The sequence below is a fragment of the Salinispora fenicalii genome (genome assembly GCF_000514815.1).
Classification (GTDB): domain Bacteria; phylum Actinomycetota; class Actinomycetes; order Mycobacteriales; family Micromonosporaceae; genus Micromonospora; species Micromonospora fenicalii.
Genome location: NZ_KI911474.1, coordinates 71,584 through 184,184 on the forward strand (window position 1 = coordinate 71,584; position 112,601 = coordinate 184,184).

Here is a 112,601-nt window from a genome sequence, read left to right on the forward strand (position 1 = left end):
CCCCCATCACCCTCAACGGCGGCAAACACACCACCATCGAACGCGCCGCCGCCGTCGACGAATTCAGAATCCTCACCGTCAACACCGGCGGCAACCTCACCCTCAACAAACTGAAACTCACCGGCGGACAGACCGACGGCGACGGCGGCGCAATCCTCGTCAACCCCGGCGGGGCCCTCACCACCCACCACAGCACCATCACCCGCAACATCGCCGAAAGCGACGGCGGCGGCATCGCCAGCAACGGCACCGCCCACCTCCGACACTCCACCGTTGAACGGAACACCGCTGCCGGGGTCGGCGGCGGTATCACCAGCGTGGGGGCGCTCGACATCAAAAAGACCCGGGTGTACGCCAACACCGCACTCGATGGAGCCGGAATCAACAGCGAGGGCACGGTGCGGATCGAACGCAGCGCGATCACCGCCAATCATGCTGAGGACACGACCGGTGGCCTGCTCGTCGAAGAGGGAATCGCCACCGTCACGGACACCGAGGTCTCCCACAACAGCGGCGTTGAGGTGGGCGGCATCCTCGCGAACTTCGACGCGCAGGTCACGCTCAGGTCTGTCGCCCTCGTCGACAACGCCGCCAGAACAGCCCGTGCGGGCGGCCTGGCGATGAACCCGGGTGCCACGATCGTCATCGAGGACAGCCTGGTTAAGAACAACACCGCCGTCACTGACGGTGGTGGCCTCTACAACCTCGTAGAGATGGTGCTACGGCGTACGAAGGTCGTTGGCAACCAGGCCGGCAACGAGGGCGCCGGCATCTACAACGAGGCCACCGGCATCCTCACCGTCGTCGACAGCAAGATTGTCCGCAACACCGCTGCGGTTGACGGCGGCGGCATCTTCAACGATGCGGGCGGCACGGTGAACCTGGAGACCGCCACCGGCACCGTGGTGACCGAGAACCGGCCCAACAACTGCGTCAACGTCCCCGGCTGCGCGGGCTGACCCCGGCACCAGGTCAACCTGATCCCGGGTAACCCGGTCCCGCCTCTCGCCTAGTGGCGAGAGGCGGGACCATGTTCAGGTCATTCCCAGCACCGCAGCAGCGCGGCCAACTCTTGCCACCCGCTCACACCCGCCGTACGGCAACGCCGAGGGAGTGCAGCGCGGCCACCTCCGCGTCGGGGGCCTCGTCCGTGGTGACGACGGCGTGCAGCGCGGAGGCGGGTGCGACCAGGGCGAGGGCGGTACGGGAGAGTTTGGCCGCCTCGGCTACCACGATGACGCGGTGGGCCGACGCTATCGCGGCTCGTTTGATCGCGGCATCAGCCAGGTCGTACGCGGTCAGCCCGTTCGCGGCGGTCAGGCCGCAGCAGCCGATGATCGCGGTGTCGAAGCGAAGTGCGGCGAGTGACGCCTCCGTCAGGGGGCCCGTGAGCGCCAACTCGCCGGGGCGGGGCTCTCCACCGGGCATGAGCAGCCGCAGTTGGGGGGCGCCGACGAGGGCGTTGGTCGCGTGCAGGGACAGCGGCATGACGGTCAGTCGACGCCGGGCCAGCGCGCGGGCCACCGCAAGGCAGGTGGTGCCGGCGTCGATGACGACCGCCTCGCCGTCCGCGATCATCTCGGCGACCGATGCGGCGATTCGTTCTTTGACCTCAATGCCGTCGGTTGCCCGAAGCGCGAACGGGGGTTCCTCGCCGCGCAGCAGCACGCTTTTGGCCCCACCCCGGTAGCGCTCGAGGAGGCCCTGCTCGGCCAGGAGCTCCAGGTCTCGGCGGACGGTCATCTCCGACGTGCCGGTTCGTTCTGCCAGCTCCACCACGCTGAGCTGACCGGCCCGGCGTACGGCATCGATGATCTGTCGGTGTCGGTCCACGCTCGCCATCCCCTCATTGAACACTAGATGCCTTCAAATTTCGAGGTTCAAACAGAAAATATGTTTGCTATGTTCGCCAGCATGTTTAAATCGCTACGGGCGGCGCGGCTGGCCACCTTCGCCTACTTCACCCTCAACGGCTTCCTCCTCGGAGCCTGGATCGTCCACATCCCCGTCATCGAGCACCGAGCCGGCATCAGCCACACCACGCTCGGCTGGCTCCTGCTGCTCCTCGGCGCTGGCGCCTTCGCTGGGATGCACGTCGTGGGGCCGCTCACCGACCGCTTCGGCGCCCGTCGGGTCGTCCCACTGAGTGCAGCGCTGTGCAGCGCGGCCCTCGTCCCACCCGCTTTCGCCGAGAACGCCGGGGCGCTAGGCCTGGCCCTACTGGTCCTGGGGATCGGCAACGGCGGCCTGGACGTCAGCATGAACACCCATGCGGTTCAGGTCGAAGCCGGATACAAACGCCCAATCATGTCCGCGTTCCACGCCATGTTCTCCGTCGGCGGCGTCCTCGCCGCGCTGGTCGGCGCCCGGACCCTCAGCTGGGGCTGGAGCCCGACCACCACGCTGACCATGGTCAGCGTCGGCGCCTTGGTGGTCGCCGCGGTCGTCGCACCCGCGCTGCTGGCGCGGCCGACGACCACCAGCACGTCAACGCCCGCCAGCGCGATCAGGAGCCGCCGAGCCCGCACCCCCCGGCGGATCTGGGCGCTCGCTGGGCTCGCACTGATCCTGATGCTCACCGAAGGCGTCGCCAACGACTGGAGTGCACTGGCCCTGCGCGACGCGCTCGACGCACCCGCCGCCACCGCCGCACTGGCCTACGGCGCCTTCGCCAGCGCGATGACGATTGGGCGATTTCTCACCGACCGCGCCGTCGCACGCTTCGGCCCGGTGGCCATCGTCCGGTACGGCTGTGCACTGGCTGCGCTCGCCCTGACCACCATCGCGCTCGCACCGTCGATCCCACTCGCTCTCGCGGGGTGGACGGTGCTCGGAATCGGCCTGTCCGGCGCCGTACCGCAGCTCTTCAGCGCGGCCGGCCACACCGACCCGGACGCCGCTGGCACCAACGTCTCCCGGGTCGCGGGCCTCGGCTACCTGGGCATGCTCAGCGGGCCGGCCGTCATCGGGCCCCTCACCCAGCTGGTTCCCCTGAGCCACACGTTCCTCCTGCCCGCGCTCCTCTGCCTGGTCGCTGCCCTCACGGCCCACATCCTTCGCCCCCGGGAGGGAGAGCCGCGGCTCGAAGTCGAGGTTGCGCAGCCAGCCACCGCGCGGACATCCGCGATCAGGCCTGGAGCGGAGCGGAGCCGGGAAGTTGTTTAGATAAACCTCTAGGTTGACAATCTTCAAATCAGAGCGCAGACTAGGGCTTGCTTCGAGAAATATCTAGACAGCGAAGCCGGCGTCGTAGCACCACGCCGACAACCAGATGACCGAACCCACCAGGAGGAAAGCCATGTCCCGGGTACAGCTCGCGCTCCGCGTCTCCGACCTCGAAGGCTCGATCGCCTTCTACTCGAAGCTGTTCGACACCGAGCCGGCCAAGCGCCGCCCCGGGTACGCCAACTTCGCCGTGGCGAACCCGCCACTGAAGCTCGTACTCCTGGAAGGCGAGCCGGACCAGCCCACCGCGCTGGACCACCTGGGGGTCGAGGTGCCCAACACCGACGAGGTGAACGCCGCGACCACGCGCCTAGCCGAGTCTGGCCTGACCACCTCGGAGGAGAAGGACACCGAGTGCTGCTACGCGCTGCAGGACAAGGTCTGGGTACACGGCCCCGGCAAGGAGCCGTGGGAGGTCTACACCGTCAAGGCCGACTCCGACCAACTCCAGAAGCCGACCGACAGCGCGTGCTGCACGCCGGCCGCGGCGAAGGAAACAGCGGGCAGCGGCAGTCAGGCGAGCTGCTGCTGACTACCAGTGCACGTCGAGGCAGGAACCGCCGGCGCCTCGCTCAATGGCCGCGCCGGCGGTCCTGCCGGGATGAGTTGGGCCCGCTAACTCAGTGAGTCGACTGCCGCATGATCCAGGTGGGCAGGGGCTCCTCGAAGGTGCTCGCCACCTCCCAGCCGGCACGCCGGTACATCTCGACATTGTCGGGATTACTGGTTTCCAGGATCGCCGGAAGACCCGCTGCGGCAGCGTGTCGCAGCCCCACCGCCATGACCGCGTGGCCCCATCGACGCCCCATACTTTCCGGATGGGTGCCCAGGACGCTGAGGTACCAGAAAGGTTCTGCCGGCATTGCCGCGTCCATCGCCCGATGGAAGGCATCGAAACGGGTCAGCGCGTCGGCGGGAAGTTGAGTGGCGAGAACGCCGTCCAGCTCCTCGCCCTCCGCCCCGGGCGACTGCCAGATCGCGACCGACGCTCCGCGCTCGACCATCCAGATCGTTTGCTGATGCACCTGCTTGTCGAAAAGGTACCCGAAAAAGACGGTGGCGTACTCAGGGTAGGTCGCCTCGTCGGGGAAATAACATCGCAGGAGGGGATCTTTCTCGAATGCGGCGACCAGTGAGCCGACGACGCGCTCACGGTCTTCCGGCCTGGCAACGGTGATCTCAGGTGCTGTCACGGGATGCAAAGCTACCGCAGCCCGTCATGACGCCATCTGTCCTACTGGGCCGAGGACGCGCCCCGAGGTCGGCGTCATACCGTTTGGGGGACTTTACTCGCGCAAATCGCGATTGAGATCACATATCGGACCTTACTCGGGTTGGCTGCCGGACAGCAGAGGGGCTACCCGCAACACGCCCTGGGTGGCCCCTCGTCCGTAACGGGGAAGGACACCGAGGCTGCATGAACCGTCCGCACCACACCCATGAACTCAGCCGGTTCGGCCGGCGTAAGCCCAGGCCACGATGGTGGGCCGTCGTGCTAGCCGGCGTTACCGGCCTGGCCCTGACCACTATCGGGGTCGCCGCCACCCCGGCCGCCGAAACTGTCGGACACACTCTCGCCAGCGCCGACGACCGGCCCGGGCAACCCGACCGACCCGCCGGCAGCCACCAAGACGACGGAAAGGGCGACGGCCAAGGCGAGGGGAAGAAGGAGTCGGCGGCCAGCCCGGTCCCCTGCGACGCCGACGCCCTCATCGCCGCCATCACCCTCGCCAACGCCCGCGGCGGCGCTGTGCTCGACCTCGCCAAAGACTGCACCTACCTCCTCACCGCCGACATCGACGGCGCCGGACTCCCCGCCATCACCACCCCCATCACCCTCAACGGCAACAAACACACCACCATCGAACGCGCCGCCGCCACCGACCAATTCAGGATCCTCACCGTCGGCCATGGCGGCGACCTCACCCTCAACCACCTGAGAATCGCCGGCGGTCAGACTGACGGCAGTGGCGGCGGAATACTCGTCAACACCGGCGGAGCACTGACCACCAAGCACAGCACCATCACCCAGAACATCGCCGGCAATGTGGGTGGCGGCATTTTCAACCTGGGCAGCACAGCCATCCACAGTTCTGCCGTCACCGCCAACGCCGCAGGGATCGACGGCGGCGGAATTAACAGCCAGGTTCAGCTCAGCATGACCGATTCGCTGGTCGCGCGAAACAGGACGGCAGCCAATAGTGGCGGCGGCGCCGCCCTCTTCAATAGTGCGACGGTCAGTCGAAGTGAAATTGTGGCGAACTATGCCCACAACGCTGGCGGCGGTCTCATCATCGGCTCAGGCGCCAACGTCATCATTGAAAAGTCCAAAATTACCGCCAACCGCAGCGGCGACAACGGCGGCGGCATCAGCGTTCCCGGCACGGCCCAGCTCACGATGCGACACACGGTCACCAGCACGAACCACGCCGGCGGTGCCGGTGGGGGCGTCTTCGTGAACCTCAACAACAACGTCACTATCGAGGACAGCGTGATCGAAAATAACAGGGCCGCTGGTGACGGCGGCGGCCTCGCCAATCTCAGTACGTCAGTGCTGCGAGACACCAGGGTCATTGGTAACCAGGCGGAAGAGGGCGGCGGCATCTTCAACGGCAACGCCGGCGCGCTCACCCTCTTCGCCAGCAAGGTCACCAAGAATGTCGCCACCACCGACGGCGGCGGCATCCTCAACGAGCTGGGCGGCACGGTGGAGCTGAACCCCGCCACCGGCACAATCGTGATCCAGAACCGGCCGAATAACTGCACTGGCGACGTACCGGGGTGCGCCGGGTAGCCCGCCGATACCAGTACGGGCGGTCGGCAGCACCGCGTGCACCGCCGGCATGATCGGCGGTGCACGTGGGCCAACCTGTCGGGCGGCCGTCGCGACCGAGACAGCGGATGGCCGTCGCGGCCGAGCTAACGGTCGCGACGGCCGCCTACGGGAACGGCAGACGGCGCGCTATCCGGATAGGTCCTGGGGCAGGGTGTTGTACCGGTCCAGGGTGGCTTTGCTGGTCGAGCTGTCCTGGAACACCAGCTCCCACGGGCCGGTGTTGATGTCCATATCCTTGCCGAAACCGACCCACTTGCCGGTCATGCGTCTGCCGGTCGGCTCAACGAGCAGCTGGATTGCGCCGTGATAGCGGGCACCTCGGTAGTAGCCCTCCTCGGCCGTCTGTTCGGTCCACGTCCCGGTGACGACACTGCCATCCACGGTGAGGTCCAGCGACAGCGACGAAGCTGCGGAGTTCGGGAGGCTGCGTACGGTCAGCCGGTCGCTGTGCTGCAACAGCACCACGTAGTGCTGCCCTGCGTAAGACTCGCCGCGACCGCTCGAGTAGTACTGATAGCGACTCAGCCACACACCCACGTATGAGCCATGCGGGGCGCTTGGGCGCGCTACTGGCTCTGGGGTAACCAGATCCGACATGGACGAGGTCAGGTCGTGGCCCCCCTTGCGATCGGCCTTTACCTGAGCGCCCGGCAGGGTGGCGAAGCCAAGCAGCTCGATGGGAAGGCCGGTAACGACCTCCAGCGCGCGGATGTAGACGGGCCGGGGAGCAGCGATCACGCCGGACTCCCACCGCTGTACCAGCCGCTTGTTGGCGTCGTTCGGTTCCCCGGTCCGGTGGCCGGCGGCCTGCAGCGCACGGGCGAAGTCGTCCTGGCTCATCCGCATCCCGGCACGGACAGCTCGAAGCGCGGTGTTGGGGGCAGTCATGACCATCACCATAGCTATCTGTCGTCTAAATGTCGCCACAAATGTGGGTGGTTTGCCATGTGCTGTGCCGCCGCGCCCGGCGACACAGCAGCGACATCATGATGGGAGCCAACCGCTGAAGCAGCACCGAGGGAGGGCGATCCTCATGCGAAACATCCGTAGCGCCTGGCGGCGACTCATCGGACAGTCCGTACCCGTACGTTCTGGTGCCAGGCACCGCTTCGGCCGCCAGCCCACGCGTGTGGATGCGACCGGGCCCGCGACCCGGTACGCGGCACGGGCGGGTGCATACCACCCACTCCGCAACCAATCAACGGTGATCTTCGATACTAGGCCGTTAATGACCCCGCTGGCCCGGCAGCGGGCCAACTCCCGGTGATGGCCACCGATGCCCGATCGCGCCCGTGACCGACTGTCGGCAGCCCAGTTGCGTAACCGGATGATCCTGTCCGCTCGGCGAATCATCACCGAGCACTGGCCACGCGTGGACCGGTGCCCGGTCTGCGGGTCCACCTGGCCGTGCCCACCCACCCAGACCGCCTACGACTACCTCGACTCGGTAGGGCAGGGCAGGTGGGCTCCCCCGCAGAACACCACAGCACCAACCGCATAATCAAGTATCAGCTCTTCGGCAGGTCCAGACGTCCTCAGGGCTTTGTGCTCCAGGTTCAACGCGGTTGCCCCGAGTCGCCGTCGCCGCTACCTCAGAGCTCCCAGGCACCGCCGGAAACACAAGATCCCCACCGACGTTTCCGCTGGTGGGGACCGCAATAGCCCGGCGAAAGGCTATGTGGCCAGGGGCGGGGTCGAACCGCCGACCTTCCGATTTTCAGATGCCCGAAACGGAGTGCCGGCATGTGCCATTCCCAGCTCAGACGCACTGTCGCTCATGCCGGCACACCCCGTCAATCGCTGCTACTGCGGCCATCTGGTGCGGCCACATCCGGCGCGGGATGAACGCCTCGAAGATCGATGACGCATTCAAGGTATCCCTGCCACCGGGCGGCCCTCGCAACCTTGTGCATCTCTCGCACCGATCGACCCGCGTTCGCCTCCATGTCGCGGTCCATCACGTCGATGGCATTGCGGCAGCGTCGTAAGCAGTTCCACAATCGACAAGCAATGCTCGCGAGCGGGATTCGCGTCTTCTGTGGCTAATTAAATGTCCGACACACATAGCTGAGGCGAAATCGGCCAGCTCCAAATGCGGGTACGGCGCGACGCGCCCGAGGCGACCACACGGACAGGTGACGGCGTGACGTGCAGGCGGGGAGTACCGTCGATGGCGGCAGGGCCGGGGTTACCGCCGCGAGGCGGCCTGCTCCACTTCGCGCAGCATGAGTGCCAGGCTCTGCGACTGTCGGTCAGCCGGTAGTTCATCCATTGCCCGCCGGGCGTAGGCGACCCCACCCGCGCTGTCACCGGCTTTAACCATCGTGAGTCCACGATGCAGCTCAATATGAGTAGCGAAACGCGGTAGATCAACAGGTCGCGTACGGTCGGCCTCATTCTGGGCCTCGGACCCGGGGCCGGGCATCCCGAGGCGGGCATACAACATGCTCCGGAACGTGGCCATCCGCCACGGCGGAACGGCGGTATCAGACACCTCGCCATCCGGCGATGCCACCTGGTCGAACACCCGCCGAGCGTCGGTATCGAGCGCAACAGCGCCGCTCCGATCCCCGCGTCCGGCTGCAACATGCGCCTGGGCCATCAGCGCCTGGACGCGCCCGAGTGACGGCCGGTCCGACAGCGCGACAGCCTGATCGGCGTACCGCCGCGCCGTGGTCAGCGCCGCCCCCTCATAGGCCAACGCGATCGCGGCCCGGCCCCGGACCCACACCCGCACGGCGAGATCGTCGGAGCGGTCGGCCGCCACGCCGGCTAGGTCATACCAGCGGATGGCCTCGGTGGGATTGGGAGTGGTCTTGCCGTAGGTCACCAACGCCCTGGCGGCGTGCGACCACATGACCGGCGTATCCAAGTGCTGCTGCAGGATCACAAGGTCGTTCGCGAGGCGGGACTGAAGCGCCACGGCTCCCACCGCCATGTAGTCCCGACCGTACTGGTCGACCCGCTCCCGCCAGTCCTCCTCAGCAGTCCGGCCGCGTAGCGCAGCGCTGAAACCGGCCCGGATCAACTCACCAGCCACAACCGGGCCGACGACTCCGGCCGCCAGGCCGAACATCTGTCGACGCCTCATCCCACCCTCCCCGAGGAGCCGCGCGTAGGCGAGCACGATGTCGGGCGTTGCTGTCCTCCGCCCAGCCTCAACATTGCTCAGATGCGACACCGAATACGACGTACGAGCGGCCATTGAGGCCAACGTAACCCCGACCTCGGTACGAGTCTGCCGGAGTTGGGCGCCGAGATCATCCACACGTCCCCCTGCTGAAAAGCCCTGAAAACATCGACCTCCTTCCGAGCGTAGTCCCGTAGTCGCACGCTGAAATCACACGACGCGGCCGGATGGATATCCGAGGCGCAAGGGTGAGGGAGTACGCGCATGTTCCGGCTGTTCCGCCAACGCCGCCACCGTTCCGCTCGGACTCGTCGCGCTCCGCCGCGACGAGCACGGGGTGACGGCTTCCGGCCGCTTCCTGTCCCGGGCGGCCTTCATGCTCTCGCGGGCCGACCCCGCGGCGGCGATGATCCCCGACGCCGCGTTCGACCCCGCAATCGTGGGCCTCGGACACCCAGCAGACACACCACCGGACTTGCGGGACGACAACTTCACGGCCTGGCTACACCTGCACAGCCCGGAAATCGTGCAGGTCACCCTCCCCGGCCCGGACGACTCACCCAGCCAAGCGGAACACATCTTCGCCAATCGCGCGGGCTCCTGGGCGAGAGTCGGCAACGGGCGGATAACGCAGGTAGGGCCGATCTGGCGAGACGTACACGACGCACACACACGCTGGGCGCACGCCGGTCGTCCCGAGGTGGAACAGATCGGACTGACCGTCCGCGACGACGGTCACCACACGCTATGGGTGGACAACCCGTCCAGCACACAGCGATGGAATCTCACCCCATGACCAGCCTCGACCCATCAGATGGGCACTGCGGCGTGCACCCGGCACGGGGCGATCATTGATCCGACATTGAAACCGTCTTCTGGACGCAAACAGCGCCCCGCCCAGCCGTGAGGCCAGGCGGGGCGTTTGCGTTGTTGGTCGGTGCCGCAGGGGGTGTCGCCGGCGGTACCGCAATGACGATTCTGTGGGCTGGTGGTGCGCGGTCGGCGTCATGCCGTGTGTCGGTGTCTGCCTGGTAGTAGACCGGTGGTTCGCGCTAGTACCGCGTCAACGGCGGCGTCGAGGGAGTGCGGCGGCGTTCGCACGCGTAGCCGTTCGAAAATCCTGGTAGGGGAAGCGGTATCGAAGTCGGATAGATCTCCACAGTCGTTGATGGGTCCGCCGCCGCACTCGGCTAGGGCAAGCGTGGCAGCGATGGCCATCACCTTTGACTCGGGGGATCGGCCGGCTAATACCCAGGCAAGACGACCCGTTTCAGGATCCTCCGAAAATGGCAGGAAGTCGTCGACCGTTACAATCGCCGATGCTTGCCAGTCAGGAATTTCGAAGATCGCCTCGGCGACGACGGTGTGGCTTTGTTCGGGTGGAGGCGGCTCGGTAGGGTAGGGATCGATGCGCTTGTTCAGAAGTAATGGTGGGATTGGGTCGCTCTGTTCTTCGCCACGGTATCGGGCTGGGGTAGCCTGCCGCGCTTCCACCTTCCCTGGTAATTCCTGCCAGCCCAACAGGCCGGTCAACCGGGTACCCGTCAGGTTGACTGCGTCTTGCAGAGTGAACGCCTTCGCCACCTTGCTGTGCCACTCGATCGCCATGTCGCAGATCGTAGCCATGACGATTCACATGCCAGCCGTCCCGCTCTGCCGCTGCTGCCGGCGCCAAGCACGACCCTACCGCCCCGACACCTCGTACTTCGACGTATGTGCTCCAGTGCCACCGAGTCCTGTCCCGCGCGTTGAAGGTCGCTCATCGGCGCGGAAGGGCGAGTCGGAACGTTTGCACGCTCATTGACGCACCAGACGGCACCGCAAAACGTGTGAAGCCCCTGGATAAAACACGACCGTAAGGTCATTCAGACGATCGCCAATGACCGCTTGGAGGCGCGGTGGCTTGTCGGGCTGATGCTTGGCCTCCGTCAAGGCGAGGCGATCGGCCTACACTGGTCGGCTGTGCATCTTGACGGACCGGCCCCGTATCTTGAGGTCGAAATTCAGGCGCAGCGTCGCCCATGGCAGCACGGGTGCAAAGACCCGGTGTCATGCGCAGCCCAGCGTTGCCGAACAAAGCCGTGCCCCACGCGGTGGGCACACGGATGTACCGATGAGAACGTGTGCAAGGGGCGCCCGCACTACTGCCCGCAACGAAGGGCGTTGGCAGGCTGCTCCCGCCATGTTCATCCGTGTCCACCGCTGGGACACGCGCGGATCACCACCACGCAGCAGTATGTGGACCCGTCCGAGGAGATGAAGCGGCAAGCCGTCACGAGGTTGGGGGAGATGCTGGCGTCGGGCCAAGTGGAGTTGTCGCTACTGCGGCCATCTGGTGCGGCCACATCCGACGCGGGATGATCGATGATCAAGAAAAACACAAGATCCCCACCGACGTTTCCGCTGGTGGGGACCTGAATAGCCCGGCGAAAGGCTATGTGGCCAGGGGCGGGGTCGAACCGCCGACCTTCCGATTTTCAGTCGGACGCTCGTACCAACTGAGCTACCTGGCCGTGCTTCGGGTCATGGTACCTGCCCGCCGAGGTCGCCGACGGGCAGGGTCACCTGCCCGATATGTCGAAGGCCGCGCGTGCTGGCGCGGCCTTCGAACTTTGCGGTCCTGACGGGACTTGAACCCGCGACCTCCGCCTTGACAGGGCGGCGAGCACTCCAACTGCTCCACAGGACCTTGCTCATCCGACCGAGGTCGGACCGTGCCCCCAACGGGATTCGAACCCGTGCTACCGCCTTGAAAGGGCGGCGTCCTGGGCCGCTAGACGATGAGGGCGGCCCCGCCATCATTGCACACTCACAAGTTCTGACGGTCTTGCTCCCATCCGGCCCCGCCGGAGGCTTGGAAAGCATACGTGATGGCGCGTCGCTCAGCCAAACCGACCCCGAATGTTCCCCGCAGGACCCCAAAACCGCAGGTGAAGCCTCGCGGGCAGCCCCTACCCCGCGGCCGACTGGTCCAGCGAGTCGCGTACGGCTGCCGCGAGTGAAAGCGCCTCGGCGAGGTTGACCGGACGCACCACCCCGGCGGGAAGGCTGTCTGCCCGCCAGCCCGGTCCGGCCGCGAACACCAGCAGCGGCCGATTCGGGCCCGCGAGCAGGGCGGTGAGCTGTGTGGGATCGGCGGTGCTCCGAGTCTGTGACCACAGCACGACCGCAGCCGGCCCGGTACGGTTGACCGCCTCCAGCAGCGCCCGCACCGGCACTCGCGCGCCGAGTAGCCGGTGGGCGATGCCCGCTTCGGCCAGCGCCGCGCCGAACGCCTCCAGCGGCAGGCTGTGCTGCTCCTCGTCGGCGCAGGAGAGCAGGATGCGGGGCGGCCCATGGGGCGCGTGAGCGCGGACCACCGCGGCGAACGCCTCCGAGACACAGCGGGACACCAGGTGCTCGACCTCGATCAGCGCCGCGGTGGCGGCGTGCCGTTCACCGATCCCGGCGAGCACTGGTCGCAGCAGTGTGTCCCAGGTGACCACCACGCCGTCGGTACTGATGGCGTGGTCGATCACCTCGTTGATGGCGTTCGAGTCAAGTCGCATGGCCGCCCGGGCCAGGCCCCGAGCGGCCGGGCCGGAGCGGCCCACCGGGATTGTCGCCCCGCCGCCGTCGCGCGTCCCCCGTCTCTCGGTCCGGGGACCGGGCCCGGGGAGCGCGGCGTTGGGAGCCTGAACGGCCCAACGGGCGGCTTCGGCCGGTGCGACGCCGTTGGCGGTGAGCCGCCGCATGGTCTCCAGGCGGATCAGGTCGGCCGGGGTGTAGCGGCGGTGGTGCCCGGGGACATGCTCGCTGGGCCCGAGCCCGTAACGCTGGTGCCAGGTACGCAGGGTCGTCACCGCGACCCCCAGCCGACGGGCGACGGCACCCGCGCTCAGTGCCTCATCCGTCACCTGGCCGCTCCGGAGCTTCCTCGGCCGCCAGCGTGGGCTGACGCAGGGTGGGCTCGCCCGGGTGCAACAGCCGGTTGAGCACCCCACCCAGCCACGGGGCGTACGCGTGTGGGTCGGCGTCCAGTTCCGCTGCCAGCTCGGCCGGGGGCACCCAGCGCAGCTCGGCGACCTCCTCCGGATCCGGGCGCAGCGGGGCGCGGTCCGGCAGGTCGCCCCGGAGAACGTGGTCGTATTCGAACTCGACCTTGCCGGTGGCCGGGTCCTCGGCCCGGTAGACGTAGACGCCGACCTCGGTCAGCTCGACCGGGGCGGCACCCAGCTCCTCGCCGAGCCGACGGTTGGCGGCGATCGTCAGCGGCTCCCCGGGCAACGGGTGGCCGCAGCAGGTGTTGGCCCAGCGCAGCGGGAAGCGGGTCTTCACCGCGGCCCGGCGCTGGAGCAGGACCCGCCCGACGGGGTCGACGAGCAGCACCGAGAAGGCACGGTGCAGCCACCCCGGCGGTTGGTGCGCGGCGAGCACCGTGGCCTGCCCGGTCGCCGTACCGGCCTCGTCCACCAGCTCGACCAGGTGGGCTTCCCGGCCGGTCATGAAGGGGCTCCCGTCACCCGCGCGGCGGCGAGCTTGCCGGAGATCAGCACCATCGGCACTCCTACTCCGGGCTGGGTACCGGAGCCGACGAAGACCACGTTCGCGAATCCGCGGTGCAGGGTGGGCGGGCGGAACGGCCCGGTCTGGCGGAGGCTATGTGCGGAGGCGAACGGCGTACCGGCGGCCATGCCCTGCTCCACCCACTCGGCGGGCGTGATCGTCCGCAGCACCTCGATGCCGTCTCCGAAGCCCACGTAGCCGCGCTCCTCCAGCGTTCGCACCAGCCGGTCGGCGTAGCGGTCGGCCAGGCCGCCCCGCCAGTCGAACGGGGCCCGGTCGAGGTTCGGCACCGGCGCCAGCACGTAGTAGGCGTGCCGGTCGGCGGGAGCTACCGACGGGTCGGTCCGGCTCGGGTTGGTGACCAGCAGCGACGGGTCGCTCATCAGCTCGCCCCGGCGGATGACCTCGTCGAAGGTTCCCCGCCAGGCCCGCCCGAAGTGGATGTTGTGATGAGCGATCTTCGCATAGCTCTGCGTCGACCCGACATGCAGGACCACGCAGGAGGGGGAGTAGGTCAGCCGGCGGTGCCGGGTCTGAAGCAGCTCTCGGTGCGCCACCGGCAGGTCCGGGTTGAGCACCACCACGTCGGCGGGGACGAACTCCCCGCTGGCGGTCCGGACGCCGGTCGCCCGGTCGGCCGCGGTCTCCACCTGGGTCACGGTGGTGTCGTACCGGAACTGCACCCCGTGTTTCTCGGCGGCTCCGGCCATGGCCCGCGAGACGGCGTGGATGCCGCCGCGCGGGAAGTGCACCCCGGCGACGGAGTCGAGGTACGCGATGACCGCGTAGATGGCGAGCGCGTCGTGCGGCGCGAGCCCGGCGTACATCGCCTGGAAGGAGAAGACGCGCTGGGTACGCGGGTCCCGGAAGAACTGGTTGATCTTCGTTTGGAGTCGTCGGAAGGCACCACCGGCGAGTAGCTTCAGCAGGTTCCCGGTGAGCAGGTCGGCGGGCGCGTCCAGGTTGCGTTCGATGAAGTCGGCCCGTTCCAGGCGCCACAGCTCCCGGGCATAGTCGACGAAACGCAGGTAGCCGTCGGCCTCCCGCGGGCCGCAGACCGTCGCGATCTCGGCGGCCATCCGGGACGTGTCGGTGATGACATCCAGCGTGGAGCCGTCCGGATAGTACGCGCGGTAGGCGGGGTCGAGGGGGCTCAGTTCGAGCCAGTCGTCGAGCTCCTCGCCGACTGCGTGCAACGCCTCGGCGATCAGCTCCGGCATGGTCAGCACCGTGGGGCCGGTGTCGAACTCGTACCCGTCAACGCTGAGTCGGCCGGCCCGACCACCCGGCACCGACTCGCGTTCCAGCACCGTCACCTGACGACCGCTGCCCGCCAGGTGCAGCGCGCAGGCCAGCCCGCCGAGCCCGGCACCGACGATCACGACCCGGTCCGTACGCCCGCGCACAGTGCGCATCTGGCCACCTCCTCGAGTAAACGCGCCCATCATGCTCGCCGGTGGGTGGCGACGGCGGCGAGACCGGCGAGCGCGGTCCGCGCGGTGGCATCGATCGATGGAGCATTAAGGACTTCGATCGCCTCGGCAACCCGATCGGAGATCATCTGCTCGACCTGGGTGACGGCACCGGTCTCCGCGACCACCTCCGCCAGTCGCGTGACCGCCCGGTCGTCCGCGCTCGCACCAACGTGGTCGAGGGCACGGCGCTGTGCGGGGTCGGCGCGGTCGCGGGCCAACATGAGCAGTGCGGTCGGCTTGCCGGTACGCAGATCATCACCGGCGGGTTTACCGGTGGTGGCCGGGTCGCCGTAGACGCCGAGCAGGTCGTCGCAGAGTTGGAACGCCTCGCCGACGGCCTGTCCGTAGCGGGTGTATGCAGCGATCAGCGGGGAGTCGGCGCCGACGCCGGCCAGGCGGGCGCCGAAAAGCAGCGGCCACTGCACCGTGTAGCTGGCGGTCTTGTAGCGGGCGACCTGCAGGGCTCGCTCCACCGACCAGTTCGTCGGGTCGCTCTCGCCGAGGATGTCAAGGTACTGCCCGGCGACGGTCTCCACCCGCATCTGGTCGTAGCAGCGCCGGACCTCCAGCAACCGGGCCGACGGCAGGACGGCCTGCGCGAGGAGCCGGTCAGCCCAGACCAGGCAGAGGTCGCCGACGAGGATAGCGACGTTCTCGCCGAATTTGCCGGAGTCGCCGCGCCGCCCGGCCGCGGCGTGCTGGGCGGCGACGGCGACGTGTGCGGTAGGCCGGCCGCGCCGGGTGGCGGAGGAGTCCATCACATCGTCGTGGGTGAGCGCGAAGGCGTGCAGCAGCTCCAGCGCGGCGAGCGCCGGCAGCACAGGGGACAGCGGCTCGGCGTCACCGACCACGCCCCGCCACCCCCAGTAGGCGAAGGTCGGGCGGAGCCGCTTCCCGCCGGCCAACACGCTGTCGCGTGCGATGGTGGCGAACTCGCCGGCGCTCGGTTCGATTGCGGCCAGCGCGTCGATCTCGGCGGCGAGGAAGTCGACGAGTGTGTCGTCTACCGCGGCGACAACTTCCTCGGTGTAGGCGGCCAAGCTGGCGCGGACCGGGTCGGTCTCGCCACCACGGCGGGCCGGAATAACCCCGGGGGCTTTACCCACAACTGCGTCGTTGGCCATGCGCGGGAGCATACCCTAGGGTTACGAGTTGCGTCGATTCATGCGTCGAATTGAGGGAGGGTCGGTGGATACGGATCTCACCGCCGCCTACGACCGATGCCGTGAGCTACACCGTCACCACGGCCGCACCTACTATCTCGCCACCCGACTGCTTCCCGCCTGGAAACGGCGACATGTACATGCTCTATACGGTTTCACCCGCTATGCGGATGAGATTGTTGACCGAACCGAGGAGTTGCCCGCGGCGCATCGGGCCGCCCGGCTCGACGACTGGGCCGCACGGTTCATCGCCGGCCTGCACGGTGAGTCGGTCCACGACCCGTTACTCCCCGCCGTGCTGCACACCATCGCCGTCTTCAACCTGAACCGAGACGACTTCGCGTCGTTTCTCCACAGCATGGCGATGGACCTGACCGTCAGCTCCTACCCCACCTACGACGACCTGCTCCACTACATGGAGGGCTCCGCCGCCGTCATCGGCACGATGATGCTGCCGATCCTCGGCAGCGCCGACCCGGTCGCGGCCCGGGAGCCCGCCCGCCAGCTCGGCTTCGCCTTCCAACTGACGAACTTCATCCGGGATGTCGCCGAAGACCTCGACCGTGGCCGGACGTATCTGCCAGACGAGGACCTGACCCGCTTCGGTGTCACCCGCGACGACCTCCTATGCGCACGCGCCGCCGGCCAGGCCAGCGAACCGATTCGGGAACTGATCCGGTACGAGGTGACCCGGGCCCAGGCGCACTACGCTGCCGCCGCACCCGGGGTCACCCTGCTCGAACCCGCCTCGCAGGCCTGCATCCGCACCGCGTACAGGCTCTACGGGGGCATCCTCGACGAGGTCGCCACACAAGACTTCGATGTCTTCGCCCGGCGGGCCCGGGTGCCGCAGCACCACCGGTTGGCGGAGACCGCCCGCGCCCTGTTCACCCGAACCGGCACCCCCGTCCGGGTGCCCGGCCCACCAACATCGACGACGCGCACCCCGGCCCCTTTCTAGACTGACGCGATGGAGCTGGTGGACGTGGTCGTTGTCGGGCTCGGAGTCGGCGGCGAGGAGGTGGCCGGTCGGCTCGCCGAGGCCGGGCTCAGCGTCGTCGGAGTCGAGCGGAACCTGGTCGGCGGCGAGTGCCCGTACTGGGGGTGCGTGCCCAGCAAGATGATGATCCGGGCTGCGAACACCCTCGCCGAGGCACACCGGGTCCACGAATTCGCCGGATCGGCGCGGGTGTCGCCCGACTGGGCACCCGTGGCGGAACGGATCCGCGCGGAGGCAACCGACACCTGGGACGACCGGGTCGCGGTGGAACGATTCGTCAACCAGGGCGGGCGTTTTATCCGGGGCAGCGGACGGCTCGACGGCCCGGGCCGGGTCCGCGTCAACGACCAGGTCTTCCAGGCCCGGCACGGAATCGTGCTAAGCACCGGCACCCGCCCCTCCGCACCGCCGGTCGACGGACTGACCGACACTCCGTACTGGACGAACCACCAGGCGATCGAGGTGGAACGGCTACCAGAATCGCTGCTGGTACTCGGCGGCGGCGCGATCGGGCTGGAGCTGACACAGGTCTTCGCGCGCTTCGGTGTCCGGGTCACCGTGATCGAGACGCTGGACCGGGTACTGGCAACCGAGGAGCCGGAGTCCTCCGAGGTGGTCGCCGCCGCACTCCGCGCCGACGGCGTCGATATCCACACCCGAGTGCTAGCCGACCGGGTCGACCACGACGGAGAGAGGTTCACCCTACGGGCGAACGAGGCGCGGTACACCGCCGATCGGCTGCTGGTGGTGACCGGCCGCCGAGCACACCTCGACGAGCTGGGCCTGGACACCATCGGTGTCCGCGCCGACCAACGCTTCCTGCCGGTCGACGACCGACTGCGCGTCACCGAGGGAGTCTGGGCGGTCGGCGACGTGACCGGCGCCGGTGCCTTCACCCACGTCGCGACGTACCAGGCGGGCATCGTCGTCGCCGACCTGCTCGACCGCGTCCGCCGATCCGACGCGGAGGCGGCCTCGGACCGCGCGGGAGCGGCCTCGGACGGCACGGGGGCAGCCCCAGACGACACGGTCCCCCGGGCCGACTACCGGGCGCTGCCCCGGGTCACCTTCACCGACCCGGAGGTCGGGGGCGTCGGGCTCACCGAGTCGCAGGCCCGCCAGCGGGGAATCAACGTCCAGGTCGGCACCGTGCCGCTGGGTTCCTCGGCACGCGGCTGGATCCACCGCGCCGATGGCCTGATCAAACTCGTCGCCGACGCCGACCGGGGCGTGCTGGTCGGCGGAACGTCGGTCGGGCCAGCCGGCGGCGAGGTACTTTCCGGGCTGGCGGTCGCCGTGCACGCGGCGGTGCCGCTGGCCGAACTCCGCGACATGATCTACGCCTACCCGACCTTCTACCGAGCCATCTCCGACGCCCTACGGGACCTGAGCTGATCCGGCGGATCGAGAGGCGGAGACGAACGTGGCTGGCGCAGCACCGACTGACCCGGACGGACCGACCGGTCGGCTCGTCACCTGGCTGGCGGAGACCTCGATCGACGCAATTCCGGCCGAGGTCACCACCCGGGCCCGGCACCTGATCCTGGACGGCATCGGCTGCCTCCTGGTCGGCGCCCGACTGCCCTGGTCCCAAATCGCCGTGCGGAGCCTGACCGTCGAGCCCGGCTCCAGCATGGTCGCCGGTTGGGACCGCACCACCGACGCGTCCACGGCGGCGCTGCTGAACAGCAGCTTCATCCAGGGCTTCGAGCTCGACGACGTGTCGTACCGGATTCCCTGGCACGCCAACGCGGTGTTGCTGCCGGTCCTGCTGGTCATCGCCGGCCGGCGTCAGACGGTCACCGGGGCGGACCTCCTCCGGGCCCAGGTGTTGGGTTTCGAGACCGCGGCCCGGGTCGGCCGGGCGCTGGGCGGACCACAGCTGCTGACCCAGGGCTGGCACTCCGGCGCGGTCTTCGGCGGGCCGGGGGCGGCGGCCGCCGGCGGGGTGCTGTACGACCTGACCCCCGCCCGGTTCGAGGACGCGCTGGGCATCGCCGCGACCCAGTCGGGCGGGCTGATGGCCGCGCAGTACGGGTCGATGGTCAAGCGCATGCAGCACGGCTTCGCGGCCCGCAACGGCCTGCTCGCGGCGACCCTGGCGGCCGGCGAGTACATCGGGATCAAGCGGGTCTTCGAGCGCGACTACGGCGGGTACCTCGCGACCTTCACGGCGCAGCAGGACTCCGATCCGTCGGCCATCGGCGAAGCGCTGGGCGAACGCTGGTATCTACCGGAACAGACGATCAAGCCGTACACGGCGATGGTGTACACCCACCCGGCGATCGACGCCGCGCTGGCGCTGCGGGCGACGGACGGATTCGACCCCGCCGCCATCAAACGGATCGAGATCGAGGTCGCCGACTCCGTCTTCGACCACGCGGTCTTCCCACTCCACCGGCCGGTCGAGAGCGTCGCCGCGCAGATGTCCGTCTGCTACACGACCGCGGCGGCGCTCCTCGACGGGGCGGTCTCGGTGGAGCAGTTCCGGCCGAACCGGCTGAACCAGGACGACGTGTGGCGGCTGATCGACCAGATGACCGTGACCCGCGTGTCCGGACCGGCATCCGCGGGGCGGGTGTGCCTGACCACCGATGATGGTCAGACCCACGAGCAGCGAACCGAAAAGCCGCTCGGCTCGGCGGAGCGTCCACTCAGTAACACCGCCATCGTGGACAAGTATCGAGGCCTGACCGGGCGAATCCTGGACCGCCACCGGCAGCAGGCGATCGAGGACCTGGTGCTGCACCTGGACGAACGCCGGGACGCCCCGGCGGCGCTACTCGCGCTGCTCGCCCCGACGGTCGGCGAGGCGCTGGACTGACTTGTTCAGGCCCCGACGACGCGCTCGAATGACCCGTTCAGGCACTGGCGCCGTGTCGACCGGCACCCGCGGCGAACCGGGCCGCCCCGGCAGCCGCATCGGCGGCCAGCGACTCCACCCCGTACGTCAGCTCGGTCGCCAGCGCCGCCGGCTCCGGCAGCGCCGCCGTGGCCAGCACCGCGGCCCGATCGTTGCGCAGGCAGGTCTGCGGGTGCCCGGCGAGCTCCGCGGCCAGCTGCTCGGCTGCGGTCCGAGCCGTACCGGGGGCGACCAGCCGGTTCACCAGACCCATCGCGTACGCCTCGGGCGCCGGCACCGGACGGCCGGTGAGGATCAGGTCCATCGCCCGGCTCTCGCCGATCAGTCGGGGCAGCCGGAACGTCCCACCGTCGATCAGCGGTACCCCCCAGCGCCGGCAGAAGACGCCGAGCACGGCGTCGTCCTCGGCGACCCGCAGGTCACACCAGAGCGCCAGCTCCAGCCCGCCCGCCACCGCGTACCCGGAGATCGCCGCGATCACCGGCTTGGACAGCGTCATCCGGGTCGGACCCATCGGGCCGTCCCCATCCGGTGCGACCCGGTTGCCGGTGGGGGTGCCGATCGCCTTCAGGTCGGCGCCGGAGCAGAATGTGCCGCCCGCACCGCAGAGCACCGCCACCGCCGCGTCCGGGTCGGCCTCGAAGGCGCGGAACGCCTCGGCCAGCGCCCGCGCGGTCGGACCGTCCACGGCGTTCCGCGCCTGTGGTCGATCCAGGATCACTGTGGTCACCATCGCGGACCGTTCGACGCGTACGCCCATCAGGACAGCATGGCCCCGGCAGTGTCCGGCACGCCAGGGCCGAAGTCCGACCTCCGCGCGCAGGCTGGCATCGTCCCTGGAGATCGGATTAGATTGCTCGGCGACGTGATCATGCGAGGTGCCCGATGGACCTGTACGACGTCATCCACCGCCGCCGGGACGTGCGGGCGCAGTTCACCGGGGCACCGGTGCCCGCCGAGACCCTGGATCGGGTGCTCGCCGCCGCCCACGCGGCACCGAGCGTCGGGTACTCGCAACCTTGGGACTTCATCCTGGTCCGCGACCCGGAGCTACGCCGCGCCTTTCATGAGCACGTCAGCGCCGAACGGGAGGTCTTCGCCGCGACGCTGACCGGGGAGGCGGCCGAAAGGTTCGCCCGCATCAAGATCGACGGGGTACTGGAGTCCAGCCTGTCGATCGTTGTCACCTACGACCCGGCCCGGGGTGGTCCGGCGGTCCTCGGCCGGCACGCCATCGCCGACACCGGGCTCTACTCGGCCTGCCTGGCCATCCAGAACCTCTGGCTCGCCGCGACCGCCGAGGAGCTCGGCGTCGGCTGGGTGTCGTTCTACCGGGAGCAGTGGCTCGCCGAGCTGCTCCGGATCCCGGCCGGCATCCGTCCGGTGGCCTGGCTCTGCCTCGGCCCGGTCACCCACTTCGAGGCGGTACCCGACCTGGCCCGGCACGGCTGGCGGAGCAAGCGCCCGTTGGCTGAGGCCGTGCACACCGACTGCTGGGGCGACGCGCCGCCGGGACAGTCGTAGGGCCGGGACAGTCGTAGGGCCGGGATCAATCCCGCCGGTGTCGGCCAGCTGGCAATTCCCACTGCCGTTGACCGCTCGGCAGCGCCCGCCGGTCGGTCCCGCCACGAGCGGTCGCCGGGCGTCGACGCAGGCCGAGCACCGCGCCGATCTGCGCGCCGACGATACTCGACACGGCGAGGACCGCCGAGACGGCGAGCGGCCGATTCACCCGGTTCGGATCGCCGGGACCGGCCGCACCCACGGCCACGATCGGCACCTCCGCCGCTGGGTCCCCAGCGGCCTGGTCCGGAGCGGCCTGGTCCGGTACGGCCGTATCCGTCGTGGACGCGTCCGAAACCGCCATCCCCGAAACAGCAGACTCCGAAGGTGACGGCGGGGTTGACTGCTCGGCCGGCGCCGGCGCGGGTGGCCGGGGTGGGGTCGGTCGGGCGATCAGCCGCCCGGTGGCGTTGGGACCGGGGCCACGGTCGTGGGCCTCGGCGGGCAGCCGCAGAAGCTGTCCCGCGTGGATGCGGTCCGGGTCGGTCAGCCGGTTCAGCGTGGCCAGGCTCTGGTAATCCTCGAAGCCGTCCAGGTACCGCGCGGCGATCGATCCGAGGTAGTCGCCCCTGGCCACCCGATAGACCGGTGTCCGCTCTGGCTCGCCGGTCTGCGTAGCGGCGGAAGCGACGGTGGACGCGGCGGCGGAGGTAGCTGGCGCGACGGTCGGCATGGCGGTGGAGGCAGTTGATGTGGCGGCTGCCATGGGTGCTGCTGGGCCTGCCACGGCCGCCGCACTAGCCGCGACGGGACTGGCTGCCAAGATCAATGCGACGGAACCGACCAGCACGGCGGCGGCCCGCTGCTGCCGACCCATTCCCGGCAACCGAGGGGCGGGGCGACGGACGACGAGGGCGCCCAACTCGACCAGCACCGAGAGGGCGAACGTGGCCCAGCCGGCCCAGCCGACCACCGCCAACGCCCGGATGAAGAGCTGGCCGTCGTCGCGGCTGGTCAGCACAGTGCCGATCTCACCGAGGGTCGGCACTTGCGCCGGCAGGGGGTTACCGGCGAATGCGAGCAACGCCACCGGGGCGCCGACCAGCAGCACACAGAGCAGGGCGAGTGCGCCGAACCCGGTGAGCACCCGGCCAAGGAGACGAGCCGATGTGGACATGGCAGCCTTCCTTCCTACAGTCCGCCGGTCAGCGCCCGAGCGGTCGCCTCCCCGGTGACGTTGACGGTGTCGTCGAAGCCGACGAGGCCGAGCAGCGACCTCTCGTAGGTGACGGTGACCCGCACCCGAACCACGGTTTCCCCGTCATCCACCGGGAAGCTGACGGTGTGTGCGCTGGCACCGGCGGCGGCGAGATACTCGGCCACCGCCTGTCGCGCCTGCGGCTCATCGATCTGCTTCGGCCCTCCCTCGATCGCGGTGGCCAGATCGATCGACTGCCCCCCGGTGCGGGCGGCTTCGCTGGCGAGGTTGTCGGCTCGTTGCAGCGCGCGCAGCTGCCCGGCCCCATCGAAGGCGAGCGCCACCACGGTGAGAATGCCCAGGGCAGCGATGGCCAGGACGACGCTGACCCGTCCCGAGTCATCCCGGCGCGAGCCGGTGCAACTCAGGTCGGTGCGGCGCGTCGGCACGGCGGTCATCCTCTGCTCCGGTAGCGGTCCAACGGCGAGGTGAAGCTGGCCGACACCCGACGACTGCTCGGCACTCCCGGAATGGTGTCCAGCCGCAGGTCGGACAGGTCGACGGTGCAGGAGAGCCGAACGGTCACCGAGGCCTGCTGCCCGATCGGGCTCCGGAACGCGGCGGCGAAGCTGGTCGCCTGGCCGTTGACGGTGCCGCTGAGGTCGACTGTCGGCGTACTCGTGCAGTTGAGGCCGCGCCAGTCGAGCTGCCGGACGGCCGCCTCCCGGGCCCGCTCACCGGCGGTACCCGCGTCGCGGGAGATGGAGGCGGCGCGGGCGGCGTCGTGCGCCGCCGCCTCGACGGCCTCGGCCGCGACCGCGGTACGCCCGGCGACCCCGGCGAGGACCATCAACGCGATGAAGGCCGGTGCGAGGATCGCCGCCTCGACGGAGACCGACCCGCGGTCGCGCTGCGGGCCACGGCCACCGCGTCGGCCACGGTCGCGGGTCACGGCTCCGTCCACCGTTCCACCGTCCCGTGTGCGCTCTCGCTGATCGCGAAGTCGACGCCGGGCACGACGGAGAGCGAACGGCCGCGGACGGTGCAGGTCACGTCGGCCGCGTCGGTCTGGCAGCTCGGCCCCGGGGAGTCCCAGTCGACCAGCCAGCCGCCGGCCGCGGCGAGGAAGCGTCGCGCCCGGTCCGCGCCCGCGTCCGGCGGGGCGTTGAGCACCCGCTGCGCGTTGACCCCGCTCTGCGCCGCGTGCATCGCCGTGGAGCGGGCGATGAAGACGGCGGCCACCTGGATCGCCCCGAAGAGCAGCACGAAGATCACCGGCATCACCACCGCCAACTCCACCGGGTTGGCGCCCCGGTCTGTGCCGCCGAGCCGTCGGCGCAGGGCGAGGCGGGCCCGTCGCACGCGCATCGGATCAGGGGGCAGTCGGAATGGCGTTCATCCAGCCCTCCGCCCGGGTGGCAACGAGCGCCGTGACGGTAATCGCGGCGGCCACCAGACCGAAGATGATCACGGCGGTGGGGACGGGGCTGTCCCCCCGCTCGCGGTCGGAGCGCAGCTCGGCCAGGCGCGCGGCCAGCGCGACCTGTAGGTAGGTGAACAGGGGCATGGCGGGCTCCTTTGTCGGACGGTTATCAGAGACGGGCGAGGAACGGGTAGGTGGCGAAACCAAGCAGGACGAAGACGAGCAGGGCGCCCGGGATATCCAGTCGGCCGGTTATCCCCTCCGCCCGCGCCAGGTTGTCGGTGCGGATCTGGTCGCGCAGCGAGTCGGCCCGGCTGCGCAGGGTCTCGTGCACCTGCGCGCCCTCGCTGCCCGAGGAGCGCATGATCGCGCCCACGTCGCCGAGCTCGGGAATACCGATCTGGTCGGCGAGCTCCCGCAGCTCGTCCCAGGGCGAGTGCATCTGGAGCTGGGCGAGGCGCAGCGACTCCCGGATCCGGTCGAAGACCCAGCCGTCGCAGACCTCCGCCGCCCGCTCCAGCGACTGCACCGGCCCGTGCGCGGCGGAGAGCTGCAACGCCACCAGATCCAGGTAGGTGCAGACGGCGGCACGGAACTCGCTGCGGGCCGCCTCCGCCTTGGTCAGCACCGCGCGGTGCGCGACCCACGCGCAGATCAGCGCCAGGCCGATGCTGCCCAGCACCGGTACGGCCACCGGCAGCCCGACCCCCATGGCGGCGAAGGTGACGCTGAGCAGGGTCGGCGAGGCGAGTCCGATCAACGCGGAGAGCAGTAGCGACAGGGCGTACTGCTCGGGGGTACGGCCGAGCAGGGCGAGCTCTTGGTGCGGGGGACGCAGCAACCGGGCGGTCCCGGTCAGCCATTCCAGCCGGTAGCCGGCGGGCCCGGCTGGGTGGGAGGCCCCCGGCGGCTGGTGCAGCCGCCGTAGCGCGGGACCGAGCGCCGGGGCCGCCGGAAGGAGTTCCTGGACCACCAGGAAAACCCCGAGCCCGGCCATCGCCCCGGCGGTGACCGCGACGGTCAACAGCCAGTTCGTCACGTCAGCACCTCCTGCGGCTCGGGCGGCGACAGGAAGCGGGCCGGCCGCTGCGGCTGACTCATCGCGCGAACCCAGGCCAGCAGGACGATGAAGGACGTCCCGAGTACCGCCATCACGAGCTGCCCGGTCGGGGTGCCGTACGGACGGATGTAGTCGGTGTTCAGCAGCCCGTACGCGAGCACCGCCAGGGTCATGCCGGTGAGGAAGCGGACCGCGAACCGGGGCTGGGTACGTTTGGCCTCGATCTCCCGCCGGGTGGCGACCTCGGCGCTGGCGGCTGCGGCGATCGAGCCGAGTACGTCGCCGAGGCGCTCCCCCCGATCGGTCAGGTGCAGAATCAGCGCCGCCACCACCTGGTCGCAGACCGGGTCGGCGATCTCGTCGGCGAAGGCCAGCAGGGCGGGCCGGGCCAGCCAGCCGGCCTGGAGGCGGGCGGCGAGCAGCCGTACCTCCTCCTGGATCTCCTCCGGTGCGGTGGCGACGGTGCCGGTGATCGCGGCCTGCAGGCCCTGCCCGGTGGCCGAGATGTCCTTGAGCCGTCGGGTCCACTCACCGACCGCCTCGATCCGGGCGATGGCCCGTTGCTCGGCCCGGCCCACCGAGAAGAGCCAGGGTGTGCCGGGAACCGCGACGGCGACCAGCAGGCCGACCACCGGGAGCCCGGTCAGCAGGAAGCCCAGCGCGCCGGCGAGCACCGCGCCGACCAGTAGCAGCTGGTGGAAGCGGCGCTCCCGCGCCGTGGCGCCGAAGCCAAGCCGGCTGATCCCGCGCCGGGCTCCCGGGCCCGGCCCGGGTGGGCGGCGGGTGCCGACGATCGCGACGACGGCCAGCAGCAGCCCGGCCACGCAGGCGGCACCGGAGAGCACCGCGATGAGTTCGATGTCGACCGCGGCGTTCATCGTTGGGCCAGCCGAGTCTGCCGAGGGCGCCGCCACGCGCCGCTGCCCGCCTCAATCCACCGGCTCAGCAGCCGGGTGTCGTAGCCGACCCGCAGGAGCTGCGCGCGGATCCGTTCCGGTAGGTGCCGGGGCACCGCCCGCCCGTCCGGCCCGGGCCCGAAGACCGTGGTGGTGGTGATCCGGTCGCTGTCACCGACACCGATCACCTCCTCGATGTGGGAGACGAAGCGGTGCTTTCGACCGCCGATCGCGGTCTCGTCCTCGATGGTGACGTAGACGATCAGGTCGAGGGCGTTGCCAGCCATCCGGCGGGCCTGGTCCACGCTCATCTCCCGGCCGTGCGCCAGGGCCAGCTCGATGATCCGGTCGCTGACGCCGGCCGAGGTGCGGGCGTGGATCGTGCACATCGAGCCGCGGCTGGTGGTCATCGCCTGGAGCATCGGCACGATCTCCCGGGAGCGGACCTCGCCGACGATGATCCGCAGGACGCCCATCCGCAGCGACACCGGGATGAGATCGGCGATGCTGACCTCACCGGCCGGGCGGCCGTCCGGCCCACGTTCGCCATGCCCCTCACGGGCTTCGAAGCTCATCACCGCCCGGTGCCGGTCGCCGCGGCGGGCCGGTAGCAGCTCCCGGCTCTCCTCCAGCAACACGTACGGCTCATCGGCCGGGATCTCGTTCATCAGGGCCCGGATGACGGTCGTCTTACCCGCCCCGGCCAGGCCGGCGACCATGATGTTCAGGCCGGCGCGCAGGGCGGCACGGAGGAAGTCGCGCAGCAGCGGGTCCAGCATCTCGTCCAAGTCGGTCCGGCCGCCGGCGAGGTCGTCCAGCCCCACATCGAGCGTGTTGTGTTTACGGATCACCGCATAGGGGCGGTGGCTGACCAGGAACACCGCGGCGAGCCGGCTACCGTCGGGCAGCTGCAGGTCGAGGGTGGGCTTGGAGGTGGAGAGCGAGCGTTCGGTGGCGCCCGCCCGCCGGGCCGCCGCCTGCAGGATCTCCACCAACTCCGCATCGCTGTCGGCGATCGGCTCGATCCAATCGACCCCGCCGCCGCGCCGGGTGACACGCACCTGGTCGCAGCCGAGGATGTGCACCTCTTCGATGCTCTCGTCCACCAGCAGGGTCTGGAGTCGGCCGAGCCCGGCCAGCTCGGCGGTCACCTGGTCGAGCAGGAGCCGTTCCTCGTCGGCGGTGAGCGGGGTGCCGGCCCGACGGACCGCGTCGGCGTACGCGGAGACGACCGTGACCGCCAGCCGGGCGCGCTCGGTGTCTTCGGCGTCGGGGTCGAACTCCCGGCCACGCTGCCAGTGGGTGAGCCGTTCGCTGAGCTCTCGGCGCAGCTCGCGGACGACCTGGAAGTCAACCCGGGGGCGGGGCGGTGGCTCCGGCCGGGCAGCGGCGGGCTCCGGCTGCCAGCCGTTCGGCGGGGCCAGCGGGGGCGCGGTTGAGGTGGCGGTCGGGGGGTGCCGCCGGGGGTCGGCGGAGACGGGTTCAAATCGCATTCGACGCCCCCTGCGTCACCGCACCGGCGCCTTCGTGGCCCGCCACCGGCCAAGCCAGGCGGGCCCGCCGCCGGTCCAGCAGCGTCCCGATCGGCACCTCCAGCTCGCTGGCGGCGCGCAGCAGCGGCCGGCCGACCCGCACGGTCCCACCGAGGGTCAACACCTCGGCGGTACGCGGGTCGTGTGGCAGCCGCGCGATGACCGGTAGCTGCAACGCCTTGCTGATCTCGCCGCGCCCGTGCCCGTCGCCGACCAGCAGCAGCCGCAGCGTGCCCGGGGCGACCCGGTGCTCGGTGAAGTCCCGCTGGATCGCCCGGACCAGCGCGCGGGTGGCCGAGACCTCCGGCAGCCGTGCCCCGGTGACCACCAGCACCACCGAGGCGGCGCGCAGCAGCGGCCAGGGCGGACCGGGTACGTGCAGGCGGCCACAGTCGACGAGGACGTCGTACGGCGGGTCGCCGTGCTCGAGTTCGGTGAAGAAGTCGGCGAACCGCTGCCACAGCGGGATGACGCTGCCGGCCTGGGCGGGGTCGACCACGCCGGGCAGCAGCAGCCGCTCCCGTTTCGGCGCGTCCAGGTCGACCAGCTGCGACCAGAACGTCGCCTCCAGGTTGCCGTCCCGCAGCTCCCCGACGGCCAGCTCGCCGATGCCCCGGGGCCCGTCGAGCGTGCCACCGAGGTAGCCGGCGAGCAGGGATCCACCCGCCGGGTCGCACTCGGCGAGCACCAGCCGCCGGTGCCAGGTCAGGGCGCAGGCCAGCGCCGAGGTGGTGACCCCCGGCGAGCCCTTCGCGGCGACCAGCGCGATGATCGCCATGCTCAGGCCGCCTCGGTGAGCACGATGGCGATCCGGTCCTGGGCCACCAGCGCCGCCACCGCCGGCACGTCCCGTACGGCGAGCGCCAGGTAGACCACCATCTCGTCGTCGTTTCCGACGAGGTTGGCGTCGATCACGGTGGCCTCGAATCGGGTCGCCGTGGTGACCGACCGGTCGTCGTTGCCGGCCGGCGTGCTGACCAGCGACACCTTGTCACCGGGGTGCAGTTGGCGGGCCGGCGCCTGGGCCAGGTCCAGGCCCACCGAGAGTTGCTGCTGGCCGGCGGCGAGCAACGGTTTGTCGGTGAGCTGTTCCATGGTGAGCAGCGTTCCGGGGACGAGCGACACCTTCGCCCGCTTCCCGACCACCTCGTCCTGCTGCCCGGCCGGCACCGGGGAGAGCCCCGCCCCACCGGCGACCTGCACGGTCATCAGGTCGTCGGCGCTGACCACGCGGCCGACCTCGACCGGTCGGGCCACCGCCAGGTAGCTGCCGGTGGCGCGGACCGCGTTGACGGCGAAGGCCGAGCCGAGTCCGCCGAGGGCGATCAGGAGGACCGCGAGGCCGAGCAGGCCGGGGCGCATCCGGCGCTGCCGGAGCACCTTGGGCGGGGTGATCGGGGCGTCGGCTGTCGCCGCTGCGTTGCTGGTCGCGAGGCTCACTGGGTAACCACCTGAAGCTCATCGATCTCGATCGTCACGGCGCCGCTGGTCCGGGTGACCTCGAAGCTGCCGCTCTCGCCGCCGCCGCTCCAGCTCACCGTCCAGTGCGTGGTCGCCTGGATCTCGTACGTGCCGGGCTCCGGGTAGCCGCTGTGGTAGCCGCAGTCCGGGGAGCGTTTACCGGCCAGTGGACTATCCGACTCGTACGCCGTTCCGGGGCCGGAGCAGGTCACCTTGGTGCCGTTGTCCATGTCCCAGCTCACCCGGGTGACTTCCGCCGCGATCTGAACGGTCAACCCCCGGTCGCTGGCGGAGGCCTGCTGCGGGCCGAAGTAGTGGCGGGGCTGGCCGGGCTGGGCCGTGCTGGCCCACATCCACACCGGCAGGCCGACCAGCCCGGAGCCGATGCGCCGGCGGGGTGCGACGGCCGCCCGCGGCGGGAGCAGGTCGATCGAGGCGAGGGCGGCCCGGGCCAGTTCCGCCGGGTCGGGCGGGGTGCCGAATCCGGGCGGCGGGGCGTCCAGCAGCTCCGTTCGCTGCCAGCCGATATCACCATTCCTGCAGGTGACCAGATACCAGTCGAAGCCGTCTGGGGTGCCCTCGGGCTGGGGCTCGACCAGCTTGTAGTAGCAGCCGTCACCGCTGTGGAACCAGCCGAGCACCTCGTCGTAGCAGGGGACGACCTCGCCGTCCCGCTGGCACGTCGCACCGCCGCCGTCACCGCCGCCCCCGCCGTCACCGGGGCCACCACCTCCCGGACCACCGCCGTCACCGGGCTCGTCGTCCCAGACCTCGCAGGTGGTCTGCGAAGGCGGGCAGATCACATCTGGCGGAGCGGCGGCCGACACGGCGGCAACGGACGGCACGGCGGCAGCGGCGGCCGGCGCGGCGACAACGGGCAGCGCAGCGGCGGCAACGGCCGGCACGGCGGCGGCCGGCACGGCGAGAACGGGTGGCGCGGCGGCGGCCGGTGCGGCGGCAGCAGTCAGGCCGGTGGTGATCAGCGCTGCCAGCCCGCTGGTGATCAGCGCCGGCAGCGAGGTGCGGCGCGATCGGGCCGCCCGGGTCAGCACGGCTGGTCCTCATGGGCGGCGCCGGTGTTGACCAGCCAGCGGCCGTCCGGATATCGGGACACGGTCACGGTGGCCAGATGCCGGGTGCTCTGGCTGCCGGGCACGACCCGCTCGTCTTCCGCGTAGACCAGCCGCCAGTCGGTCGCGTCGAGGCAGTCCTGGATCTCAACGATGGCCGGGACACTCGCGACGTCAACGGCGGTCACGACGGGGTCCGAACGGAGGATGCCGATGCGGATGGCGCCGTGCTCTTTGGCGGTGCGGATAGTGAAGCGAACCTGGGTCAACAACGGGTCGGCCAGGTAGGTGGTGAGTTCCGGGTGGTGTGGGTCGCTGTCGCCACTCGCTTCCTGGGCCACAGCGAGATATCCGGAATAGGCGGCGAGCGCGGCTTTCCGAGCATTTCGCTCGGCTACTTCCCCCGATGCCGGGGAATGTTGATCAACGATGCCCATCGTCTCGACCGGCGCTTCCCGGTCGGCGCCGCAGCTGGTCACAGCACCCAACACCGCTCCCAACACCAGGCACGCCGACACGCCCCTGAACTGGCTTCCTCGCACTGTCCCGACCCTCCTCGTCGACCTCCACCGGGCGGTCGCTACCCGGTGAATCCGGACATGCGGAAACGCGGCCGGATGCTGCCATCCGGACCCCATACAAGACATCCATATTTACTGTTACTGACTTGTAAGAAAGACGACTCCCACCCCGCCCACATTTTCTTGATCGAAGGATTGCAGGGGTTGCATTGCACTCAATGGGCGAGCATAGGCTGACGGCAGCCGATACAACAGGGGCAATTCAGGTGAACACGCTCAGTAATGAGAGGTGGTGGGGCGTGGAGCCCTCGGTTCAGGTCAGTCGAGACCGAAGAGCTGCCCAACAATTACTGTCCGTATTCATCCGATGGGGTTCGACATGACGGTGACCGGCTCCCGCCGTACCGCACCTCGCTCACTGCTGGCCGCGCTCGCGGTCACCCCGGCGCTCCGGCTCGCCGCCGTACGGCACTCCGTACCGGTGGGGGTGACGACCCGGCTCGGCTGCGACGCCTGTGGCGCCCCGATCAGCCTGACCCAGGCGGGGCCGGCGATCGGGCCGCGCGCCCGGTGCGGTGGGTGCGGCGCGCGGGTCGGCCCCCCACCCGGCACGGTGGAGGTCGCCGCGCTCGCCGCCGCCCTGATGCTGCTGCTGGCCGGTGGGCCCGTCATCGAGCTGGTCGCGGCGGCCTGGTGGCTCGGCTGGGCGGTGCCGCTCGCCTTCGTTGACGCCGCGGTGCACCGACTGCCGGACCGACTCACCGGCCCCGCCACGCTCGGCACCTGGCTGCTGTTCGGACTGGCCGCGACCCTCGACACCGGGTACGCCCCTTGGCTGCGCGCCACCGCCGCCGGGCTCGGCCTGGGCCTACTCTTCGCCACCAGCACCCTCCTACTCGGCCGGCGAGGCTTCGGGCTCGGCGACGCGAAGCTCGCGGTCGGAGTGGGTCTGCTCCTGGGCTGGCACGGCTGGCCGTTTCTGGTACTCGGGCTGCTGCTCGCCTTCACCCTGGCCGCCGTGACCGCCCTGGCGCTGCTCGCCACCGGGCGGGCCCGCTGGTCCAGCCACCTGCCCTTCGGCCCGTTCCTCCTGCTCGCCACCCCGGCGACGCTGCTGCTCACCGGGTGACGGGAGAGTGCCGCCGGGCCACCTCAGCGAGCGGCACCAGGACGACGGAGCGCTCGTCCCCTGGAAACCGCCAGGTGGGGACGGGCGCAGGTCGGGTCGGCACCCCGGATCGGGATGACCTCGCTGGTGCCGGGGGTGGGTCAGTCGCGGACGGGTAGCTGGGCGACGAACGCCCGCCACGCCCCCGGCCCGAACACCAGCGCCGGCCCGGTCGGGTCCTTGGAATCCCGCACCCCGACGACGCCGGGAAGGTTGTCGGCGACCTCGACACACTCACCGCCGCTCGTGCCGCTGCGAGTGGACTTCTTCCAGCGAGCGTTACTGAGGTTCATGCAGGTACTCCGCTTCTTTGATCAGCGCGACCGATGAGGCTTGTGGGAGGGCGACGCCTCGCACGCACTCCCACCTGGTCTGAAGGGTAACTATCTCTTCCTCGGCATTGACAGGGTCGCCGGCAAGCTGGTTTTCCAGGTAGCCGACCCAGCCTCCATCCGAGATCATCGCTAGGGCGAGCGGACCGGAGAGTCCCACGTGCAGGCCCGCAGCTACGGGGATCACGTGAATGTGGAGGTACGGCAGCTCCGCCATCCGGAGCAGATGTGCGAGCTGCTCGGCCATGATGGCGTCCCCGAGCCGCAGCGCCCCCTCGTTGATGACCGCCACGACCTGCGGCGGTCGGTCGCGGGTCAGGATCTTCTGCCGCTCCAGCCGAGCCGAGACCTGCTGCTCCACCTCGAACTCGGGCCGGGTGTCGTCGAACCGCAGGACCGTGCGGGCGTAGTTCTCGGTCTGGAGCAGGCCCGGAATCAGATTCGGGTGAAAATAGCGAAGTTGCCGCGCGACCGCCTCGGCCTCCAGCCAGGGCTTGAACCAGGCGGGCTGCTCGTCCCGATGCGCCAGCCGCAGCAGCGATTCGAAGAGGCCGCCGGTCTCCAGGATCTCGTCCGCCCGACACGCGTACGGCAGGTCAATCATTCGGGTGCCGGTCTCCACCGCCGACACGGTCGACGCCGAGTAGTTCGTTCGACGCCCGAACTCCTCCTGGCTCATGCCGGCGAGCGCCCGCTGTCGACGGAGCTGCACCCGGATGAGATCAGCGGCACGTTCAGATTCCATCGACCCTCCAGAGCTTCTTCTAGATCGCCACACCACGCCAGTCCAACGAGCAAGATCGCCAAGCTTCGCCAGCCAAACCTCCAAAATCGCCAAGCGCCGCCAGCCGAACTGCCAAGATCGCCAAGCGCCGCCAGAAAATGAGCAAGATCGCCAGACGTCGCCAGCCCTACCAGCAAGATCGCCAAGCTTCGCCAGGAAAAGAGCACGATCGCCAGACCCTCGCCAGGATCAGCATGAAGCCCTTCCGCCGCCAGGTGGTTAACACAGAGAGTGAATTGAGACGGCGTGAGCCGGTGGAGGACTTTCCCGCCGGAGGCGCCTGTCGGACCGCCCCCACCCCCGCGCTGTCGGTGGGGGCGGTCCCTCCAAACGACATCGAGGAGGTCGACATGCGTACTCGCTGGTTCAGCTGGCGTCGGAGAAACACCGCACCGCCGCGCCCACACGGCACGAACGCGCCGTACCGCGCCGGCGGAGCACACCGGGCGAACGGGCCGCACCGGGCGAACGGGCCGCACCGGGCGAACACTTCACAGCACCCAGCCGCTTCAAGGCGCCCGGCGGCGGCGGAGCGGGCCCGGCCAACCCACCTGCCCGTCACCCTGCCCACGTGGATGACCCAACCAACCCTCGCCGACCCCCAACCCGGACGCGTCGGCTGGCTCACCCCCACCCAACAATGGCGCGCCAACGGAGGCCACTGGTGAACCCCCACCACCTCCCCCAACCACGACTCGGCCCCCACCCCCAACACCCCCACCACCGAACAGGAAACCGACCACCCCACACACCCCTACGACCCACCTGGACCTGCCGCGCCTGCGGCCACCCCTGGCCCTGCGCCGAAGCCCGCCTCCTCCTCAAAACCCAATACGAAACCCGACAACCAAGCCTATCCATCTACCTCGCCGGACTCCTCTACGAAGCCATGCACGACCTCTACCACCTCAACCCCCACGACGGACCAAACCCCCGCGAACTATTCGACCGATTCGTCGCCTGGGGGCCGTTCCGACGATCGGCCCGAAAGCTCCCGGAGTGAGGCTCCAACGCCGGAGTGAGTCGCGGGGGCCATTGTCGACACCGGCACCGGCACCACTGCCTACTGCTGCTGCAGCGGCAGCAGCAGCAGCAGCGATCAACCGGCCCGGACCAGCTGTCGGTACTCCGCGGAGCCCAGGAAACGCGGCACGATCTCCGCGTACGCCTGCCCGAACTCCAGGGTGAGCGCGTCAGCCCGGTCCACGAATCGCATCGCCGCCCCCTCCCCACACACCACATCCGCATCGGTGGCGCTGGTCGGCGCGTAGAAAATTGAAAACTCGCCGACCGTGCCGGGGAATCGCCCCGCCGGAGCCAGTCCCCGCCAGAACAGGCGAAGCTCATCGACTTTGAGACCGGTCTCTTCGTAGAGCTCTCGATGGGCCGCCACCAGCGGATCCTCGCCCGGATCCAGGTGACCACCAGGTAGGGACCATCGGTGCGGATCCACCCGCGTGTTGCCGTCCCGAAGCTGCAACAACAACCAACCCCGCTGATCGACCAAGATCACACCCGCGATTCGTACGTCCACTCGCGCCACCATGCGCGCAGCCTATTTCGGCTGGGCTACCTGTATGACCACCATGACCAGCCCACCTAGGGGGATGAGCTCTCGTCACACGCGGCGCCTACCGCGAGGCGCACCTCAACCTGTCGTCCCTCAGCCCAGATCATCAGCGGTACGCACTCCGGACTCGCCACCCAGGTGCCGCCGGCGAACACCGACCATGCGGCCGACGCGCTCGTAACGGGGCAGGCCTCCACCTGCACGGTAGTCACCGGTGTGGCGGGAGCGCCCCAGCCAATGCGGACGCGATCCTCCCATCCCGGTGCCACCTGCACCTCCACGGCCGCCCCGGTCCGCACATACAGGCCCCACTTGGCGAAGAGACGCCCCTGGGATTCGGATAGTTCGTTGGGTTGCAGGACCTGGGACGACACCGCGACCGTGTCCGCCACTATGCGGTACCGCTCGCCCGGATCCGCCTCCGTGGCGACGGAATCGACGCACGACAGGCGCTCTCCGCCCTCCGGCAACCCCTTCACCACGGCCGGCACGAAAGCTGGTGTCCGAACACGACACAAGGCTTGAGGAGACGTGAATATCCGCCTACGTTTACATCCGCGCCGACCACGACGGTGACTGTCTCGAATGCACCCCCGCGCGGCAAGGCCGCCGTCGTCTCCAGGACAGATGGGGAGGCAGAGCACATGCGGAGGTCTATCTGCGCGGTGATGAGGTGAGTCGCGTCCTCCCGTTCATCGCGGGCGGCGCTCTCCTCGGCGCCGTCGCCGGACTCACCTTCGGCCTCGGTAACTACACGGCCGCATGGATCGTCTGGCTCCTGTACTTCGGCGTGGTTGAAGTAACGGCCGTGCTGAACAGTCGCGACGGTGACACCCTGTCCGAGCACGTCTGGTTGTGGTTCGGCACGCAGCGCCGCAAACCCGGCGAGCCAGCCCGGAAGGTCACGGGCTGGGTGTGGCTGCGGCGGTTCGCGCTGCTGGCGTTCGTGACCTGGCTCGCCCTTCACTTCCTCACCGGGGGCCTCGTCTGATCGCCTGATTCCGCCAAGTCCAGGATCCCGACGGAAACGCCTTCGTGCTGGAAGCCGACGACTGACGGCTAGTCCAAGGTCCAGCTCCGCAGGTCCGAAAACACCTCGGTGCTGCCGAAAACAGCGATGGGCGACCGGTCTCGGGGTGGCGGGCAGCTGCTGGCCACCCGATCAGCGCGGGGTCTTGTCGATGGGGAACTGCACTTCGGTGAGCAGCTCAGCGGGGCTGACCGTTTGAGGGTCGTTGAGGTAGACCTCGCGCGGTGGGCCCGCTGGATGAATACCCTCCTGCTCGATCCAGCCGGTGACGACGTGGTAAGCGGGGCTGATCTCCTGGTATGACCCTCGGTGGACGGTGGTGGCGACCGGGCCGCCGGGGAGCTCACGGTAGCGGACCGGGTCGCCGGGTAGGACGGTGCCGGCCGGGACCGGGATGCAGATCTCGATGTCGCCGTTGGTCTGTTCGTCGATGACATCGTGGTAGATGACGAACGGCTTCCCGTTGGACTCGGTGCCGGCGTTGCCGATGGCGTCGACGACCGCGCCGAAGCCGCGGCCCATGTCGGCACCGATCGCATTGAGGCTGGTGTGCAGGGTGAGGCTGGCCACCGGAATGGTGGCGACTTCCTTCACGATGACGTCGTAGGGCACGACACGTCCTCCTCGATCGATGAGTGCTTGGAGGAAGCGCAGCATCTGCTCCTGCTCGGCGAGCCGGGCCCGCAACCGCTCCCGGTGCGCGACGAGGCGTTTGCCGGTCAGTTCCGGGTCGTCATCGGCGAGTAGGTCACGGATGTCCGCGATCGGCATGTCGATTGCGCGTAATATCCGGATCGCCTCGGCCCGCTCGGCCTGGGCCCGCCGGTAGTAGCGGTAGCCCGAGGACGGGTCGACCCAAGCGGGTGCGAGCAGGCCCTGCTCGTTGTAGAAGCGCAGGGCCTTGACTGACAGCCGGCTCATCCGGGAGAAACGCCCAATCGGGATCAGGTCGTCCATGCTCGGTTCCTCCGTTCCGTACCGATGCTCGAGTCTCCCCTGGCGGGAGAGTCAAGCCTGGGACGGCGGTTCGGTGGGTCGCGGGCCAATTCCCGCCACCACCCGCGCGGCCCTTACCTAAAGGAGCCACCCATGACCGACAACACCGCCATTAGCGCGACACCACCGCCGACTGCCCGGTGGCGGTTCACCTGCGAACGGCCCGGCTGCACAGATGTTGGGCGCGGACCGAACATCAGGCCCGGCGCCGTTCTAGGCCCCCAGCGGGGAGCCCTCTGCCCTCAACATCCCCCGAGTGAACCGTTGATCTAGCTAGCCGAGCGCCTGCATCATCGGGCTGTACCAGCGGCTGCGATCGCCCGGAAGAGACGGCGACCCTGAGATCATTAACGTGGTGCTGCTCCGCAAGGTTGCTCCGGCGTCCTGCACCCATTCGCGTAGCCGGCGGTCGTGGTCGAGCAGGTCGATCCGCACTGACCCGTCGGCACCGCCTGCCAGGTCGCCTATCAACGTTGCGGCGGCGTGGCGATCTGTGGCCAGCACCGGCCCGATCATCAGTTGATCGAGGTTGCGCCACACCGCGCCGTACCCGACGATGTCGTTGCCATGTTGCAGAACCTGCAGTTGGGTGGCGAACAAAAGCAGCCGTTGCAGTAGCGCCTCACGCGGGGCGCCGACAATCGCGGTATCGAGTGCCCTAATTGCCGCGATGTCCTCGGGCAAGGCTGGGCGGGAGCGTGGCTCCGGGTGGCCGGAAATAGTTCCGATATAGGTATGCAGCGCCTCGACAGCGGTGAAGCCGAGCTTTTCGTACAAGGGACGGCCCGATTCGGTGGCAAACAGCGCCACGGTCCTGGTCCGGGCGCCCGCGAGGGCGTGTGTCACGAGCCGCCGGCCCAGTCCCTGACCGCCATGGCGCGCCGCGACCAACACCATGCTGAGCACCGACAGCGAGTTGCCGTAACGGGTCAGAACCGCCGTTCCCACCAGTTCACCCCTCGTATTCCGGGCACCGAACACGGTGCCCAGCTCGAACAGCAGGCGCCACTTGCCGTCCTCGGCAGGCCATCCCCGGTCCTGCGCCAGAGCGAGACACCCGGGAAGGTCATCAACGGTCAGCACACCGATTCCCCACGTCACGTGCTAACTATTGCAGCGCTGAACCTGGTTGGTCAGACGGCCCACGGACGCTGGCGGAGCGCCAGTTAGGTTAGGCACGAGGTCCTTGCCGGCCGCGATGCCGTCAAGGCTTTCCGAGGGCGGAGGGTGTGGGATTCGAACCCACGAAGACATCACTGCCTTACCGGTTTTCAAGACCAGCGCCATCGGCCACTAGGCGAACCCTCCCGGCGCGCCGCCCCACGGGGCGACGACCGTGCCCAGTCTGCCACGCCGGCCCCGCCGATGGGCAAGCACGCCCACCCACATGCCGTCCACAGTGCGGGTTAGCAGTACGGGCTCCCGGGCACGGACCGGCGTCGGGTAGACAGGAAGCATGCACGCGATCACGATCCAGGAGTTCGGCGGGCCCGAGACGTTGGTCTGGACCGAGGTGCCCGATCCGGTGCCCGGCCCCGGCGAGGTGATCGTTGACGTACGGGCCAGCGCGGTCAACCGGGCCGACGTGCTGCAACGGAAGGGCTTCTATCCGCCGCCCCCGGGTGCGCCCCCGTACCCCGGTCTGGAGTGCTCTGGGGTGATCAGCGCGATCGCCGACGACGTGTCCGGTTGGGCGGTGGGCCAGCCGGTCTGCGCGCTGCTGGCCGGTGGCGGGTACGCGGAGCGGGTGGCGGTGCCGGCCGGCCAGCTGCTGCCGGTGCCGGACGGCGTGGACCTGGTGGAGGCGGCGGCGCTACCGGAGGTGGCCTGCACGGTCTGGTCGAACGTGGTGCAGCGGGCGGGGCTGGCCGCCGGGGAGACGCTGCTGGTGCATGGCGGCGGCAGTGGGATCGGCACCTTCGCGATCCAGCTCGGCTCAGCCCTCGGGGCGACGGTGCTGGTGACCGCGCGGTTGACCAAGCACGACCGGCTGCGGGCCCTCGGTGCCGCCCACCCGATCGACTATCGGGAGCAGGACTTCGCCGCGGAGGTGCGCCAGTTCACCAACGGCCGGGGCGCGGACGTGATCCTCGACATCATGGGCGCGGCCTATCTGGGGCGAAACGTCGCCGCGCTCGCCACCGACGGCCGGCTGATGCTGATCGGCCTGTTGGGCGGCCGGAAGGGGGAGCTGGATCTCGGTGCGCTGCTGGCGAAGCGGGCGACGGTGGCCGCGACCACCCTGCGTTCCCTCCCGCTGGGCCAAAAGGCGGAGATCGTCGAGGGCGTACGCGAGCAGGTGTGGCCGCTGATCGCGGCCGGCAAGGTCCGCCCGGTCGTGGACCGCCGGCTGCCGATCACCGATGCGGCCGAAGCCCACCGCCTCGTCGAGTCGAACGAGCACGTCGGCAAGGTGCTGCTGACCGTCGGCTAGCGCGGCATTGCCAGGCGGGCACCGGGGCCCTCGTCGGCGACCCGGTCGCCCGGGTTGCTGAGGGTGCAGCGGCGCAACGACAGGCACCCGCAGCCGATGCACCCGTCGAGGTCGTCCCGGAGCCGGGTGAGGAGCGTGATCTTCTCGTCGAGCCGGTTCCGCCACAGTCTGGAGAGCTGGGTCCAGTCCTCCGGGGTCGGGGTCCGGGCGGCCGGCAGGGATTCAAGTGCCTCGCGGATCTCGTCCAGCGAGACGCCGACCTGTTGGGAGATCCGGATGAACGCCACCCGGCGGAGTTCACTGCGCGCGTACCGGCGCTGGTTGCCGCCGGTGCGGTCGGCTCGGAGCAGCCCGATCTGCTCGTAGTAGCGCAGCGCAGACATTGCCACCCCGCTGCGCGTGGAGAGCTGGCCGATAGTCAATAGCTCCTGCATCACGTCACCTTGAGCTGAAGTTGGCTTTAAGTTGCAGGCTAGCCGCATGACAGCCATCACGACCACCGCAACGATCGTCGAGGCCGCCGCGCCGCTCGACGGTCGACAGCCGGTCGCTCCCCTGCTGGAACGAGTTCGCGCCAGCCGGGAGTTCGGCACGAACGTCTACTCCACCATCGACGTGCTCCAGGTGCTCTATCAACGCGTCCTGCGGGTCCACCCGGAGGCCGTTGACGACCCGGACCGGGACCGGTTCCTGCTCTCCAAGGGGCACGCGGTCGCCGGCTACTACGCGGTGCTCGCCGCCGCGGAGTTCTTCCCCGCCGACTGGCTCGACGACCAGGGTGGGCCGGCCAGCCGACTCGGCGACCACCCCGACCGGATGCTCGTGCCCGGCGTGGAGATCGGCTCCGGATCGCTCGGCCACGGTCTCGGCCTCGGCGTTGGAAGCGCGCTCGGGCTACGGGCCCAGGGCCGGCTCGAACCCCGGGTGTACGTGCTGCTCGGCGACGCCGAACTGGACGAGGGTTCCAACCACGAGGCGATCACCTACGCCGGGACGACCGGCCTGGCCAACCTCACCGCAATCGTGATCGACAACGCCTCCGCCACCCACGGCTGGCCGGGCGGACCGGCAGCCCGGTTCGTCGTAGACGGCTGGACCGCGGCGACCGTCGACGGACGCGATCACGATGCCCTGCACACCGCCCTGACCGGGCATGACGGCAACCGGCCCCACGTCGTCGTGGCGGTCGTCGAACCCAAGGAGGCCTAATGCGCGACACCTTCGTCGACACCACCACCGCGCTGCTCGCCGACGACCCGCGCACCGCGTTGGTCCTGGCCGATATCTCCGCCGCCCTCTTCGCCCCGGCAGCGGCCCGGCACCCGGACCGGGTCCTGAACGTCGGAATCCGGGAACAGCTGATGGTCGGGGTGGCCGGCGGGCTGGCGTTGACCGGCCTGCGGCCGATCGTGCACACCTACGCGCCGTTCCTGGTCGAGCGGGCGTACGAGCAGCTCAAGCTCGACCTGGACCACCAGGATGCGAGCGCGGTGCTGGTCAGCGTGGGCGCCTCGTACGACCGCCCGGAGGCGGGCCGGACCCACCTGTCGCCGGCGGATGTCTCGCTGATCGACACCCTGCACGGCTGGACGGTGCACGTACCCGGCCACCCCGGCGAGGTGGCGCCGCTGCTACGGACGGCGGTAGCCGCGGAGACCTCGGCGTACCTGCGGTTGTCGGTGCTCAGCAACGACCGGCCGCTGGGCGGCGATGGAGCGTTGCAGGTGGTGCGGGACGCCGGACCGGGAGCACCCCTGGTGGTGGCCGTCGGGCCGACCCTGGACGCGTCCACTGCGGCGTTGGCCGACCTGCCTGTCACGGTGGCGTACACCAACCGGCCGCGCCCGTTCGACACCGCCGGGCTCCGCGATCGGGCCGGCACCGACGTGATCCTGGTCGAGCCCTACCTCGCCGGGACCTCCAGCCGGGTGGTCTCGGCGGCGCTGGCGGACCGCCCACACCGGCTACTGGCACTCGGCGTCGGGCGCGAAGAACTCCGACGGTACGGGTCGGCCGACGACCACACCCGCTGGCACGGCCTGGACGCGTCGGGGCTGCGGCGATCGGTGCTGGACTTCGTCTCGCCGGTACTGCACTGACCTTCCGGCACCGCGCTGACCTTCCGGCGCAGCGGTCAACGGGGGGCGCTCGGCGGGGCAGCGGGGCGAGGGTGGCCCCGGAGAGTCAGCGGGGGGTGGTGCCCGGAGGACGGCGCCGGGCCCGCTCCCGGCCGAGAATCCAGACCGCCTCGACCCCGTCCTTCCAGGTGATCTTCTTGCCCTCCTCGCGGCCACGGGCCCGGTAGCTGATCGGCACCTCGTACGGGCGGATCCGACGGCGCAGCAGCTTGCCGGTCACCTCCGCCTCCATGCCGAAGCCGCGAGAGTGAATCTCCAGGGATCGGTACAACTCGATCGGCATCAGCTTGAAGCAGGTCTCCAGGTCGCCGATGTAGGAGTTGAACAGCACGTTGGCCACCATCGTGACGCCCTTGTTGCCCATCACGTACCAGAAGCTGTAGGCGCTGTGGCTACCGAAGGTGCGATTACCGTATACGACCTTCGCCCGCCCATCGAGGACCGGCGCGAGCAGCTTGGCGATGTCCTGCGGGTCGTACTCCAGATCCGCGTCGAGGATCACCATGTACTCACCCTCGGCGTTGTCGACCGCCGTCCGGATGGCCGCGCCCTTACCGGAGTTACGCGGGTGGGTGATCACACGGACTCGGGCGTCATCGGCCCGGTCCAGGATCTCGCCGGTGCCGTCCCGGCTCCCGTCGTCCACCACGACGAGCTCGATCTCGCACGGATAGTCCACCGCGAGCGCCTGCTTCAAGGCATCCGCGATGCGTTCTTCCTCGTTGTAGACCGGCATGAGGATCGAGAGCTTCACGGATGTTTCCCCCGGTGGGCGCACCATTGGACGCCATAGCGTACCCCGTCAGGCCGTGATCTTGAGGTATCAGCGGCGGTCCGGCGCCATCGTGCCGAACCGCCGCCGGGGACGCGCTACTCGCTCTTGGGCAACACGATCAACCGAGCCTCGCCTTCTTCGCCGTCCTTCGCGCCGGCAACACCGAGCACCCGGCCAACCTCGATCGCCTCCGGCTGGACCGTCTGGCGACGCTCCACCACCCGAAGCTCCGGCCCGAAGGTCCAGGTCAGCTCGAAGCCATCCGACGACCGGATGGTCATCGTCTGCTCATCGATCGCGGTAACCTCACCGCGTTGGACGGCTACCGTCCTCGGACCGTCCTCTTTCGTCTGCACCACGACCTCGCCGTGCATGGTGTTCTTCCGCAGCAGCACCCGGGCCGGCCGCCGCTTGCGCCACTGTTCCGCCCGTTCCTTCCGGCCCGACTCCGCGTCGGGGGTCGGTGAATCGGACGCGGCCACGGGTACGACGTCCATCTCGACGGGGTCCAGACCCAGCGCGGCCAGCGCCTGGCCCTCCACGCCCAGTGCCGCGGCGACCTCGACGGCCTGCTCTCCGGCCGGCCCGGCCACCTGGGCCGCCCCGCAGCCGCTGAGCCCGAGCGTGACCGCCGCGAGCAGCGTGGTGGCGGCGACTCCCCAACGTGCCATGACTCTCCCTCTCGTCCCTGTGGGTGGAAGTCCAGCCTGGTCGGTCTCGGCGAGCGCAGCGTCAGGCTGAGGTTCGGATCTGGTAAGGATCTGGCGGCAGCGAGACGACGAACGCGGCCCCGCCCTCGGCCGCGTGCCCCGCGCTGATCTCCCCACCGAGCCGCCGGACCAGGCCGGCGGCGAGGGCCAGGCCCAGCCCACTACCGACCTTGCGCACTCCCCGGTACCGCTGATGCAGGGCACCCCGCTCGAAGACCACCGCCAGGTCGTCGTCGGTCAGACCGGGGCCGCCGTCCCGGACCTCGATCACCCCGCCCGCGGCCGGGTCCACGCCGGCCCACCGGGTCGCGAGGACCACCGGCGCCCCCGGCGGCACCACCCGCAGCGCATTCTCCAGCAGCCCATCCACCACCTGCCGAATCCGCCCCGGATCGGTGTACACCGGCACCGCTCGATCCGGCGCCTCGACCCGGAACGCCACCGAGACGGCCGCGCACCGCGCCGCCCACGTCCGCTCCGCCTCCGCGGCCAGCCGAACCAGGTCGACCCGTACCGGCTCCAGCGGAAAGTCCACGGCCTCCAGCCGGGCCAGGGCCAGCAGATCCCGTACCAGCCGATCCAGGTGCTCCGCCTCGGTCAGCACAGTGCGCCCGGTTCCGGCCACCTCCGCCGAGTCGATCACCCCGTCCGCCAGGGCCTCCGCGTACCCTCGGATGGCGGTCAGCGGGGTCCGCAGCTCGTGCGAGACGGAGAGCAGGAACTCCCGCTGCCGTCCCTCGCTGGTGGCGAGCGCGGCAGCCAGGCCGTTCAGGGCCTCCGCCAGGTCCGCCACCTCGTGCGGGGGCTCCACCGGGACGCGGACCGCACGCTCGCCGGACCGCAGCCGCGTGGCGGCGTCCGCCGCCCGCCGGATCGGCCGGGCCAGGCGACGGGCGAGAAGTACACCGGCGACCAGCCCGGCCGCTAGCCCGGCAAGCAGGGGCAGCCAGAGGCTCTGGGCGACCTGCCGCCACATGCCGCCGAGCGAGCCGGCCCGCGCGAGCACCACCCCGTCGCCGCCGGGCAGGGCCCGCCCCTGCACCAGCGCCGGCCGGCCGGCGACCGAACGCCGGCCGGCGACGTGCCGGCCCTCGGCGATCCGTTGCACGACCTGGACCGGCAGCCCCGGCCGATCCACCACCCCGTTCCGCACCAGGTACGCCTCGATGCCCTGCGCCCGCAGTTGCCGCAGCAGCCGGTCCTCGTCCACGGTGCGCGGGGTGTCCAGGCGACTGCGCAGCGCCTCGGCGGCGAGTCGGGACTGGGCGGCCAACGCCTGCTGCTCGCGGTGTTCCACCCCGCGGACCGCGAGCGGCACCGCGACGATCGCGGTGACCAGGACCGAGACCAGCGCGACCGCGCAGGTCACCAGCACCGCCCGGACGGTCAGGGTCGGCCCGCGTCGGATACGGGCGGGCCGTCGGGCGCCGGCCGCCGGCCCGGTCGGCGGGTCGATCCGGTACTCACGCATCGACGGCGTACCCCACCCCCCGATGGGTACGGATCACACTCGCCGCGCCGAGCTTCGCGCGGACCTGCGCCACGTGCACATCAACGGTTCGGGTGCCCGCGGGCACGGCGTACCCCCACACCCCGGCGAGCAGTTCCTCCCGGGTGAACACGCGGCCCGGGCGGGCCATCAGGTGGGCGAGCAGGTCAAACTCGGTGGAGGTCAGCTGTACCGGACCTCCCGCCGCGGTCACCGTACGGCGGTCGGGGTCGAGCGTGACCGCGCCGACGATCCGCGGCTGGCCCGGCGGCGGCCCGGTGACCCGGCGCAGCACCGCCCGTACCCGAGCCACCAGTTCCCGCGGGCTGAACGGCTTGGTGACGTAGTCGTCAGCGCCGAGTTCGAGCCCGACGATGCGGTCCACCTCGTCGTCGCGCGCGGTGAGAAAGATGACCGGTGTCCAGTCTCCGGCCTCGCGCAGCTGGCGGCAGATATCGGTGCCGGGGAGACCGGGCAGCGCGATGTCGAGAACACAGGCGACCGGCCGGAGTCGGCGGGCGGCGGCGAGGCCGGCGTCACCGTCCCGCTCCAGATGCACGCCGAACCCGTCCCGGGCCAGATAGAGCCGGACCAGATCGGCGATGGCCGGTTCGTCCTCGACGAGGAGGACGAGCCCGCGATGCGGCGCGTCAACGGTCACCGGCTCATGATGGCCGATCGGGACGGCGCGGCCTCGCTCGGGACGTGTTCGGGTTCGGTAAGGAAACGGTCAGCGGACGGTGGCGGGTCGGAAAGTGGTCGGCCGGACCGGGGCCGGACCGGGGTCACCGATCGTGGCGACCAGCCGCTCGTGGGCGGTCCGGATGCGGGTGCGGAAGGCGTGGTTGAGCAGTTCGTCGAGCTGCCACACCTGCTTCGGGTGCCGAGTCCGGATGACGAACCGCTCCCGAACGCCGTCGATGGCGGTAGCGGCCAGCTCCAGGCAGTGCAGCCGTGGGTCCGGACCCCAGGTGACGTTGCTCAGCTCGCGCAGTTCGGTGTTGAGGTGCAGGCGGAGCCGGTGCAGCACCCGGGTCTGCCGGGTGACGACCAGCCGTCGGTGGGTCAGCAGCAGGAGGTATTCGCCGGCGGTGGACCGGTTCGGGCAGCTGCACCGGGTGACTAGGATGGGGGCGTCACCCGAGCCGACGCAGCGCCGAAAGACAGGCATGTGTCGACTGGCGGTCTGGGTCGCGATACCAGCCTCGGCCGCAGCGGGAAGGAACGTTCGGGAGAAGACGTCCATGCCCTGACCAACGACGCCCCGGCGCGGGATGATATGGGCGAGACGGTCGAACCTTGCATCTTCCATGCGCCGGAGCGGATCCGCCCACTGGGACGGATCATGCCCCACCGGGAGGCGGGGTGGTTCAGAGCAGTTCGACGATGGTCGCGTTGGCCATGCCGCCGCCCTCGCACATGGTTTGCAGGCCGTACCGGATGTTCTCGTCTCGCATGTGCGCCAGCATGGTGGTCATGATCCGGGCCCCGGATCCGCCGAGCGGATGCCCGAGGGCGATGGCGCCGCCGCGCGGGTTCAGCCGCTGCGGGTCGGCCTCGGTCTCCGCGAGCCAGGCCAGCGGCACCGGGGCGAACGCCTCGTTGACCTCGTACACCCCGATCTCCTCGATGCCCAGCCCCGCCCGGCGCAGCACCTTGGCGGTGGCCGGAATGGGCGCGGTCAACATGGCTACCGGGTCGTCGGCGCAGACCACAGCGGTGTGGATGCGGGCGAGCGGGCGCAGGCCGTGCCGGCCGGCCCACTCGGCGGTGGTGACGGCGAGCGCCGCCGCGCCGTCGGAGATCTGGGACGCGGACCCGGCGGTCACCACGCCGTCGACCTGGAATGGGGTGGCGAGCTCGGCCAGCTTCGCCAGTGACGTGTCGCGCCGGATGCCCTCGTCGGCGGCGACCGTGCCCCCGTCGGCGAGGTGGACCGGCGCCAGCTCGGCATCGAACGCGCCGGCATCCTGCGCCGCGCCCGCCTTCTCGTGGCTGGCGAGGGCGAACTCGTCGAGCTGGGTGCGGGTCAGCCGCCACCGGCGGGCAATCAGCTCCGCCCCGACGCCCTGGCTGAACGGGAGCGGGTCATCCTCCGCCACCCCCGCCACACCCCGATAACGGTCCAGGATCGCCGCGCTGAACGGCGTGCCCCCGGCCACGCTGGAGCCCATCGGCACCCGGGTCATCGACTCGACCCCGCCCGCTACCACCAGGTCAGCCTGCCCGGAGAGCACGGTCGCGGCGGCAAAGTGCAGGGCTTGCTGGCTGGACCCGCACTGCCGGTCGAGCGTGGTGCCGGGAACCGTCTCGGGCCAGCCGGCCGCGAGGACGGCGTTGCGGGCAACGTTCCACGACTGCTCGCCGACCTGCGAGACGCAGCCCCAGAAGACGTCGTCCACCTGACCCGGATCGATGCCGGTCCGCTCGGTGAGGGCGCGCAGCACGTGCGCCGACAAGTCGACCGGGTGTACGTCGGCGAGGCTTCCCTTGCGCCGCCCGACGGGGGTGCGTACGGCGCCGACGATGACTGCGTCACTCATAACTACTCCCCGGTAACTTGGCTTGGCATCGATGGTACGCGGCCCACCCGGTCGCCCGCCGCACTGGCATGCTGGGAGATGTGGATACGACTTCGCCCGGTACCCGGCAGTGGCGAGTCCCGGCCGCCCTGCCGGCGGTCAAGACCGGCGGGGCCGGGGCCCTGGTCGCGCTCGGTCTCCTGCTCGATGACGGTGACCCGGTCCGGCTCACTCTGGCCGTGCTGGCCGCGGCCGCACTCCTGATCTGGGCAGCGCGCGACTTGCTGGCACCGGTCCGCCTCGCGGTCGATCCGGAAGGGCTGACGGTGGTCAGCGGCTTCGCGGGCCGCCGGCGGCTGCCGTGGTCGCAGGTGGCGGAGATCCGGGTGGACCGGCGGGCCCGGCTCGGCCGATCGAACGCGGCCCTGGAGGTGGATGCCGGCGAGACACTGCACCTGTTCGGCCGGTTCGACCTGGACGCTGACCCAGTTGATGTCGCGGCGCAGCTACGGGCGGCCCGCCCGACCCGGTAGTACCGGGCCGGGCAACCACGCTGGGCCGGCGGTGATCGGTCCGGCGAGCGATCGGAACGGCGGTGATCGGTCAGGCGAGCAGGGTCGCGGTCCGGATCAGGGCCAGGCCGAGCAGGGCCACCACGAGTACCGTCCCGCCGCCCACCTGCACCATCGTGCGTCGCGACCGCGGGGCGTGGGCGAGGATGAAGGCCATCAGGCCGCCGACCACGAGACCGCCCAGGTGACCCGGGATCGAAATCCCCGGCACGGTCACCGTGAAGACCAGGTTGATCACCAGGATCGGGAGCACCTGGGAGACATCCCGCCCCAATCGCCGGCCGATGACGAACAAGGCCGCGAAGAGCCCGAAGACGGCCGTGGAGGCGCCCGCGGTGGCCGCGTTCGGCGCGCTGAACAGGTAGGCCGCGACGTTCCCGCCGAGACCGGCGATCAGATAGAGAGCCAAAAACCGGGCCGGGCCGAGACTCGCCTCCAGGGTTCGGCCGAGGATCCACAACGCGTACATGTTCAGCAGCAGGTGGATCACGCCGTAGTGCAGGAACATCGCGGTGACCAGGCGGTACCACTCGCCATCGGCGACGCCACCCACGGTGCCGTCGGGAAAGACCGCGAGTCCGATCACGGCTCCCCACTCGGTCAACGGCGTGCTGCCGCCGAGTAGGCCGCCGAAGCCGGAGCCCCCCACCACCGCGTCGCCACCCCGGTCGGTGCCGATGGAGAGCAGCATCACCAGGGCGTTGAACGCGATCAACGCCTTGGTGACGTAGCCGTGTTGGCCGGCGAGACCACCACCGAAGGCGGTACGCGCCGGCCGCACGCTGCGGCGCCCTTCATTGACGCACTCCGGGCACTGGAAGCCCACCGAGGCCTCGCGCATGCAGTCCGGACAGATGACCCGGTCGCAACGGTTGCACCGGATGTATGCCTCCCGACCGGGGTGGCGGTAGCAGACCGGGGTGGTCGGTGGTGATTCGCTCACCGGACAACCCAGGTACCCGAGCGCTCAGTCATGCGAGCAAAGGTACCTGGTCCGCCTTCAGGAGCCGGTGCGCTCAATCTCGACCCGCTCGATAACGACGTCGCGCAGCGGGCGATCCTCGGGGTCCGTTGGGGTGTTGGCGATCGCGTCAACGACCTTCACCGACTCCTCGTCGGCGACCTGTCCGAAGATGGTGTGCCGGTTGTTCAGGTGCGGGGTCGGCGCCACCGTGATGAAGAACTGCGAACCGTTGGTGCCCGGCCCGGAATTCGCCATCGCCAGCAGGTACGGCCGGTCGAACCGCAGCTCGGGGTGGAACTCGTCGGCGAACGTGTAGCCCGGGCCGCCCCGGCCGGTGCCGCTCGGGTCACCCATCTGAATCATGAAACCGCTGATCACGCGATGCGAGATGGTGCCGTCGAAGTACGGGCCGCTGCCCGGCTGACGGGTCCGCGGGTCGGTGTACTGCCGGGTACCTTCGGCCAACTCCACGAAGTTGCGAACGGTTTTCGGCGCGTGGTTTGGAAAGAGCTGCAGCCGAATTGGGCCGGCGTTGGTGTGCAGGGTGGCGTAGAGATCCTCGGCCACGGGTACTCCTCACTCGTTGTTCAGTTCCATGCGGATCCTCCCATGTGCCCGATCTGGCCATGCGGAGGCATCCGAAGGTGGAGGATGACGAAGGGACAACTCCGAGGAGGTGGGACCGTGTTTGGAAACGGGCGGCGCAAGACCCAGGGCGAGCTTGCCAAGATCGAGCTTGGTCGAAGCTTCGGTCATCTGAAGCGGGCGGCGGGGCACGCAACGAACGGCACCGGCGCCACGGTCGGCCCACGGGTGCGGGCGGCCCGGAGCGCCGTTGCCCCGACCGCGCTGGTCATGCGGAACCGGGCGGCGAGCGGCTACGTGTCGACCGTGGCGGCGCTGGCGCCGCTGGCCATCGCCGTCCGCGAGGCCCAGGCGGAGGCGGCCGACCGGGCCGCCGCCGGACGGAAGGGCGGCGCCGGACGAAGGGGCGGCACCGACAAGTCGGCCGCTGCCAGCAAGAAGGTGCAGGCGAAGAGGGTGCGGGCGACACGCGCGAAGAAGCGATCCGACCGGGGCAGGATGACCGGCCTGCTGGCGGCCAGCGCCGTGGTGGGGCTGATCGGTGCGATGGCGTTGCGACGCCGCTACGAACGGCGAGAGTGGGTCGAGTACGACCCGGTCCCCAGCCTGGAGCCGATGCAGGCCGAGATGGACATGATCGAGGTCACCACCCGGACCCCGGCCGAGCGGACCACCCCGGCACCGACCGTGACCGGGGATGCCGGCAAATCGGCGGACCCGGCGAGCGGCGCGACAACCCGTGGCGCGGCGGCAGGCGGCACCGCCAAGACCAACTCAGGCCGGCGCCCCACCACGACGCCGACCGAGAAGGTCGCTGCAACGCCCGAGAAGGTCGCTGCAACGCCTGAGAAGGTCGCTGCAACACCCGCCGAAAAGGCCCCCGCGACGCCGGTCGAGAAGGCCCCCGCGACGACCGAGGGTAAGAGCTCCACTGGCCGGCCCACCAACGACCTCTCCAAGGCCATGAAGAACGGTCGCCGCTGACCCAGTTCAGAGCCAGCCGTGCCGGCGGAACCAGCGGTACAGCGCCAGGCTGACCCCAAGCATCAGGGCCAGCACCGTGGGGTAGCCATAGGTCCACCCCAACTCCGGCATGAACTCGAAGTTCATGCCATAGATGCCGGCGATGGCGGTCCAGACCGCCGCGATGGCCGCCCAGGCCGCGATCTTGCGCATATCGTTGTTCTGGTCAACGGTGACCTGGGCCAGTCGCGTCTGGAGGATGGAGTTGAGCAGGTCGTCGTAGGAGTTGACCTGCTCGACGGTACGGCTGAGGTGGTCCTGCACGTCCCCGAAGTACCGACGGATCTCCGTCGGCACCTCACGGTTACGCTCAGCGGTGATCCGCAGGAGCGGACGCTGAAGCGGCATCACCGCCCGCTTGAACTCGACCAGCTCCCGCTTCACCTGGTAGATCCGCTGAATCCGATCGCCGCCCTGCCGGCGGTCGAAGACATCAGCCTCGAGCGTGTCCAGGTCGTCCTCCAGCCGGTCGGCGACCTCCAGGTAGTGGTCAACCACCCGGTCCGTCACCGCGTACGCCACCGCCCACGGGCCATGCGGCAGCAGCTCTCCCTTCGCCTCCAGCTCGGCCCGCACCGGCGCCAGCCGGCAGGCGTCCCCGTGCCGGACACTGACCAGAAAATTCGGGCCGATGAAGAGCAGCACCTGGCCGGTCTCGACGACCTCGGAGTGCTCGGTCAACTCGGCCTGCTCGCGGTAGTGGGCGGTCCGTAGCACCAGGAAGCTCACCGCACCGAACTGCTCCAGCTTGGGCCGTTGCTGGGCTTTAACCGCATCCTCGACGGCCAGTTCGTGCAGGCCGTAGGCGACCGCGATCTCGGTCATCTGGGCCAGGTCGGGCTCGTGCAGGCCGAGCCAGACGAAGCCGTCACCCGCCCGACGAGCTGCCGCCAACGCCTCGGTGTGGTGCCAGTGGCCGGCTTGGCGCTCCCCGTCCAGGTAGAGCGCGCAGTCAACGACCGCATCGTGGGGCACGGCCGGCGCCGATGGCCCGGCGGTGCCCTCGGAGCTGAGCCGGCGGGTCATCGCCCGCACTGGGGCCGCCCAATCGCGCGGCCGAATCACCCGACCACCCGCCCGGGTGCCCCTGGGTTCGCGCCACGACCGGTCCGCCATCACGCCCTCCCCGCTCGCCGACGCGTTGCAGCGTACGCCGGCAACCGGGTCGACCCCGATGCCGCCGGGTCCGGGGCGAACGCCGGGCCGGCCGCCTCAGCCAGCCCGCGCCGGGCCGGTCACGTCGAGCCAGCCCGGCGGTCGGTGGCGGAGGTCAGCCCCGTACGGCCGCCACCGCCGCCGCGAGTCGACGCGCACCCTCGTCCATCTGGTCCGCGGTCACCGCCGAGTACGCCAGCCGCAGCGCGTGCTGCCCACCCTCGACCACGAAGTCACTGCCCTTCACGACGGCGACCCCGCGCTCCGCCGCAGCCGGAGCCAGCCGGTCCACCTCGACGTCCTCCGGCAACTCCACCCAGAGGAAGTAGCCGCCATCCGGCTCGACGAACTGGGCCTGCGGGAGGTGCCGCCGCAACGCCTCCGCCAGCGCCTGGGCCCGCTCGCCGAGGGCCCGACGCACGGTCGCGATCGAGCGGTCGATGTCCCCGGAGACGCAGAACTGGTGCACGATCGCCTCGGAGACCATGCCCGGCGAGATGTAGAGGCTGGTCGCCTTCTTCGCGATGTCGGCGATCAGGTCCGCCGGCCCGACCAGGTATCCGACCCGCACGCCGGGGCAGACCGTCTTGGTGAAGCTGGAGGCGTGCACCACCCGGTTGTGGGTGTCCAACGAGAGCATCGAGGGCAGCGCCTCGCCCCGGAACCGGACGTCGGCGTACGGGTCATCCTCAAAGATCGTGAACTCGAACTCAACGGCGAGGTCGAGTAGCTCCCGCCGCTTGTCGAGGCTCAGCGTCACCCCGGCCGGGTTCTGGTAGTTCGGGATGACGTGCGCCAGCCGTGGACGCACCCCGGACTCCAGCAGCTTGCGCAGCTCCGTGGTGTCCAGACCGTCCGGCTGGATGGTGATCCCGTGCAGCTCACTGCCCATCCGCCGCAGGTTCAGCAGGGTCCGGTCGTAGGTCGGGCGCTCCACCACCACCGCATCGCCGGGTCGGACCAGATGGTCGAAGAGAAACGCGTCGGCCTGCAACGAACCGTTGGTCACTAGGACCTGGTCCGCCCCGACGCCGTGCTTCTGCGCGATCCACTCACGCAACGGAAGGTAACCAGCGGAGGGACCGTACGCCGTCACACCGGTGGGATCGGCGTCGAACGCGCGGACGGCGGCGGCCTTCAGCCCCTCGACATCGACGATGTCCAACGAGGGAGCGCCACGGGCGAAGGAGATCAACTGCTCGGCGGTCATGGCTGTTCAGCGTACGGAAGGCGACGGAGGATGCGCCGACGGCACGGCGAGTGCCGTGGCGGAGCCACCGGATGGGTGACCGACGTCACCCGGGGACGACCCGTTCGGTCGCCCAGACCCGGACGACGTCCCGGAGCGAGATCACCCCGGCTACCTCCCGCTCGTCGAGCACCACCAGGTGCCGGAACCCGCCCCGGGCCATCGCGATCGCCGCTTCCTCGACCGTCCACTCCGGCCCCGCGTACACCACGTCCCAGGTCAGGTGGGCTCCGGTCCGCTCACTGTCACAGTCCAGCCCGCGCCCGATCGCGTTGAGCAGGTCCCGCTCGGTCATGATCCCGACCCCTTCGGAATCCGGATCGATCACGACCGCCGACCCGATGCCCCGCTCCGACATCATGCGCGCCGCCTGCCGGAGCGTGTGCTCCGGGCCGACCACCAAAACCTGGCTGGACATCACTTCCCGAACCTGCATCACACATCAACCCCTGCGGAATGGTGGCACTCGGTAAAAACATGGTGCACCCAGTGTGTTACCGGGACAAGGCTGCCGCATGCGATCCGACCAGCCCGTTCGGTCGAGCGGCGTGGAAGACCACCGCAACACCATCGGCGGCCGCCAGCAGCCCCGCGCCACTACCCACTAGCCGACCCGGTTGCCCCCAGGAGCGCCAATCAACGGCGCTATCCTTCCTCCGGTGACAGCCGAACGAACGCAAAAAGATGCCGGAATGGTCGGGATGGTGCTAGCAGCTGGCGCCGGACGCCGCCTACGCCCACACACCGACACGCTGCCGAAGGCACTGGTCCCGGTTGATGGCGCGACCACCATCCTTGACATCGCGCTGCGCAACCTGGCCGAAGTCGGACTCACCGAGATCGTCGTCGTGGTCGGCTACGCCGCCGACGCGGTTCGGGAACGCAAGGCGGACCTGGAACAGAAGTACGGCGTCACGCTCACCCTGGTGCCCAACGACCGGGCCGAGGAGTGGAACAACGCGTACTCGCTCTGGCTGGCCCGCAGCTGGTTTGCCCGCGGGGTGCTGCTGGTCAACGGGGACACCGTCCATCCGGTGAGCGTGGAGAAGACCCTGCTCGCCGAGCGCGGACCGGGGATCCTACTGGCGATCGACACGATCAAGTCGCTGGCCGAGGAGGAGATGAAGACCACCTTCGACGCCGACGGCCAGCTCACCCGGATCACCAAGCTGATGGACCCGCACGAGGCCCGCGGGGAGTACATCGGTGCGACGCTGATCGAACCGCGCGTCGCCGAGGCGCTCGCCGACGCGCTGGAAGCGACCTGGCGACACGACCCGAACCGCTACTACGAGGACGGGTACCAGGAGTTCGCCAACCGAGGTGGCGAAGTACGTGGGGCGCCGATCGGCGATGTCGCCTGGGTCGAGGTCGACAACCACGACGACCTTGCGCGGGCTCGGGAGATCGCGTGCCGCTACTAGCCCGTACCGTCGCCACGCCGCTAGCCATCGAGGTCCGCCGGGGCGCGGTCGCCAACCTCGGCGAACTCCTCGCCGACCGGCGGATCTCCGCCGGCGGCGACGTGGCCGTGGTGGTAGGGCCCGGGCAGGGAGAGAAGATCGTCGAGCTGTGCCGGCCAACGCTGGGCTCAGCCGACGTCTTCACCGTTACCGGCGGCAGTATTGATGCCGCCAACGAGTTGGGCGACCGGCTCCGCCGCCGGCACTATGACGCGGTGGTCGGGATCGGCGGTGGCCGGACGATCGACACCGCGAAGTACGCCGCCGCCCGCTACGGGATCCCGATGGTCACGGTCGCCACCAGCCTCGCCAACGACGGCATCGCCTCCCCCGTGGCGTCGCTGACCCACGACGGCGGCAAAGGCTCGTACGGGGTACACATCCCGATCGCCGTCCTGGTCGACCTCGACTTCGTCGAGCACGGCCCGGACCGGCAGACCCAGGCCGGGATCGGTGACGCGGTGAGCAACCTCAACGCCTGCGCCGACTGGGAGCTCGCCCACGAGCTGCGCGGCGAGCCGATCGACGGACTCGCCGTGACGCTGGCCCGGACCGGCGCCGAGGCGCTGCTGAACCACCCCGGCAAAATCACCGACGACGCCTTCCTCACCACGCTGGCGGAGGCGTTGATCCTCGGCGGCATCGCCATGTCGATCTCCGGTTCGAGCCGACCGGCCAGCGGCGGCGACCACGAGATCTCGCACGCCATCGACCACCTCTGGCCCGGCACCAGCGCCCACGGCGAGCAGGTCGGGCTCGGGGCCCTCTTCTGCACCTGGCTGCACGGCGACCGGGAACGGTTCGGCCAGCTCGCCCGCTGCCTGCACCGGCACGGCCTGGCCACCAGCCCGGCCGACCTGGGCCTCACCAACGAGCAGTTCGTTGAGGCGGTGCACTTCGCGCCTCGGACCCGGCCGGACCGCTACACGATCCTCGAACACCTCGCCCTGTCCACCGACGAACTCCGGGCCCAGCTGGGAGGCTGTCTTGACGCCCTCGGTGAGCACCTTGACTAAACCGTCCCAACCGACCCTGGCCGACTTCTACCAGACCAACCGGGGCGGCGGACTGTTCAGCGAGTCGGTCAGCCAGTGGATCGGGGCCGCCTTGGCCAGCGGCGCGCACCGGCTCGGGCTGCGGCCCACTGCGCTGAGCATCACCAACCTGGTACTCGGCCTGATCACCTCGGTGACCGTGGTGACGCTGGCCGAGCCGGTTGCCGCGGGCCGCGTACCGGCCTGGTTGGTCGGGCTGGTGGCGCTGGGCGGCTGGCAGGCGGCGTACGCGCTGGACTGCGCGGACGGGCAGCTCGCCCGAGTCACCGGTCAGGGCAGCCCAGCCGGGGCACGGGTGGATGTGCTCTGCGACGTGGCGGCCCAGGTCGCCCTGGTCGCCGCGCTCAGCGCGACCGCGGTCGCGCAGTCACCGTCGACTCCCGCCTGGCTGATCGCGGCCTTCGCCGGCACCTGGATGGTGAACCTGGTTACCTCGGTGATGCAGAGCGGGCCGAACGCGACCAGCATGGTCACCTCGACCTCGCTGCCGGTACGGCTGGTGAAGCTGATCCGCGACTACGGCGCGGTGATCTTCGTTGCCGCGCTGGTGCTCCTCTTCGCGCCCGGCCTGGCCAGCTGGCTGGTCGTCGCCTTCACCGTGATCAACGGCGGTTTCCTACTCGCCAGCATCGCCTTCGCTGCTCGGGCCGCACTACGCTGACCGGCCAGAGTCAGCCGTACGGGCGGTTTCGGCGTAGATGTCGAGTAGCCGCCGGGTGACCACGTCCGGGTGGAAGGTGCGCTCGTAGCGGGCCCGAGCGGCCGGTGCCCGGCGGGCGGCGTCGGCGGCCGCCGCTGGCAGCGCGTCGGCCAACTCGGTCGGGTTCGGCGGCACCACCCAGCCGGCGGGTTCCGCGGTGTCGGCGCCGACCAGGAACGGGATACCACCGAGGGCGGTGCCGAGCACCGGCCGCCCGGCGGCCAGCGCCTCGATGATCACCGTCGGCAGCACGTCGTGCCAGGTGCTGGTGGCCAGCACCACGGCGCTCGCCACCAGGGCGGCGTGCACCCCGTCCCGGTCTAGCGGACCGAGGAAGGTCACATCTGCCCGCTGGGCCGCCGCTTCCTCCACCAAGGGTCGCAGTTCACCGTCACCGGCGACGCGGAGCGGGCCGAGCGCACCGTCCGGGTGCCGACGCCAGGCCTCCAGCAGCAGGTCCAGCCCCTTCTCCGGGCTGAGCCGGCCGAGGAAGAGGAAGCCGGTGCCCAACGGCGCCGGGGCACCCGGGTCGGGGATCGCGTTCGGCTTCACCACGATCCGTTGCTCCGGGATGCCGTAGTCCCGAAGGTGCTCCGCGATCGAGGTGGTCAGCGCGATGAACCGGTCCACCGAACGCCAGGTGCCCCGGTGCACGGCGAGCGTCGTCGCCATCAACGCGCTCTGCGCCCGCGACCCCCGATAGCAGCGGTGCACGATCGCCGGTACGCCCAGTACCCGCCCTCGGCAGTCCTGGCAGATCGCCCCGTCCCGGAAGTACAGCCCGGACGAGCAGACCTGCCGGTAGTTGTGCACGGTCTGCACCACCGGTACGCCGTACCGGTGCGCGGTCCGCACCACCCAGGGCGAGAGCAGGGGGTACGGGTTGTGCAGGTGCAGCACGTCCGGCCGGTGCTCGTCGAGCAGGCGGCCCAGCTCCCGCTGGGCTCGCGGGGCGTAGATCGGGGAGATCGGTAGCAGCGCCTTCTCGGGCCCGGACATCGACGCGATCTCGTCGGAGCTACGCAGGAACGGCAGCACCTCGACCCCGGCCGCGGTCAGCTGGGCGATCTCCGCGTCGACGATGGTGTTCTCGCCGGACGGCTGAGCCTCCCGGTACCGGTTGTGCGCCACCACGACTTTCATGGAATTGGAGGCTACCGTTGGCGGGTGCCCGAACTACCAGAGGTGGAGGCGCTCGCCGACTACCTGCGCCAACGCGCCGTCGGCCGACAGGTTGACCGGCTGGAGATCTCCGCGATCAACGCCTTGAAAACGTACGACCCGGCGGTCACGGCCGCGGCCGGCCAGCCGGTCACCGACGCCCAGCGCCACGGCAAGTTCCTTGACCTGGTGCTCGGCGCTGACCTGCACCTGGTCGTTCACCTGGCCCGCGCCGGCTGGCTGCACTTCCGGGAGGAGTTCTCGTCCCGCGCCCCGCTGCGCCCCGGCAAGGGCCCGGTGGCGCTGCGGGCCCGTCTCGACGACGGGTCCGGGTTCGACCTGACCGAGGCCGGCACCCAGAAGAGCCTCGCCGTCTATCTAGTGACCGATCCGACGGCGGTGCCCGGGGTGGCCCGGCTTGGTCCGGACGCGCTCGCCGTGGACCCGGCTACCTTCGCCGAGCGGCTCCGCAGCCGTAAGGGCCAGGTCAAGGGGGTACTCACCGACCAGACGGTGCTCGCCGGGGTGGGTAACGCGTACTCCGATGAGATCCTGCACACGGCGCGGCTGTCGCCGTTCGCGCTGACCACCCGGCTGACCGACGACCAGCTCGCCACCCTGCACGCGGCGACCCGGGACGTGCTCGGTGACGCGGTGTCCCGGTCGGTGGGGCAGCGGGCCGCCGAGCTCAAGGGCGAGAAGCGCTCTGGTCTGCGGGTTCACGCCCGCGCCGGGTTGCCCTGCCCAGTCTGCGGCGACACCGTACGGGAAGTCTCGTTCGCTGACTCCAGCCTCCAGTACTGCCCGGGTTGCCAGACCGGGGGGAAGCCACTCGCAGACCGACGGCTGTCGCGAATTGTACGGTGAGTGAGGATGCTCACGGCAAACCGTGAATATTCCGCCCGCGTGCGACGAACGTCGGGATTGGGGTTCTACTCGAACGGCCATCCATCGGTATAGTGGCCCGGTCCCGGCTTCTGTAAAGGTCCGGAGCCGGCCAGCTGCCAACCGACACAGCCCTGATGCGAGGTCCTGCCGGTCCACGCTCGGGTCCGGGTGACGCGTGGGAGACTGAAGCGGTGGGCGACACGGGCCCTCACTCCGAGTGAGCAGTCCGCGTCCTGCGGGAGGACATGGATGAGGTGACGACAAGCCTCCAGCGCCCGGTAACCAACGGAGGCCGGAGCAAAACCGTGCGGCACGTCGACAGCTTCGAGATCCAGCCGCCGACACCGCCGTCCCACAACGGCGTGCCTCGGTCGGCCTGGGCCCGTAGCCACCGCCGGGTATCCCGCTGGCACCGCCCCTATACCGCGATCCTGGTTCTGCTGGACTTCGCCGCCGCCGCCTTCGCGAGCTTCACCGCTATTCGCGCCTTCGACCAGTCGCGGGCCGGGTTCTACGACGACCCGACCTGGTTCTACACCGTGGCCTGCGCGCTGCTGCCGCTCGGCTGGGTGGCGATCCTCTGGTTCAACGGCTCCTACGATCGGCGTTACCTGGGCCTCGGCCCGGATGAGTTCAAGCGGGTGCTCCGCGCCGGTGTGGCGGTCTGCGCGACAGTCTCCTTCCTAGCGTTCGCCACCAAGACCGATCTGTCCCGATATTCGGTCGGCACCGCGCTACTTCTCGCCCTGCTGCTGATCCTGCTGGTCCGGATCCTGTCCCGATTCGTGCTGCATGCGCTCCGGCGCAACGCTGGCCGGGGCGCGCACCGGATGGTCCTGGTGGGCACCTTGCCCGAGTGCCTGGAGGTCCACCGCCAGGTCACCCGTACCCCCGCCGCCGGCCTGGTGCCGGTCGCCATCCACCTCACCGACGGCTACGCGGCTGCCCGGGGGGTGGAAACCCCGGTCCCGGTCTACGCCGGGCGGGACCTCCTCGCCCTGGTTCGCGAGGTCGGCGGCGACACGATCGCGGTCTGCGGGTCGGCCAGCGCCGAGCCCGGCGAGCTGCGCCGCATGGCCTGGCAACTCGAAGGTTCCGGGGTCGACCTGGCGGTGGTCCCGCAGTTGACCGACATCGCCGGGCCCCGGGTGCACATCCGGCCGATCGAGGGCCTGCCGCTGCTGCACGTGGAAGAGCCGACCCTCTCCGGTCCGGCACTGCTGGCGAAGAACATGCTCGACCGGATGGCCGCCGGCCTCGGCCTGTTGGTCCTGCTACCGGTCTTCCTCGCGATCGCGGTCGCGATCCGGATCTCCGACCCGGGCCCGGTCTTCTTCCGGCAGCCCCGGGTGGGCCACGAGGGGCGGACCTTCCGGGTCTGGAAGTTCCGCACCATGTACGTGGATGCCGAGGAGCGGCTGGCCAGCCTGGTGGACCAGAACGAGACCGACGGCATGCTGTTCAAGATGAAGCGGGACCCGAGGGTCTTCCCGGTGGGCCGCTTTCTGCGCGCCTCGTCCCTTGACGAACTGCCCCAGCTCATCAACGTGCTGAAGGGTGAGATGTCGTTGGTCGGGCCCCGCCCGCTGCCCGCCGACGACGGTGACTTCCTCGGCGACGTACGCCGCCGGCTGCTGGTCAAACCGGGCATCACCGGCCTCTGGCAGGTCTCCGGCCGCTCCGACCTCTCCTGGGATGAGGCGGTCCGCCTCGACCTCTACTACGTCGACAACTGGTCCCTGACGTACGACCTGAGCATCCTCTGGCGCACAGTCGGAGTGGTACTCGCACGGAAGGGTGCGTACTAGCCCGATGGAGCAGGTACTTGTCACCGGAGCCACCGGCACCGTGGGGAGCCTTCTGGTTCGGGACCTCGCCGACCGCGGCGTGCGGGTGCGGGCGCTGGTTCGTTCGCCAGAACGGGCGGCGGCAGCGCTACCCCAGGGTGTGGAGACGTTCCGGGGGGATGTCACCGACTCGGGGTCGGTCCGCTCCGCGGTAGGTGGGTGTGACACCGTCTTTCACGCTGCCGGGCTACCTGAGCAGTGGTTGGCCAATCCTGACCTCTTCGAGCAGGTCAACGTCGACGGCACTCGGCACCTGGTGGAGGCGGCTCTTGCCGAGGAGGTGGCGACGTTCGTCTACACCAGCACCATCGATGTCTTCGACCAGGTCCCGGGCCGACCTTTCGACGAGTCAAAGATCGCAGAACGTCCGCTCGGCACGGCGTACGAGCGTTCCAAGCAGCGCGCCGACGTTCTCGTGACCGAGGCGGTCCAGCGGGGCCTGCCAGCTCGGTTCCTTCATCCATCCGGGGTTTACGGGCCCGGTCCGGCAACCGCGACCGCGCTGAACCTGGTGCTGCTCAGGCTGGCCCGTAACCAGGTTCCCGTACTGCCCCCGGGCGGCATGCCCGTCGTCTTCACCGAAGACGTCTCGCGGGGACACCTCCTCGCCGCCGAGGCACCGATCGGCAGCCGGTTCATCCTCTCCGACCGCTACCTGACCATGACCGCCATCGCCGAGCTGGTCCACACGCTGGTGCCGACGGCCAAGGTCCCCCGCACCTTGCCACCGGCCCTCGCGACGACCCTGGCCACCTCCGGTGAGTTCGTCGCCCGCCTGACCCGCCGGCCGCCCCTGCTCGCCGCGGGCGAGCTGCACTTCCTCCGCTCTCACCCACTACCCGACGCCTCCCGGGCCCGCAGTCAACTGGGCTGGCACACCACCGAGGTACCGGAGGGTTTTGCCCGCGCCCTGCGGCACTTCGGCGCACTGCCCTAGCCAGCAGCCGGCAGCACGGCCTTCACCCGGTGCACCTAGCCCGGCTCCACCCCCTTGGCAGCAGCGGTCGGCAGCGGCCAGGATGCACTCCGTGAGTGGCAGCTTCTCCGCCGTCGTCGGCGTCGTCGCTCTGGCGACCGCGCTGGCGGCGGCCCTCGTCGCGGTGCTGCGCCCCCGCGGCCACCGCACCATCGCCACCGCCACGCAGCGGGCCACCTACGAGGTGCTGCACACCGCCGGACTCGCCGCCGAGCCACTGCGCGCCGGGCTGACCGCCACGAACGCGGCCAAGGCCGCGCGCCACCTCCGCGCCCTGATCGGGGCGGCCGGGCTGGCGCTCACCGACACCGCGGCGCTACTCGCCCTCGACGGGCGCGGCGCGCACCACCGGACCCAGCTCGTCGCGGCAGCCCGCCGGGTCGTGGCGGCCGGTCGATCAACCGTGCTCGGGGAGGCGGAGCTGCCCTGTGACCGGGTGGACTGCCCGGTCCGGGGCGCCGTCGTCGCACCGTTGACCGGCGTGGACCGGAGGGTAGTCGGCGCACTACTGGCCATCACGGACGCGGCGCCCGCACCCGGCCTGGTGCAAGCGACGCTGGAGACCGCGCACTGGGCCGGTAGCCAACTCGCCCTCGCCGAGCTGGACTCTTCCCGAGAGCGCCTGGCCCGCGCCGAGGTCCGCGCGCTGCGGGCACAGATCAGCCCCCATTTCATCTACAACGCGCTGACAGCGATCGGATCCTTCGTCCGCACCGACCCCGACCGAGCCCGGGAGTTGATCCTCGAGTTCGCCGAGTTCACCCGCTACTCGTTTCGGGCGCACGGCGAGTTCACCACCCTCGCCGAAGAGCTTCGATCGATCGATCGCTACCTGACCATCGAACGGGCCCGGTTCGGTGATCGGCTCCAGGTGCGACTCCAGGTCGCACCTGAGGTGCTTCCGGTGACCCTGCCCTTCCTCTGCCTGCAACCACTGGTCGAGAACGCAGTCCGACACGGGTTGTCCGGCAAGCCCGGTACCGGCATGGTGAGCATCGAGGCCCAAGACACGGGCACCGAATGCCACATCACGGTGGAGGACGACGGGGTGGGGATGGATCCGGCCACGCTGACCGCCGGCATCGCCGAACTGGCCGCCGGGAGCGACCCGGTGGGGGCGCCGGGCGGGCATGTGGGTCTGGCCAATGTTGACGAACGACTTCGAGCGGCCTTCGGCGACGAATTCGGCCTGGTGGTGGAGACCGGCCTCGGCTCGGGTACGCGGGTAAGCATGCGGGTGCCGAAGTTCCATCCCGGCGTACGGGCGAGCTCGTGACCGGGCTCCTCCGGGTCCTGGCGGTTGACGACGAGCCACCAGCCCTCGACGAATTGGCGTACCACCTACGGGTCGACCCGCGAGTCGCCCGGCTACACACCGCCGGTGACGCCACCGAGGCGTTGCGGGTGCTCCGCGACGGCGACGTGGACGTGGTCTTCCTCGACATCCGGATGCCGGGGCTGGACGGTATGGAGCTGGCCCGGGTGCTACGCCGCTTCGCCCGGCCGCCGGCCATCGTCTTCGTCACCGCCTACGACGACGGCGCGGCGGACGCGTTCGACCTGGGCGCGACGGACTACGTCCGCAAACCGGTCCGGGCGCAACGGTTGGCCGAGTCGCTGCGCCGGGTGATCGGATCGCGGTGGGTGCCCCCGCAGCCGGCGGCGCCGGCACAGGAAGAGGACCCGACGATCCCGATCGAGCTGGCCGGGACGACCCGGATGCTGCCCCGGTCGGCGGTGCGCTGGGTGGAGGCCCAGGGTGACTACGTGCGACTGCACACCGCCGACGGTTCCCACCTGGTCCGGGTCTCCTTGGCGACCCTCGCCGAGCGGTGGGCTAACGCGGGCTTCGTCCGAATCCACCGCTCCTACCTGGTCCAGTTGCGGCTCATCGCCGAGCTGCGGCTGGTGAACTCCGGGTACGTGGTGGTGGTCGACGCGACCGAACTGCCGGTCAGTCGGCGGCACACCCGCGAGCTGAAGGAGAAGCTGATCCGAGCGGCCAAGCAGGACTGGGCCCGCTGACCCAGCTCGTACGGCAGCCACCGGTTGAGATGGCGCTGGTGGGGCGCCTGGTCCGAGTTGATCTGCTTCGTCATGCCGTCCTCACTTCGTCGCTCTGCTTCGTACCGGCGAAGGGGGAGCGGACGGGGTCCGTGGACCGGATGCCCTTGAGGAGGAGCCAGCCACCGGCGACGACTTCGAAGGTGAGCATCGGCAGCCACAGGAGTATGCCGGCGCCCTCGGTGGTGACGGCGCCGGCGGCGCTTTGCACGGGGACGCTGACGGCGAGCAGCAGCGACGCGAACAGGCCGAGGATGGCCAGCGGTCGGGGGATCGCGCGGGACCGCAGTAGTAGGTAGGCGAACACGGCACTGCCGACGGCGAAGAAGCAGGCGCCGACGTTCGTGCTCCACACAGCGATGTCGGCCGCCGCCGCGCCCAGTTCCCGGGCGCTGTCCGTTTGTTGCCGGCTGAGTGACAGCAGCAGCATGGCACCGAGGATCTGTACCGCGTAGAGTCCCGACTCCACCGCCCGGCAGGCCAGGGCGAAGGCGGCCAGAGACGGGTCCTGTCGCCGGGTGATGGCGTGCAGCATGGCGGCCAGACCCAGCGTGGCGATACCGGCGACGACCAGCAGCACGATGCTGAGCTGCAGCCCGGACGGGTGGGTGGCGATGTCGTCGAGCCGTTCCGCGATTCCGCCGGCACTGCTGCCGGCAGCAGCCGGACTGGCCAGGACGGCCGCGATAACCAGTAGGAATAGGGCACCGGCGAGGCGCGCGGCGGACCGTTCGGACATAGTTCCTCCAGCAGTATCGTGGCAACCCCGGGTCGGGCTGCGGCGGTTCGAGCAGCGGGCAGCGACGTACCCACCGCGATCAAGGTGGACCGATCGTGACGGGCACGCGTTGAGTCGGCGTTGTGCGGACGTTGAGAAGATGTTGAGCTGCGGGTCGGGGCGGGCTATCGGACGCGGGAGTGGCTATGGCAGGGCCGGCGGTACGCATACGGTTGCTCGGCGGGGTCGAGGTGGTGGACGGGAACGGCGCCGCCATCGACATTGGGGCGGGTAAGTGCCGTGCGCTGCTGGCGGCCCTGGCGTTGCAACCCGGCGTGGCGGTTCCGGACTGGCGGCTGATCGATCTGCTGTGGGGCGAGCAACCGCCCCGGACTGCCGTCCGAACTCTGCAGTCGTACATCGCTCGGCTGCGGGGTGGTCTGGGCGCCACGAGGATTGTCCGCTCGGGTGCCGCGTACCGTCTCGATGTACCCGCCGATGCGGTCGATGTGATCCGGTTCGGCCGGCGGGTCGAGGCCGGTGACCTCGCCGGGGCGCTCGCCGAGTGGACCGGCGATCCGCTCGCCGGGGTGCCGGTGCCCGGCCTGGCTGCGGCCGTGGACGGCCTGGTCGAACGGTGGCTCGGCGCGGTCGAAGCCGACCTCGCCGCCCGGGTGGACGCTGACGCCGCAGCGACCGTGGGGCCGTTGACTGAGCTGAGTGCGCGGTATCCGTTCCGTGAAGGCATCTGGGCGCTGCTGATGACGGCGCTGTACCGGGTGGGCCGGCAGGCCGACGCGCTGGCCGCGTACCGCACTGCCCGTCAGCGGCTGATTGAGCACCTGGGTGTGGAGCCCGGGCCGCGCTTGCGCCACCTGGAGTTGGCGATTCTCGGCCAGGACCACCGCATTGGCGGCGAGCAGCGGCCTGAGCCGGTCGACCGGCTGCCCCGGCGCGCCGTGCGACTGATCGGCCGCGACGGTGACCTCGAGCTCATCGGCCGGGCGTTGGCCGAGAGTCCGGTGGTCACCCTGGTCGGGCCGGGTGGCATCGGCAAGACCGCGCTCGCCGTCGCGGCCGCCCAACGCGCCCGGTTCGAGCACGGCGCCTGGCTGGTCGACCTGACCAAGATCACGACCGACCAGGACGTCTCCCAAGCCGTGGCCGCGGCGGTACGCGTCGAGGAGGGCCCAGGCCGGTCGTTGAGTGAGTCCATTGTGCTGGCCCTGAGCTCGCTCCAGGCGCTGCTTGTGCTCGACAACTGCGAACACGTTGTGGACGGCGCGGCACGCCTGGCCCAGGCCATCGCCGACGGCTGCCCGCAGGTGCGGGTGCTGGCCACCGCCCGGGAACCGCTCGGCCTCGGCCACGGTCACGAACGGCTGGTCGCCGTACCACCGTTGCCGGCGGCCGGGGCGGGCGCCGATCTGTTCGTCGAACGCGCGAACGCGCTGACCGCCGCGTGCACAATGGGTGCCGCGCGGGAGGTGATCGAAGAAATCTGCCACTCCCTCGACGGGCTTCCTCTCGCCATCGAGCTGGCCGCCGCCCAAACCGTCAGTCACACCCCGCAGGAAATCCGCGAGCGTCTCGACGATCAGCTCGGTCTGCTGGTCGGCGGGCGGCGGACCGGGGCGGACCGGCACCGCACGATGCGCGCCACGGTCCAATGGTCCTACCGGCTGCTCACCGTGGCCGAACAGGACCTGCTGCAACGGCTGTCGGTGTTCACCGGCCCAGTCGACCGGGCCGCAGCCGCGGCCGTTGCCGCCGGCAGCGGCCTGGATGTCAACGACGTGCTGCACACCCTCGTACAGCGATCGATGGTTACCGCCGAACCCGGCCCGTTCGGCCAGCAGTTCAGGTTGCTGGAACCTGTCCGCCAGTTCGCGGCCGAACACCTCGCCGCAGGATCGGCGGCCGCACCCGCCCAGGCCGCGCACACCCGATACGTACGCGAACAGGTGACCTCGCTGCACGACCAGCTCACCGGACCCGCCGAAGTCCAGGCGGTCGCCCGGCTGGACGAGCTGTGGCCCAACCTGCGCCTCGCGGTTGACCGAGCCTTTGCCTGCGGCGACTACCGCCTCGCCCATGACCTGTTCCGGCCGATCTGCACCGAGGCCGCTCGGCGGCACCGGCACGAAATCGGGCAGTGGGCGCAACGCCTCCTCGAACAGGCACCGGTCGAGGACCGGCCGCGGGTCGTGGCCGGCCTGGTCGCCGCCGCACCCCGCTATCACGTCCGTCAGGACCCGGCCGGGTTCGACACCCTGGTCCGGCAGCACTGCGAACCGGACGACCCGGTAGCCCGGCATCTGCGGGCCAACGTCCACGACGACTACGCAACTCAGCTACACACGGCGCCACCGGCGCTGGCCGAACTGCGCCGGCTCGGCGCCGACGATCTCGCCGCGCAGGTCGAGGTCGACCTCGGCGCAGCGTTGGTCTTTCAGGGGCAGTACGCACGCGGAGAAGCCCAGCTCACCCAGCTCGTCGACCGGTTCCGCAGCCACGGCCCGCCGACCTTGTTGCACTGGACGCTGATGCTGCTCGGCTTCTCCGCCGCCTTCCAAGGTCAACGGGCCGTCGCCGACCAGTTGTTCGACCAGGCGATTGACGTGCCGCTGCCGGCACGCACCCACTCGCCGAACCAGTCCGTACGTGCCCAGGCGCTGTTCCAGCGCGGCGATCGCAGAGCCGCCTATCAGCTACTCCGTGCCCACGTCGAAGAACTGCTCGATGCCGACAACATGCACGCGGCCTGCGCTGTCTTGGTCAGCTTCGTCACGATGATGCCGACAGTGGCACGCTTCGCCGACGGCGCCCGGATCCTAGCCTTCCTCGACACCACCGGCATGCTCGACAACGTCGCCTGGGCGGCCATGGTCGCCGACGCCCGGGACAAACTCGCCGCCTTCGCCCCCTCACCGAAAGAATCCACGATCGTGAGTCAGCGACAAGCCCTCGCCATGATCGGCGACACGCTCGACGATCTTCTTATCGAACAGACCAGCCCCGCCAGATGCTAAGGGCTAGAGCACCACGGCGGTGATCGCCGACCCGAGCATCGCCGGCCCGTACGGGATGGGGGTCCGCGGGCCGGCACGACCGGTCACCAGCAGGACGATGACCAGCGGAAGGTTGACCAGCGGAGCGAGCAGGACGCCAGTGACCACGGTCGGCCACCCCAGCCAGCCGAGGTAGAGCCCGAGCGCCGCACCGAGCTTCACATCGCCGAAGCCGAGTTGGGACCGGGGCAGTAGCGTGAGCGTCAGGTAGCCGACCCCGCAGAGGGCGGCGGCGAGCAGGGCCCGGCCCAGTGCCGGGAACGCCGGGTCGGCCACCGCGGCGAGCAGCAGCAGAGCCAGCCCGCCACCGACGGCGGCCCCTATCAACGGGTCGGGCAGCCGCAGCACCCGCAGGTCGACCACGGCCAGCGGCACCGCGAGGGCAGCGAGCAGCAGAAACGCCGGCAGCGCCCCGGTGGCTCCGACCCCGGCCGCGACAATGCCGGTGGCCGCGGCGGTGAGGGGCACGGTGACCGCCCACCCCGGAGTCAGCGGGCGACGACAGTCCGGGCATCGCCGGGGTGCCCGCCACCAGGGTGGCCGCGCGCCGGCGCAGTCCGGGCAGGTGCTCCGCCAGGCCGGCCGGGGCCGACCGGTCGGCCAGTCAACCGCGTATCGGTCGATCAGCCCGGGCAGCAGCAGTCCCCAACCAGCACCGGCGGCGGCAACGAGGGGGAGCAGCATGGCCGGAGCGTAGCGTCCGCCCGCCCCGCCCCGGCGTCCTCGCCCGCGCCGGTCCACACCTCCCACCGCAGGTCAGAGCAGGCGTGGGTCACTGTTATCCACAGCAAGGAGCAGTTGTCCACAAGTTATCCACAGGGTGGGTGTGGTGCTCCACAGGCAGCAGGCAGCGCTTGACTTTCCCCGGAATCGAGCGAGACTGCCGGAGTGGTGGCCGCCGATGACCGCGCTTCCGCGCGGACCCGCATCGTGCTGGCTGATGTGGTCCGTCGCGATTCCGGTCGTGAGCACCCCCGCACCGAGCTCGCCGAGCAGACCCGGGTCGGCGAGGCTCTGGTCCGCGGCCTGGTCCGGGCCCAGCTCTCCCTGGCGTTGCGGCTCTGGCTGGTGGTGGCCGTCGGGCTCGGCGGTCTGCCGTGGCTGTTCGCCATCGCGCCATCGGTCAGCCGGGTCACCGTGCTCGGGGTGCACCTGCCCTGGGTGCTGCTCGGAGTGCTCTCCTTCCCGTTCCTGGTTGTGGTCGGCTGGGCATACGTGCGCCTGGCCGAACGCAACGAGCAGGACTTCACCGACCTGATCCAGCGGCCGAAGCGCTGAGTGTGGGCAACGGCTACGTCGTTCCGGCGATCGTCGCGGTCACCCTGATCACCGTCGGCATTGGCTTCTATGGGCTGCGCCTCGCCCGCACCACCTCGGACTTTCTGGTGGCGTCCCGGGCGGTCAGCCCGACCTGGAACGCTGCCGCGATCGGCGGGGAGTACCTGTCGGCCGCGAGCTTCCTTGGCGTCGCCGGCCTGATCCTCAAGCACGGCGTGGACGTGCTCTGGTACCCGGTCGGCTTCGCCGCCGGGTACCTGGGGCTGCTTCTCTTCGTCGCCGCGCCGCTGCGCCGTTCCGGGGCGTTCACCCTGCCCGACTTCTGCGAGCTACGGCTGGGCTCCCGGCGGCTGCGCACCCTCGCCACCGCCTTCGTGATCTTCATTGGTTGGCTCTACCTCGTCCCCCAACTGCAGGGCGCCGGGCTGACCATGGCCACATTGACCGGCTCGCCCTACCCGCTGGGAGCCCTCCTGGTCGCAGCGGTGGTCACCGCGAACGTGGCGCTCGGCGGCATGCGCGCGATCACCTTCGTCCAGGCGTTCCAGTACTGGCTCAAGCTGACCGCTCTCGCCGTACCAGCGATCTTCCTGGTATTGCAGTGGCAGGCCGACGGCCGCCCCGCGGTGACCCCACCAGAGGGTCCAACCTTCCGTACCGCGACCACCGTCGTGGTCGAACATCCCGCCACCCTCACCCTGCCCGACGGCCAGCAGCGGCAGGTACGCCCTGGTGACGAACTGACCTTCGCCGCCGGAGAGCCAGTGCCCCAGGTGGCCGGGGCCGCCGCCGACCCGGCCGACTGGTTGCTGCCCAGCACCGAAGCCGACGAGCAGGGCCTGTTCACCACCTACTCGCTGATCCTCGCCACCTTCCTCGGCACCATGGGCCTACCGCACGTACTGGCGCGCTTCTACACCAATCCGGACGGCGCCGCCGCCCGGCGCACCACCCTGGTGGTACTGGCCCTGGTCGGCGCCTTCTACCTGCTGCCGACCGTCTACGGAGCACTCGGCCGGATCTACACCCCGCACCTGCTGCTCACCGGGGAGACCGACGCAGTGGTGCTGCTCCTACCCGGTGCGGCCCTGGGTACGGAAACCACCGGCCGGTTCCTCGCCGCACTGGTCGCCGCCGGCGCGTTCGCGGCGTTCCTCTCCACCTCCTCCGGCCTGCTCACCAGCGTTGCCGGAGTGATCTCCACAGACGTCCTGGGCCGCGGCTCGGTACGCGGGTTCCGACTCGCCACGGTGCTCGCCGGCAGCGTGCCCACGGTGTTCGCGCTCAACGTCTCCGGGCTGGACGTGTCCCAGGTGGTGGGGCTGGCGTTCGCGGTGGCCGCGTCGAGCTTCTGCCCACTGCTGGTGCTGGGCATCTGGTGGCGGGGGTTGACCTCCCGCGGCGCCGCCGTCGGGGTGCTCGTTGGTGGGGGTTCCGCGGGCGGGGCGGTACTGGTGACCGTGCTCGGCCCTCCGCTGACCGGGTGGCCGGCCACCCTCCTCGCGCAGCCGGCCGCCTGGACGGTCCCGCTCGCCTTCGCCGTCATGGTGGCGGTATCGACAGCCACCCGCCGCCGCGTACCGACCGATGTCAGCGCCACGATGCTCCGCCTGCACACCCCCGAAGCCCTGCGACCGTAGCGCCAGGGCCCTCCTCTGCGGAAGGGCCCTGGGCTGGAAACTCATCTCAACAGGCGTCCGTACCAGCGCAGAGCCGTGCGGCTGCGCGCTCCGCAATTCGCTGGTCCTCGGCCGGATCAACGCCTTTGAGCCACACCTGGGCCACCAGTTCGCCCTGTCGCACGAAGAGCCAACGGAACGACAGGTCACCGGCCCGACCAACCAACAACGACTCGTCACCCGCAAGGCCGGAGGCGAAGACCTCCATCCCCTTGCTGTCCGGGTTCAGGGGAATACAGCCGGCCACCTCCCGCCGAACGTTTCCCATCGTGGTCTTCGCAGCTTCCTCCGAATGCCGCTCCACCCGCTCGATTACCGTGCTCTCGGTCCCCTTGGAGAATGCAGCTCCCCGGAACGCCTTCTCTCCTGGCCAGCTCTGTCCGACTTCCTCGCAGGCATAGCTGCTCCCCGCACGGAATGACCAGTCGCCGCCCAGATCGTCGCCTGCCGCCCGGAACCCGGTCGGGAGATCCGCGGTACGGAGCATGGCCGCGGCCGGAACATCCGATGACGGCGGGCTGAGGGTCGGTTGATCGGTGGTCTCCGGCGACTCGCTCGGCGGGACCGTGGTCGGCGAGGATGACGGGGTGGGTGACACCGTCGGCGTCGGGATGCCGGTGGGGCTTGGCGAAGGGCTGTTCGTCGCGGGTAGCGACGGCGGTACGGGGTCTGGGCCCTCGGCTAGGGCCACAGCACCGGTGGCGACGACGGCGACGGTGACCGCGCTCGCCAAGCCGAGGACGAGGCGGGTATGCCGGGTCCGCCGCCGGGCACGCGCAAGCACCTGGTCGGCCGGGTCCCAGTTCAGGGTTTCGGTGTCGTCGTACAACTCGGTGAAAAGTGGATCAGGCATGAGTGACCTCCTCCGGAAATGAGGTGTCAAGTAGGGCAGCGAGGGCTTTCCGCCCACGGGTTAGGCGAGCCTTGACAGTGCCCGTCGGCGCACCCGTCTGGACCGCGATGTCAGCAACGGACAGATCCACCAGGTGGTGCAGGACGATCGCCTCCCGCTGCTCGGTTGGTAACTGCCGCAGCGCGGCGACCAGCGCTACGGTGTTCTCTGATGGCGGTCCGCTGGCTGCGCCGACACCATGCCGGCGGTAGGCGGAGATACCATTACGGATCTTTCGCCAGCGGTTCACCAACCGCCGGTGCCCGACAGTCCGCACCCACGCCTCTGGGTCGTCGTACGTGCTGATCTTTGACCAACGCTGCCAGGCCCGCACGTACGCCTCCTGCGTAGCGTCCTGCGCCTCAGCCAGGTCGCCACCGAGTGCGTAAAGCACCGTGACAACCCGATGTCGCGTGCTGCGGTAGAACTCCGCAAAGCTATCTTCCGCATTCACTGCGCTCCGCCTCCCTCGACTTCTCCGGTATCACCCGCGACGAAGTAGGACGGTTGCAGGACACCTGAAAGTCTTCTCAACGTGAGCGGGCTAGCTGGTCCTGGCCGACTACGGTCTACGCATGACAGCAGAGCACCCCGCCCTCACGCTGCGCGGTCTGGTGAAGCGCTTCGACACGAAGATGGCGGTGGCCGGCGTCGACCTGACCGTGCCAGCCGGCTCGTTCTACGGGCTCCTCGGGCCCAACGGCGCCGGCAAGACGACCACGCTATCGATGGCCGTGGGGCTGCTCCGGCCAGATGCCGGCGGCGCCTGGGTGCTCGGCCACGACGTCTGGGCCGACCCGGTACGGGCGAAGCAACTCCTCGGCGTGATGCCCGACGGCTTACGCCTCTTCGACCGGCTCAGGGGCGCGGAGTTGCTCGCGTACCACGGCCTGCTGCGCGGCATGAACCCGGCGGTGGTCAACCAGCGCGCAGCGGAGCTGCTGGACGTGCTCGCGCTCGCCGACGCCGGGCGGACCCTCGTGGTCGACTACTCGGCCGGGATGAAGAAGAAGATCGGCCTGGCCTGTGCGCTGCTGCACGGACCCCGGCTGCTCGTGCTGGACGAGCCGTTCGAGGCGGTCGACCCGGTGTCGGCGGCACTGATCCGAGACATCCTCCGACGGTACGTCGCCGGCGGTGGCACGGTTGTCTTCTCCAGTCACGTGATGGAGGTCGTGGAGCGGCTCTGCTCGCACGTGGCGATCCTCGCCGACGGCGCCATCAAGCGGGTCGGCACGCTGGACGAGGTCCGCGGAGAGCGCCCACTGGAGGAGGTCTTCGTGACGGTCGTGGGCGGACGCACCGCGACCGGTGAGGAACTGGCGTGGCTGTCGCGGTGACCGACGTGGGGGCGGGGCGGCGGGTCTCGGCCCGGCACTTCGTCCGGCTCAAGCTGCGGGTGATGGGCAACAGCTTTCGGGGCCAGGGCTGGCGGATCGGCTCCTTCGTACTCGGCGCGGTCGGTGGGTTCTGGCTCGCCACGGTTGGCTTCTCCCTCTTCGCCATCCCGGGCCTCGCCGGCGACGACGAGTACGCGATGCTGCTGGCGGCCTTGGGTGGCGGGCTGGTGGTGCTGGGCTGGCTCCTACTGCCGCTGATCTTCTTCGGGGTCGACGAGACGCTGGACCCGGCCCGCTTCGCGCTGCTTCCGCTGCCCCGCCGAACGCTGGTCACCGGTCTCTTCGCGGCGGCGCTGGTCAGCGTGCCGGCGGTCGCCGTGCTGCTGGCCTCCACCGGTTTGATCCTCACCGCGGGCATCTTCGGCGGATGGACGGCCGCCCTCACGCAGGCCGTCGGGGTGCTGGCCGGCCTGCTGCTCTGCGTCGCCGCTGCCCGCGCCGTCACCAGCGCCTTCGCCACGATGCTGCGTTCTCGTCGGGTCCGGGACCTGGCCGCGGTCCTCCTGGCTGGGGCCGCCGCCCTGATCGCGCCGGTGCAGCTGGCCGCCGCCGCCGCGCTGCAGGACGCGGACTGGGACCGGCTCGCCGCGGTAGCGACCGTGGTCGGCTGGACACCGTTCGGCGCGCCGTGGACGATCGGCATCGAGGTCGCGCAGGGGCGGCTCTGGGCCGCACCGGTGAAGCTGCTGATCACCGCACTGACCGTGGTGGCGCTGTTGGCCTGGTGGTCTCGCTCGCTGGAGTCGGCGATGGTCGGCGTTACGGGCACCGGCGGGGCAGCGGCCCGGCCGAAGGTGACGGGCACCGCTGTCACGCAGCTCTTTCCCCGACTGCTCGGCTGGCTCCCCCGGGGCCGTTTCGGCGCGCTGGTGGCGCGGGAGGCACGCTACTGGTGGCGAGACGCCCGCCGGCGGGCGCACCTGATCACGCTGGCCGTGGTCGGTCTTTTCGTCCCGGCCCTGTTCAACCTTGGCGGCGGCTCCCCGGAAACCCCGTCCCCGGTCCTGGTCAGCCTCACCATGCTCTTCGTCGGGGTGCTCGCCGCCGCCACTCTGGCCAATCAGTTCGGCTTTGACGGCAGCGCGTACGCAGCGCACGTGGTCGTCGGGGTGCCGGGCGCGGTGGAGCTGCGGGCCCGAATGGCGGCATTCTCGCTCTACCTGTTGCCGCTGGTTCTGGTCATCTCCGGGGTACTCGCCCTGCTGCTGGGTCGACCGTGGTGGATCGGTTTGACGGCGGGGAGTCTTCTCGCCACCTTCGGTGCCGGGCTCGCGGCCAACACCCTGCTGTCGGTGCTCGGGGCGTACTCCTTGCCGGAGACGAGCAACCCGTTCGCGATGAACAGCGGCGCCGGAGTGGCCCGCGGCTTCCTGGGCATTCTGTCCATGCTCGCCACGGCGGCCGCGGTGACCCCGATGGTGGTGGCCGCCGCGCTACTCGGCGACGTCTGGCTCTGGCTGGCCCTGCCGGTCGGTGCAGCGTACGGGCTCGGGGCGGCACTGCTCGGTGCCTACTTGGCCGGCGACGTGCTGGACCGACGCCAGCCCGAACTACTTGCGGCCATCGCGCCTCGCCGCTGAGAACCCAATTCGATCTAGCCGCAACCATCGGTTGGGGCAACGAGTCTGCTAGGTAGAGCCGCGCGATCAGCGGCAAGCCAGCAGGGAGGCACCAACGTGATGGTAAGGACGCACGGCCCCGAGGACATCCGGGAGGAACCACCACCAACGCCAACGGCCACGGCCACGGCCACGGGGGACACGAAAGACGTGGCGGGCGTGGTGGACAGTTTCGAAGAGTTCTACGCCGCCACGTTCCAACCGTTGATGCTCCAGCTGTACGCATACACAGCCGACATCGACCAAGCCCGCGACGCAGTCCAAGAGGCATTCAGCCGAGCCTGGCCCCGCTGGAACAATCTAGCCCACTACGACCACCCAGCAGCCTGGATCCGCACCGTCGCCATGAACGTCGCCCGCAGCCGCTGGCGCCGACTACGCGCCGCCCGCGCACACGCCCGATTCCGCCGCGACGACACCACCGACGGACCAACCCCAGACCGGGTAGCCCTAGCCCGCGCACTCGCCACCCTGCCCGAAAAACAACGACGAGCAATCATCCTCTTCCACATCGCCGACCTCAGCATCACCGAAATCGCCGAACAACAAGGAGTCGCCCCCGGCACCATCAAATCCTGGCTACATCGAGGCCGCGCCGCACTCGCCACCGCACTCTCCGACACGGAGACGGAGGAAACCAATGCCTGAAAACGACAACACCCCAAACCTGGACCACATCTTCACCGCATACACCTCCGGCGGACCACTGGCAGCCCCAGCCGGCCCCGCCGCCGCCCAACACATCGCCCGCCGCCGCCGCACCACCCGCATCATCACCGCCGGCGTCCTAGCCGTAGCACTACTCGCAGCAACCCCAGCAGTCGCATCCACCTGGACCAACCAAGAACCACCCGCACTACCAGCAGACACCCCGACTCCGACCACTCCCGCTCCGTCGCTCTCCCCCACTCCGTCCGCCTCCCCTACCCCCTCGACGACGCCCAGCACGCCGCCGCCGAACGGCCAGATCGGGAAGACGGAGCTCGGTAACGCCACGCTCGAGCTCCCCGCCTGGCCCGAATACCTGAAGGAACACTGCCCAGCAGGACGGGTGAAGTTCTCCGACGGCACCGCCCAACTCGCGCCCAACTCGGAACTCCGGATCAAACTCACCGAGGTAGTCCACGCTGATTTCGATCAGGACGGAGCGAAGGAGACGGCCGCGCTGATCAACTGCAGCGGGATTGAAATGGGCGAGGCGCGGGTCCTCGCCTTTGACCGGGACGCATCGGACAACATCGTGACGATGGGTCTGGTGACCGGGCAGACCGGCGACATCGCCTGGATTAGGGGGATCCGCGCGAAGGGCACCGCTGTCGAGGCAGAGGTCGTGGACGCGGCCGGCGAAGGAGTCGTGGAGGGGTTCGCGCAGTCGCAGTGGCGGACCTACTCCTGGTCCGGCAAGGGCTTCGTCCAGTCGGGCGGGCCAAGCATGTTCCCGCCGAACCCGCGAGTCACCGACCTCTCCATCAGCGGGGATGACGTGCAGCTCGTACCGGACGGCACGGACACGGCGTCGGGCACGCTGCGCCTGACCGTCAGCAACCAGGGGCCGCAACGGGCCACCGACCCCTATCTGACGGTGGATCTGCCGGGTGAGATCACCATCACCTCGCTACCCGCGAAGTGCGAGACGTCGAAAACCCTGAGCGGTACGCGCTACCGATGCTGGCTGCCGGCACTGGCGGTGAATGCCGACTCCGTTGTTGACCTTCCGTTGTCCGCGCCGAAATCCGTTTTCGATGGCGCGCAGCCCGGTCGGTGGGAAGCCAAAATCGTCTGGGGCTACACCGGAACAGATACCGGAGACGGCAAGGGCTGGCCCTACCCCGAGCCCGACGGCGCCGAGGACGACAACTCAGCGAACGGGAACGTCCTGCCTGCCCCCTGATCAGCGCACGAAGCCGCCCAGCGACTGCCACGTCGGTCGCTGGGCGGCCGCCCCGTTCTCCGGCCGTCGCCAAGCCGGAAGCAGCCGGGTGGGCGACGGCCGGTCAGTGGAGGCGGGTAGCGGCGACGAACGTGCGCCAGGACTCGGGACCGAACGTCAGCGTGGGGCCGAGCCGGTCCTTGCTATCCCGCACCAACACCACCCCGACCAGATTGTCCGCCACCTCGACACAGTTTCCCCCGGTATCCCCAGAGCGGGTTGACGTGCGCCAGCACGGTTTAACAGCAGTCATGACGTCACCTTCAGCTTTCGAATCATGTCTAGCGAAGTGCTTGTGGACAACGCCTCGCCCAGCACGCTATCCCACTTGCGGTTAATGAAGCGGACCGTCTCAGGGTCATTGACCACGTGCCCACGGGCAGCGTTTTCCAGATAGATCGCTTGTTCGCCGTCGGCCAGCTCGACCAACACGAAGCCCCCGGATAGGCCGACGTGCTCGCCGACGCTGAGTGGCACTACATGCAGCCGGAGTTGCGGTAACTCGGCTACCTCCAGCAGCCGGTCAAGCTGCACGTCAAGGACGGCCCGGCCACCGACCGGTCGACGAACTGCCGTCTCGTCCAACAGGAAGACCATCTGCGACAATGGGGGATCCCGGTACAGCAGTCGCTGGCGCTCCATGCGGATAGCGACCAGCTCATCCACTGCGGCAGCTTGCTGTAGCCCGCCAGCCGAGATTACCGCGCGGGCATACTCCTCGGTCTGAAGCAGGCCCGGCACCAGACACGGTTCAAAGGCCCGCAACCGGGTCGACTGCTGCTCGTAGCCCCGCCACGCCACAAACCAGGAGGGGCCTCGCTCCTGGTCAGCCTCCTTGAGTAGCTCGGCGAGGAGGCCACCAGTGTCTAAGACGTCATCTGCGGCGACCGCCAACTCCATGGTCGGGCGGCGTCGACCGGTCTCGATGGCGGCGATAAGAGACGGGCTCCACTTGATCATTGCTGCCAGGCCCTCTTGAGAAACGTTGGCAGCGGCACGGGCTGCCTTCAGTGCCCGGATCCACATCTCGAACTTCATCGCCCACCTACCAGGTAAGTACGTGACCGCGTTCTGTAGTAAGCACTGGCATCCTCCCCCGCCCCGGCCACCGAGTCCAGGGTGGAAGCTGCGCGGCCCGGCTGGTGGAGGCGACGACCCGGTGGCCGGTCCTGCGTCGGGTCGCCCCGGTCACTTCCGGTCGGGGCGGCCCGCTAACTGGAGGAGACGGCGATGCTCAGACTGTTCCGACGAAACGGCGCGCTGCAGTGGTACCGGCGCAGGAGAAGGCCGGCGGCGCACAGCCCACAGGGGGCGCCGGCCGTGGGGCGGGCGCCGGCCCCGCCGCAGCAGCCACCAGCTTGGGCCAGCTGGCCGACGGTGGCGTCACCCCAACCGGGCCGAGTTGGTTGGCTGACCCCGGCGCAGACCTGGCGGGCCAATGGTGGCCGCTGGTGAGCGGAGCGCGACCACCAGCAGGCCGGCCAGCGGTGCCACACCTACCGATGCGTCCGCTCTGGCGGTGCCGGGCGTGTGGCGCCCCCTGGCCCTGCCAGCCAGCTCGGCTCGCGTTGTTGGTGGAGTACCGGCACGATCGGCCGGCGCTCCTCGTGTACCTGGGAACGTTGTTCGCGGAGGCGGCGGCGCAGCTGGCGCCGCTTGACCGGAATGAGCTCTCGGACGGGCTGCGGGAACGCTTCGTCGGCTGGGCGCGGGGCGGGGACGGCAGAATGTTCCACGTGAATCATGAGCCGGGCGCTGACATCCACCACACCGATCCGTTCGCCGTTCCCGCCGGCCAGCGGTCCCCCGTACGCCGGTTGCGCGGTCGACTGGCGACGCCGGTGACGCTCTGGACGGCGCCCGGACCGGCGGGGCTGACGGTGTCGTCAACGCTGGTGGCGGAGGGTGAGCCGGACCGCCTCCTCGGCTTGATCGATCCGGAGTCGGAGCTGTGGGCGGCGGCCGAGGCGGCTGGTCGCTTCGCGGTGGCGCCACTCGGCCCGGCGCACCGGCAGCTGGCCGACCGGTTCGCCGGGCTCTTCCCGTCGCCCGGCGGCCTCTTCGCCACTGACGACTGGACCGACACCGAGTACGGCCCGGTGCCGGCGGATGCCGGCGGCTGGACCGGGTGCCGGCTCGACACCGCCCGGGAGTACGGCTGGGCACTGCTGGTGGAGGCCACGATCGTCGCCGTCGAGCTGGTCGAGGAGGCGGAGCCGCTGCTGCACTACCGGGGCCGGTATCGCGAAATCACCGGCGGCAGTCGCCGGTCACCGGAGTGAGCCGGGTCACTCGGCGCAGCCATCGTGCCGTTCGGCGCAGCTGACGACCGGCGACGATCGCCGCCTTCCGGGTTGGTAGCGGATTCCCTACCGTGCGTGAAACCCCGGATACCTGTGAAGGTGGTGAGCCACGGATGTCCACGGATACACCCGCGTCCGCCCCGGCCGACTCGGCGGCGGAGCGCTATCTGGCCGTGCAACGGTCGGCCGAGTTCGCCGCGTTGCGCTGCGCGCTGCGCGGCTTCGTCTTCCCGATGGCCGTCGCGTTCTTCCTCTGGTACGCGCTCTACGTGGTCCTTTCCGCGTATGCGCGGGACTTCATGGGCACAAAGATCGTCGGCAACATCAACGTGGCGCTGGTCTTCGGTCTACTCCAGTTCGCCTCCACCTTCCTGATCGCCTGGCTCTACTCCCGGTACGCCGCCCGCCGGATCGATCCGGTGGCGGACCGAATCCGCGCGGAGATCGGGGAGGTGAACCATGACCACGGTCCTCGCGGCTGAGGCGGGTGACAGCACCGCCCGGAACCTGACTCTCACCCTCTTCCTCGTCTTCGTGGCGGTGACGCTGGCGATCACGGTGTGGGCCAGCCGGCAGACCAAGACCGCCACCGACTTCTACGCGGGCGGCCGCTCCTTCTCCGGCTTCCAGAACGGCATGGCGATCGGCGGTGACTACATGTCGGCGGCGTCGTTCCTCGGCATCGCCGGCCTGATCGCCCTCTACGGCTACGACGGCTTCCTCTACTCGATCGGATTCCTGGTCGCCTGGCTGGTGGCGCTGCTGCTCGTCGCCGAGTTGCTGCGCAACTCCGGCCGCTACACGATGGCCGACGTGCTCGCCTTCCGGATGCGGCAGCGTCCGGTGCGGACGGCCGCCGCGGCCTCCACCATCACGGTCTCGATCTTCTATCTGCTCGCGCAGATGGTAGGCGCGGGGGCGCTGGTCGCGCTGCTGCTCGGCATCAAGCCGGGTACAACCTTCCTCGGCCTGGACGCGGACGCCGCCAAGATCGCCACAATCATCATGGTCGGTGCGCTGATGGTCACCTACGTGACAGTGGGTGGCATGAAGGGCACCACCTATGTGCAGATCGTCAAGGCGTTCCTGCTGATGGGTGGCGCCGTCGTGATGACACTGCTGGTGTTGGCGAAGTACAAGTTCAATCTCTCCGGCCTGCTCGGTGACGCGGCGGACGCTTCCGGCAAGGGCGCCGCTTTCCTCGAACCGGGGCTCCGGTACGGCGTCGAGACACCCGGCGATGCCCTGAAAACCTTCTACAGCAAGCTGGATCTGCTCTCCCTCGGCGTCGCGCTGGTGCTCGGCACAGCCGGCCTGCCACACATCCTCATCCGCTTCTACACCGTGCCGACGGCGAAGGCCGCCCGGAAGAGCGTCCTCTGGGCGATCGGCATCATCGGCACCTTCTACCTGCTCACGCTCGCCCTCGGCTTCGGTGCGGCGGCGCTGGTGGGAAGCGAGGCGATCACCGCGCAGGATCGGGCCGGAAACACCGCCGCACCGCAGCTCGCCGAGGCGTTGGGGGTGGACTTCCTGGGCGGAGAACTGGGTGGGGCGACCCTGCTGGCGGTCATCGCGGCGGTTGCCTTCGCGACGATCCTGGCGGTCGTCGCCGGCCTGACCCTGGCCTCCTCGTCCAGCCTGGCGCACGACTTCTACGCCAACGTGGTCAAGAACGGCACCGCGTCCGAACGGCAGGAGGTGGCCGTGGCGCGGATCTCCGCCCTGGTGATCGGCGCGATCTCGATCGTTCTCTCCATCTTCGCGCAGAACCTGAACGTCGCCTTCCTGGTCGCTCTCGCCTTCGCGGTGGCCGCGTCGGGCAACCTGCCGGCGATCCTCTACAGCCTCTTCTGGCGGCGCTTCAACACCAACGGTGCGGTCTGGGCCATCTACGGCGGCCTCTTCGCCGCGGTCTTCCTGGTCTTCTTCTCCCCGGTCGTCTCCGGTTCGCCGACCGCGATGTTCCCCGACCAGGACTGGCAGTGGTTCCCCCTGTCCAACCCGGGCCTGCTCTCCATCCCGTTCGGCTTCCTCTGCGGCTGGTTCGGAACGGTGATCTCCAAGGAGCACGACGACCAACGCTACGCCGAGCTTGAGGTCCGTTCCCTCACCGGCGCGGGCGCGCACTGACGGTTCCGGGTTGGCCGGGCCGGCGACCTTCTGGACAGGTCAGGTGCGGGGCGGCGACCCCCGGACGGGTCAGGGGCGGGGCGGCGACACCCCGCCCCTGACCTTGCGCGCCGGGCGGCGAAACGATCGCTCGGTAGGGTGGCCGCCATGAAGGTTGTGCAACGCTTCGGCCCCGGTCACCGCATCCTCGTCACCGGTGGGGCGGGCTTCGTGCCCTCCCATCTGGTTGACGCCCTCCTCGCCCGTGGCTGCACGGTCGTGGCGGTGGACAATTTCGTCACCGGATCCAAGGAGAACGTCGCCCACCTGGCGGAGACGTCAACCTTCACGCTCGTCGAGGCGGATATCTCCGACGGGCTTCCCAAGCACCACCCCGCGCTCGCCGAGCGGTTTGACGCCATTCTGCACATGGCATCGCCGGCCAGCCCCACCGACTTCGAGAAGCTGCCGGTGGAGATTCTCCGGGTCGGCTCGGTCGCCACCCTGCACCTGCTGGACCGGGCGGTCGCCGATGGTGCCCGGTTCCTGCTGGCCTCCACCTCCGAGGCGTACGGGGACCCGTTGGAGCACCCCCAGCGGGAGACGTACTGGGGCAACGTCAACCCGATCGGGATCCGGAGCGTCTACGACGAGTCGAAGCGGTTCGCCGAGGCGGCGACGATGGCGTACCACCGGAGCCGGGGAGCCGACGTCGCCATCGTCCGAATCTTCAACACCTACGGCCCCCGGATGCGGCCGGACGACGGTCGGGCCATCCCGACGTTCATCGCCCAGTCCCTGCGCGGCGAGCCGATCACCGTCCACGGCACCGGGGATCAGACCCGCTCCATCTGCTACGTCGATGATCTGGTGCGGGGCATCCTGTTGCTGCTGGACTCGACCGAGACCGGGCCGGTCAACTGCGGGACCGAGCACGAGATGAGCATGCGTCAGCTGGCTGAGTCGATCGTGTCGCTCTGCGAAAGCAGCTCTGAGGTGACCTATGTCACCCGTGCCGCGGATGATCCGAAGATGCGTCGACCGGATCTCACCCGCGCCCGGGAACTCCTCGACTTCGAGCCCGAAGTTACGCCCAAGGAGGGCCTGCGCCGCACGATTGCGTACTTCCGCGAGCGGCTCGGGTAGCCGCCCACGCCAATTCGTCGCCGAATCGGGGTGCCATCGGCTGACAGCTTCCCGACGTACCCTGACTCGCATGTCAGCGACCACCGCCGCCGCATACCCGCTCCTGCGCCTGAGCCACCGCACCGGACGGGCGCGGGTGGCCGGCTCCGCCACCACCGGACGTGCCCGCCCCGCGCCGACAGACTGGCACCCCGCGCCTACCGGACCGACCGGTGGCGGGCCCGTCGGCCCCGGGGGTCCGGGCGGTCCCGGTGGTCCGGGCGGTCCCGGTGGCCGCCCCGGTCCGGGCCGACCAGGGCGGCGTGGCCCACGCCCTCGCTGGGGCCGGATCGCGCTGGTGGCCGGTGTCGCCGTACTGGTGTTCGCCCTGCTCGCCGCGACCGGGGCCTGGGTCTACGCCCGTGGCCTCGACAATGACCTCGCCCGGACCAATCCGTTCCCGCCGGGGGAAACCAACGACCGACCGGTCAAGACGGTTGATGGCGCGCTGAACATCCTCCTGGTCGGCACGGACTCACGGGATCCGGACGCACCGATGGACCAACGCGGCGAGTGGCGCGCCGACACGATCATCGTGATGCACATTCCCAGCAACCACCAGGAGGCATACCTGGTGTCGATCCCCCGTGACCTGTACGTGCCGGTCCCGGAGAGCGCGAGCGCCGACTGCGACTCGGGGCAGCGGAGGAAGATCAACGCCGCTTTCGCGTTCGGCGGCCTCCCGTTGGCGGTCCGTACCGTGGAGTGCTTCACCGATGTCCGCCTCGACCATGTCATGGCGATCGACTTCGGCGGGTTCGAAGAAGTGACGGACGCGCTCGACGGTGTCGACCTCACCGTGGAGAAGACGATCACCTCGATCCACAAGCCCTACCGGACCTTCACCGAGGGCGTCAACCACATGAACGGCGCCGAGGCGCTGGACTGGGTCCGGCAGCGCAAGCAGTTCGCCCGGGGCGACTTCGACCGGATGCGGCACCAGCAGGAGTTCCTGCGCGCGCTGATGAACAAGGCGGCCAGCACCGGAACGCTCACCAACCCGGTTAAGATGAACGACTTCCTCAAGGCCGTGACCGCCGCGGTCACCGTTGACGAGGACTTCTCCCTCATCGACTTGGCCTTCCAGTTCCGCAGTCTTCGTGGGGAGAACCTGACCTTCGTGACTAGCCCACACAACGGCAGCCAGACCATCAACGGCGCATCGGTCGTGATCTCCGACCGGGAGCAGGCGCTCGCGATGTACCAGGCCATCTCCGCGGACAGCATGGCCGACTGGGTTGCGGCGAACGAGAGCGACGCCGGCAGCTGATCCCACGCTGGCCAGCGCCGCCGGCGTCGACCTGGCGGGCCGCGGGTGGCCCGCCAGGTCGATGCTGACCAGGTCGGGATCCGGCGAACGGACCCGCCGAGGGCCCGCCGGACCGTAGCCTGAGGTGAGGATTACTCACAGACGGTGGCGGGGAGGAACCACGTCCAGGTCGAAGGGTGGACGGGAGCGGGCCGACGCGGGCGTCCGGCGCGGACGACCACGTTGGGCCCGCCTCCTACTCGGCGTCGGCCTCGCGTTGGTAATCCTGTCCGGCCTCGCCGCGGTCGGCCTCTACCGGCTCACCCAGCGATACGACCAGACAGTGGCCCGGGAAGAACTGCTCGATCCGGGCGCCCGACAGCGCCGCACAGACCTGAACGGTCCGCTGAACTATCTGCTTGTCGGCACCGACCGCTGGCGGAGCAGCAGCGCCACCGCCGACCGACGATCGGACACCATCCTGATCGTGCACCTGCCGGCCGGCAGACGTGAGGCGTTCCTGATATCCGTACCCCGAGACCTGCGGGTCACCATTCCCGCCGGCCCCGGCTTCAGCGGCGGAGAAGACAAGATCAACGCCGCGTACCAACACGGTGGCGGCGGAGAGTCCGGCACCCAACTACTATCCGCTACCGTAGCTCAACTCACCGGCATCCGCTTCGACGGCGCCGCCAAGATCGACTTTTCCGGCTTCCGCGACGTCATCGACCACCTCGGCGGCGTACACATGTGCGTCGACACCGAATTCCGCTCGATCCACACCGACCGGGTCTTCACCCCCGGCTGCCAGGACATGGACGGCGGCACCGCGCTGGACTTCGCCCGCCAGCGTTACGACCTACCCAACGGCGACTACGACCGGCAGACCCACCAGCAGCAGCTACTCCGGGCGGTACTGCAACGCGCCTCCGACACGTCAGTCCGCAACAACCCGGTCCGCCTGGACCAGGTGCTCCGAGCGGTCGGCAACTCGCTGACGGTCGACACCAACGGCGTACCCCTGGCGGATCTCGTCTTTGCGCTGCGGGAACTGCCCGCGGACGCCCTACGCGGAATCCGGATGCCGTCCTACCCACAGACCATCGGCCAGGTCTCCTACGTCATCTTGCAAGAAGGCGGCGGTGGGCTCTTCACCGCCGTCCAGAACCAGCGGGTGCCGCAGTGGGCCCAGGCCAACCCCCGGTGGGTCACCCAGCTCTGACCAACCGGCAACACCCAACTGGCGGGCCCGGCACCTAAGCTGGAGGCCGTGTTCGGACCCCGCGTACCCACCGTGACAGTGACCGAGATCAACGACGATGCTTACCTGCTCGATGTCCGGGAGGACGACGAGTGGCTCGCCGGTCACGCACCCGGTGCCCACCACCTGCCGATGACCCAGCTTCCCTCCCGGCTGGCCGAAGTGCCGGACAACCGGGAGGTGGCCGTCATCTGCCGATCTGGCGGACGCTCCGCGCAGGTCGTCACCTACCTCCTGCGCAACGGCTGGGAGCAGGTACGCAACGTCGAAGGCGGGATGGGCGAGTGGGCTGCCACCGGACGGCCGGTGGTCGGCGGCAACGGACAGCCGGGCCGGATCCTGTAGCCGCACGTCATGGGCCACCCCCTGGTCTTCGCCCACCGCGGCTCGTCGTACGACCTACCGGAACACACGCTGGCCGCGTACCTACGCGCCCTCGATGAGGGCGCCGACGGAGTGGAGTGCGATGTTCGGTTGACCCGCGACGGTCACCTCGTCTGCGTACACGACCGTCGCCTGGACCGCACCAGCAACGGGCACGGCCCGGTCAGCACGCGAACGCTCGCCGAGTTGGAACGGCTCGACTTCGGGTCCTGGCACCCAGGTCCCGCGTTGGCCGACGGCGACGAGGTGCTGGACGAGTCGTACCTGCGGCTACTCACCCTGGACCGACTCCTGGAAGCGGTCGGCGCCGCCGGCCGGCCGGTCCGGCTGCTGATCGAGACCAAACACCCGTCCCGGTACGGGCGACACGTCGAGCGCCGGCTGGTCACCCTGCTCGACCGGCACGGGCTGACCGCGCCGAGGCCCGACCACCCGATCCAGGTCACCGTCATGTCGTTTTCGCTGCTGGCGGTGCGGCGACTCCGTGCGCTGGCCCCCGCGCTGCCCACCGTGCTGCTGTTGGACAAGTTGCCGCGCGGGTTACGGCTGAGCCGGTTGCCGTTCGGCATCCAGATCGCCGGACCCGGCCTCGCGCTGGTGCGTTCCCACCCCACCCTGGTCCCCGCCCTGCGAGCAGCCGGCAACCAGGTGTACGTCTGGACGGTCAACAAGCCCGGTGACCTGGAGCTGGTACTGGACACCGGGGTGGACGGCATCATCACCGATCGACCGGCCCCCACGCTCACCCGGCTCCACAGCTGAGCATGGGACCAACGGGCCTGTCCCGGATCCGGCCGGCGGGGCACACTCGGGACATGCCGAGACGCACGGACTTCTCTGCTCTGATCAACGGCCACACCGAGGTGATCGAGATGATCAACTCCGGCGAGGCCGGCGTGCCGGCACTCAACCAGCTACTCCGGGTGGCCCAGCAGGCGCTGGGTGCCGCCGGGATGGCCTTCGTCGAGTTCGCCCCCACCGGCGGACGGGTGATCGCCGCCACCGGCACCGTCGAATGGGCCCTCGGCCAGTTCCTGCCGGCAGACGACCCAGACGCCGTCTGCTTGCTCTCCGGACCCCGAGTCCACCAACTCGACACCGGCCGCCTCACCGGCCGGCTCGGTACGAAACTCGCCGAGTCGGCCAGGTCCCAGATGGTGGTGTCCCGCGCCGAGATCGACGGGCACACCATGGGCAGCCTGCACGCCCTCTACCCCGCCGACGAGGACCGGCCGTGCCCGGACCACCAGTGCGTCATCGCCTACGTCGCCTCCTGCATCGCCCACCTCTACGGCGACCAGTGCGGCCTACCGGTGCACGTGGACGGACCGATCGTGGCTGCGCTCGCCGACGGCCTGGCCGTGGTGGACCGCGAGGCCCGCGTCCGACTCTGGAATCCCGCCGCCGCCCAGATCACCGGCCACACAGTCACCGACGTAGTCAGCCAACCGGTGCCGTTCCCCCTCCCCACGCCGGGGCAGGCTCTCGACCACCGGCTGCCGGACGGTCGCTGGCTGCGGGTCACCTCGGGAGAGCTACCGGGGCCAGGAACACTGCGCGTGGTCACCTTCCGCGACATCACCGACCAGCAGCAGAGCATCACCGACCACGACCTCTTCGTCGCGGTGACCAGCCACGAGCTGCGCACACCGGTCACCGTCATCAAGGGGTACGCGGACACCCTCACCGATCACTGGGAGGCGCTGAGCGACGCCGACCGGCAGCTAGCCGCCCAGAAGATCGGACAGCGCGCCAACGAGCTGGCCCGCCTCGTTGACCGACTCCTCTCCTCCTCCACCGCCGAGGCGGGCTCCGGCGGAGCACCGCCCGCCCCGTACGACCTGGGCGACGCCCTGCGGGCAGCGGTGACCGACCTCCCCGCCGAGCTGCGGCGCCGAATCACCCTCACCGCGCCGGTCGGCCTGCCCCGGGCGCTCGGTCACCGGGCCAGTCTGGCGACGGTCCTGACCGAGCTGTGTACGAACGCCGGCAAGTACTCGCCCCCCGCCAGCCCGATCCGGATCACCGCCGGTACCGACGGACAGACCGTCTCCATCCGCGTCACCGACCAGGGCATCGGCATCCGCCCAGAGCACGTGGAGCGCGCGTTCGACCAGTACTGGCAGGGCGATTCCGACGACCGCCATCGCTTTCCCGGAGCCGGGCTCGGCCTCTTCCTCGTCCGCCGAATCGTGGAACAACAAAATGGACAGGTATCCCTCCGACCGAAAGCCGGTGGCGGTACGGTCGCAGAGGTACGGCTGCCCCGTGGATGACCAAGGGTGGCAGGGTGTGAAGGGCGACGGTGTTGACGGAGAGTCCCGAACAGACGTGGTGTGTGGCGGTACCCCACGACGGGGTGGGAGCCCGGCAGGCGCGGCACTGGCTCGCTGACGAACTGGGTGCCGCCGTACCGCCAGCGCTGCTCGCGGATCTCGTGGCGGTCCTCGCGGAGCTGGTGGGAAATGCCGTACGGCACGCCGACCCACTGCCGGGCGGGGTGATCCGGGTGGGTTGGCAGCTCTGCTCCACCCCGACGGGGCCGCGGATCCGGTTGCAGGTGACTGACGGTGGAGCCCCCGTCGAACCGCGGATTCGGGCAATCGAGCCCGACGCACCGGATGGCCGTGGCCTGCACATCGTCGCCACGTTGGCCAGCCGCTGGGGCGTTTACCGGGATGGCCTCGGCCAGAGCGTCTGGGCTGAGTTCGAGCCGGCCGGTCAGCAGGCCGACCAGGTCGTCACCGATGCTGTCGGGGAACCGGGTTTGGTGGTCGCCTGACCGGCGGGGCCGGGTGGGTCCGACCCCCGCCAGCCCACGCGTCCCTCTAGGCTGTCCGACCGTGAGCAAGCGTCGAAAGAGTCAGCAGGCCGCGGAGTCCACCGGAAAGCGGAAGAAGGTTCGGGATGTCTTCGTGCCCCGCCCCTTCGAGGACCTGACCGACGAGCCGGAGTGGATCGCCCTACGCGAGCTCGTGCCGGCCGCCACCGCGCCGCTGCGCCTCGCCCCCGACCTGGTGACCGAGTTCGGCGAGCGGGAGGTCCTGCTGGCCACCGTCCTGCCGGTGGCGGCACCGGCGATGGTGCAGCAGACCGGCCGGGTTCTGCTCGGCCTTCAGCGGCATCAGCAGTCCGGCGACGTCTCCCGGGACCTGGCCGAGGCGTTGCTCTGCGCACTGCGGACCGAGCCCGGCCGCCAGGTCAGCGTCCCGCCGCTGCCCGGCCCCGGGCCCCGACTGCCAGACGTGCTGGTCGATACTCCACTGGAGATCACCCTGCACGATAGCTTCCAGTTCTGGCTCGAACCGGGCGCGGCCGACAATCCGACCGTGCAGGCGTCGCTGGAGCGGGCCGACGCCGCGATCTACCCGACCGTGCGGCTCACCGCGGCCCGCGCCGCCTACTGGTGCCAGGTCCCGGGGAAGGCACACGTCCGGTGGGTGCTCCCCGACGACGAGGACGCCGCCCTGGACGCGCTGGCCCGCCTCAGCTCGGCCGGCACGTTGACCCTGGGCGAGGGGACGAAGTTCGCCGGAATGTTCCGCGCGCACGGCCGCCTCGTGCCGGTCTGGGACCTTCCGGAGGAGACCCCGGCTGGCCACTGGGAGCAGCCGGTGGCGGAGTTCGCCGAGCGCTACGCCGCAGCCCTGACAACCGCCGCCCCCCTGGACGCGGCGGCCCGGCGGGCGCGGCCCGGGCTCCTCGGCCGCCAGCTCACCCTCCGCTGAGTCCGCGCGGCTGGCGGAGCCGGGATCGGCGCGGACTGGCGGAGCCGGGATCGGCACCGACCTCCCCGCCGGGTCGCGTTAGTTCAGCGCGGTAGCCCGACCGCACCCGCCTCGGCCGGATCAGTCTCCCGGCCGAGCGGGGCGCGGAGCAGCGGGCAGGACATGCACCGGGGGCCTCCCCGCCCGGAGCCCAGCTCCGAGCCGGCGATCGGGACGACCTCAATGCCGGCTCGCTCGAGCTGCGCGTTGGTCTCCGTGTTCCGCTCGTAGCTGACGCAGAGCCGGGGTGCCAAGGCAAGGGTGTTGTTGCCGTCGTCCCACTGTTCCCGCTCGGCGGTCACCGGATCCAGGCCGGTGTCGATCACCCGGAGCTGGTCCAGGTTCATCGCGTCCGCGGCGGCCCGCAGGAACGGCGCCGGCCCTTCCAACCGCGGATCGTCCCCGTCCGTCCCGGCGGTCACCGTGTACGCGACGAGCGTGCTGGCGATGTTCGGGTACATCAGCACAGCGTCGGCGTCCACCATCGTGCAGACGGTGTCGAGGTGCATGGTGGCCCGCTCCTGGGCGATCGGCACGACCAGGATGGTGTGGGCCAGGTTCGCGGCGAAGACCTGACGGGCAAGCCGCTCGGCGCCCGCCGGGGTGGTCCGCTCACCCACTCCGACCGCCAGCACTCCGGGGGCGAGTAGCAGCACGTCCCCACCCTCCAGATGCTCCATCCCCGGGCGGTACGCGAACTCGGTGCCGGCGAAACGTGGATGGTGGCGGTAGATGGCGTCGGTCAGTGCGCTCTCCCGCCGACGGGCGGGCATTGCCAGGCTGGTGACGGCGGCCCGACCACCGATCCAGACCGAGGAGTCCCGGGTGAAGAGCAGGTTCGGTAGCGGGTCGATGACGAAGTCGTGCCGGTCCATCAGCTGGTAGACCAGGCCGCCGGGGCGCTCCCGGCTGATCCGCAGTTCCTCGTGGGCTAGGCCGGCGATAAGGACGCTGGCCAACGTGGCCGGGTCAAGGTAAGTGAGGTGGTCGGCGACCCGGGCGCGCAGCTGGTCGCCGAGCCGGGGCGAGCGCAGCACCTGCTCGGTTAGCTCGGCCCGAGCGTCGTCGCCGGCAAGGGTCTCGGTAAGTAGCTCTGCCAGGTGGAGCACCTCCACGCCGCGCTCGCGCAGCGCGTCGGCGAACGCGTCGTGTTCCTCCTGCGCGCGGCTGACCCAGGGGATGGCGTCGAAGAGCAGCGAACCACTGTTCCGGGGGGTGAGCCGGGCCAGCTCGGGCCCGGGACGGTGCAGCATGACCGTACCCAGGCGACCAACCTCACTGTCCACGTAGTGGCTCACCATCGCAGCCTAGAGCCTGAGTTCCCGGCATCCGGCAAAACAACGATGGATGAACGTGGCATTCATCCGCACTCACTCCGGCGCTCCAACTTGCCCACTCGGGGGAGTAGCGACGTAGGGTAGCGGGGACATAACTTCGAGGGACCTTTTGCCGGAGGTCGCGATGACTGTCTACCCTGCCCACCAAGCTGCACCCTCCGCCCGGGCGCTGCCGCCCACGGCGGTGCCGCCTCCCCGGGTGGATAGCCCGGGCCCTCTCGCGCCACCCCGCTCCTCACCCCTCGAATGGGCCCGGCGCCGACGGGCCTCGCGAGGAGCACGGCGGCTGGAGGCAGCTGGAGCACGAGCTCTGGGCCGCCTCGACCAACTCGGTCCGGCCTGGCACGTGATCGAATGGCCGCGTACCGACTCGCTCGACCTCCTCCACGACGACGCCGACGGCGAGCGCGCCGGCTTCCTCGCGATCGGCCCGAGTGGGCTCTACGCGGTCACCATCGTTGACCACGGCCGGGCCCGGGTGCTGGTGGCCGGTGAGGTTGTGCAGATCAACGGCAAGCGTCCGGCCTACGTGACCGAGGCGCGTAAGGATGCCAAGCGGGCGAGCAAGGCCCTCAGCAATGCGGTCGGGCTACCAATCCCGGTAACGCCGGTGCTGACGTTCGTCGGCTCCGGCGTCATCAGTGTGTACGGCCTCCCGGAGGACTGCCTGATGGCCACCCATCGGGAACTGGACCGGCTCCTCGTGGCCGCCGGTAACCGAATCAGCCCGGAAACCGCGGCCAAGCTGTCCCGCGTCGCGCAGCACCCGGGCACCTGGCGCAGCGGCAGCTATCGCCCGGCGGCCGACTACCGGTGGTATGGCGACGGCAGCTGACAAGCCGGTGCGCCGACGGTACCGTCGGTGGGGACGTAGCGCGGCCCGGATGCGATCGACGCCGGTCAGCCGCACCACCGCCGGCCCAACCTCCGCCGCCCTTCCCGCCAGGTAGGCACGGCCCAGATCATCGCCAGCACGTTGGCGGTTGCCGGCGCGGTCAGCGGAGGATGCGTTGGGTCACGCTAGCGTGGACAGACCGTCTGGGTTGATTGAGGAGGTGCGGTGGCCCACGTCGAGCTCTCGCTCTCAGAAGTCCGCGTGCCGGCGGTAGGGGCACCGACAGAGCAGGAGTACGACAACGTCACCTCCTGGTCGATGACCGTCTCCCGGGCAGACGAGCCCTGCCTGCTCATCGCTGCCGACACTCGCGTGGTCGCCGTCTCCGCCTCCGGGTCCCAGCTGCTTTTTCTCCGCGACTGCCGGGACATGATCGGGCAGCCACTACTCGACGGTAGCCTGCGGCTACTCGACTTCACCGCCAACCGGGGCGAACTGACCGAGCCGGAACTCGACAAGATCCCACCGCTGCTCGCGATCACCTCCGGTCGCCTGACCCGCGGGCTACTTCGGATCAAAGGAGTCCCGGCGGGCGCACCGGACGCCACCGTTGACGCCATCTCCACCCCGGTTCACCACGCCGGCGCAGTCGTCGGCTCACTCACGTTCTTCTCCGAGGTCTGACCGGCGCACGGCATGTGGCGCGCGCCGCACGCGGTGTGCTGGGTAGGAACCGCCCGAGGCCGTAAGGTGCCCTCATGCTGGATATCGCTCTGCTGTCGGGTGATTACGCTGTCTGCCGCCTGGCAGCCGGCTCTGCCCTGCCACCCGGCCTGTCGGGCGGGCTGAGCGACAACGACGTAGTCACGGTGAGCTGGACCACCGACGGCGTGTCCGTGATCTGCCCGGCAGCACGCGCACCGGCACAGACCGAGACCACCTGGCGTTGCCTACGCGTGATCGGCCCCTCTGACCTCGCGCTCTCCACCGGTCTGGCCGCTCTCATCGAACCGCTGGCCAAGGCCCGTGTCTCCGTGGTTACCTTCTCCACCCACGACACCGACTACCTGCTGGTCCCGGCTGTCCGCCTCGATCAGGCGGTCACGGCGCTCGACCAAGCCGGGCACCGGGTCCGCACCTAGCCAGAGCCGGGTCGCGTTTGCCTCGGTCGAGACGACACCCCGCCGAGGCTTCACCAGAGCAACGGACGCTCCTACGATGGGTTCCCATCCGCGTGCGCTCATTCATGTCGATTTGAGGAATCGTCCGTGCCGTCCGGCCCGCCCCGCCCCGCTGCTCCCACTCCGCCCACCCACCGGTCCCAGACTGGATCGCCGACCCGGCGTGGCCGCTCACAGACCCCGGCCGTGACCGTGGTCGGGCTCATGGGGCTCCTGTCGGTGCTCACGTCGGGCTGCGGCACCCCGCCCGAGCTGCGGGATACCCAGCCGAGCCAGTCAGCCCGGTCCGCGTCGCCCACTCCGACCGGCACCGCGACCACCACCGCCGCGGCGCTGCCGCCAACCGGGGCGCCGACCCCGACGGCCAGGAGCACACCGGTCGCCGTCCAGTGCTCCGCCGGCCCGACCAGCCAGCAGGTGACCGCCCTGGTACGCAGGCAGGACCTGCTTCCCGACGACGCCCAGGTACGGGTGCTGACCGGGCCGCTCTGCGCCGACGACTGGCACTACACCCACCTCGCCGTGACCGGCTACGAACCACTCCAGGTCGTCAGCCAGGGTTCCGGCACCGCACCACGCCTGGTCACCGCCGGCACCGATGTCTGCACAGCGGAGGTACGCGTCATCTCCCCGACCGGCATCCGGACCCTGGCCTGCCACGCCGGCTCGGGTACGTAGGCTGTCGCCATGCCGGGAACACCACCGACCCGCTTTGTCTACCTCGGGCCCGAGGGCACCTTCGCTGAACAGGCGCTGCGGACCATCCCTGCGGCCGAGCGGACCAGCCAGACTCCCGCCCGCAGCGTCGGTGAAGCGCTGGAGAGCGTACGCGTCGGTGCCGCGGACGCGGCGCTGGTGCCGCTGGAGAACTCCATCGGTGGCGCGGTCGGGGTGACGCTGGACGAGCTGGCCGAGGGCGAGCCGTTGGTGATCACGCGAGAGGTGATCCTGCCGGTGGAGTTCGTGCTCGCCGCCCGTGCCGGCGGGCATCTCGGTGGCGTGCGCAGTGTGGCCGCCCACCCTCAGGCGTCCACGCAGTGCCGGGCGTGGCTGCACGCCCACCTGCCCGACGCGGCGGTCGTTGACGTGCTCTCCAACGGCGCGGCGGCGGTCGGAGTCGCGGCTGGCGACTTCGACGCGGCGATCTGCGCCCCGATCGGCGCGGCCCGACACCGGCTCGCGGTACTGGCCGACAAGATCGCCGACCATCCGGATGCGGTGACCCGATTCGCGCTCTTCTCCCGGCCGGGGCCGCCCCCGCCGCCCACCGGGGACGACGTGACCTCGCTGGCGGTCTACATCGCCCACGACCGGGTGGGCGCGCTGCTCTCCGTGCTGATGGAGCTGGCCGTGCGCGGGGTCAACCTGACCCGGATCGAGTCCCGGCCGACCGGCGAGGCACTTGGCCGGTACGTATTCTTCCTGGATTGCACCGGTCACCTGGCTGATGCCCGGCTCGGTGAGGCATTACAGGGACTACGTCGGGTCTGCGCCCAGGTGCGCTTCCTCGGGTCGTACCCCCGACATCGCTGGACCGGCGGCGAAGGTGAGCGACCCGCCCCAGCCCCATCGGGGACCCTTGACACCGACTATGTTGACGCCGCCGCCTGGCTGGCCCGGCTGCGCAGCGGGGATCTCAGCTGAGACCGGTCGCTGGGCGGCCCGACGGCTCAGCCCCAGCCCAACTCGTGCAGGCGCTCGTCGTCGATGCCGAAGTGGTGGGCGATCTCGTGTACGACCGTGATCGCTACCTCCTCGACCACCTCTTCCTCGGTGTCGCAGATGTGCAAAATCGGGTTGCGGTAAATCAGGATGCGGTCGGGCAGCACGCCCGAGTAGCCCCAGCCGCGGTCGGTCAGGGCGTGCCCCTCGTACAGGCCGAGTAGCTCCTCGCCGGGAGGTGGGGCGTCCTCGACCAGGATGACCACGTTGCTCATCAGGCTGAGCAACTCCTCGGGTACCTCGTCGAGCGCGTCGCCGACCAACTCCTCGAACCGCTCCCGGTTCATCTCCATGGCCACTGCCCCATTCTGCCGGTACCCGAAGCTCCGGCGGGAGCCCCCGCACCGGCCAGCCAGCCGGTAGGGAGACAGGCAAGCAGGCGTCGACGGGGAGGCCGGCGGCCGGCGGGCGCGATTCGATTCGGCCCTCCACTGGTTGGTTGTGCCATGATGCGGATCAGACTCGCCGATCCGAAAGGTTTCCGATGGATCCGGAGCAGCCCATCCCCCGACAGGAAAGCCGGTCCGACGGCATCGCGGGCGGGCAGCGGGGCGGGGTCGATACTCGATTGTCGGACCGCCGACGCCACATCACCGGGCTCCTCCGCGGCCGGCGCCCACCCCTCATTCTCGCCGGGCTCGGGGCCGCCGCCGGGATGGCCTCGCTGGTGGGTGAGTGGGTTGTGCTGAACCTGCCAACCGGCGGTCCGGCCGGCGGTCCGATCCAGATCCCGGAAACGGTCGACGAGGTGGGCAGTTTCGGTAACGCCTACCTGGTGGGCCTCCTCGGTCTTGCTGTGACGGTCGCCCTCGCCCTGCGCGGCACCGGAGCCAGCCGGTCAAACGCCCGCATCGCCGGCCTGGCCTTGGCGGCTGCGCTGCTCGCGGTCCTGATCGCCGGGGCCGCCACGATCGGCGACGCGGACGTACGCGTCATCTACTACCGCGGCCAGGAGGGTTTCGGCATCGAATACGGGCGGGGGATGGTCACCGCCTTCCTGGCCTGCGTACTACTCGGGGCTGCGTTGCTGCTCGCCCCGGCCGCGGAGGGGCCTGATCCGGCGTCGGAGACCGATGCGGCGCAGGAGACCGATGCGGCGGCGCCGGCCCGACGACCGGGTTCTGCCCGCAGCGCCGCAGCGGACGACCTGCCGCCCCCCGCCGACATCACCGTCGGCCCGACGGCCCCGTTTGTCCGCCCGGACTGATCGAGCTGAGCCAAGCCACCGGGCACCACCCTCGCCTCGGGCTTGCCCGACAACTGGTCCCCGCACTGCCGCGATGCCACCCGTTGGCACCGGATTCGCCGGTAAGCCATGGTGACGGCTGCCTCCGCGAGGTACGGTTGCTGCCCGCCGTGACGCCGGGTCACACAACCGTGACGACTGGCCGAGACGGCGGCGGGCGAAGGAGGAGCCATGGTCCGCCCGGGATTACCCAAGTTGATCGCTACCGATCTGGACGGGACGCTCGTCCGCAGCGACAACACTGTCTCCGCGTACACGCACGAGGTACTTGACCGGATGCGCGCCGCCGGCATCCCGATGGTCGGCGCTACCGGCCGCGGACCACGGCTGACCGAACTGACCCGGAACGACATCCGCGCCGCCGACTTCCTGGTAATGGCCAACGGCGGCCGGGTGGTGGACCAGAGCGACCCGGACGGGCCGTTAGTACTCCGCGACGAATGGCTCTCCGGCGCGGTGCTGGCGGAGTTGCTGACCGAGCTGGAGGCAGCGGTCGGTCCGCTGACCATCATGGTCGAGTCGTCCGACGAGCCCAACGCGCCGCTCTGGGGGGACTATCACGCGAGTTGGCCGTACCCGGAGCTGTTCGAGGCGCGCAGCCGCGCCGAATGCCTCTCCGGCAACGTGATCAAGGCATTCGCCCGTACCGCCGACCACCACACGGACGAGCTGTTGGAGGTGGCCCAGCGAGTCGTCCCACCGCACACCGCCTCGCTCACCCAGGCGGGCCTGGGCTTCATCGAGATCTGCCCGCCCGGCGTGGACAAGGCAACCGGGCTTCGGGTAGTCGCCGAACGGCTCGGCGTGGACCCGGCGGAGGTTCTGGTCTTTGGCGACCAGCCAAACGACCTGCCGATGTTCTCCTGGGCGGGTTGGGCCCGGGTGGCGGTCGCGAACGCACACCCGGCGGTTCACGCGGCTGCCGACGAAGCCACCCTCCGTAACGACGACGACGGGGTCGCCGTCTACCTTGATCGGCTGCTGACCCGCTGACGGCGGGCCCCGGGCCACACCGATCAGAGGTACTGGCCGGTGCTGTGCCCCTCGCCGCCGGCCGACTGCCCCATCCCGGGCATGCCGGGCGCGATTCCGCCCGGCCCGCTGGGGAGAGCCTGCCGACCGGAGCGCATCTGCTCCAGCTGGACCCGGGCCGCCATCTGCTGGGCGACCAAGGCCGCCTGGATACCGTGGAAGAGCCCTTCCAGCCAGCCAACGAGCTGCGCGTGGGCGATCCGCAACTCGCTCTCGCTGGGCGCCTTCTCCTCGGTGAAGGGCAGGGCGAGGCGCTCCAACTCCTCCCGTAGCTCGACGGCGAGTCCCTCCTTGAGCTCGACGATGGACCGCTCGTGGATCTCCCGCATCCGGTGCCGGCTGGCGTCGTCGAGCGGGGCGGCCTTGACCTCCTCCAGCAGCTGCTTGATCATGCTGCCAATCCGCATCACCTTGGCGGGCTGCTCGACCAGTCGGGCCGGGTCCTCCTGGCTCTCGTCGGTCTGCACCGTGCCGACTGGACGACCGTCCGGTCCCACCACCACCACGGTGCCGGTCCGAGCAGTATCGTCCTGGCCCTGCTCGTCAGCCTGCTCCTGCACGTCGTTCTGTCCTGCGGACTGCGTTTCGGTCATGGCACCCATCTTTCCCCAGCCGCCGGCGACGATACCCCCCGGGAGCAACGATCAGCGCCGATCGGGGCCACCCGCTACCGTCACGGGCATGTCCAGCGACCCGCGTGCCGTACTCACCCGTCCCGCGCCCGCCCCGGATGTCACCGTCGCCTACGGACCCCATCCGGACCAAATCGCGGATCTACGCCGGCCAACCGGCACCGGACCGGCCCAGCGGCTGGTGATCGTTGTACACGGCGGCTTCTGGCGGGCCGAGTACGACCGCCGGCACACCGCGCCGCTGGCGACCGCACTGGCCGGGCTCGGCTACCCGACAGCGCAGGTCGAGTACCGCCGGACCGGACCGCCCGACGGTGGCTGGCCGGGGACCCTGGCCGACATCCTGACCGGGGTGTCCGAGCTACCCCGGCTGACGGCCGAGGCGTTCCCCGGCGCAGTGGCGGCCGGCCCGCCGATCCTCATCGGGCACTCGGCCGGCGGGCAGCTGGCCCTCTACGCCGCCGCCACCCGGCCCGCCACGGTCGGCGGGGTTCTCGCCCTGGCCCCGGTGGCGAACCTGGCGGAGGCCTACCGGCTGGACCTGGACACGGGTGCGGTGGCCGCACTGCTCGGCGGCGGCCCAACCGAAGTGCCGGACCGCTACGCGGCCTGTGATCCGCGTTCGCTACCGCCACAAAATTCACGGACAGTAGTAATGCATGGCGCCCTCGACCAGCAGGTGCCGGTAGCGATGAGCCGAGAATTCGTCGCGGCCGGGCGTGCCGCCGGCGGCAACATCCACCTCCTTGAGCTGCCTGATTGCGAGCACTTTGGCCTCATCGACCCAGAATCGGCGGCTTGGCCGGAGGTCGTCCTCGCGTTACGGTCCCTCACCAACGCCTAGTAGCTAGTTGACGCAGCGTTGCCACGCGGGGTAGAACGCCGGATGGGCAGGATGCGCCCGGCCAAGACTCTGGAGAGGGACCCGGTGACACAGGTGAACCGCAGGCGTGCCCTACAGCTGTTGGCGGCGCTGGGCACGGCCGGACTCGTGACGGGATGTAGCAACAGCAGCGAGTCCGACGCCGACGCTCCGCTGAGCCCGATCAAGATTGGCATGCTCATTCCGCAGACCGGTGATCTCACCGACGTCGGGACCGAGGTGGCCAACGGCTTCCAACTCTTCCTGGATCTCAACGAAGGGCAGCTCGGTGGGCACCCGACCCAGCTGGTCACCGCCGACGAGGGCAAGGACGCGAAGTCCGGCCAGGCCGCGGTCGAGGGACTACTCAAGCAGGGGGTGCTGGCCCTCACCGGCGTGGTCGGCTCAGCCGTCATGCTCGGCATCCGCGACACCGTGGAGCAGGCCCAGGTGCCGCTGGTCGGTTCCAACGCCTCCCCCAGCAGCCTGCAGAGCGTCGTCTACATCTGGCGCACGTCGTACGTGCTGGACGAGGCCGGTCGGGCCCTCGGCGGCCATTTGAAGAAGACGCTCGATCCGTCGGAGCGGCTGGCGATCATCATGCCGGACTCCCCGGCCAGCCAAGACGTACTCCGGGGCTTCCAGCAGGAATTCGGTACGTCCGACCCCCGGATCGGGGATCCGGTTACCTGGACGGAGGAGATCTCCGGCACCCCGGGCAAGAACGCCTACCGACGCGATATCGCCACGGCGCTCAAGCGTGACCCAGACGGCGTCTTCTGCTTCTTCGCCGGCACCGCCGCCGTGGAGTTCCTCAAACAGCTCCGCGCGGAGGGGTACACCGGCCCCGTCTACGCCCCGGGCTTCCTGACCGAGGGCAACGTCCTGGCGAACTTCAAGGACGAGACCAATGTTCTCGGCATCCAGACCACCCTGAACTACTCACCCGACCTCAACAACGCGGCCAACCGGCTCTTCGCCTCGGCGTACCGCAAGAAGCACGGCACCTCACCGACCGCGTACGCGACGGCGTCGTACGACGCGGCGCACGTCCTCAACCAGGCGATCCGGCGTGCCGGCGCAGCACCCACCCCAGCGGAGGTGAACCTGGCGCTCGGCAAGATCGGCCGAGTTGACAGCCCCCGCGGCGTGTGGCAGTTCAACCAGTCGCGCACCCCACAGCAGCGGTGGTACCTCCGCGAGGTCCAGCTCGACGGCCAGCTCCTCTCCAACATGCTCTTGACCGAGCTGGCCACGCTCGGCTGAGCGGGGCGGCGCAGATCCAATCTCGCCGCCCCGCCGGTACGACGCCGCTCGGCAACGGGCGCTAGTGGCGCAGTTCGGCGATGCAGCACTTCACGCTTCCGCCGCCCTTGCGCAACTCGGCCAGCGGCACCGGCACCGGCTGGTAGCCGGCGGCTGCCAGCTTGTCGGCGAGACCGGTCGCCTCGCTGTTCAGGATGACGTTACGGCCGTCGCTGACCAGGTTCAGACCGAACGCGAGGGCGTCAGCGTCGTCGGCGACGACAGCCGCTGGGAAGAGCCGCGCCAGAACCTTCTGGCTGGCGGCGGAGAAGGCGCCCGGGTAGTAGGCGATGTTGCCGTCATCGATCGAGGCCAGCGCCACGTCCAGGTGGTAGAAGCGGGGATCGACCAACCGCAGCGAGACCACCGGTCGACCCAGCGCCTCCTGTGCCTCGGCATGGGCAGCGGGCTCCGTCCGAAAACCGTAGCCAGCCAGGACGAGACCACCGTGCGCCGCCGGCAGGTACGCGAAGTCACCCTCGCCCTCGTTGGTAACGGTCGGGGCGATGAAGTGCCAACCGTGTGCCTGGTAGAAGGATCGGTGAGCCGTGGCCTCGGCGCTCCGCTGCGCGTGCTTGAACCGCGCGCCGTAGACGGTGCCATCGACGACGAAGGCACCGTTGGCCGCGTAGACCATGTCGGGTAGCCCCGGCTTGGGGGCGAGCAGGCGCACGTCGTGGCCGAGCCCGACCAGCGTCTCCCGTAGTTGGTCCCACTGCTTGACCGCCAACTCCGTGTCAACCGCGGCGCTGACATCCATCCACGGGTTGATTGCGTACTCAACCGTGAAGTGCTTCGGCGAGCACATGAGATATATCCGCTTTCGCGGCACTCGCTGCTGGTTCACGATTACCAAGGTAGGTATCGTCGAACGACGGTAACAGCCACAAGTATTGCTTCCAGGAGGCAGAATCTTGCAGATAGACGCAGTGGATCAGCGAATCATTGCGTTGCTCGTCGCCGACGCGCGCGCGTCATACGCCGACATCGGACAGCGGGTCTCCCTGTCCGCCCCGGCAGTGAAACGACGGGTCGATCGGCTGCGCGCGACCGGGGTCATCCGTAGATTCACCGCCGTCGTTGACCCGGCCGCGGTCGGCTGGACCACCGAGGCGTTCGTCGAGCTGTTCTGCGCCGGTCGGACCACGCCACCACAGATCGGTGTCGCCGCCCGCCGGCACCCCGAAGTCGTCGGGGCGTACACCGTCTCGGGCGAGGCGGACGCCCTCGTCCACCTGCGCGCCGCCGACATCGCCCACCTCGAGGCCGCGCTGGAACGACTGCGGGCCGAGTCCTTCGTGACCTCCACCCGCAGCACCATCGTGCTCTCCCGGCTCGTCGAGTCCCCTGGCGTCGGCCCGTCCCCCGACTGACCACCGTCGCTGCCCACCATCCCGGAGCCCGCCACCGCCGTATCGAAGGGGACGCGCTCCACCGGCGCCGAGTCGGACGGCAGCGAGCCGCACGGGAACCGCGGGCAGGCCGGCGGCGTCGGAAGGGGCATGACATCGCGCCGTCCCACTCTTGTCGCGGGCACCCTGCTCGCGCTCGTCCTGCTCGCGGGCAGCGCCGCCGCGACCCGCCTACCGGAGCCGAACACGCCACCGGCCGGACCCGAGTCACCACTACAGTTGGTCTCCTTCGACTCCTGCACCGATGCGCTGGCCGAACTGCGCGCCGCGACCGCAGCCGAGGTCAGCCCGTGGGGGCTCGCCGGCGGCGCGCCCCAGCAACGGGCCGTAGCGGCAGCACAGGATGCCATCGGCAACGCCGATGAGTCGACGCCGGCCGGGGACTACTCGCTCACCAATGGATACGAGGCCGGCGTCGACGAGCCGGACCTGGTCAAGACCGACGGGCAGCGGATCGTCACCATCAGCCAGGGCGTACTCCGGGTCGTTGACCCCACCACCAACCGATTCACCGGACGGCTGGACCTCAACGATGGCCCCGACCAGCGCCACTGGGCCCGGCACGACCTGCTCCTGTACGGCGATCACGCGGTGGTCCTCACCGACGCGGCACCGATGGTCCTCCCCGCGACCGGCCTCGGTCGCGAAGACATCGCCGTGCCGCCGCCCGGATCAAACCCGCGCACCGCGACCCGCTTCCGCCTGGTTGACCTGAGCGGCTCACCCCGGGTGCTCAGCACGTACGAAATCGATGGTCGCACCCTTGACGCCCGACAGACCGGGAGCACGGTCCGGGTGGTGGTCCAGTCCCACCCCCAGCTGGCCTTCCCGGAGTTGCCCGCCACCGCCGACGAGGTGGCCCGCCAGGAGGCGAACCAGGCCGCGGTGGCCGCCGCCGGCATCGAGGCGTGGCTGCCGGCCTACGAATGGACAGCCGGAGCGGAACACGGGACCGGTCGGGTTGACTGTGACCGACTCAGCCGCCCGCAGACCGGCACCGGCTCCGCCGTGCTGACCGTACTCAGCTTCGACCTCACCGCTGACCGGCTCACCGACGGCGACCCGGTCAGCGTGGCCGCCAACGCCGACACCGTCTACAGCACCGGTGACAGCCTCTACCTGGCGGGCCAGCGACAGCTGGCGGCCTCGCCCACTCCGGGTCGGTGGCCCGACCAGATCGGCACGTCGGTCACCGAGATCTACCAGTTCGACACCACCGCCGCCGGCCGCCCCCGCTACGTCGCCGCCGGCACGGTGCCCGGCCGACTCATCAACCAGTACGCCCTGTCCCAGTGGCAGGGCCACCTACGCGTCGCCACCACCACCACCACCGGCCAGGCCGGCACCACCGGCCAGGCCGGCACCACCACGGGCGGGGCCGCCACCATCACCAGCCAGGACGAGCGCAGCTCGGAATCCGGCGTCCACGTGCTGCGTCGAAAGGGCGAGGTGCTGGCCCCGATCGGTGCGGTCACCGGCTTGGGTCCGGGGGAGCGGATCTATTCGGTGCGCTACCTCGGTGACACCGCGTACGTGGTGACGTTCCGGCAGACCGACCCGCTCTATGCACTCGACCTGAGCGACCACGCCGCCCCCCGGGTCACCGGGGAGCTGAAGATCACCGGCTACTCGGCGTACCTGCACCCGGTCGCGGACGGCCGGCTGCTCGGCATCGGGCAGGAGGCCGATCACGACGGACGCGTGCAGGGTGTCCAGGTCTCGCTCTTCGATGTCCGGGACCCAGCCCAACCGCTCCGGTTGGACCGCTGGCACCGCCCGGACGCCTGGTCCGCCGCCGAGCATGACCCGCACGCATTCCGATACGACCCGACCACCGGGCTCCTCGCCGTCCCGGTCAATGCCGGCCTGCGCCTGTTGCGGGTCTCCGGGGATACCCTCACTGACCAGGGCGAGGTGACCCACCCGGCTGGTGGACACATCACCCGTTCGCTACTCGTCGGAGACACCCTCTGGACAGTGTCGGACGCGGGCCTGCGGGCCACCGACCCGACGACCGGAGAGAGCCTGGCCTGGCTGCCGAATAGCTGATCAGCGCTGGCTCGGCGGGTGGGCCTCGTCACTCGGGGTCCCGGGCTCACCCGCCGCACCCAGCTCGACCGGCCAATCGGCGGCCAGCTGCTGGACCCGGGCCGTGGCGGCGGTCGGCTCCGCGCCCCCACCAACCGCGACCCCCACCAGGTAGGCGGCGACCGGCGCGCCGGGGCGCAACACCTGATGCGCCACGTCCCGCGTCAGGTCAAGCACCGCTGGCACCGGCACCTGAGCCGGGTCGAGGCCGAGCTCGGTACAGACCGCCGTCACCCAGTCGTCCATCGAAGTCATCGCACCCACTCCTCTGCCTGGCGTAGATCCTCGTCAGTGTCACAGTCAAACCATGGTGGGGGGCCATCCCCGCGCCACGGCACCTCGTGTACGGCCAGCCCATGCAGCAGAGCCCGCAGCGACGCCCCGGCCAGGGGGCGCTGGCTGGCCAGCCGGGTGAACGCGGCCCGCAGCGGGGCGACGCGCCACACCCCGCACAGCGGCTGCCGCCGCCCGGCGTCATCAACGAAACACACCCCGTCAATCGCACCGGGACCCGGCGCCAGCTGGTCCCCGCCCCGCTCGCCGTCGAGGTGGCCCAGCAGTTCCCGGACTGCGTCCCGAGTGAGCAGCGGCAGGTCAGCGGCGAGAAGGGCGAGGAGGTCCACACCGGCGGGTAGCCGGGCCAGCCCGGCTGCTGCGGCGGCGACCGGCCCCCCGCCCGGCGGTGACTCTCGGGTAATCAGGACCCCGGCCGGCGCACCGGCCGGTGGACCCACCAGGATTCGCGGTGCGGCGTCGGCGACCGCGGCCAGCACCCGGTCTCGCATCGGGCAGCCACCGACCGGCCGGGCTGGCTTGTCCACGCCGTCCATCCGCCGGGCCGCACCCCCGGCCAGCACCACCGCCGCGTAGCTGCGCACCCGGCTACGGTACCGGCCGAGCCCATTTGGCTCCGCGCCTACCTGCGCGAACAGCGGGCCCACCGAGGGCCGAGCCCGCCCGCCGGAGTCAGCGGGCACCCCACCCGCCGGGGTCAGCGGGCACCCCGCCCGCCCCGCCGGGGGCGGGGACGAGCCACGCCGGTCAACGTGATGGCTGGCCACCCGGCCAGCCGGGTCGGGGGCACCCCACTCCGAAGCAGGTCAGCTACCAGCAGCGCGAGCGAATAGTCGGGATGTAGGGCGAGCACCCGTTCCAACGCCACCGCCGCCAGCGCCCCCTCCCCAGCCCGCCAGGCCGCGAAGGCCAACAGCGAACCGGGGGCGGCGATGAGCTTCGGCTCGGCCCGGCGGAGCAGGTCGGTCCAGAGCGCGATGTCGGCCTCCCGCCCGTCGGTACGCTCCCAGGCAAGATCCCGCACTGCCCGGTCGGTCAACAGCCAACTCAGCCAGGCCACCTCGTCATCGTCGAGCCTTTCGCCCCGTCGATGCCGACGCTGAGCGGCCCGGATCGCGGTGCTCCCCGCCGCCCGCACCGGCCGCCCGCCGGGCCGGTTGCCCCCGGATGCCCGGGTCACCAGGTCGGCGAAGCGCCGCCCCGCCCGCTGCACGGCCCGCCGCAGCCGAGTTCGCTCAGCACCCTCGACCGACGCCACCTGGGCGACGAGCGCCGCCCGATCGGGCAGAGCGACCTGACCGGCGAAGACCGCAGCGGCGGCCACCTGACTCGTGCCCGAGTCGTACGCGGTGCCGTCGGGCGGACAGCACTCCGGCTCCGGGCAGAGGTACGACCAGTAGCGGCCATCGGTGACTCGGAGCGCGTCGAGCACCTTGATCCCGGCCTCGGCAAGGGCCTGCCGGACGGCGTCAACCGCGGGAGTGACCCGGGACGCGGGCCCGTAACCGAGCACTGTCACGCAGTCGGTGGATTGCTGGGCGACCACTGCCGCCAGGTGTCGGGCCGCCTCGGCAGACCCGCCCGGACTGGCAGCGCCGCCCGCGGTGGCAGCGCCGCCCGCGGTGCCGGTGGATCCGGCCGCAGCGGCGGAGCAGGCCAGGTCGGCAAGGTCTGCCCGGGCGGCGAAGGTGACCCGTAGGCCACGCATCGCCACCACGACCATGCTGTCAGCCGGATGGAACCCGAGCAGATAGGGCACGGCGGCGATCAGGTCCGCGCCGGAGCGAACGGAGAACCGGGGGAGGTCAGTCGAGGCCATTCCGGCAGCCTGTGCCCCACCCTCGACCGCCGTCCGCCCCTGTGGACGACACGCGCTCTATCCACAACTACGGTGCGTAATTACGCTGGTCACGGCGACTTCTCGGCCTCCGCCGCCCTCGACCCACCCCCACCCACTACCGTCCGACGCATGGATCTGGCGTATCTGCGGGCCCACCCGGAGCACCTGCCGACCTTCCGGACCCACCAGCGGATCCGGGAGACGCCGGTCGCCGGCGGCAGTAGCTGCACCGCCGCACGGCTCACCCTCGACGACGGGCATTCGATTTTCACGAAGACCTGGCCCGAGTCGGCCACCGGGCACCAGCCGGCGCACTTCTTCGCCAGCGAGGCGGCCGGGCTGCGCTGGCTACAGGAGGCGGACGCGGTCGCCGTACCGGAGGTGATCGTGGCACTGCCCAACCTGCTGGCGCTGGAGTGGGTCGAGTCCGGCGAGCCCGACCCGGAGGCCGCCGAGCGGTTCGGCCGGGAACTGGCTGCCCTGCACCGAGCCGGCGCCCCGACCTTCGGCGCCGAGTGGCCGGGCTTTATCGGCATGTTGCCGGCGGACAACACCCGGGACGAGGGCCCGTGGTCGCGGTGGTTCGTCGAGCGCCGGCTCCTGCCGTACCTGCGGATGTCGGTCGACAACGGCGCGCTCGGCTCGGCGGAGCGGAAGCTGATCGAGCAGGTCGCCGACCGGGCCGCCACTTTCGGCGGCGACGAACCGCCGGCCCGGCTGCACGGTGACCTCTGGCCGGGCAACCTGCTCTGGAGTCGCGACTACCGGGTCTGGCTGGTTGATCCGGCAGCACACGGTGGCCACCGGGAGACCGACCTCGCGCAGCTCGCGCTCTTCGGTGGCGCACCGCACCTGGACCGGATCCGCGCCGCCTACCACGAGGCGTGGCCGCTGGCCGACGGCTGGCCGGAGCGGATCCCACTGCACCAGCTTCACCTGCTGCTGGTGCACACCACGCTCTTCGGTGCGACCTACCGCGAAGCGGTTGCCCAGACCGCCCGGAGCGCCCTGCTCGGTTCGGGCGCGCTACCGTCATAAGGTGAGCGCCGCCCGACCGACCGCTGGCGTCCTCGTTGACCGGCACGGCCGCGTCGCCCGAAGCCTGCGCGTCTCCCTGACCGACAAGTGCAACCTGCGTTGCACCTACTGCATGCCGGCGGAGGGGCTGCCCTGGCTCGCCGGGCCGCAGCTCCTCGACGACGACGAGGTGGTCCGGTTGATCCGGATCGCGGTGCGGCGGCTCGGTGTGACCGAAGTCCGGTTCACTGGTGGTGAGCCGCTGATCCGGCCCGGCCTGGTCGGCATCGTCGCGGCGGTCGCGGCGCTGGCCCCCCGGCCGCGCATCTCGCTGACCACCAACGGCATCGGTCTGGACCGGCTCGCGCCGGCCCTGCGCACCGCCGGCCTGGACCGGGTGAACGTCTCGCTGGACACCCTCGACCGGGAGCGGTTTGTCCGGCTGACCCGCCGGGACCGATTGGATGCCGTGCTCGCCGGGTTGACCGGCGCGGCCGAGGCCGGGCTGACCCCAGTCAAGATCAACACAGTCCTGATCCGCGGCATCAACGAGGACGAGGCGCCCGCACTGCTGCGCTTCGCCCTCGACAACCACTACGAGCTGCGCTTCATCGAGCAGATGCCGCTGGATGCCCAGCGCGGCTGGGACCGGTCGACCATGGTCACCGCCGACGAGATCCTCACCCTGCTGCGGGCCGAACACACCCTGGTGCCGGACCCGGCCCACCGGGGCGCGGCACCGGCCGAGACCTGGCTGGTCAATGGCGGCCCGGCCCGGGTCGGCGTGATCGCCAGCGTCACCCGCCCCTTCTGCGGAGAGTGCGACCGCACCCGGCTCACCACCGACGGTCAGGTCCGCGACTGTCTCTTCGCCACGACCGAGTCCGACCTGCGCGGGGCGCTCCGCGCCGGGGCCGACGATGATGAGATCGCCCGCCGCTGGGAGACCGCGATGTGGGGTAAACGGGCTGGTCACGGCATCGACGACCCGGGGTTCCTGCAACCCGACCGCTCGATGTCCGCGATAGGAGGCTGACATGTCCGACCTGCGGGGGCCAACGACCGACGCCCGACCCGACCGGATGACCGCGACCCTCACGATCCGCTACTTCGCCGGGGCCCGGGCGGCAGCCGGATGCGCCGAGGAGCACCTGCCCGCCGGCCGATCGCTGGAGGCGGTCCTGACCGACATAGCCGACCGACACGGCGAACGGCTCCACGCGGTACTGGGCGTCGCCAGCTTCCTGGTTGACGGGGTGAACTGGCACGATCGGCGGGCACCGCTGCCCGCGGGCGCCACGATCGACGTTCTGCCCCCGTTCGCGGGTGGCTGAGGGAGGCACAGCCTTGTTCGCGGTACTGGGGTTCGTCGCCGTTCTGGCCCTCCTCACCGGCCTGGTCCACCTCTACCTGTGGAAGCGGCTGGTACGCGACACCACCCGGCCGGGACTGCCGCGACGCATCGGTGGTGTCACCATGCTGGTGCTCGCGGTGCTCGTCCCGGCCACACTGGTCGGCACCCAAGCCGGGGTGCACTGGCTCGCCTGGCCGGGCTACCTCTGGCTCGCGGTCCTGTTTTACCTGCTGGTCCTGCTGGTGGCCCTGGAGCTGCCGATGTTGGTCGCCCGGCTGGTGCTACGCCGCCGGGTAGCCGCCGCCACGCCCACCGCCCCGGCACCAGAACCCGCCCTGGTGACGGCGGGCGGGTCGGCCGAACCGCCGGCCACCGCCCCGCCCGTCGACGGACAGCCGGACCACGATCCGTCCCGCCGGTTACTTCTCGCGCGCGGGGCGGCGATCTTCGCCGGGCTCACGGCCACCGGCCTGACCGGCTACGGCGTGCGCACCGCCCTCGGCCCACCCCAGCTGGACCGGGTACAGGTCCACCTGGCCCGGCTACCCCGGAGCATGGACGGCCTCCGCATCGCCACCGTCTCCGACATCCACATCGGCCCGCTACTCGGGCGCGCACACACCGAACGGATCGTGGCCACCATCAACCGGCTGGACGCCGACCTCGTCGCGGTCGTCGGCGACCTCGTGGACGGCTCCGTCGCCGAGCTGGGCGAGGCGGCGGCACCGCTGCGCGACCTGCGATCCCGACACGGCAGCTACTTCGTCACCGGCAACCACGAGTACTACTCCGGCGTGGAGGAGTGGGTGCAGGAGGTGGACCGCCTGGGCCTGCGGGTCCTGCAGAACCACCGGGTGGAGATCAAGGCCCGGGGCGGGGCACTCGACTTGGCCGGGGTCAACGACGCCGAGGCGGCCGGCACCGGGGTGGCCGGCCCGCCGGACTACGCCGCCGCCCTCGGCGATCGGGACCCGAACCGACCGGTGGTACTCCTCGCCCACCAGCCGGTCGCGGCGTTCGAGGCCGCCAAATTCGGTGTTGACCTGCAGCTCTCCGGGCACACCCACGGTGGGCAAATGGTGCCCTTCAACTACCTGGTGCAGCTTGAGCAACCGGTGGTCTCCGGCCTCGGCGAGATCAACGGCACCAAGGTGTACGTGACCAACGGCGCCGGCTTCTGGGGCCCCCCGGTCCGGGTCGGCACCGAGCCACAAATCACCCTCGTCGAACTGCGTTCGGAATAGCGCAGCTCACGTGAGCGCGTGGCGGCGAGCGTAGGACGCGGGCTCCATGGCAAGATGCGTCGTGCCTCCGATCAACGCCGCACCCCCCGGTGGCCTCCCGTCCTTCGTCGCGGACCTGCACATCCACTCGAAGTACTCGCGGGCGTGCAGCCGTGATCTCACCCTGCCGAACCTCGCCTGGTGGGCTCGGCGTAAGGGCATCGCCGTCCTCGGCACCGGCGATTTCACCCACCCCGCCTGGTACGACCACCTCCAGGAGACCCTGCATCCAGCGGAGCCGGGCCTCTACCAGCTCGCTCCGGAGGCCGAGCGGGAGATCGCACGCCGGCTACCGCCACGGCTCGCCGACGAGGCGGAGAACACCCCCGTACGGTTCATGCTCAGCGTCGAGATCTCCACGATCTACAAGCGCGACGACCGGACGCGCAAGGTGCACCACCTGGTCTACCTACCGGACCTGGCGGCGGTGGCCCGGTTCAACACTGCGCTCGGGCGGATCGGCAACCTCGGCTCCGATGGCCGGCCGATCCTCGGTCTGGACTCCCGCGACCTGCTGGAGATCACCCTTACGGCGAGCCCGGACGGCTACCTCGTGCCGGCGCACATCTGGACGCCCTGGTTCTCCGCCCTCGGCTCCAAGTCCGGCTTCGACGCGATCGCCGACTGCTACGCCGACCTGGCCGAGCACATCTTCGCGGTGGAGACCGGCCTCTCCTCCGACCCGGAGATGAACTGGCGGGTTGGCAGCCTCGACCGCTACCAGCTGGTGTCGAACTCCGACGCCCACTCCCCGCCTGCGCTGGCCCGGGAGGCGACGGTCTTCAGCTCCGCCCGCGACTACTTCGGCATCCGGGAGGCGCTGCGGACCGGCGACGGCCTGGCCGGGACGATCGAGTTCTTTCCAGAGGAGGGGAAGTACCACGCGGACGGCCACCGACTCTGCGGCGTCAACTGGGCACCGGAGCAGACCCGGGCGGCCGGCGGGCGCTGCCCGGAGTGCGGCAAGCCGCTGACCGTCGGGGTCCTCAACCGGGTGGAGGAGTTGGCCGACCGACCCGCGGGGCACCGGCCGGCGCACGCCCGTGACGTCACCCACCTGGTGCCGCTGGCCGAACTCCTTGGCGAGATCAACACGGTGGGGGCGCGATCGAAGAAGGTCGCGGGCAAGCTCAACGACCTGATCGCCGCGCTCGGTCCGGAGCTGGAAATTCTCACCCGGACGCCGCTCGCGGAGATCGACCGGGTCGGCGGCGAACTCCTCGCCGAGGGCATCCGCCGGCTTCGCCGCGGCGAGGTCCACCGGGTGTCAGGCTTCGACGGCGAGTACGGCGTCATCACCCTCTTCGACCCGACCGAACTCCGCCCCGGCGGGGGCGCGGCGGCGCAGGAGACGCTCTTCGACGTACCCGCCGTGCCGGCGCCGCGTCGACCCGCGGAGCCGAGCCCGAAGCCGAAGGCCCGTCGCCCGGCGACGAAGCCGGAGCCGAGGCGGGCCAGCCAACCCTCGCCGCCGATCGCGCCACCCCCCTCGCCGCACGAACCCTTCGAGCCGATGCTCTCCGGAATGGAGGAGGTCGGCACCGGTCTGCTCGACCGGCTGGACGCGATGCAGCGGGTGGCCGCGTCCGCGCCGGGTGGGCCGCTGCTGATCGTGGCCGGTCCGGGCACCGGCAAGACCCGTACGCTGACGCATCGGATCGCGTACCTCTGCGCGGAGCTGAACGTCTTCCCGGAGCGTTGCCTGGCGATCACCTTCACCCGGCGTGCCGCCGAGGAGCTGCGGCACCGTCTCGACGGGCTACTCGGGCCGGTCGCCGAGGATGTCACCGTCGGCACGTTCCACTCCGTTGGCCTGCAGCTCCTGCGGGAGAACCATGTGGCCGCCGGCCTGCCGGCGAACTTCCGGATCGCCGACGACGCGGACCGCGCCGCCGCCCGCGCCGAGGCCGGCGACGACCACGACAGCTACCTGGCGCTGCTCCGCAAGCAGGACCTGGTCGACCTCGACGAATTGCTCACCTTGCCGCTGGCCCTGCTGCAAGCCGATCGGCGGTTGGTCGATTCCTATCGCGAACGGTGGCAATGGATCTTTGTTGACGAGTACCAGGACGTTGATGAGGTGCAGTACGAGCTACTCCGGCTACTCAGCCCCGCCGACGGGAACCTCTGTGCGATCGGTGACCCGGACCAGGCGATCTACTCCTTCCGGGGGGCCGATGTCCGCTACTTCCTGCGCTTCTCGCAGGACTTCACCGATGCCCGGCTGGTCCGACTGAACCGCAACTACCGTTCGTCGGCACCGATCCTGGCCGCCGCGGTACAGGCGATCGCCCCCACCTCCCTGGTCCGGGGCCGTCGGCTGGACCCGGCCCGGCTCGACCCGGAGGCCCCACTGCTCGGCCGGTACGCGGCCACCTCCGTCGCCGACGAAGCCACCTTCGTCGCCCGTACGGTGGACGAGTTGGTCGGTGGGCTGTCGCACCGCTCACTGGATTCGGGGCGGATCGACGGCGCCACGACAACGCTCTCGTTCTCCGACATCGCGGTGCTCTACCGCACCGACGCGCAGGCCGCGCCCATCGTTGACGCGCTGTCCCGGGCGAACATCCCGGTGCAGAAACGCTCCCATGACCGGCTCCGCGACCGCCCCGGCGTCGCCGACATCGCCCGGGAGCTGCGGCACACCGGCGGCGTTGACGGCGACCTGCCGGCCCGGGTTCGGCTCGCCGGACAGGTGATCGCGCAACGGTTCGCCGCCCCCACCCTCGACGGTTCGGGAACCGCCGGCCCGGCCGACGTACGGGTGGCGGTCGATCTGCTCACCCCACTGGCTCGGCGCTGCGGCGATGACCTGGACCTGTTCCTGTCCCAGCTGGCGACGGGGGCGGAGGTGGACGCGCTCGACCCACGCGCCCAGGCGGTCACTCTGCTCACTTTGCATGCCGCCAAAGGGCTGGAGTTCCCGGTGGTCTTCCTGGTCGGGGCCGAGGACAGGCTGTTGCCACTGCGCTGGCCCGGCAGCGAGCCGGACGACGAGGCGGTCGCCGAGGAGCGACGGCTCTTCTTCGTAGGTGTGACCCGCGCGCAGGATCGGCTCTACCTCAGCCACGCCGCCCGGCGATTCCGGCACGGCACCGAGTACGACTGTCGCCCCACTCCATTCTTGTCCGCGATAGATCCGGGGCTCTTCGAACGCCTCGGGGAACCGAAGTCCCGCCGCCCGAAGGACCGCCAGCTCCGCCTGATCTGAATTCGCACCCGCCACGCCACGGTGGCGAAGGCGGCGGGACCCCGAGGGTCCGGCCGCTCACACTCCCGTAGGAGGATGCGCATGCCGGACTACGAACCGCCGCCCGGCCCCGGTGACGGGCCATCCCCCACTCGGCGCAGCGGACCGCTGGTCGCGGTACTCGGCATCGTCGCGTTCCTGGTCCTCGGCACCGGGGCAGGTGTCCTCTGGTTCCGCACCGGGGGCGACGAGGCGCCGACGGCGTCGAGGTCCGACCCCAACGTCGCAGCCTCGGTCTCCCCGGCCGGGCCAGCTACCTCGACGAATCCGACATCCAACGTCGCGGCCCCGGATTCTTCGGCCAACCCTCGCTTCGTCGAGGTCGGCCAGTGCGTCCGCAACGATGGGCCGGCCGACGGCGAGCCAAAGATGCTGATCACCGAGTGTGGCCCGCAGACGTACGAGGTGCTGCTCCGCGTTGACGGCCCGACCACCGGCGAGGAGGACGCCGCGGCGAAGTGCGCCGCTGTTGGCGGCTACACCAACTGGTTTTTCTTCGACAGTGACCTGGACACCCTCGACTTCGTGCTCTGCCTGAAGCAACGCTGAGCACCGCACCCCTGGGGACGAGATGAAGCCCAACGAGACCCCGGACCCGAGCCCTTCGCCGTGGAGCCGGCCACCGCTCGGTCAACTCCCATCACCCGGCCAGCTCCCGCCGCCCGGCCAACTCCCACCGCCCGACCAGCTCCCGCCGCCCGGTCAACTCCCACCGTCCGGTCCGCTCTCGGGTCCGCCGGTGCCGCCATCGGTCGGTGGCCAGTGGGGCGCTCCAGGCGGTCAGGCCATGCCACCCGCGCCCCCGAAGCGATCCGGCGGCCGGATCGTCCTGATCATCGGACTGACGGTGCTGCTCGCGCTCTTCCCCTGCCTGGGCCTGACCGGTTGGGCGGCATGGAAGCTCTCCACCATCGGCGACCGTTCCTCGGAATCGCCCTCTTCCCCCTCGACTGCACGGGATCGGGCGCAGAACAACTCGACGGGCTGGCAGAACTTCGCGCGGGGCGACTGCGTGGTCAACGACGGTACCGGTGACCACGTCAGGCTACGCAAGGTTGGGTGTAGTCCGAACACGTACCGGGTGCTGCAACGAATCCCGGCCACGACGGACAGTGCCCCCTGCCAGACCCTGGCACCCCTCACGAACGCGGTCTACGTGCACGACAACCCGGAAGACGCGCTCGACTTCGTGCTCTGCCTACGAAAGTACTGATGTCCAAAGCTAGGGCTATCTAGCGTGGAAGCTAGACAGCCCTAGATCTGGCTCGACACCGGAGTTCGCGACACGCCGGTAGCCCCATCTACAGATGTCTAGCCCTACTGCTAGACATCCCGATAGTCTCCGATGCGTGGATCCGGTCCGCAATCCCTACGCTCCGGGCGCCGGGCAGCGCCCGCCCGAGTTGGCCGGGCGGGGGCGGGAACTGGACGTCTTCGACATCGTCCTGGAACGGATCGCGCGGGGCCGGCCCGAGCGCAGCCTGATGCTCACCGGGCTGCGGGGCGTGGGCAAGACGGTGCTGCTCAACACGCTACGGTCACAGGCCATCAACCGACTCTGGGGCAGCGGCAAGATCGAAATCCGGCCAGACCAATCGCTGCGCCGCCCGATCTCGGCCGCCCTCCACATGGCCGTGCGCGAGCTGGCCCCCCGGCACCGCGCTCCGGACCGGATCGACGCCTTCCTCGGCGTCCTGAAGGCCTTCGCGCAACGGTCCGCCCCGAGCGGTCGGGGCGGGGCTTCCCCCCGACTGCGGGACCGGTGGCAACCCGGCATCGATGTCCCCGCCGCGAGTGGACGGGCCGACTCCGGCGACATCGAGATCGACCTGGTGGAGCTGCTGACCGACGCCGCCGCGGTGGCCGCCGATGTCGGCACCGGCATCGCCGTCTTCATCGACGAGATGCAGGACCTCGCCCCGGAGGAGGTCTCCGCCCTCTGCGCCGCCTGCCATGAGCTGTCCCAACTCGGCGCGCCACTGATCGTGGTCGGTGCCGGCCTGCCACACCTTCCGGCCGTACTCAGCGCAGCAAAGTCGTACTCCGAACGGCTCTTCCGCTACCAACGCATCGATCGACTCGACCGAATCGCCGCTGACCAGGCACTCTGCGCGCCCGCTGAGCGCGAAGAGATCGAGTACGAGCAGAAGGCGCTCGACCTGCTCTACGAAAAATCCGGCGGCTACCCCTACTTCGTCCAGGCGTACGGGAAGACGACCTGGGACCACGCCCCCCGCTCACCGATCACCGCCGCCGATGTCCGGGTGGCGGCGCCGGACGCCGAGGCCGAGCTGGCGGTGGGCTTCTTCGGCTCCCGGTTCGAACGGGCTACCCCGGCCGAGCGCGAATACATGCGGGCGATGGCGGCCCGCTCCCTGATCGACGGTACGGACGACAGCGCCCCGGACGACATGGACGCCGCCGTGCCAACCGCCGAGATCGCTCGTGCGCTGGGGCGCAAGCCCGCAAGCCTCTCCCCGGCTCGGGACGCGCTGATCAAAAAGGGTCTGAT

Annotated in this window: 117 protein-coding genes, 4 tRNA genes and 1 pseudogene (1 of these 122 running past the window's edge); 64 read left to right on the top strand and 58 right to left on the bottom strand. The window is 70.2% G+C overall.

What is annotated here, in order from left to right:
• Positions 1-959 (top strand): hypothetical protein (locus B116_RS25810; protein ID WP_033667825.1); only part of this gene is annotated, 959 nt, incomplete at its 5' end.
• Between the two features lie 124 nt (positions 960-1,083).
• On the opposite strand, the gene B116_RS0123445 is transcribed toward B116_RS25810, so the two are convergent.
• Positions 1,084-1,842, bottom strand: coding sequence for a DeoR/GlpR family DNA-binding transcription regulator (locus B116_RS0123445; RefSeq protein WP_026322063.1), 759 nt, complete (start codon positions 1,840-1,842; stop codon positions 1,084-1,086).
• Between the two features lie 60 nt (positions 1,843-1,902).
• On the opposite strand from B116_RS0123445, the gene B116_RS0123450 reads away from it, so the two are divergent.
• Both B116_RS0123450 and B116_RS0123455 read left to right on the top strand, forming a co-directional pair.
• Complete coding sequence (locus B116_RS0123450; protein ID WP_027661499.1) at positions 1,903-3,165, top strand: MFS transporter; 1,263 nt, start codon at positions 1,903-1,905, stop codon at positions 3,163-3,165.
• Positions 3,166-3,298: 133 nt separating this feature from the next.
• Positions 3,299-3,757 carry an ArsI/CadI family heavy metal resistance metalloenzyme gene (locus B116_RS0123455; protein ID WP_027661500.1) on the top strand — a complete coding sequence of 153 codons (459 nt, stop codon included), beginning with the start codon at positions 3,299-3,301 and terminating at the stop codon, positions 3,755-3,757.
• Positions 3,758-3,845: 88 nt separating this feature from the next.
• Here B116_RS0123455 and B116_RS0123460 read toward each other — a convergent pair whose 3' ends face one another.
• Positions 3,846-4,418 (bottom strand): GNAT family N-acetyltransferase, encoded by a 573-nt coding sequence (locus B116_RS0123460; protein ID WP_027661501.1) that lies wholly within the window; start codon positions 4,416-4,418, stop codon positions 3,846-3,848.
• A gap of 224 nt (positions 4,419-4,642) precedes the next feature.
• Here B116_RS0123460 and B116_RS0123465 point away from each other — a divergent pair, with 224 nt between their 5' ends.
• Positions 4,643-6,019: an autotransporter outer membrane beta-barrel domain-containing protein gene (locus B116_RS0123465; RefSeq protein WP_027661502.1), complete on the top strand. Its 1,377-nt coding sequence runs from the start codon at positions 4,643-4,645 to the stop codon at positions 6,017-6,019.
• A gap of 168 nt (positions 6,020-6,187) precedes the next feature.
• On the opposite strand, the gene B116_RS0123470 is transcribed toward B116_RS0123465, so the two are convergent.
• A complete protein-coding gene (locus tag B116_RS0123470) occupies positions 6,188-6,961 on the bottom strand; it encodes a helix-turn-helix domain-containing protein (protein ID WP_018724135.1) in 774 nt (257 codons plus the stop codon).
• 133 nt (positions 6,962-7,094) lie between these two features.
• Between B116_RS0123470 and B116_RS28540 the strand changes: the two genes are divergently transcribed.
• Together B116_RS28540 and B116_RS0123480 are read left to right on the top strand one after the other, a co-directional pair.
• A complete protein-coding gene (locus B116_RS28540; RefSeq protein WP_026322062.1) occupies positions 7,095-7,328 on the top strand; it encodes a hypothetical protein in 234 nt (77 codons plus the stop codon).
• Between the two features lie 9 nt (positions 7,329-7,337).
• Positions 7,338-7,562: a hypothetical protein gene (locus B116_RS0123480; RefSeq protein WP_026322061.1), complete on the top strand. Its 225-nt coding sequence runs from the start codon at positions 7,338-7,340 to the stop codon at positions 7,560-7,562.
• A 687-nt stretch (positions 7,563-8,249) separates the two neighbouring features.
• On the opposite strand, the gene B116_RS0123485 is transcribed toward B116_RS0123480, so the two are convergent.
• Complete coding sequence (locus B116_RS0123485) at positions 8,250-9,329, bottom strand: helix-turn-helix domain-containing protein (RefSeq protein WP_027661503.1); 1,080 nt, start codon at positions 9,327-9,329, stop codon at positions 8,250-8,252.
• 163 nt (positions 9,330-9,492) lie between these two features.
• Here B116_RS0123485 and B116_RS25815 point away from each other — a divergent pair.
• Positions 9,493-9,987 (top strand): annotated as a pseudogene (locus B116_RS25815) (protein-L-isoaspartate(D-aspartate) O-methyltransferase); the annotation flags it as partial.
• 209 nt (positions 9,988-10,196) lie between these two features.
• On the opposite strand, the gene B116_RS27225 reads toward B116_RS25815, so the two are convergent.
• From B116_RS27225 to B116_RS0123525, 8 genes are all read right to left on the bottom strand, one after another.
• Positions 10,197-10,799, bottom strand: a complete 603-nt coding sequence (locus B116_RS27225; RefSeq protein WP_223874663.1) for a hypothetical protein — start codon at positions 10,797-10,799, stop codon at positions 10,197-10,199.
• Between the two features lie 831 nt (positions 10,800-11,630).
• Positions 11,631-11,704 (bottom strand) — tRNA-Phe (locus B116_RS0123495).
• A gap of 102 nt (positions 11,705-11,806) precedes the next feature.
• Positions 11,807-11,880 (bottom strand) — tRNA-Asp (locus B116_RS0123500).
• A gap of 26 nt (positions 11,881-11,906) precedes the next feature.
• A tRNA-Glu gene (locus B116_RS0123505) sits at positions 11,907-11,979 on the bottom strand.
• A gap of 163 nt (positions 11,980-12,142) precedes the next feature.
• A complete protein-coding gene (locus B116_RS0123510) occupies positions 12,143-13,087 on the bottom strand; it encodes a MerR family transcriptional regulator (protein ID WP_027661504.1) in 945 nt (314 codons plus the stop codon).
• Complete coding sequence (gene idi, locus B116_RS0123515) at positions 13,077-13,676, bottom strand: isopentenyl-diphosphate Delta-isomerase (protein WP_027661505.1); 600 nt, start codon at positions 13,674-13,676, stop codon at positions 13,077-13,079. Before idi ends, B116_RS0123510 begins: the two co-directional genes overlap by 11 nt.
• Positions 13,673-15,151 (bottom strand): phytoene desaturase family protein, encoded by a 1,479-nt coding sequence (gene crtI / locus B116_RS0123520; RefSeq protein ID WP_027661506.1) that lies wholly within the window; start codon positions 15,149-15,151, stop codon positions 13,673-13,675. Before crtI ends, idi begins: the two co-directional genes overlap by 4 nt.
• Before the next feature lie 29 nt (positions 15,152-15,180).
• Complete coding sequence (locus B116_RS0123525; protein ID WP_027661507.1) at positions 15,181-16,335, bottom strand: polyprenyl synthetase family protein; 1,155 nt, start codon at positions 16,333-16,335, stop codon at positions 15,181-15,183.
• A gap of 64 nt (positions 16,336-16,399) precedes the next feature.
• Here B116_RS0123525 and B116_RS0123530 point away from each other — a divergent pair, with 64 nt between their 5' ends.
• From B116_RS0123530 to B116_RS0123540, 3 genes are read left to right on the top strand one after another with little or no spacing between them, the layout of a single operon-like run.
• On the top strand, positions 16,400-17,335 hold the full coding sequence (locus B116_RS0123530; protein ID WP_027661508.1) for a phytoene/squalene synthase family protein: 936 nt from the start codon (positions 16,400-16,402) through the stop codon (positions 17,333-17,335).
• A gap of 9 nt (positions 17,336-17,344) precedes the next feature.
• Positions 17,345-18,769, top strand: a complete 1,425-nt coding sequence (locus B116_RS0123535) for a dihydrolipoyl dehydrogenase family protein (protein WP_027661509.1) — start codon at positions 17,345-17,347, stop codon at positions 18,767-18,769.
• 28 nt (positions 18,770-18,797) lie between these two features.
• The gene (locus tag B116_RS0123540; protein ID WP_027661510.1) at positions 18,798-20,198 is read left to right on the top strand and encodes an MmgE/PrpD family protein; all 1,401 of its coding nucleotides are present in this window, start codon (positions 18,798-18,800) and stop codon (positions 20,196-20,198) included.
• A 37-nt stretch (positions 20,199-20,235) separates the two neighbouring features.
• Here B116_RS0123540 and B116_RS0123545 read toward each other — a convergent pair whose 3' ends face one another.
• Positions 20,236-20,997, bottom strand: coding sequence for a crotonase/enoyl-CoA hydratase family protein (locus B116_RS0123545; RefSeq protein WP_018724471.1), 762 nt, complete (start codon positions 20,995-20,997; stop codon positions 20,236-20,238).
• A gap of 125 nt (positions 20,998-21,122) precedes the next feature.
• Between B116_RS0123545 and bluB the strand changes: the two genes are divergently transcribed.
• Positions 21,123-21,761 carry a 5,6-dimethylbenzimidazole synthase gene (bluB, locus tag B116_RS0123550; RefSeq protein ID WP_027661511.1) on the top strand — a complete coding sequence of 213 codons (639 nt, stop codon included), beginning with the start codon at positions 21,123-21,125 and terminating at the stop codon, positions 21,759-21,761.
• A 25-nt stretch (positions 21,762-21,786) separates the two neighbouring features.
• Here bluB and B116_RS0123555 read toward each other — a convergent pair whose 3' ends face one another.
• From B116_RS0123555 to B116_RS0123610, 12 genes are read right to left on the bottom strand one after another with little or no spacing between them, the layout of a single operon-like run.
• Complete coding sequence (locus tag B116_RS0123555) at positions 21,787-22,917, bottom strand: LysM peptidoglycan-binding domain-containing protein (RefSeq protein ID WP_027661512.1); 1,131 nt, start codon at positions 22,915-22,917, stop codon at positions 21,787-21,789.
• Positions 22,918-22,931: 14 nt separating this feature from the next.
• Positions 22,932-23,396: a hypothetical protein gene (locus B116_RS0123560; protein ID WP_027661513.1), complete on the bottom strand. Its 465-nt coding sequence runs from the start codon at positions 23,394-23,396 to the stop codon at positions 22,932-22,934.
• Positions 23,393-23,902: a TadE/TadG family type IV pilus assembly protein gene (locus tag B116_RS0123565; RefSeq protein ID WP_027661514.1), complete on the bottom strand. Its 510-nt coding sequence runs from the start codon at positions 23,900-23,902 to the stop codon at positions 23,393-23,395. Before B116_RS0123565 ends, B116_RS0123560 begins: the two co-directional genes overlap by 4 nt.
• Complete coding sequence (locus tag B116_RS0123570) at positions 23,887-24,306, bottom strand: TadE/TadG family type IV pilus assembly protein (RefSeq protein ID WP_018724466.1); 420 nt, start codon at positions 24,304-24,306, stop codon at positions 23,887-23,889. The genes B116_RS0123565 and B116_RS0123570 overlap by 16 nt, the downstream gene beginning before the upstream one ends.
• 4 nt (positions 24,307-24,310) lie before the next feature.
• Positions 24,311-24,505 carry a hypothetical protein gene (locus B116_RS0123575; RefSeq protein ID WP_018724465.1) on the bottom strand — a complete coding sequence of 65 codons (195 nt, stop codon included), beginning with the start codon at positions 24,503-24,505 and terminating at the stop codon, positions 24,311-24,313.
• Between the two features lie 25 nt (positions 24,506-24,530).
• Positions 24,531-25,400 (bottom strand): type II secretion system F family protein, encoded by an 870-nt coding sequence (locus B116_RS0123580; protein ID WP_018724464.1) that lies wholly within the window; start codon positions 25,398-25,400, stop codon positions 24,531-24,533.
• Positions 25,397-26,299: a type II secretion system F family protein gene (locus tag B116_RS0123585; RefSeq protein WP_050591917.1), complete on the bottom strand. Its 903-nt coding sequence runs from the start codon at positions 26,297-26,299 to the stop codon at positions 25,397-25,399. The genes B116_RS0123580 and B116_RS0123585 overlap by 4 nt, the downstream gene beginning before the upstream one ends.
• On the bottom strand, positions 26,296-27,810 hold the full coding sequence (locus B116_RS0123590; protein WP_018724462.1) for a CpaF family protein: 1,515 nt from the start codon (positions 27,808-27,810) through the stop codon (positions 26,296-26,298). Before B116_RS0123590 ends, B116_RS0123585 begins: the two co-directional genes overlap by 4 nt.
• The gene (locus B116_RS0123595; RefSeq protein ID WP_018724461.1) at positions 27,800-28,627 is read right to left on the bottom strand and encodes a P-loop NTPase family protein; all 828 of its coding nucleotides are present in this window, start codon (positions 28,625-28,627) and stop codon (positions 27,800-27,802) included. Before B116_RS0123595 ends, B116_RS0123590 begins: the two co-directional genes overlap by 11 nt.
• Before the next feature lie 2 nt (positions 28,628-28,629).
• On the bottom strand, positions 28,630-29,289 hold the full coding sequence (locus B116_RS0123600) for an SAF domain-containing protein (RefSeq protein ID WP_018724460.1): 660 nt from the start codon (positions 29,287-29,289) through the stop codon (positions 28,630-28,632).
• The gene (locus B116_RS0123605) at positions 29,286-30,362 is read right to left on the bottom strand and encodes a hypothetical protein (protein ID WP_027661516.1); all 1,077 of its coding nucleotides are present in this window, start codon (positions 30,360-30,362) and stop codon (positions 29,286-29,288) included. Before B116_RS0123605 ends, B116_RS0123600 begins: the two co-directional genes overlap by 4 nt.
• The gene (locus tag B116_RS0123610; protein WP_026322119.1) at positions 30,356-30,898 is read right to left on the bottom strand and encodes a hypothetical protein; all 543 of its coding nucleotides are present in this window, start codon (positions 30,896-30,898) and stop codon (positions 30,356-30,358) included. The genes B116_RS0123605 and B116_RS0123610 overlap by 7 nt, the downstream gene beginning before the upstream one ends.
• A gap of 370 nt (positions 30,899-31,268) precedes the next feature.
• Between B116_RS0123610 and B116_RS0123615 the strand changes: the two genes are divergently transcribed.
• Entirely contained in the window at positions 31,269-32,030 is a 762-nt protein-coding gene (locus B116_RS0123615) for a prepilin peptidase (RefSeq protein ID WP_027661517.1), read from the top strand.
• A 140-nt stretch (positions 32,031-32,170) separates the two neighbouring features.
• On the opposite strand, the gene B116_RS0123620 is transcribed toward B116_RS0123615, so the two are convergent.
• Together B116_RS0123620 and B116_RS0123625 are read right to left on the bottom strand one after the other, a co-directional pair.
• Positions 32,171-32,362 (bottom strand): DUF397 domain-containing protein, encoded by a 192-nt coding sequence (locus B116_RS0123620; RefSeq protein WP_027661518.1) that lies wholly within the window; start codon positions 32,360-32,362, stop codon positions 32,171-32,173.
• On the bottom strand, positions 32,349-33,146 hold the full coding sequence (locus B116_RS0123625; protein WP_027661519.1) for a helix-turn-helix domain-containing protein: 798 nt from the start codon (positions 33,144-33,146) through the stop codon (positions 32,349-32,351). The genes B116_RS0123620 and B116_RS0123625 overlap by 14 nt, the downstream gene beginning before the upstream one ends.
• Before the next feature lie 703 nt (positions 33,147-33,849).
• Here B116_RS0123625 and B116_RS28545 point away from each other — a divergent pair.
• The gene (locus tag B116_RS28545; protein ID WP_027661520.1) at positions 33,850-34,188 is read left to right on the top strand and encodes a hypothetical protein; all 339 of its coding nucleotides are present in this window, start codon (positions 33,850-33,852) and stop codon (positions 34,186-34,188) included.
• Between the two features lie 96 nt (positions 34,189-34,284).
• On the opposite strand, the gene B116_RS0123635 is transcribed toward B116_RS28545, so the two are convergent.
• A complete protein-coding gene (locus tag B116_RS0123635; protein WP_033667826.1) occupies positions 34,285-34,731 on the bottom strand; it encodes an NUDIX domain-containing protein in 447 nt (148 codons plus the stop codon).
• A gap of 53 nt (positions 34,732-34,784) precedes the next feature.
• Positions 34,785-35,237 (bottom strand): hypothetical protein, encoded by a 453-nt coding sequence (locus B116_RS25820; protein ID WP_155255786.1) that lies wholly within the window; start codon positions 35,235-35,237, stop codon positions 34,785-34,787.
• 191 nt (positions 35,238-35,428) lie between these two features.
• On the opposite strand from B116_RS25820, the gene B116_RS0123645 reads away from it, so the two are divergent.
• Positions 35,429-35,746, top strand: coding sequence for a hypothetical protein (locus tag B116_RS0123645; protein WP_018722685.1), 318 nt, complete (start codon positions 35,429-35,431; stop codon positions 35,744-35,746).
• Between the two features lie 171 nt (positions 35,747-35,917).
• On the opposite strand, the gene B116_RS0123650 is transcribed toward B116_RS0123645, so the two are convergent.
• The 3 genes from B116_RS0123650 to B116_RS0123660 form a co-directional block, all read right to left on the bottom strand.
• Positions 35,918-36,742, bottom strand: a complete 825-nt coding sequence (locus tag B116_RS0123650) for a MerR family transcriptional regulator (protein ID WP_027661522.1) — start codon at positions 36,740-36,742, stop codon at positions 35,918-35,920.
• Positions 36,743-37,054: 312 nt separating this feature from the next.
• The gene (locus B116_RS0123655; RefSeq protein ID WP_033667828.1) at positions 37,055-37,882 is read right to left on the bottom strand and encodes a GNAT family N-acetyltransferase; all 828 of its coding nucleotides are present in this window, start codon (positions 37,880-37,882) and stop codon (positions 37,055-37,057) included.
• 120 nt (positions 37,883-38,002) lie between these two features.
• A tRNA-Ser gene (locus tag B116_RS0123660) sits at positions 38,003-38,089 on the bottom strand.
• A gap of 148 nt (positions 38,090-38,237) precedes the next feature.
• On the opposite strand from B116_RS0123660, the gene B116_RS0123665 reads away from it, so the two are divergent.
• Entirely contained in the window at positions 38,238-39,215 is a 978-nt protein-coding gene (locus B116_RS0123665; RefSeq protein ID WP_027661524.1) for an NAD(P)H-quinone oxidoreductase, read from the top strand.
• On the opposite strand, the gene soxR is transcribed toward B116_RS0123665, so the two are convergent.
• On the bottom strand, positions 39,212-39,649 hold the full coding sequence (gene soxR, locus B116_RS0123670; protein ID WP_018722682.1) for a redox-sensitive transcriptional activator SoxR: 438 nt from the start codon (positions 39,647-39,649) through the stop codon (positions 39,212-39,214). The two genes, B116_RS0123665 and soxR, sit on opposite strands and share 4 nt — an antisense overlap.
• A gap of 46 nt (positions 39,650-39,695) precedes the next feature.
• On the opposite strand from soxR, the gene B116_RS0123675 reads away from it, so the two are divergent.
• Together B116_RS0123675 and B116_RS0123680 are read left to right on the top strand one after the other, a co-directional pair.
• Positions 39,696-40,424: a transketolase gene (locus B116_RS0123675; protein ID WP_027661525.1), complete on the top strand. Its 729-nt coding sequence runs from the start codon at positions 39,696-39,698 to the stop codon at positions 40,422-40,424.
• Entirely contained in the window at positions 40,424-41,314 is an 891-nt protein-coding gene (locus tag B116_RS0123680) for a transketolase family protein (protein WP_027661526.1), read from the top strand. Before B116_RS0123675 ends, B116_RS0123680 begins: the two co-directional genes overlap by 1 nt.
• A gap of 85 nt (positions 41,315-41,399) precedes the next feature.
• On the opposite strand, the gene B116_RS0123685 is transcribed toward B116_RS0123680, so the two are convergent.
• The 6 genes from B116_RS0123685 to B116_RS0123710 all read right to left on the bottom strand — a co-directional run bounded on the left by B116_RS0123685 (position 41,400) and on the right by B116_RS0123710 (position 46,870).
• Entirely contained in the window at positions 41,400-42,107 is a 708-nt protein-coding gene (locus B116_RS0123685) for a glycosyltransferase family 2 protein (protein WP_018722679.1), read from the bottom strand.
• A gap of 116 nt (positions 42,108-42,223) precedes the next feature.
• The gene (locus B116_RS0123690; protein ID WP_027661527.1) at positions 42,224-42,799 is read right to left on the bottom strand and encodes a hypothetical protein; all 576 of its coding nucleotides are present in this window, start codon (positions 42,797-42,799) and stop codon (positions 42,224-42,226) included.
• 61 nt (positions 42,800-42,860) lie between these two features.
• Complete coding sequence (locus tag B116_RS0123695) at positions 42,861-44,309, bottom strand: sensor histidine kinase (RefSeq protein WP_027661528.1); 1,449 nt, start codon at positions 44,307-44,309, stop codon at positions 42,861-42,863.
• Entirely contained in the window at positions 44,302-44,988 is a 687-nt protein-coding gene (locus B116_RS0123700; protein ID WP_027661529.1) for a response regulator transcription factor, read from the bottom strand. Before B116_RS0123700 ends, B116_RS0123695 begins: the two co-directional genes overlap by 8 nt.
• A 69-nt stretch (positions 44,989-45,057) precedes the next feature.
• On the bottom strand, positions 45,058-45,573 hold the full coding sequence (locus B116_RS0123705; RefSeq protein ID WP_027661530.1) for a hypothetical protein: 516 nt from the start codon (positions 45,571-45,573) through the stop codon (positions 45,058-45,060).
• A gap of 124 nt (positions 45,574-45,697) precedes the next feature.
• A complete protein-coding gene (locus B116_RS0123710; RefSeq protein ID WP_027661531.1) occupies positions 45,698-46,870 on the bottom strand; it encodes a thiolase family protein in 1,173 nt (390 codons plus the stop codon).
• A gap of 68 nt (positions 46,871-46,938) precedes the next feature.
• On the opposite strand from B116_RS0123710, the gene B116_RS0123715 reads away from it, so the two are divergent.
• Positions 46,939-47,382 carry a PH domain-containing protein gene (locus B116_RS0123715; protein WP_027661532.1) on the top strand — a complete coding sequence of 148 codons (444 nt, stop codon included), beginning with the start codon at positions 46,939-46,941 and terminating at the stop codon, positions 47,380-47,382.
• Between the two features lie 70 nt (positions 47,383-47,452).
• On the opposite strand, the gene B116_RS0123720 is transcribed toward B116_RS0123715, so the two are convergent.
• Both B116_RS0123720 and B116_RS0123725 read right to left on the bottom strand, forming a co-directional pair.
• Complete coding sequence (locus B116_RS0123720) at positions 47,453-48,364, bottom strand: rhomboid family intramembrane serine protease (RefSeq protein ID WP_026321795.1); 912 nt, start codon at positions 48,362-48,364, stop codon at positions 47,453-47,455.
• Between the two features lie 57 nt (positions 48,365-48,421).
• Positions 48,422-48,952 (bottom strand): peptidylprolyl isomerase, encoded by a 531-nt coding sequence (locus B116_RS0123725; RefSeq protein WP_027661533.1) that lies wholly within the window; start codon positions 48,950-48,952, stop codon positions 48,422-48,424.
• A gap of 117 nt (positions 48,953-49,069) precedes the next feature.
• Here B116_RS0123725 and B116_RS0123730 point away from each other — a divergent pair, with 117 nt between their 5' ends.
• Positions 49,070-49,954 carry a hypothetical protein gene (locus tag B116_RS0123730; RefSeq protein ID WP_027661534.1) on the top strand — a complete coding sequence of 295 codons (885 nt, stop codon included), beginning with the start codon at positions 49,070-49,072 and terminating at the stop codon, positions 49,952-49,954.
• Positions 49,955-49,960: 6 nt separating this feature from the next.
• On the opposite strand, the gene B116_RS0123735 is transcribed toward B116_RS0123730, so the two are convergent.
• The 3 genes from B116_RS0123735 to B116_RS0123745 form a co-directional block, all read right to left on the bottom strand.
• The gene (locus B116_RS0123735; protein WP_026321794.1) at positions 49,961-51,109 is read right to left on the bottom strand and encodes a magnesium and cobalt transport protein CorA; all 1,149 of its coding nucleotides are present in this window, start codon (positions 51,107-51,109) and stop codon (positions 49,961-49,963) included.
• A 154-nt stretch (positions 51,110-51,263) separates the two neighbouring features.
• Positions 51,264-52,358 carry an aminotransferase-like domain-containing protein gene (locus B116_RS0123740; protein ID WP_018722668.1) on the bottom strand — a complete coding sequence of 365 codons (1,095 nt, stop codon included), beginning with the start codon at positions 52,356-52,358 and terminating at the stop codon, positions 51,264-51,266.
• Between the two features lie 85 nt (positions 52,359-52,443).
• Complete coding sequence (locus tag B116_RS0123745; RefSeq protein WP_018722667.1) at positions 52,444-52,833, bottom strand: CBS domain-containing protein; 390 nt, start codon at positions 52,831-52,833, stop codon at positions 52,444-52,446.
• Between the two features lie 256 nt (positions 52,834-53,089).
• Between B116_RS0123745 and B116_RS0123755 the strand changes: the two genes are divergently transcribed.
• Genes B116_RS0123755 through B116_RS0123765 form a run of 3 tightly spaced genes read left to right on the top strand, consistent with a single transcriptional unit; the run spans position 53,090 to position 55,576 of the window.
• The gene (locus B116_RS0123755; RefSeq protein ID WP_027661535.1) at positions 53,090-53,821 is read left to right on the top strand and encodes a phosphocholine cytidylyltransferase family protein; all 732 of its coding nucleotides are present in this window, start codon (positions 53,090-53,092) and stop codon (positions 53,819-53,821) included.
• A complete protein-coding gene (locus B116_RS0123760; RefSeq protein WP_018722665.1) occupies positions 53,809-54,876 on the top strand; it encodes an iron-containing alcohol dehydrogenase family protein in 1,068 nt (355 codons plus the stop codon). The genes B116_RS0123755 and B116_RS0123760 overlap by 13 nt, the downstream gene beginning before the upstream one ends.
• Positions 54,860-55,576: a CDP-alcohol phosphatidyltransferase family protein gene (locus tag B116_RS0123765; RefSeq protein ID WP_027661536.1), complete on the top strand. Its 717-nt coding sequence runs from the start codon at positions 54,860-54,862 to the stop codon at positions 55,574-55,576. Before B116_RS0123760 ends, B116_RS0123765 begins: the two co-directional genes overlap by 17 nt.
• Here the strand turns inward: B116_RS0123765 and B116_RS0123770 are convergent.
• Positions 55,568-56,758, bottom strand: a complete 1,191-nt coding sequence (locus B116_RS0123770) for a glycosyltransferase family 4 protein (protein ID WP_027661537.1) — start codon at positions 56,756-56,758, stop codon at positions 55,568-55,570. The genes B116_RS0123765 and B116_RS0123770 overlap by 9 nt on opposite strands.
• 24 nt (positions 56,759-56,782) lie before the next feature.
• Here B116_RS0123770 and B116_RS0123775 point away from each other — a divergent pair, with 24 nt between their 5' ends.
• The 5 genes from B116_RS0123775 to B116_RS0123795 all read left to right on the top strand — a co-directional run bounded on the left by B116_RS0123775 (position 56,783) and on the right by B116_RS0123795 (position 62,512).
• Positions 56,783-57,643 (top strand): Fpg/Nei family DNA glycosylase, encoded by an 861-nt coding sequence (locus B116_RS0123775; protein WP_033667830.1) that lies wholly within the window; start codon positions 56,783-56,785, stop codon positions 57,641-57,643.
• Positions 57,644-57,909: 266 nt separating this feature from the next.
• A complete protein-coding gene (locus B116_RS0123780; protein ID WP_018722661.1) occupies positions 57,910-59,472 on the top strand; it encodes a sugar transferase in 1,563 nt (520 codons plus the stop codon).
• 4 nt (positions 59,473-59,476) lie between these two features.
• Positions 59,477-60,448, top strand: coding sequence for an NAD-dependent epimerase/dehydratase family protein (locus B116_RS0123785; protein WP_027661539.1), 972 nt, complete (start codon positions 59,477-59,479; stop codon positions 60,446-60,448).
• Between the two features lie 91 nt (positions 60,449-60,539).
• Entirely contained in the window at positions 60,540-61,763 is a 1,224-nt protein-coding gene (locus tag B116_RS0123790) for a sensor histidine kinase (protein ID WP_027661540.1), read from the top strand.
• Positions 61,760-62,512 carry a LytR/AlgR family response regulator transcription factor gene (locus B116_RS0123795; RefSeq protein ID WP_027661541.1) on the top strand — a complete coding sequence of 251 codons (753 nt, stop codon included), beginning with the start codon at positions 61,760-61,762 and terminating at the stop codon, positions 62,510-62,512. Before B116_RS0123790 ends, B116_RS0123795 begins: the two co-directional genes overlap by 4 nt.
• A gap of 70 nt (positions 62,513-62,582) precedes the next feature.
• On the opposite strand, the gene B116_RS0123800 is transcribed toward B116_RS0123795, so the two are convergent.
• Complete coding sequence (locus tag B116_RS0123800) at positions 62,583-63,290, bottom strand: DUF4386 domain-containing protein (RefSeq protein ID WP_027661542.1); 708 nt, start codon at positions 63,288-63,290, stop codon at positions 62,583-62,585.
• A gap of 185 nt (positions 63,291-63,475) precedes the next feature.
• Between B116_RS0123800 and B116_RS0123805 the strand changes: the two genes are divergently transcribed.
• A complete protein-coding gene (locus tag B116_RS0123805; protein WP_027661543.1) occupies positions 63,476-66,301 on the top strand; it encodes an ATP-binding protein in 2,826 nt (941 codons plus the stop codon).
• Between the two features lie 3 nt (positions 66,302-66,304).
• Here the strand turns inward: B116_RS0123805 and B116_RS0123810 are convergent, their stop codons facing one another.
• Positions 66,305-67,024, bottom strand: coding sequence for a prepilin peptidase (locus B116_RS0123810; RefSeq protein WP_027661544.1), 720 nt, complete (start codon positions 67,022-67,024; stop codon positions 66,305-66,307).
• Between the two features lie 204 nt (positions 67,025-67,228).
• Here B116_RS0123810 and B116_RS0123815 point away from each other — a divergent pair, with 204 nt between their 5' ends.
• Both B116_RS0123815 and B116_RS0123820 read left to right on the top strand, forming a co-directional pair.
• Positions 67,229-67,618: a DUF485 domain-containing protein gene (locus tag B116_RS0123815; protein ID WP_027661545.1), complete on the top strand. Its 390-nt coding sequence runs from the start codon at positions 67,229-67,231 to the stop codon at positions 67,616-67,618.
• A 2-nt stretch (positions 67,619-67,620) separates the two neighbouring features.
• The gene (locus B116_RS0123820; protein WP_027661546.1) at positions 67,621-69,258 is read left to right on the top strand and encodes a sodium/solute symporter; all 1,638 of its coding nucleotides are present in this window, start codon (positions 67,621-67,623) and stop codon (positions 69,256-69,258) included.
• A gap of 46 nt (positions 69,259-69,304) precedes the next feature.
• Here the strand turns inward: B116_RS0123820 and B116_RS0123825 are convergent, their stop codons facing one another.
• Positions 69,305-70,150: a hypothetical protein gene (locus B116_RS0123825; protein WP_027661547.1), complete on the bottom strand. Its 846-nt coding sequence runs from the start codon at positions 70,148-70,150 to the stop codon at positions 69,305-69,307.
• Positions 70,143-70,643: a SigE family RNA polymerase sigma factor gene (locus B116_RS0123830; RefSeq protein WP_027661548.1), complete on the bottom strand. Its 501-nt coding sequence runs from the start codon at positions 70,641-70,643 to the stop codon at positions 70,143-70,145. The genes B116_RS0123825 and B116_RS0123830 overlap by 8 nt, the downstream gene beginning before the upstream one ends.
• A gap of 121 nt (positions 70,644-70,764) precedes the next feature.
• Here B116_RS0123830 and B116_RS0123835 point away from each other — a divergent pair, with 121 nt between their 5' ends.
• From B116_RS0123835 to B116_RS0123850, 4 genes are all read left to right on the top strand, one after another.
• Positions 70,765-71,529, top strand: a complete 765-nt coding sequence (locus B116_RS0123835; protein WP_027661549.1) for an ABC transporter ATP-binding protein — start codon at positions 70,765-70,767, stop codon at positions 71,527-71,529.
• A complete protein-coding gene (locus B116_RS0123840; RefSeq protein ID WP_027661550.1) occupies positions 71,514-73,169 on the top strand; it encodes a hypothetical protein in 1,656 nt (551 codons plus the stop codon). The genes B116_RS0123835 and B116_RS0123840 overlap by 16 nt, the downstream gene beginning before the upstream one ends.
• Positions 73,170-73,265: 96 nt before the next feature.
• Positions 73,266-73,856, top strand: a complete 591-nt coding sequence (locus B116_RS0123845) for an RNA polymerase sigma factor (RefSeq protein WP_027661551.1) — start codon at positions 73,266-73,268, stop codon at positions 73,854-73,856.
• Entirely contained in the window at positions 73,849-75,099 is a 1,251-nt protein-coding gene (locus B116_RS0123850; RefSeq protein WP_027661552.1) for a hypothetical protein, read from the top strand. Before B116_RS0123845 ends, B116_RS0123850 begins: the two co-directional genes overlap by 8 nt.
• A 103-nt stretch (positions 75,100-75,202) precedes the next feature.
• On the opposite strand, the gene B116_RS0123855 is transcribed toward B116_RS0123850, so the two are convergent.
• Positions 75,203-75,391, bottom strand: coding sequence for a DUF397 domain-containing protein (locus tag B116_RS0123855; protein WP_027661553.1), 189 nt, complete (start codon positions 75,389-75,391; stop codon positions 75,203-75,205).
• Positions 75,388-76,176 (bottom strand): helix-turn-helix domain-containing protein, encoded by a 789-nt coding sequence (locus B116_RS0123860; protein WP_027661554.1) that lies wholly within the window; start codon positions 76,174-76,176, stop codon positions 75,388-75,390. Before B116_RS0123860 ends, B116_RS0123855 begins: the two co-directional genes overlap by 4 nt.
• Positions 76,177-76,712: 536 nt before the next feature.
• On the opposite strand from B116_RS0123860, the gene B116_RS0123865 reads away from it, so the two are divergent.
• From B116_RS0123865 to B116_RS0123915, 11 genes are all read left to right on the top strand, one after another.
• A complete protein-coding gene (locus tag B116_RS0123865; RefSeq protein WP_027661555.1) occupies positions 76,713-77,420 on the top strand; it encodes a flavin reductase family protein in 708 nt (235 codons plus the stop codon).
• Positions 77,421-77,554: 134 nt separating this feature from the next.
• Complete coding sequence (locus B116_RS0123870; protein WP_018722645.1) at positions 77,555-77,923, top strand: DUF485 domain-containing protein; 369 nt, start codon at positions 77,555-77,557, stop codon at positions 77,921-77,923.
• Positions 77,901-79,574, top strand: coding sequence for a solute symporter family protein (locus tag B116_RS0123875; protein ID WP_027661556.1), 1,674 nt, complete (start codon positions 77,901-77,903; stop codon positions 79,572-79,574). Before B116_RS0123870 ends, B116_RS0123875 begins: the two co-directional genes overlap by 23 nt.
• Before the next feature lie 147 nt (positions 79,575-79,721).
• A complete protein-coding gene (locus tag B116_RS0123880; RefSeq protein WP_027661557.1) occupies positions 79,722-80,699 on the top strand; it encodes an NAD-dependent epimerase/dehydratase family protein in 978 nt (325 codons plus the stop codon).
• A gap of 70 nt (positions 80,700-80,769) precedes the next feature.
• Complete coding sequence (locus B116_RS0123885; protein ID WP_082312884.1) at positions 80,770-82,008, top strand: LCP family protein; 1,239 nt, start codon at positions 80,770-80,772, stop codon at positions 82,006-82,008.
• 124 nt (positions 82,009-82,132) lie between these two features.
• Positions 82,133-83,209, top strand: a complete 1,077-nt coding sequence (locus B116_RS0123890; RefSeq protein ID WP_033665428.1) for an LCP family glycopolymer transferase — start codon at positions 82,133-82,135, stop codon at positions 83,207-83,209.
• A 48-nt stretch (positions 83,210-83,257) separates the two neighbouring features.
• Positions 83,258-83,593: a rhodanese-like domain-containing protein gene (locus tag B116_RS0123895; protein WP_027661558.1), complete on the top strand. Its 336-nt coding sequence runs from the start codon at positions 83,258-83,260 to the stop codon at positions 83,591-83,593.
• A 9-nt stretch (positions 83,594-83,602) separates the two neighbouring features.
• Positions 83,603-84,394, top strand: a complete 792-nt coding sequence (locus tag B116_RS0123900; protein WP_018722638.1) for a glycerophosphodiester phosphodiesterase — start codon at positions 83,603-83,605, stop codon at positions 84,392-84,394.
• Positions 84,395-84,447: 53 nt separating this feature from the next.
• A complete protein-coding gene (locus B116_RS0123905; RefSeq protein ID WP_027661559.1) occupies positions 84,448-85,908 on the top strand; it encodes a PAS domain-containing sensor histidine kinase in 1,461 nt (486 codons plus the stop codon).
• A gap of 62 nt (positions 85,909-85,970) precedes the next feature.
• Complete coding sequence (locus B116_RS0123910; protein ID WP_018722636.1) at positions 85,971-86,414, top strand: ATP-binding protein; 444 nt, start codon at positions 85,971-85,973, stop codon at positions 86,412-86,414.
• 61 nt (positions 86,415-86,475) lie between these two features.
• On the top strand, positions 86,476-87,360 hold the full coding sequence (locus tag B116_RS0123915; RefSeq protein ID WP_027661560.1) for a DUF5926 family protein: 885 nt from the start codon (positions 86,476-86,478) through the stop codon (positions 87,358-87,360).
• Positions 87,361-87,443: 83 nt separating this feature from the next.
• On the opposite strand, the gene B116_RS25825 is transcribed toward B116_RS0123915, so the two are convergent.
• The gene (locus B116_RS25825; protein ID WP_033667831.1) at positions 87,444-88,700 is read right to left on the bottom strand and encodes an arginine deiminase; all 1,257 of its coding nucleotides are present in this window, start codon (positions 88,698-88,700) and stop codon (positions 87,444-87,446) included.
• Between the two features lie 160 nt (positions 88,701-88,860).
• On the opposite strand from B116_RS25825, the gene B116_RS0123925 reads away from it, so the two are divergent.
• From B116_RS0123925 to pheA, 5 genes are all read left to right on the top strand, one after another.
• Entirely contained in the window at positions 88,861-89,571 is a 711-nt protein-coding gene (locus tag B116_RS0123925; protein ID WP_026321786.1) for a hypothetical protein, read from the top strand.
• Positions 89,572-89,796: 225 nt separating this feature from the next.
• Positions 89,797-90,255 (top strand): hypothetical protein, encoded by a 459-nt coding sequence (locus tag B116_RS0123930; RefSeq protein ID WP_027661561.1) that lies wholly within the window; start codon positions 89,797-89,799, stop codon positions 90,253-90,255.
• Positions 90,256-90,329: 74 nt separating this feature from the next.
• Positions 90,330-90,713, top strand: a complete 384-nt coding sequence (locus tag B116_RS0123935; RefSeq protein ID WP_018722631.1) for an ACT domain-containing protein — start codon at positions 90,330-90,332, stop codon at positions 90,711-90,713.
• A 243-nt stretch (positions 90,714-90,956) separates the two neighbouring features.
• Positions 90,957-91,430 (top strand): hypothetical protein, encoded by a 474-nt coding sequence (locus tag B116_RS0123940; RefSeq protein ID WP_050565612.1) that lies wholly within the window; start codon positions 90,957-90,959, stop codon positions 91,428-91,430.
• Positions 91,431-91,439: 9 nt separating this feature from the next.
• Positions 91,440-92,396 (top strand): prephenate dehydratase, encoded by a 957-nt coding sequence (pheA, locus tag B116_RS0123945; RefSeq protein WP_027661562.1) that lies wholly within the window; start codon positions 91,440-91,442, stop codon positions 92,394-92,396.
• Between the two features lie 26 nt (positions 92,397-92,422).
• Here the strand turns inward: pheA and B116_RS0123950 are convergent, their stop codons facing one another.
• Positions 92,423-92,767 carry a metallopeptidase family protein gene (locus B116_RS0123950; protein ID WP_027661563.1) on the bottom strand — a complete coding sequence of 115 codons (345 nt, stop codon included), beginning with the start codon at positions 92,765-92,767 and terminating at the stop codon, positions 92,423-92,425.
• Positions 92,768-92,958: 191 nt separating this feature from the next.
• Between B116_RS0123950 and B116_RS0123955 the strand changes: the two genes are divergently transcribed.
• Together B116_RS0123955 and B116_RS0123960 are read left to right on the top strand one after the other, a co-directional pair.
• Entirely contained in the window at positions 92,959-93,681 is a 723-nt protein-coding gene (locus tag B116_RS0123955) for a hypothetical protein (RefSeq protein ID WP_027661564.1), read from the top strand.
• Positions 93,682-93,891: 210 nt separating this feature from the next.
• Positions 93,892-94,713 carry an HAD hydrolase family protein gene (locus B116_RS0123960; RefSeq protein ID WP_027661565.1) on the top strand — a complete coding sequence of 274 codons (822 nt, stop codon included), beginning with the start codon at positions 93,892-93,894 and terminating at the stop codon, positions 94,711-94,713.
• A gap of 23 nt (positions 94,714-94,736) precedes the next feature.
• Here B116_RS0123960 and B116_RS0123965 read toward each other — a convergent pair whose 3' ends face one another.
• Positions 94,737-95,354, bottom strand: coding sequence for a bacterial proteasome activator family protein (locus tag B116_RS0123965; RefSeq protein WP_033667832.1), 618 nt, complete (start codon positions 95,352-95,354; stop codon positions 94,737-94,739).
• Positions 95,355-95,433: 79 nt separating this feature from the next.
• Between B116_RS0123965 and B116_RS0123970 the strand changes: the two genes are divergently transcribed.
• Positions 95,434-96,228 (top strand): alpha/beta hydrolase family protein, encoded by a 795-nt coding sequence (locus B116_RS0123970; RefSeq protein WP_018722624.1) that lies wholly within the window; start codon positions 95,434-95,436, stop codon positions 96,226-96,228.
• Between the two features lie 84 nt (positions 96,229-96,312).
• A complete protein-coding gene (locus B116_RS0123975) occupies positions 96,313-97,512 on the top strand; it encodes an ABC transporter substrate-binding protein (RefSeq protein WP_027661567.1) in 1,200 nt (399 codons plus the stop codon).
• 61 nt (positions 97,513-97,573) lie between these two features.
• Here the strand turns inward: B116_RS0123975 and ddaH are convergent, their stop codons facing one another.
• On the bottom strand, positions 97,574-98,359 hold the full coding sequence (gene ddaH, locus B116_RS0123980) for a dimethylargininase (protein WP_018722622.1): 786 nt from the start codon (positions 98,357-98,359) through the stop codon (positions 97,574-97,576).
• Positions 98,360-98,465: 106 nt separating this feature from the next.
• Between ddaH and B116_RS0123985 the strand changes: the two genes are divergently transcribed.
• Both B116_RS0123985 and B116_RS0123990 read left to right on the top strand, forming a co-directional pair.
• Entirely contained in the window at positions 98,466-98,924 is a 459-nt protein-coding gene (locus B116_RS0123985; protein WP_026321782.1) for an Lrp/AsnC family transcriptional regulator, read from the top strand.
• 129 nt (positions 98,925-99,053) lie between these two features.
• The gene (locus tag B116_RS0123990; protein ID WP_027661568.1) at positions 99,054-101,012 is read left to right on the top strand and encodes a beta-propeller domain-containing protein; all 1,959 of its coding nucleotides are present in this window, start codon (positions 99,054-99,056) and stop codon (positions 101,010-101,012) included.
• Here B116_RS0123990 and B116_RS0123995 read toward each other — a convergent pair whose 3' ends face one another.
• The 3 genes from B116_RS0123995 to B116_RS0124005 are packed head-to-tail and all read right to left on the bottom strand — an operon-like array spanning position 101,013 to position 103,164.
• On the bottom strand, positions 101,013-101,306 hold the full coding sequence (locus B116_RS0123995; protein ID WP_027661569.1) for a DUF6457 domain-containing protein: 294 nt from the start codon (positions 101,304-101,306) through the stop codon (positions 101,013-101,015).
• Positions 101,303-102,112, bottom strand: coding sequence for a molybdenum cofactor guanylyltransferase (gene mobA, locus B116_RS25830; protein WP_033667833.1), 810 nt, complete (start codon positions 102,110-102,112; stop codon positions 101,303-101,305). The genes B116_RS0123995 and mobA overlap by 4 nt, the downstream gene beginning before the upstream one ends.
• Positions 102,043-103,164, bottom strand: a complete 1,122-nt coding sequence (locus tag B116_RS0124005) for a DUF4192 domain-containing protein (protein WP_027661571.1) — start codon at positions 103,162-103,164, stop codon at positions 102,043-102,045. Before B116_RS0124005 ends, mobA begins: the two co-directional genes overlap by 70 nt.
• A 150-nt stretch (positions 103,165-103,314) precedes the next feature.
• Between B116_RS0124005 and B116_RS0124010 the strand changes: the two genes are divergently transcribed.
• The 8 genes from B116_RS0124010 to B116_RS0124045 all read left to right on the top strand — a co-directional run.
• Positions 103,315-104,223: a fructosamine kinase family protein gene (locus B116_RS0124010; RefSeq protein WP_027661572.1), complete on the top strand. Its 909-nt coding sequence runs from the start codon at positions 103,315-103,317 to the stop codon at positions 104,221-104,223.
• A 1-nt stretch (position 104,224) separates the two neighbouring features.
• Complete coding sequence (moaA, locus tag B116_RS0124015; protein WP_027661573.1) at positions 104,225-105,238, top strand: GTP 3',8-cyclase MoaA; 1,014 nt, start codon at positions 104,225-104,227, stop codon at positions 105,236-105,238.
• Between the two features lies 1 nt (position 105,239).
• A complete protein-coding gene (locus B116_RS0124020) occupies positions 105,240-105,536 on the top strand; it encodes a MoaD/ThiS family protein (protein WP_018722614.1) in 297 nt (98 codons plus the stop codon).
• A 13-nt stretch (positions 105,537-105,549) separates the two neighbouring features.
• Positions 105,550-106,800, top strand: a complete 1,251-nt coding sequence (locus B116_RS0124025) for a metallophosphoesterase (RefSeq protein ID WP_020608277.1) — start codon at positions 105,550-105,552, stop codon at positions 106,798-106,800.
• A gap of 61 nt (positions 106,801-106,861) precedes the next feature.
• A complete protein-coding gene (locus B116_RS0124030; protein ID WP_027661574.1) occupies positions 106,862-110,050 on the top strand; it encodes a UvrD-helicase domain-containing protein in 3,189 nt (1,062 codons plus the stop codon).
• Between the two features lie 81 nt (positions 110,051-110,131).
• Positions 110,132-110,638, top strand: coding sequence for an LppU/SCO3897 family protein (locus tag B116_RS0124035; protein WP_027661575.1), 507 nt, complete (start codon positions 110,132-110,134; stop codon positions 110,636-110,638).
• A gap of 238 nt (positions 110,639-110,876) precedes the next feature.
• Positions 110,877-111,302: an LppU/SCO3897 family protein gene (locus B116_RS0124040; protein ID WP_082312885.1), complete on the top strand. Its 426-nt coding sequence runs from the start codon at positions 110,877-110,879 to the stop codon at positions 111,300-111,302.
• Between the two features lie 136 nt (positions 111,303-111,438).
• Positions 111,439-112,601, top strand: partial view of an ATP-binding protein gene (locus B116_RS0124045; RefSeq protein ID WP_027661576.1) — the 5' portion only. The gene runs 76 nt beyond the window's last position; the window shows 1,163 of its 1,239 coding nt (coding positions 1-1,163); the start codon lies at positions 111,439-111,441; the stop codon falls past the right edge of the window.

Bases quoted from the DNA above. Each gene is read 5' to 3' on its own strand.
- B116_RS0123675 (WP_027661525.1), top strand. From the start codon at position 39,696: ATGACAGCCATCACGACCACCGCAACGATCGTCGAGGCCGCCGCGCCG.
- B116_RS0123545 (WP_018724471.1), bottom strand. From the start codon at position 20,997: ATGGGCGTACGCGTCGAACGGTCCGCGATGGTGACCACAGTGATCCTG.
- bluB (WP_027661511.1), top strand. From the start codon at position 21,123: ATGGACCTGTACGACGTCATCCACCGCCGCCGGGACGTGCGGGCGCAG.
- B116_RS0123620 (WP_027661518.1), bottom strand. From the start codon at position 32,362: ATGAACCTCAGTAACGCTCGCTGGAAGAAGTCCACTCGCAGCGGCACG.
- B116_RS0123905 (WP_027661559.1), top strand. From the start codon at position 84,448: ATGCCGAGACGCACGGACTTCTCTGCTCTGATCAACGGCCACACCGAG.
- B116_RS0123455 (WP_027661500.1), top strand. From the start codon at position 3,299: ATGTCCCGGGTACAGCTCGCGCTCCGCGTCTCCGACCTCGAAGGCTCG.
- B116_RS0123525 (WP_027661507.1), bottom strand. From the start codon at position 16,335: ATGGCCAACGACGCAGTTGTGGGTAAAGCCCCCGGGGTTATTCCGGCC.
- B116_RS0123690 (WP_027661527.1), bottom strand. From the start codon at position 42,799: ATGGCACGTTGGGGAGTCGCCGCCACCACGCTGCTCGCGGCGGTCACG.
- B116_RS0123445 (WP_026322063.1), bottom strand. From the start codon at position 1,842: ATGGCGAGCGTGGACCGACACCGACAGATCATCGATGCCGTACGCCGG.
- B116_RS0123850 (WP_027661552.1), top strand. From the start codon at position 73,849: ATGCCTGAAAACGACAACACCCCAAACCTGGACCACATCTTCACCGCA.
- B116_RS0123470 (WP_018724135.1), bottom strand. From the start codon at position 6,961: ATGGTGATGGTCATGACTGCCCCCAACACCGCGCTTCGAGCTGTCCGT.
- B116_RS0123740 (WP_018722668.1), bottom strand. From the start codon at position 52,358: ATGACCGCCGAGCAGTTGATCTCCTTCGCCCGTGGCGCTCCCTCGTTG.
- B116_RS0123995 (WP_027661569.1), bottom strand. From the start codon at position 101,306: ATGACTTCGATGGACGACTGGGTGACGGCGGTCTGTACCGAGCTCGGC.
- B116_RS0123835 (WP_027661549.1), top strand. From the start codon at position 70,765: ATGACAGCAGAGCACCCCGCCCTCACGCTGCGCGGTCTGGTGAAGCGC.
- B116_RS0123955 (WP_027661564.1), top strand. From the start codon at position 92,959: ATGGATCCGGAGCAGCCCATCCCCCGACAGGAAAGCCGGTCCGACGGC.
- B116_RS0123735 (WP_026321794.1), bottom strand. From the start codon at position 51,109: ATGGCGGACCGGTCGTGGCGCGAACCCAGGGGCACCCGGGCGGGTGGT.
- B116_RS28540 (WP_026322062.1), top strand. From the start codon at position 7,095: ATGCGAAACATCCGTAGCGCCTGGCGGCGACTCATCGGACAGTCCGTA.
- B116_RS0123665 (WP_027661524.1), top strand. From the start codon at position 38,238: ATGCACGCGATCACGATCCAGGAGTTCGGCGGGCCCGAGACGTTGGTC.
- B116_RS0123925 (WP_026321786.1), top strand. From the start codon at position 88,861: ATGACTGTCTACCCTGCCCACCAAGCTGCACCCTCCGCCCGGGCGCTG.
- B116_RS0123900 (WP_018722638.1), top strand. From the start codon at position 83,603: ATGGGCCACCCCCTGGTCTTCGCCCACCGCGGCTCGTCGTACGACCTA.
- B116_RS0123880 (WP_027661557.1), top strand. From the start codon at position 79,722: ATGAAGGTTGTGCAACGCTTCGGCCCCGGTCACCGCATCCTCGTCACC.
- B116_RS0123810 (WP_027661544.1), bottom strand. From the start codon at position 67,024: ATGCTGCTCCCCCTCGTTGCCGCCGCCGGTGCTGGTTGGGGACTGCTG.
- B116_RS25825 (WP_033667831.1), bottom strand. From the start codon at position 88,700: ATGGTGAGCCACTACGTGGACAGTGAGGTTGGTCGCCTGGGTACGGTC.
- B116_RS0124035 (WP_027661575.1), top strand. From the start codon at position 110,132: ATGCCGGACTACGAACCGCCGCCCGGCCCCGGTGACGGGCCATCCCCC.
- crtI (WP_027661506.1), bottom strand. From the start codon at position 15,151: ATGCGCACTGTGCGCGGGCGTACGGACCGGGTCGTGATCGTCGGTGCC.
- B116_RS0123695 (WP_027661528.1), bottom strand. From the start codon at position 44,309: ATGCGTGAGTACCGGATCGACCCGCCGACCGGGCCGGCGGCCGGCGCC.
- B116_RS0123585 (WP_050591917.1), bottom strand. From the start codon at position 26,299: ATGAACGCCGCGGTCGACATCGAACTCATCGCGGTGCTCTCCGGTGCC.
- B116_RS0123465 (WP_027661502.1), top strand. From the start codon at position 4,643: ATGAACCGTCCGCACCACACCCATGAACTCAGCCGGTTCGGCCGGCGT.
- B116_RS0123745 (WP_018722667.1), bottom strand. From the start codon at position 52,833: ATGCAGGTTCGGGAAGTGATGTCCAGCCAGGTTTTGGTGGTCGGCCCG.
- B116_RS0123940 (WP_050565612.1), top strand. From the start codon at position 90,957: ATGGGGCTCCTGTCGGTGCTCACGTCGGGCTGCGGCACCCCGCCCGAG.
- B116_RS0123825 (WP_027661547.1), bottom strand. From the start codon at position 70,150: ATGCCTGATCCACTTTTCACCGAGTTGTACGACGACACCGAAACCCTG.
- B116_RS0123860 (WP_027661554.1), bottom strand. From the start codon at position 76,176: ATGAAGTTCGAGATGTGGATCCGGGCACTGAAGGCAGCCCGTGCCGCT.
- pheA (WP_027661562.1), top strand. From the start codon at position 91,440: ATGCCGGGAACACCACCGACCCGCTTTGTCTACCTCGGGCCCGAGGGC.
- B116_RS0123480 (WP_026322061.1), top strand. From the start codon at position 7,338: ATGCCCGATCGCGCCCGTGACCGACTGTCGGCAGCCCAGTTGCGTAAC.
- B116_RS0123595 (WP_018724461.1), bottom strand. From the start codon at position 28,627: ATGGCGATCATCGCGCTGGTCGCCGCGAAGGGCTCGCCGGGGGTCACC.
- B116_RS0123450 (WP_027661499.1), top strand. From the start codon at position 1,903: ATGTTCGCCAGCATGTTTAAATCGCTACGGGCGGCGCGGCTGGCCACC.
- B116_RS0124005 (WP_027661571.1), bottom strand. From the start codon at position 103,164: ATGGCCTCGACTGACCTCCCCCGGTTCTCCGTTCGCTCCGGCGCGGAC.
- B116_RS0123780 (WP_018722661.1), top strand. From the start codon at position 57,910: ATGGATGAGGTGACGACAAGCCTCCAGCGCCCGGTAACCAACGGAGGC.
- B116_RS0123680 (WP_027661526.1), top strand. From the start codon at position 40,424: ATGCGCGACACCTTCGTCGACACCACCACCGCGCTGCTCGCCGACGAC.
- B116_RS0123870 (WP_018722645.1), top strand. From the start codon at position 77,555: ATGTCCACGGATACACCCGCGTCCGCCCCGGCCGACTCGGCGGCGGAG.
- B116_RS0123770 (WP_027661537.1), bottom strand. From the start codon at position 56,758: ATGAAAGTCGTGGTGGCGCACAACCGGTACCGGGAGGCTCAGCCGTCC.
- B116_RS0123590 (WP_018724462.1), bottom strand. From the start codon at position 27,810: ATGCGATTTGAACCCGTCTCCGCCGACCCCCGGCGGCACCCCCCGACC.
- B116_RS0123990 (WP_027661568.1), top strand. From the start codon at position 99,054: ATGACATCGCGCCGTCCCACTCTTGTCGCGGGCACCCTGCTCGCGCTC.
- B116_RS0123705 (WP_027661530.1), bottom strand. From the start codon at position 45,573: ATGGACGTCTTCTCCCGAACGTTCCTTCCCGCTGCGGCCGAGGCTGGT.
- B116_RS0123755 (WP_027661535.1), top strand. From the start codon at position 53,090: ATGGTCGGGATGGTGCTAGCAGCTGGCGCCGGACGCCGCCTACGCCCA.
- B116_RS0124020 (WP_018722614.1), top strand. From the start codon at position 105,240: ATGTCCGACCTGCGGGGGCCAACGACCGACGCCCGACCCGACCGGATG.
- idi (WP_027661505.1), bottom strand. From the start codon at position 13,676: ATGACCGGCCGGGAAGCCCACCTGGTCGAGCTGGTGGACGAGGCCGGT.
- B116_RS0123615 (WP_027661517.1), top strand. From the start codon at position 31,269: ATGGGGTTCGACATGACGGTGACCGGCTCCCGCCGTACCGCACCTCGC.
- B116_RS0123535 (WP_027661509.1), top strand. From the start codon at position 17,345: ATGGAGCTGGTGGACGTGGTCGTTGTCGGGCTCGGAGTCGGCGGCGAG.
- ddaH (WP_018722622.1), bottom strand. From the start codon at position 98,359: ATGTGCTCGCCGAAGCACTTCACGGTTGAGTACGCAATCAACCCGTGG.
- B116_RS0123950 (WP_027661563.1), bottom strand. From the start codon at position 92,767: ATGGAGATGAACCGGGAGCGGTTCGAGGAGTTGGTCGGCGACGCGCTC.
- B116_RS0123560 (WP_027661513.1), bottom strand. From the start codon at position 23,396: ATGACCGCCGTGCCGACGCGCCGCACCGACCTGAGTTGCACCGGCTCG.
- B116_RS0123805 (WP_027661543.1), top strand. From the start codon at position 63,476: ATGGCAGGGCCGGCGGTACGCATACGGTTGCTCGGCGGGGTCGAGGTG.
- B116_RS0123935 (WP_018722631.1), top strand. From the start codon at position 90,330: ATGCTGGATATCGCTCTGCTGTCGGGTGATTACGCTGTCTGCCGCCTG.
- B116_RS0123960 (WP_027661565.1), top strand. From the start codon at position 93,892: ATGGTCCGCCCGGGATTACCCAAGTTGATCGCTACCGATCTGGACGGG.
- B116_RS0123555 (WP_027661512.1), bottom strand. From the start codon at position 22,917: ATGTCCACATCGGCTCGTCTCCTTGGCCGGGTGCTCACCGGGTTCGGC.
- B116_RS0123875 (WP_027661556.1), top strand. From the start codon at position 77,901: ATGACCACGGTCCTCGCGGCTGAGGCGGGTGACAGCACCGCCCGGAAC.
- B116_RS0123710 (WP_027661531.1), bottom strand. From the start codon at position 46,870: ATGAGTGACGCAGTCATCGTCGGCGCCGTACGCACCCCCGTCGGGCGG.
- B116_RS27225 (WP_223874663.1), bottom strand. From the start codon at position 10,799: ATGGCGATCGAGTGGCACAGCAAGGTGGCGAAGGCGTTCACTCTGCAA.
- B116_RS0123650 (WP_027661522.1), bottom strand. From the start codon at position 36,742: ATGGACGACCTGATCCCGATTGGGCGTTTCTCCCGGATGAGCCGGCTG.
- B116_RS0124010 (WP_027661572.1), top strand. From the start codon at position 103,315: ATGGATCTGGCGTATCTGCGGGCCCACCCGGAGCACCTGCCGACCTTC.
- B116_RS0123800 (WP_027661542.1), bottom strand. From the start codon at position 63,290: ATGTCCGAACGGTCCGCCGCGCGCCTCGCCGGTGCCCTATTCCTACTG.
- B116_RS0123965 (WP_033667832.1), bottom strand. From the start codon at position 95,354: ATGGGTGCCATGACCGAAACGCAGTCCGCAGGACAGAACGACGTGCAG.
- soxR (WP_018722682.1), bottom strand. From the start codon at position 39,649: ATGCAGGAGCTATTGACTATCGGCCAGCTCTCCACGCGCAGCGGGGTG.
- B116_RS0123625 (WP_027661519.1), bottom strand. From the start codon at position 33,146: ATGGAATCTGAACGTGCCGCTGATCTCATCCGGGTGCAGCTCCGTCGA.
- B116_RS0123575 (WP_018724465.1), bottom strand. From the start codon at position 24,505: ATGCCCCTGTTCACCTACCTACAGGTCGCGCTGGCCGCGCGCCTGGCC.
- B116_RS0123785 (WP_027661539.1), top strand. From the start codon at position 59,477: ATGGAGCAGGTACTTGTCACCGGAGCCACCGGCACCGTGGGGAGCCTT.
- B116_RS0123885 (WP_082312884.1), top strand. From the start codon at position 80,770: ATGTCAGCGACCACCGCCGCCGCATACCCGCTCCTGCGCCTGAGCCAC.
- B116_RS0123635 (WP_033667826.1), bottom strand. From the start codon at position 34,731: ATGGTGGCGCGAGTGGACGTACGAATCGCGGGTGTGATCTTGGTCGAT.
- B116_RS0124040 (WP_082312885.1), top strand. From the start codon at position 110,877: ATGCCACCCGCGCCCCCGAAGCGATCCGGCGGCCGGATCGTCCTGATC.
- B116_RS0123715 (WP_027661532.1), top strand. From the start codon at position 46,939: ATGCTGGGAGATGTGGATACGACTTCGCCCGGTACCCGGCAGTGGCGA.
- B116_RS0123570 (WP_018724466.1), bottom strand. From the start codon at position 24,306: ATGCGCGTGCGACGGGCCCGCCTCGCCCTGCGCCGACGGCTCGGCGGC.
- B116_RS0123855 (WP_027661553.1), bottom strand. From the start codon at position 75,391: ATGACTGCTGTTAAACCGTGCTGGCGCACGTCAACCCGCTCTGGGGAT.
- B116_RS0123970 (WP_018722624.1), top strand. From the start codon at position 95,434: ATGTCCAGCGACCCGCGTGCCGTACTCACCCGTCCCGCGCCCGCCCCG.